General features: G+C 32.1%; 113 protein-coding genes and 1 tRNA gene (1 of these 114 cut by a window edge). 73 read left to right on the top strand and 41 right to left on the bottom strand.

The features are described from left to right. Positions 1-552: 552 nt before the first annotated feature. Entirely contained in the window at positions 553-5,007 is a 4,455-nt protein-coding gene (locus ACQ654_RS04570; RefSeq protein WP_430409140.1) for a translocation/assembly module TamB domain-containing protein, read from the bottom strand. 213 nt (positions 5,008-5,220) lie between these two features. Between ACQ654_RS04570 and tsaD the strand changes: the two genes are divergently transcribed. Both tsaD and ACQ654_RS04580 read left to right on the top strand, forming a co-directional pair. Further along, positions 5,221-6,243 (top strand): tRNA (adenosine(37)-N6)-threonylcarbamoyltransferase complex transferase subunit TsaD, encoded by a 1,023-nt coding sequence (gene tsaD / locus ACQ654_RS04575; protein WP_430409141.1) that lies wholly within the window; start codon positions 5,221-5,223, stop codon positions 6,241-6,243. 190 nt (positions 6,244-6,433) lie between these two features. Then, entirely contained in the window at positions 6,434-7,141 is a 708-nt protein-coding gene (locus tag ACQ654_RS04580) for a 16S rRNA (uracil(1498)-N(3))-methyltransferase (protein WP_430409142.1), read from the top strand. Positions 7,142-7,413: 272 nt separating this feature from the next. Here the strand turns inward: ACQ654_RS04580 and ACQ654_RS04585 are convergent, their stop codons facing one another. Next, a complete protein-coding gene (locus ACQ654_RS04585; protein ID WP_430409143.1) occupies positions 7,414-8,157 on the bottom strand; it encodes a DUF1223 domain-containing protein in 744 nt (247 codons plus the stop codon). Positions 8,158-8,197: 40 nt separating this feature from the next. On the opposite strand from ACQ654_RS04585, the gene ACQ654_RS04590 reads away from it, so the two are divergent. From ACQ654_RS04590 to ACQ654_RS04630, 9 genes are all read left to right on the top strand, one after another. Then, positions 8,198-8,839, top strand: a complete 642-nt coding sequence (locus tag ACQ654_RS04590; RefSeq protein ID WP_430409144.1) for a DUF4159 domain-containing protein — start codon at positions 8,198-8,200, stop codon at positions 8,837-8,839. A 108-nt stretch (positions 8,840-8,947) separates the two neighbouring features. After that, complete coding sequence (locus ACQ654_RS04595; RefSeq protein ID WP_430409145.1) at positions 8,948-9,463, top strand: TrmH family RNA methyltransferase; 516 nt, start codon at positions 8,948-8,950, stop codon at positions 9,461-9,463. Positions 9,464-9,499: 36 nt separating this feature from the next. Continuing rightward, a complete protein-coding gene (locus ACQ654_RS04600; protein WP_430409146.1) occupies positions 9,500-10,588 on the top strand; it encodes an AI-2E family transporter in 1,089 nt (362 codons plus the stop codon). Positions 10,589-10,591: 3 nt separating this feature from the next. Continuing rightward, positions 10,592-11,776 (top strand): THUMP-like domain-containing protein, encoded by a 1,185-nt coding sequence (locus tag ACQ654_RS04605; protein WP_430409147.1) that lies wholly within the window; start codon positions 10,592-10,594, stop codon positions 11,774-11,776. Positions 11,777-12,734: 958 nt separating this feature from the next. Further along, positions 12,735-13,061, top strand: a complete 327-nt coding sequence (locus tag ACQ654_RS04610; protein WP_430409148.1) for an ArsR/SmtB family transcription factor — start codon at positions 12,735-12,737, stop codon at positions 13,059-13,061. Between the two features lie 101 nt (positions 13,062-13,162). Next, positions 13,163-13,636 carry a DUF6428 family protein gene (locus ACQ654_RS04615; protein WP_430409149.1) on the top strand — a complete coding sequence of 158 codons (474 nt, stop codon included), beginning with the start codon at positions 13,163-13,165 and terminating at the stop codon, positions 13,634-13,636. Positions 13,637-13,735: 99 nt separating this feature from the next. Next, the gene (locus tag ACQ654_RS04620; protein WP_430409150.1) at positions 13,736-14,449 is read left to right on the top strand and encodes a glycosyltransferase family 2 protein; all 714 of its coding nucleotides are present in this window, start codon (positions 13,736-13,738) and stop codon (positions 14,447-14,449) included. Next, positions 14,446-15,066: a lipid-A-disaccharide synthase N-terminal domain-containing protein gene (locus tag ACQ654_RS04625; protein ID WP_430409151.1), complete on the top strand. Its 621-nt coding sequence runs from the start codon at positions 14,446-14,448 to the stop codon at positions 15,064-15,066. Before ACQ654_RS04620 ends, ACQ654_RS04625 begins: the two co-directional genes overlap by 4 nt. Then, on the top strand, positions 15,063-16,694 hold the full coding sequence (locus ACQ654_RS04630) for an ArnT family glycosyltransferase (protein ID WP_430409152.1): 1,632 nt from the start codon (positions 15,063-15,065) through the stop codon (positions 16,692-16,694). The genes ACQ654_RS04625 and ACQ654_RS04630 overlap by 4 nt, the downstream gene beginning before the upstream one ends. Positions 16,695-16,876: 182 nt before the next feature. On the opposite strand, the gene ACQ654_RS04635 is transcribed toward ACQ654_RS04630, so the two are convergent. The 5 genes from ACQ654_RS04635 to ACQ654_RS04655 all read right to left on the bottom strand — a co-directional run bounded on the left by ACQ654_RS04635 (position 16,877) and on the right by ACQ654_RS04655 (position 26,290). Beyond that, on the bottom strand, positions 16,877-17,812 hold the full coding sequence (locus tag ACQ654_RS04635) for an NAD-dependent epimerase/dehydratase family protein (RefSeq protein ID WP_430409153.1): 936 nt from the start codon (positions 17,810-17,812) through the stop codon (positions 16,877-16,879). 366 nt (positions 17,813-18,178) lie between these two features. After that, complete coding sequence (locus ACQ654_RS04640; RefSeq protein WP_430409154.1) at positions 18,179-20,998, bottom strand: T9SS type A sorting domain-containing protein; 2,820 nt, start codon at positions 20,996-20,998, stop codon at positions 18,179-18,181. Positions 20,999-21,016: 18 nt separating this feature from the next. Then, positions 21,017-21,988: a hypothetical protein gene (locus ACQ654_RS04645; RefSeq protein WP_430409155.1), complete on the bottom strand. Its 972-nt coding sequence runs from the start codon at positions 21,986-21,988 to the stop codon at positions 21,017-21,019. Between the two features lie 168 nt (positions 21,989-22,156). Next, entirely contained in the window at positions 22,157-24,835 is a 2,679-nt protein-coding gene (locus ACQ654_RS04650) for a CHAT domain-containing protein (protein WP_430409156.1), read from the bottom strand. A 96-nt stretch (positions 24,836-24,931) separates the two neighbouring features. Continuing rightward, entirely contained in the window at positions 24,932-26,290 is a 1,359-nt protein-coding gene (locus ACQ654_RS04655; RefSeq protein WP_430409157.1) for a S8 family peptidase, read from the bottom strand. Positions 26,291-26,370: 80 nt separating this feature from the next. Here ACQ654_RS04655 and ACQ654_RS04660 point away from each other — a divergent pair, with 80 nt between their 5' ends. From ACQ654_RS04660 to ACQ654_RS04670, 3 genes are all read left to right on the top strand, one after another. Further along, positions 26,371-26,931 (top strand): RNA polymerase sigma factor, encoded by a 561-nt coding sequence (locus ACQ654_RS04660; RefSeq protein ID WP_430409158.1) that lies wholly within the window; start codon positions 26,371-26,373, stop codon positions 26,929-26,931. Then, complete coding sequence (locus ACQ654_RS04665) at positions 26,916-27,737, top strand: tetratricopeptide repeat protein (RefSeq protein WP_430409159.1); 822 nt, start codon at positions 26,916-26,918, stop codon at positions 27,735-27,737. The genes ACQ654_RS04660 and ACQ654_RS04665 overlap by 16 nt, the downstream gene beginning before the upstream one ends. Positions 27,738-27,935: 198 nt before the next feature. Then, complete coding sequence (locus tag ACQ654_RS04670; protein WP_430409160.1) at positions 27,936-30,233, top strand: hypothetical protein; 2,298 nt, start codon at positions 27,936-27,938, stop codon at positions 30,231-30,233. A gap of 74 nt (positions 30,234-30,307) precedes the next feature. Here ACQ654_RS04670 and ACQ654_RS04675 read toward each other — a convergent pair whose 3' ends face one another. Together ACQ654_RS04675 and ACQ654_RS04680 are read right to left on the bottom strand one after the other, a co-directional pair. Beyond that, positions 30,308-31,681, bottom strand: a complete 1,374-nt coding sequence (locus tag ACQ654_RS04675; protein WP_430409161.1) for a vanadium-dependent haloperoxidase — start codon at positions 31,679-31,681, stop codon at positions 30,308-30,310. Positions 31,682-31,828: 147 nt separating this feature from the next. Continuing rightward, positions 31,829-32,671: a DUF2911 domain-containing protein gene (locus tag ACQ654_RS04680; RefSeq protein ID WP_430409162.1), complete on the bottom strand. Its 843-nt coding sequence runs from the start codon at positions 32,669-32,671 to the stop codon at positions 31,829-31,831. A gap of 117 nt (positions 32,672-32,788) precedes the next feature. On the opposite strand from ACQ654_RS04680, the gene ACQ654_RS04685 reads away from it, so the two are divergent. The 16 genes from ACQ654_RS04685 (at position 32,789) to ACQ654_RS04760 (ending at position 45,952) form a co-directional block, all read left to right on the top strand. Next, complete coding sequence (locus ACQ654_RS04685; protein ID WP_430409163.1) at positions 32,789-33,448, top strand: MIP/aquaporin family protein; 660 nt, start codon at positions 32,789-32,791, stop codon at positions 33,446-33,448. Positions 33,449-33,600: 152 nt separating this feature from the next. Continuing rightward, positions 33,601-34,260, top strand: coding sequence for a TetR family transcriptional regulator C-terminal domain-containing protein (locus ACQ654_RS04690; protein ID WP_430409164.1), 660 nt, complete (start codon positions 33,601-33,603; stop codon positions 34,258-34,260). After that, complete coding sequence (locus tag ACQ654_RS04695) at positions 34,260-35,570, top strand: ABC1 kinase family protein (RefSeq protein ID WP_430409165.1); 1,311 nt, start codon at positions 34,260-34,262, stop codon at positions 35,568-35,570. Before ACQ654_RS04690 ends, ACQ654_RS04695 begins: the two co-directional genes overlap by 1 nt. Then, the gene (locus tag ACQ654_RS04700; RefSeq protein WP_430409166.1) at positions 35,570-36,190 is read left to right on the top strand and encodes a flavin reductase family protein; all 621 of its coding nucleotides are present in this window, start codon (positions 35,570-35,572) and stop codon (positions 36,188-36,190) included. Before ACQ654_RS04695 ends, ACQ654_RS04700 begins: the two co-directional genes overlap by 1 nt. Positions 36,191-36,280: 90 nt before the next feature. Beyond that, positions 36,281-37,705: an SDR family oxidoreductase gene (locus ACQ654_RS04705; protein ID WP_430409167.1), complete on the top strand. Its 1,425-nt coding sequence runs from the start codon at positions 36,281-36,283 to the stop codon at positions 37,703-37,705. Further along, entirely contained in the window at positions 37,702-39,189 is a 1,488-nt protein-coding gene (locus ACQ654_RS04710; protein WP_430409168.1) for a deoxyribodipyrimidine photo-lyase/cryptochrome family protein, read from the top strand. Before ACQ654_RS04705 ends, ACQ654_RS04710 begins: the two co-directional genes overlap by 4 nt. Further along, entirely contained in the window at positions 39,189-39,614 is a 426-nt protein-coding gene (locus ACQ654_RS04715; RefSeq protein ID WP_430409169.1) for a hypothetical protein, read from the top strand. The genes ACQ654_RS04710 and ACQ654_RS04715 overlap by 1 nt, the downstream gene beginning before the upstream one ends. Further along, a complete protein-coding gene (locus ACQ654_RS04720; RefSeq protein ID WP_430409170.1) occupies positions 39,611-39,889 on the top strand; it encodes a TIGR03643 family protein in 279 nt (92 codons plus the stop codon). The genes ACQ654_RS04715 and ACQ654_RS04720 overlap by 4 nt, the downstream gene beginning before the upstream one ends. Positions 39,890-39,999: 110 nt before the next feature. Further along, positions 40,000-40,701 carry a GTP cyclohydrolase I FolE gene (gene folE / locus ACQ654_RS04725; RefSeq protein ID WP_430409171.1) on the top strand — a complete coding sequence of 234 codons (702 nt, stop codon included), beginning with the start codon at positions 40,000-40,002 and terminating at the stop codon, positions 40,699-40,701. Between the two features lie 3 nt (positions 40,702-40,704). Continuing rightward, positions 40,705-40,908 (top strand): hypothetical protein, encoded by a 204-nt coding sequence (locus ACQ654_RS04730; protein ID WP_430409172.1) that lies wholly within the window; start codon positions 40,705-40,707, stop codon positions 40,906-40,908. 90 nt (positions 40,909-40,998) lie between these two features. Further along, complete coding sequence (locus tag ACQ654_RS04735) at positions 40,999-41,682, top strand: SDR family NAD(P)-dependent oxidoreductase (protein WP_430409173.1); 684 nt, start codon at positions 40,999-41,001, stop codon at positions 41,680-41,682. Between the two features lie 3 nt (positions 41,683-41,685). Continuing rightward, entirely contained in the window at positions 41,686-42,147 is a 462-nt protein-coding gene (locus ACQ654_RS04740; RefSeq protein ID WP_430409174.1) for a TspO/MBR family protein, read from the top strand. 5 nt (positions 42,148-42,152) lie between these two features. Then, positions 42,153-42,641, top strand: a complete 489-nt coding sequence (locus ACQ654_RS04745; protein WP_430409175.1) for an SRPBCC family protein — start codon at positions 42,153-42,155, stop codon at positions 42,639-42,641. Next, positions 42,631-43,932 (top strand): cryptochrome/photolyase family protein, encoded by a 1,302-nt coding sequence (locus tag ACQ654_RS04750; protein WP_430409176.1) that lies wholly within the window; start codon positions 42,631-42,633, stop codon positions 43,930-43,932. Before ACQ654_RS04745 ends, ACQ654_RS04750 begins: the two co-directional genes overlap by 11 nt. A gap of 130 nt (positions 43,933-44,062) precedes the next feature. Then, positions 44,063-45,013 (top strand): fasciclin domain-containing protein, encoded by a 951-nt coding sequence (locus ACQ654_RS04755; protein WP_430409177.1) that lies wholly within the window; start codon positions 44,063-44,065, stop codon positions 45,011-45,013. A 105-nt stretch (positions 45,014-45,118) separates the two neighbouring features. Beyond that, positions 45,119-45,952, top strand: coding sequence for an OmpA family protein (locus ACQ654_RS04760; RefSeq protein WP_430409178.1), 834 nt, complete (start codon positions 45,119-45,121; stop codon positions 45,950-45,952). Between the two features lie 93 nt (positions 45,953-46,045). Here the strand turns inward: ACQ654_RS04760 and murA are convergent, their stop codons facing one another. From murA to ACQ654_RS04780, 4 genes are all read right to left on the bottom strand, one after another. After that, entirely contained in the window at positions 46,046-47,353 is a 1,308-nt protein-coding gene (gene murA / locus ACQ654_RS04765) for a UDP-N-acetylglucosamine 1-carboxyvinyltransferase (RefSeq protein WP_430409179.1), read from the bottom strand. A 21-nt stretch (positions 47,354-47,374) separates the two neighbouring features. Beyond that, entirely contained in the window at positions 47,375-48,034 is a 660-nt protein-coding gene (locus ACQ654_RS04770) for a DUF4290 domain-containing protein (RefSeq protein WP_430409180.1), read from the bottom strand. 102 nt (positions 48,035-48,136) lie between these two features. Beyond that, positions 48,137-48,427 (bottom strand): DUF493 family protein, encoded by a 291-nt coding sequence (locus ACQ654_RS04775; protein WP_430409181.1) that lies wholly within the window; start codon positions 48,425-48,427, stop codon positions 48,137-48,139. A 63-nt stretch (positions 48,428-48,490) separates the two neighbouring features. Further along, a complete protein-coding gene (locus ACQ654_RS04780; RefSeq protein WP_430409182.1) occupies positions 48,491-49,792 on the bottom strand; it encodes a T9SS type A sorting domain-containing protein in 1,302 nt (433 codons plus the stop codon). 200 nt (positions 49,793-49,992) lie between these two features. Here ACQ654_RS04780 and ACQ654_RS04785 point away from each other — a divergent pair, with 200 nt between their 5' ends. After that, positions 49,993-51,333: a DUF4230 domain-containing protein gene (locus ACQ654_RS04785; protein WP_430409183.1), complete on the top strand. Its 1,341-nt coding sequence runs from the start codon at positions 49,993-49,995 to the stop codon at positions 51,331-51,333. 156 nt (positions 51,334-51,489) lie between these two features. Here the strand turns inward: ACQ654_RS04785 and ACQ654_RS04790 are convergent, their stop codons facing one another. Next, positions 51,490-51,798, bottom strand: coding sequence for a hypothetical protein (locus ACQ654_RS04790; protein WP_430409184.1), 309 nt, complete (start codon positions 51,796-51,798; stop codon positions 51,490-51,492). A gap of 476 nt (positions 51,799-52,274) precedes the next feature. Here ACQ654_RS04790 and ACQ654_RS04795 point away from each other — a divergent pair, with 476 nt between their 5' ends. The 5 genes from ACQ654_RS04795 (at position 52,275) to ACQ654_RS04815 (ending at position 56,798) form a co-directional block, all read left to right on the top strand. Next, positions 52,275-52,817: an AAA family ATPase gene (locus tag ACQ654_RS04795; protein ID WP_430409185.1), complete on the top strand. Its 543-nt coding sequence runs from the start codon at positions 52,275-52,277 to the stop codon at positions 52,815-52,817. Further along, the gene (locus tag ACQ654_RS04800; protein WP_430409186.1) at positions 52,817-54,715 is read left to right on the top strand and encodes a RecQ family ATP-dependent DNA helicase; all 1,899 of its coding nucleotides are present in this window, start codon (positions 52,817-52,819) and stop codon (positions 54,713-54,715) included. Before ACQ654_RS04795 ends, ACQ654_RS04800 begins: the two co-directional genes overlap by 1 nt. A 3-nt stretch (positions 54,716-54,718) precedes the next feature. Continuing rightward, positions 54,719-55,666, top strand: a complete 948-nt coding sequence (fmt, locus tag ACQ654_RS04805; RefSeq protein ID WP_430409187.1) for a methionyl-tRNA formyltransferase — start codon at positions 54,719-54,721, stop codon at positions 55,664-55,666. A gap of 184 nt (positions 55,667-55,850) precedes the next feature. Then, positions 55,851-56,126 carry an HU family DNA-binding protein gene (locus ACQ654_RS04810; protein ID WP_187561029.1) on the top strand — a complete coding sequence of 92 codons (276 nt, stop codon included), beginning with the start codon at positions 55,851-55,853 and terminating at the stop codon, positions 56,124-56,126. 135 nt (positions 56,127-56,261) lie between these two features. Further along, positions 56,262-56,798 (top strand): YqgE/AlgH family protein, encoded by a 537-nt coding sequence (locus tag ACQ654_RS04815; RefSeq protein WP_430409188.1) that lies wholly within the window; start codon positions 56,262-56,264, stop codon positions 56,796-56,798. A gap of 115 nt (positions 56,799-56,913) precedes the next feature. Here the strand turns inward: ACQ654_RS04815 and ACQ654_RS04820 are convergent, their stop codons facing one another. Both ACQ654_RS04820 and ACQ654_RS04825 read right to left on the bottom strand, forming a co-directional pair. After that, the gene (locus ACQ654_RS04820; protein ID WP_430409189.1) at positions 56,914-57,750 is read right to left on the bottom strand and encodes an aminotransferase class IV; all 837 of its coding nucleotides are present in this window, start codon (positions 57,748-57,750) and stop codon (positions 56,914-56,916) included. A 52-nt stretch (positions 57,751-57,802) separates the two neighbouring features. Beyond that, positions 57,803-58,192 (bottom strand): START-like domain-containing protein, encoded by a 390-nt coding sequence (locus ACQ654_RS04825; protein ID WP_430409190.1) that lies wholly within the window; start codon positions 58,190-58,192, stop codon positions 57,803-57,805. A gap of 132 nt (positions 58,193-58,324) precedes the next feature. On the opposite strand from ACQ654_RS04825, the gene ACQ654_RS04830 reads away from it, so the two are divergent. After that, positions 58,325-58,398, top strand: a tRNA-Met gene (locus tag ACQ654_RS04830). 116 nt (positions 58,399-58,514) lie between these two features. Here the strand turns inward: ACQ654_RS04830 and ACQ654_RS04835 are convergent. The 4 genes from ACQ654_RS04835 to ACQ654_RS04850 all read right to left on the bottom strand — a co-directional run bounded on the left by ACQ654_RS04835 (position 58,515) and on the right by ACQ654_RS04850 (position 61,866). Further along, complete coding sequence (locus ACQ654_RS04835; protein WP_430409191.1) at positions 58,515-59,864, bottom strand: tyrosine-type recombinase/integrase; 1,350 nt, start codon at positions 59,862-59,864, stop codon at positions 58,515-58,517. 5 nt (positions 59,865-59,869) lie between these two features. Then, a complete protein-coding gene (locus ACQ654_RS04840; RefSeq protein WP_430409192.1) occupies positions 59,870-60,232 on the bottom strand; it encodes a hypothetical protein in 363 nt (120 codons plus the stop codon). 87 nt (positions 60,233-60,319) lie between these two features. Next, complete coding sequence (locus ACQ654_RS04845; RefSeq protein ID WP_430409194.1) at positions 60,320-61,084, bottom strand: MerR family transcriptional regulator; 765 nt, start codon at positions 61,082-61,084, stop codon at positions 60,320-60,322. 128 nt (positions 61,085-61,212) lie between these two features. Next, positions 61,213-61,866: a hypothetical protein gene (locus tag ACQ654_RS04850; protein ID WP_430409195.1), complete on the bottom strand. Its 654-nt coding sequence runs from the start codon at positions 61,864-61,866 to the stop codon at positions 61,213-61,215. A 324-nt stretch (positions 61,867-62,190) separates the two neighbouring features. Between ACQ654_RS04850 and ACQ654_RS04855 the strand changes: the two genes are divergently transcribed. The 5 genes from ACQ654_RS04855 to ACQ654_RS04875 all read left to right on the top strand — a co-directional run bounded on the left by ACQ654_RS04855 (position 62,191) and on the right by ACQ654_RS04875 (position 65,841). Beyond that, positions 62,191-62,424, top strand: coding sequence for a hypothetical protein (locus tag ACQ654_RS04855; protein WP_430409196.1), 234 nt, complete (start codon positions 62,191-62,193; stop codon positions 62,422-62,424). Positions 62,425-62,575: 151 nt separating this feature from the next. Then, positions 62,576-63,916 (top strand): hypothetical protein, encoded by a 1,341-nt coding sequence (locus tag ACQ654_RS04860; protein WP_430409197.1) that lies wholly within the window; start codon positions 62,576-62,578, stop codon positions 63,914-63,916. Between the two features lie 4 nt (positions 63,917-63,920). Continuing rightward, entirely contained in the window at positions 63,921-64,412 is a 492-nt protein-coding gene (locus tag ACQ654_RS04865) for a hypothetical protein (protein ID WP_430409198.1), read from the top strand. After that, positions 64,409-64,675: a hypothetical protein gene (locus ACQ654_RS04870; protein ID WP_430409199.1), complete on the top strand. Its 267-nt coding sequence runs from the start codon at positions 64,409-64,411 to the stop codon at positions 64,673-64,675. The genes ACQ654_RS04865 and ACQ654_RS04870 overlap by 4 nt, the downstream gene beginning before the upstream one ends. An 8-nt stretch (positions 64,676-64,683) precedes the next feature. Next, a complete protein-coding gene (locus tag ACQ654_RS04875; protein ID WP_430409200.1) occupies positions 64,684-65,841 on the top strand; it encodes a glycosyltransferase in 1,158 nt (385 codons plus the stop codon). Positions 65,842-66,617: 776 nt separating this feature from the next. Here the strand turns inward: ACQ654_RS04875 and ACQ654_RS04880 are convergent. Then, positions 66,618-66,794 (bottom strand): hypothetical protein, encoded by a 177-nt coding sequence (locus ACQ654_RS04880; RefSeq protein ID WP_430409201.1) that lies wholly within the window; start codon positions 66,792-66,794, stop codon positions 66,618-66,620. Positions 66,795-67,083: 289 nt separating this feature from the next. Here ACQ654_RS04880 and ACQ654_RS04885 point away from each other — a divergent pair, with 289 nt between their 5' ends. Beyond that, complete coding sequence (locus ACQ654_RS04885) at positions 67,084-67,521, top strand: hypothetical protein (RefSeq protein WP_430409202.1); 438 nt, start codon at positions 67,084-67,086, stop codon at positions 67,519-67,521. Here the strand turns inward: ACQ654_RS04885 and ACQ654_RS04890 are convergent. The 7 genes from ACQ654_RS04890 to ACQ654_RS04920 form a co-directional block, all read right to left on the bottom strand. After that, positions 67,505-67,720 (bottom strand): hypothetical protein, encoded by a 216-nt coding sequence (locus ACQ654_RS04890; RefSeq protein WP_430409203.1) that lies wholly within the window; start codon positions 67,718-67,720, stop codon positions 67,505-67,507. The genes ACQ654_RS04885 and ACQ654_RS04890 overlap by 17 nt on opposite strands. Further along, positions 67,707-68,456 carry a hypothetical protein gene (locus ACQ654_RS04895; RefSeq protein ID WP_430409204.1) on the bottom strand — a complete coding sequence of 250 codons (750 nt, stop codon included), beginning with the start codon at positions 68,454-68,456 and terminating at the stop codon, positions 67,707-67,709. The genes ACQ654_RS04890 and ACQ654_RS04895 overlap by 14 nt, the downstream gene beginning before the upstream one ends. Further along, positions 68,380-68,556: a hypothetical protein gene (locus tag ACQ654_RS04900; protein WP_430409205.1), complete on the bottom strand. Its 177-nt coding sequence runs from the start codon at positions 68,554-68,556 to the stop codon at positions 68,380-68,382. Before ACQ654_RS04900 ends, ACQ654_RS04895 begins: the two co-directional genes overlap by 77 nt. A gap of 563 nt (positions 68,557-69,119) precedes the next feature. Then, positions 69,120-69,731, bottom strand: a complete 612-nt coding sequence (locus tag ACQ654_RS04905) for an IS1 family transposase (RefSeq protein ID WP_430409206.1) — start codon at positions 69,729-69,731, stop codon at positions 69,120-69,122. A gap of 180 nt (positions 69,732-69,911) precedes the next feature. Further along, positions 69,912-70,688: a hypothetical protein gene (locus ACQ654_RS04910; protein WP_430409207.1), complete on the bottom strand. Its 777-nt coding sequence runs from the start codon at positions 70,686-70,688 to the stop codon at positions 69,912-69,914. A 3-nt stretch (positions 70,689-70,691) separates the two neighbouring features. Continuing rightward, positions 70,692-71,273, bottom strand: a complete 582-nt coding sequence (locus ACQ654_RS04915; RefSeq protein ID WP_430409208.1) for a hypothetical protein — start codon at positions 71,271-71,273, stop codon at positions 70,692-70,694. Positions 71,274-71,487: 214 nt separating this feature from the next. After that, positions 71,488-72,090: an IS1 family transposase gene (locus ACQ654_RS04920; protein ID WP_430412999.1), complete on the bottom strand. Its 603-nt coding sequence runs from the start codon at positions 72,088-72,090 to the stop codon at positions 71,488-71,490. Positions 72,091-72,333: 243 nt separating this feature from the next. On the opposite strand from ACQ654_RS04920, the gene ACQ654_RS04925 reads away from it, so the two are divergent. Next, positions 72,334-72,600 (top strand): integrase core domain-containing protein, encoded by a 267-nt coding sequence (locus tag ACQ654_RS04925; RefSeq protein ID WP_430409209.1) that lies wholly within the window; start codon positions 72,334-72,336, stop codon positions 72,598-72,600. Between the two features lie 185 nt (positions 72,601-72,785). On the opposite strand, the gene ACQ654_RS04930 is transcribed toward ACQ654_RS04925, so the two are convergent. The 7 genes from ACQ654_RS04930 to ACQ654_RS04960 all read right to left on the bottom strand — a co-directional run bounded on the left by ACQ654_RS04930 (position 72,786) and on the right by ACQ654_RS04960 (position 82,849). Next, positions 72,786-73,271 carry a hypothetical protein gene (locus tag ACQ654_RS04930; RefSeq protein ID WP_430409210.1) on the bottom strand — a complete coding sequence of 162 codons (486 nt, stop codon included), beginning with the start codon at positions 73,269-73,271 and terminating at the stop codon, positions 72,786-72,788. A gap of 3 nt (positions 73,272-73,274) precedes the next feature. Then, the gene (locus ACQ654_RS04935; RefSeq protein WP_430409211.1) at positions 73,275-77,606 is read right to left on the bottom strand and encodes a DUF6443 domain-containing protein; all 4,332 of its coding nucleotides are present in this window, start codon (positions 77,604-77,606) and stop codon (positions 73,275-73,277) included. 8 nt (positions 77,607-77,614) lie between these two features. Beyond that, positions 77,615-80,824, bottom strand: a complete 3,210-nt coding sequence (locus tag ACQ654_RS04940; protein ID WP_430409212.1) for an RHS repeat domain-containing protein — start codon at positions 80,822-80,824, stop codon at positions 77,615-77,617. Between the two features lie 125 nt (positions 80,825-80,949). Continuing rightward, a complete protein-coding gene (locus tag ACQ654_RS04945) occupies positions 80,950-81,324 on the bottom strand; it encodes a LytR/AlgR family response regulator transcription factor (RefSeq protein WP_430409213.1) in 375 nt (124 codons plus the stop codon). A gap of 259 nt (positions 81,325-81,583) precedes the next feature. Then, positions 81,584-81,658, bottom strand: coding sequence for a DUF4113 domain-containing protein (locus tag ACQ654_RS04950; protein WP_430413000.1), 75 nt, complete (start codon positions 81,656-81,658; stop codon positions 81,584-81,586). A 3-nt stretch (positions 81,659-81,661) separates the two neighbouring features. Further along, positions 81,662-82,144 carry a hypothetical protein gene (locus ACQ654_RS04955; protein ID WP_430409214.1) on the bottom strand — a complete coding sequence of 161 codons (483 nt, stop codon included), beginning with the start codon at positions 82,142-82,144 and terminating at the stop codon, positions 81,662-81,664. Between the two features lie 162 nt (positions 82,145-82,306). Then, positions 82,307-82,849, bottom strand: a complete 543-nt coding sequence (locus tag ACQ654_RS04960; RefSeq protein ID WP_430409215.1) for a hypothetical protein — start codon at positions 82,847-82,849, stop codon at positions 82,307-82,309. Between the two features lie 479 nt (positions 82,850-83,328). On the opposite strand from ACQ654_RS04960, the gene ACQ654_RS04965 reads away from it, so the two are divergent. The 13 genes from ACQ654_RS04965 to ACQ654_RS05025 all read left to right on the top strand — a co-directional run bounded on the left by ACQ654_RS04965 (position 83,329) and on the right by ACQ654_RS05025 (position 99,255). Beyond that, complete coding sequence (locus ACQ654_RS04965) at positions 83,329-88,134, top strand: N-6 DNA methylase (RefSeq protein WP_430409216.1); 4,806 nt, start codon at positions 83,329-83,331, stop codon at positions 88,132-88,134. Further along, positions 88,131-88,556: a hypothetical protein gene (locus tag ACQ654_RS04970; RefSeq protein ID WP_430409217.1), complete on the top strand. Its 426-nt coding sequence runs from the start codon at positions 88,131-88,133 to the stop codon at positions 88,554-88,556. The genes ACQ654_RS04965 and ACQ654_RS04970 overlap by 4 nt, the downstream gene beginning before the upstream one ends. Continuing rightward, positions 88,549-92,814 carry a strawberry notch C-terminal domain-containing protein gene (locus tag ACQ654_RS04975; RefSeq protein WP_430409218.1) on the top strand — a complete coding sequence of 1,422 codons (4,266 nt, stop codon included), beginning with the start codon at positions 88,549-88,551 and terminating at the stop codon, positions 92,812-92,814. The genes ACQ654_RS04970 and ACQ654_RS04975 overlap by 8 nt, the downstream gene beginning before the upstream one ends. Further along, a complete protein-coding gene (locus ACQ654_RS04980) occupies positions 92,811-93,758 on the top strand; it encodes an AAA family ATPase (RefSeq protein WP_430409219.1) in 948 nt (315 codons plus the stop codon). The genes ACQ654_RS04975 and ACQ654_RS04980 overlap by 4 nt, the downstream gene beginning before the upstream one ends. A 48-nt stretch (positions 93,759-93,806) precedes the next feature. Continuing rightward, positions 93,807-94,820, top strand: coding sequence for a DUF7192 family protein (locus ACQ654_RS04985; RefSeq protein WP_430409220.1), 1,014 nt, complete (start codon positions 93,807-93,809; stop codon positions 94,818-94,820). Continuing rightward, on the top strand, positions 94,807-95,139 hold the full coding sequence (locus ACQ654_RS04990) for a hypothetical protein (protein ID WP_430409221.1): 333 nt from the start codon (positions 94,807-94,809) through the stop codon (positions 95,137-95,139). The genes ACQ654_RS04985 and ACQ654_RS04990 overlap by 14 nt, the downstream gene beginning before the upstream one ends. Positions 95,140-95,142: 3 nt before the next feature. After that, complete coding sequence (locus ACQ654_RS04995) at positions 95,143-95,469, top strand: hypothetical protein (protein WP_430409223.1); 327 nt, start codon at positions 95,143-95,145, stop codon at positions 95,467-95,469. Between the two features lie 4 nt (positions 95,470-95,473). Next, a complete protein-coding gene (locus tag ACQ654_RS05000) occupies positions 95,474-96,085 on the top strand; it encodes a hypothetical protein (protein ID WP_430409224.1) in 612 nt (203 codons plus the stop codon). Then, the gene (locus tag ACQ654_RS05005) at positions 96,078-96,323 is read left to right on the top strand and encodes a hypothetical protein (protein ID WP_430409225.1); all 246 of its coding nucleotides are present in this window, start codon (positions 96,078-96,080) and stop codon (positions 96,321-96,323) included. Before ACQ654_RS05000 ends, ACQ654_RS05005 begins: the two co-directional genes overlap by 8 nt. A gap of 4 nt (positions 96,324-96,327) precedes the next feature. Further along, on the top strand, positions 96,328-96,825 hold the full coding sequence (locus ACQ654_RS05010; RefSeq protein ID WP_430409226.1) for a hypothetical protein: 498 nt from the start codon (positions 96,328-96,330) through the stop codon (positions 96,823-96,825). A gap of 147 nt (positions 96,826-96,972) precedes the next feature. Next, positions 96,973-97,425 carry a hypothetical protein gene (locus tag ACQ654_RS05015; protein ID WP_430409227.1) on the top strand — a complete coding sequence of 151 codons (453 nt, stop codon included), beginning with the start codon at positions 96,973-96,975 and terminating at the stop codon, positions 97,423-97,425. A gap of 8 nt (positions 97,426-97,433) precedes the next feature. Next, a complete protein-coding gene (locus ACQ654_RS05020; RefSeq protein WP_430409228.1) occupies positions 97,434-98,366 on the top strand; it encodes a hypothetical protein in 933 nt (310 codons plus the stop codon). A 55-nt stretch (positions 98,367-98,421) separates the two neighbouring features. Beyond that, the gene (locus tag ACQ654_RS05025; protein ID WP_430413001.1) at positions 98,422-99,255 is read left to right on the top strand and encodes a zonular occludens toxin domain-containing protein; all 834 of its coding nucleotides are present in this window, start codon (positions 98,422-98,424) and stop codon (positions 99,253-99,255) included. A 59-nt stretch (positions 99,256-99,314) separates the two neighbouring features. Here the strand turns inward: ACQ654_RS05025 and ACQ654_RS05030 are convergent, their stop codons facing one another. From ACQ654_RS05030 to ACQ654_RS05055, 6 genes are all read right to left on the bottom strand, one after another. Next, positions 99,315-100,223, bottom strand: a complete 909-nt coding sequence (locus ACQ654_RS05030; RefSeq protein WP_430409230.1) for a hypothetical protein — start codon at positions 100,221-100,223, stop codon at positions 99,315-99,317. A 68-nt stretch (positions 100,224-100,291) separates the two neighbouring features. Beyond that, positions 100,292-101,758: a hypothetical protein gene (locus ACQ654_RS05035; protein ID WP_430409231.1), complete on the bottom strand. Its 1,467-nt coding sequence runs from the start codon at positions 101,756-101,758 to the stop codon at positions 100,292-100,294. Between the two features lie 6 nt (positions 101,759-101,764). After that, positions 101,765-103,345: a hypothetical protein gene (locus ACQ654_RS05040; protein ID WP_430409232.1), complete on the bottom strand. Its 1,581-nt coding sequence runs from the start codon at positions 103,343-103,345 to the stop codon at positions 101,765-101,767. A gap of 10 nt (positions 103,346-103,355) precedes the next feature. Continuing rightward, positions 103,356-104,492 (bottom strand): 3'-5' exonuclease, encoded by a 1,137-nt coding sequence (locus tag ACQ654_RS05045; protein ID WP_430409233.1) that lies wholly within the window; start codon positions 104,490-104,492, stop codon positions 103,356-103,358. A gap of 24 nt (positions 104,493-104,516) precedes the next feature. Next, positions 104,517-105,131 (bottom strand): alpha-ketoglutarate-dependent dioxygenase AlkB family protein, encoded by a 615-nt coding sequence (locus ACQ654_RS05050; RefSeq protein ID WP_430409234.1) that lies wholly within the window; start codon positions 105,129-105,131, stop codon positions 104,517-104,519. A gap of 115 nt (positions 105,132-105,246) precedes the next feature. Then, the gene (locus ACQ654_RS05055) at positions 105,247-105,543 is read right to left on the bottom strand and encodes a hypothetical protein (RefSeq protein ID WP_430409235.1); all 297 of its coding nucleotides are present in this window, start codon (positions 105,541-105,543) and stop codon (positions 105,247-105,249) included. Positions 105,544-106,193: 650 nt separating this feature from the next. Between ACQ654_RS05055 and ACQ654_RS05060 the strand changes: the two genes are divergently transcribed. The 16 genes from ACQ654_RS05060 to ACQ654_RS05135 all read left to right on the top strand — a co-directional run. Further along, positions 106,194-106,355, top strand: coding sequence for a hypothetical protein (locus ACQ654_RS05060; RefSeq protein ID WP_430409236.1), 162 nt, complete (start codon positions 106,194-106,196; stop codon positions 106,353-106,355). Positions 106,356-106,442: 87 nt separating this feature from the next. After that, a complete protein-coding gene (locus ACQ654_RS05065) occupies positions 106,443-107,333 on the top strand; it encodes a hypothetical protein (protein WP_430409237.1) in 891 nt (296 codons plus the stop codon). 94 nt (positions 107,334-107,427) lie between these two features. Continuing rightward, the gene (locus ACQ654_RS05070) at positions 107,428-108,060 is read left to right on the top strand and encodes a hypothetical protein (protein ID WP_430409238.1); all 633 of its coding nucleotides are present in this window, start codon (positions 107,428-107,430) and stop codon (positions 108,058-108,060) included. Between the two features lie 50 nt (positions 108,061-108,110). Then, a complete protein-coding gene (locus ACQ654_RS05075) occupies positions 108,111-108,722 on the top strand; it encodes a hypothetical protein (RefSeq protein ID WP_430409239.1) in 612 nt (203 codons plus the stop codon). 2 nt (positions 108,723-108,724) lie between these two features. After that, the gene (locus tag ACQ654_RS05080) at positions 108,725-109,024 is read left to right on the top strand and encodes a hypothetical protein (protein WP_430409240.1); all 300 of its coding nucleotides are present in this window, start codon (positions 108,725-108,727) and stop codon (positions 109,022-109,024) included. A gap of 48 nt (positions 109,025-109,072) precedes the next feature. Next, positions 109,073-109,642 carry a hypothetical protein gene (locus ACQ654_RS05085; RefSeq protein WP_430409241.1) on the top strand — a complete coding sequence of 190 codons (570 nt, stop codon included), beginning with the start codon at positions 109,073-109,075 and terminating at the stop codon, positions 109,640-109,642. Further along, complete coding sequence (locus tag ACQ654_RS05090) at positions 109,643-110,131, top strand: hypothetical protein (RefSeq protein WP_430409242.1); 489 nt, start codon at positions 109,643-109,645, stop codon at positions 110,129-110,131. After that, positions 110,128-110,898: a hypothetical protein gene (locus ACQ654_RS05095; protein ID WP_430409243.1), complete on the top strand. Its 771-nt coding sequence runs from the start codon at positions 110,128-110,130 to the stop codon at positions 110,896-110,898. The genes ACQ654_RS05090 and ACQ654_RS05095 overlap by 4 nt, the downstream gene beginning before the upstream one ends. After that, positions 110,879-112,372 carry a YncE family protein gene (locus ACQ654_RS05100; RefSeq protein WP_430409244.1) on the top strand — a complete coding sequence of 498 codons (1,494 nt, stop codon included), beginning with the start codon at positions 110,879-110,881 and terminating at the stop codon, positions 112,370-112,372. The genes ACQ654_RS05095 and ACQ654_RS05100 overlap by 20 nt, the downstream gene beginning before the upstream one ends. An 18-nt stretch (positions 112,373-112,390) precedes the next feature. Continuing rightward, positions 112,391-112,822, top strand: a complete 432-nt coding sequence (locus tag ACQ654_RS05105; RefSeq protein WP_430409245.1) for a TIGR02594 family protein — start codon at positions 112,391-112,393, stop codon at positions 112,820-112,822. 18 nt (positions 112,823-112,840) lie between these two features. Next, positions 112,841-113,350, top strand: a complete 510-nt coding sequence (locus tag ACQ654_RS05110; RefSeq protein ID WP_430409246.1) for an N-acetylmuramoyl-L-alanine amidase — start codon at positions 112,841-112,843, stop codon at positions 113,348-113,350. After that, on the top strand, positions 113,347-113,532 hold the full coding sequence (locus ACQ654_RS05115; RefSeq protein ID WP_430409247.1) for a hypothetical protein: 186 nt from the start codon (positions 113,347-113,349) through the stop codon (positions 113,530-113,532). The genes ACQ654_RS05110 and ACQ654_RS05115 overlap by 4 nt, the downstream gene beginning before the upstream one ends. A gap of 2 nt (positions 113,533-113,534) precedes the next feature. Further along, positions 113,535-113,981, top strand: coding sequence for a hypothetical protein (locus ACQ654_RS05120; RefSeq protein WP_430409248.1), 447 nt, complete (start codon positions 113,535-113,537; stop codon positions 113,979-113,981). After that, a complete protein-coding gene (locus tag ACQ654_RS05125; RefSeq protein WP_430409249.1) occupies positions 113,978-114,472 on the top strand; it encodes a hypothetical protein in 495 nt (164 codons plus the stop codon). The genes ACQ654_RS05120 and ACQ654_RS05125 overlap by 4 nt, the downstream gene beginning before the upstream one ends. A gap of 10 nt (positions 114,473-114,482) precedes the next feature. Further along, positions 114,483-115,007 carry an LPXTG cell wall anchor domain-containing protein gene (locus tag ACQ654_RS05130; RefSeq protein ID WP_430409250.1) on the top strand — a complete coding sequence of 175 codons (525 nt, stop codon included), beginning with the start codon at positions 114,483-114,485 and terminating at the stop codon, positions 115,005-115,007. A gap of 13 nt (positions 115,008-115,020) precedes the next feature. Then, positions 115,021-115,343: the 5' portion of a peptidoglycan-binding domain-containing protein gene (locus ACQ654_RS05135; protein WP_430409251.1), read on the top strand. 163 nt of this gene lie beyond the right edge of the window; only the first 323 of its 486 coding nucleotides appear in the window; its start codon is at positions 115,021-115,023; the stop codon falls past the right edge of the window.

The following is a 115,343-nucleotide window of genomic DNA, read 5'->3' on the forward strand; positions in this document are numbered from 1 at the left end:
AATAAGAAAATTACTATAATCTTTTTTTGATATACCAATCCACCCAAAAAATTAGTGGTTAGTTATAATAATCATATAAAAGCTTAGAGGAAGTATAACAAAAGTAATTAAATGTTTACAATAGTACTATCGTAAAACCGTAAAATCAGTATTGTTTTTTTTAGGAAGTGTAAGAACTGTATTGAATACCAACCGCTTTTTTAGGTTTATTACAACATAAAAGTGGTTGTGTATAGCATAGTTGCGGTTGTTTGTTATTATTTAGAGGTTATATAAAACATCATTGCGGTTCTGTGTAGGATAGTTGCGGTTGAGTACACAAAATAGTTGGTTCTGAACCCAAAATAATAGGTTATTTTAGGGGCTAAACCCCATAATGAACCGAAAAAATGCGGTACGGAACCTAAATTTTTAGTTAATAAACCGCAACGAATAGGTTGTAAAGGGGCTAACAATGATTGCTGAACCTAAACGAAGGTATACTGAACCGTAATGAACCCTTATTTTGTATGAAAAACACGTGTAAATATAATGTGAGCAAATGCGCAAAGCCTACTGCCCTTTTGCAGCTTTTTTGTCATCTGTTTTTTTGGAGTCGTCCTTTTGCTCTTCTTTTTTAGTATCGGAAGTTTTTTTATCGGTTGCTTTTGTTTTGTTTTTTTCAACAAATTGTACGACGCCATTTCCTGCTTTGGCTTCTGCTTCTTCTTTTTTCCTTTTTTCTTCCGCCATTTTCTTTTTCCCCTTAAAAACTTTATCAACCAACTCCTTTAAGGTATCAAAATCTACTTGGTACGACAATCCTATTCCTTGTGTAAATCCTTGAATTTCTCCAACATATTGAATTTGATTTTGACGATTGAATATTTTAGCGGTTAATGAACGATCTTCGTTTAAAGAGATTTCTATCTCAGCATCACCTACAATTGCCGTTTGCGTAACACCACCAACCGGAACTCCTAGTTGTCCATTAAAGGTGATTTTATCACTTATCTGACTTGACACTTTAAATCCTAATTGATCCGCCGTTTCTAAGTTTAATTGATTGGAACGATCTGCCTGACTGTAGTTTAATGATACATTCAATTTGTTGTTTCCTTCGCCCGTAAGTGCATCATTGATGATTCCTGTTGCAGTTTCTATAAGGTTTCCAGTAATTGCATTTTGATTGATGTTGACGTCGTTTACAAATCGTCCTTGTGATAATAATGACAATGCTTGCAATCGTCGTTTGTCGTCATCATTCAGTAAAAAATCTGTCAATTCCGATTCTGCAACGCCACGTGTTGTTGGAAATGTAATGTTGAATAATGGTTCAGGCTTCATTAAATCTCCCGTCAAACGAATTCCTACTTCTACAGGAATTTTTTTGTTGAATGTTGGACTGTCTAATAATACATCCGGATTTGCTTCCAAGTTGTAAACAGCTTCTACATTTAACTGTGCTTTAAATGGATCGCCTTCCCACGTAATGGTTCCTTCTGGTTTTACCGTGAATTTTTTATTGATGATTCCTCGGTATTTAAAATTATATTCTCCTCTATATGTGATAAAATCTCCCCACATATTAAATTTACCGTTCGTATTAATTTCCATCAATAAACTTCCTACTCCACTCCCTTTTATAGTACTTCCAGTGGTTTTGTCAACTACAATTTCTATTTCTGCGTCTGGCGTTACGTCCAAATCAAATTGTAATTCCAATCCTTTAAAATCATCTAAAGCATTTTGGGCTTGACTTTCAGGATCGTAAAATTCTTTTTTTGATACAAATTTTATAAACGATGCGTCACCAATGGAAGCCACATCACTAATAGGAATTTTTAATGAAGTTCCTTTTTCTGTAGCACCTTCAACACGAATTAAAAGCTCGTCCGTAAGTCCTTCTATCCAAGCTTCTCCACTTATATATCCTGTTCCGTAGTACAAGGTTTCTTCATCTTCGTCAATATCCGTATTTAGTACTAGCAAACGATCTGTGGTAAGATTTAAACCAAGAATCCAATCGTCAAAAGATGTATGCGAGATAATTCCGTTGAGTTGTCCTTTGGTATAATCTTGCGTATCAAGAATGGTGACATCGTCAAATTCAAATGTTTGATCGTATAGTTTTACTATGGAACTATTTGCCATATCCAAGTCTACATTGAGATACGGAATGTACAATCCGCCAGCCAAAATGCTGAGTTCTCCATTAATTGCCGGATTGTCCAAGTTTCCAACAATTTTAGCATCACCCGAAATTAATCCGCGAATGTCCGTTATAACATCTTCTCCTAATGGACTAAACGGAGAAATATCAAATTTATCTATTTTGGCATCTACATCAATTCGGTTTGTATTGCCAGATATATTAATGTTTCCGACAGCAACTAATGATTCAATTGTTTCATTGACCAATTTGGCATTTACATCAAATTTTTCAAGACTTTCATCACCTGTTATATCAACATTCAAATCGCCAAGGAGTTTATCATTCACAACCAAACTTGCAATATTTAGTTTTGTTTTTGGAATGTAATCACCATTAATTTGCTTAATATCAAGCTTCCCATTTACGTTTCCGCCTAAGCGAATACTATCAATAGAAGGTGTAATTTTTTCCAAACCAACATTGATAAATTGTAAGTTTATGTTTTTATTATTTTCGCCAAAAAGCTGTCCTTCTAAATCAATTTCTTCATTTTCATGATTCATGACAATTTTTTCAATGAAAATAGAATCCAGCGTTTTATTAAAGATGAATCTGTTTTGACGATTGTTTTCATTGTTGATAAACCATTTATTTCCTCTAAATGAAACATCCGATTTTTTCAATCCTACAACCGATTTGTTGTCGCTGTTTATGGTGTGGTAAAAACTTAGATTGTACATATCATCCAATCCTTTTCCACCTTTAAATTCCGTTCTAAAATATAACGTATCATTAATGGTTTTATTAATTAGATTGAACTCACTTGCATCGTACCATTTTGTGGTAATTCCAGCAATTTCAAGATAGGTGTTAAATACGGGATTTTTATTATCTATTTGCAATTCTACATTGTCAACTGTGTTTCCGTAAGCTACTATTTGCGGCGTTTTGAAAGTTAGTTTGAATTTATTTTCATCACCAATAATACTTCCACGAAGCCACGTGTTTTTAGACAATTCTACTTCGGGAAGAAATACATCTACAATTTTATTATAGATTTTAAAATTGAAGTTCAAGTATTGATTGGGAAGTACTTTTATAGGTCTGTAATTGGCATAAATACTTCCGACAGAGTTTTGTACCAAGTCAATTACTTCATCAAAATGAAAACGTCCTGTGAGCGTTCCTTCAATGATATCTGGTGAATCTACTGTGATTTTTCGAATGTCTTTTTCGAACTCAGAATTTATATTAAAATTTTGAAAAGCATACGTAGCATTGTGATTTGTATAGGCAATTTTTTTGAAGAAAATATCTCCTGCCATGTTATCAATATTGTTTCCGACAACATCCAATACAAAATCACCTTTAAGAATGGAAATTTTATCTCTTTTTATAAAATTTAATTTGTATAAATCTAATAAATCAATGGAAGCTTTAAATCGGAATTCGTTTTCAACACCTGACAAATCTGCCAATCCTTGAAAGTTAAACTTCGCATTTGGATCGTTTGAAACTAAATTTCCATCAAACAACTGATCTTTTAAAACTCCCGAAACATTCAAGTTATGATATACATAGTTGTTATATTCTAGGCTAAAAATACGTCCTACAATTTCTGTATTTAGTTTTTCTTGGGTAAATCCTTTTCCGTCAACATGTGCGTCCAAAGTTACTTTTCCAATGGTCGGATCGTCAACAAAAGTACCCAAATCGAAATCTTCTAATGTAATATTTCCAACATACGAAGCATTGTCAATATCGTCTATTTGTGTTAGCTTTAAATCGGATACCGAACTACCAATTTCCGTATCAATAACCAATTTTGCATCAATGACGCTTTCTGTAATTTCAGTTGTTCCACGAATGTTGAATTGTCCAAATTTTTGAAATGATGTTGGCAATGTTCGTCCTAATATATTTGGCAATAATGTACGCAACTGGTAATAGTTTGAAGATAATTGATCAAAATCTCCGTTCAAGTAAAAAGCTCTTGATGAATTAAATAAGTTCTTGTATCGAATAGTTCCTCTTATAGCAGTACTTGGCGAATTGAATTTGAAGTTTTTCGTTGTAAAATCGTTTAAAACTCCTGTAATTTCAGTGGAAAACGTTCCTTTTTTGTCTCCAAATTCATCATAGAAATAATTCAATTCTGAAAAATCAATTGTAGAATCTTTAAAATCTGCTGTAATTTTTACTTTGTCTAAAAAGTTTGCAAAATCTTCTCGTACATAATCAAAAATAACAAATCCTTTCAATTGCGAACCATTAGTTTTTACAACCAAATCTTCAAATCGCATTTGTGTAAGCGTATATTGAAATTTGGAATCCATTTTATTGATACGCAACCCACGATGATCTAAAAAAGTTAAGCCTTTGGCATTTCCATATACGTTTGGTCCTTGTACTTTAAAAGTATATACAACTCCCGAAAGTTGTTGAAAGTCGAGAATATTTGCACTTTGATGATTCTGATCTTTGTACCTAAATTTACTATTGGTTAGGTTTAATTTTGAAGATGTCAACAAAAAATCGGATGGTGTTCCATCGGATGGTTCCGAATCTAGTTTGGCAATAAAAACGTCTAAAGTTGTATCAATAGAATCTTTTTCAGTGTTAATATTTAGCGTTAATCCATCAACATTTACACTCCCAAATTCTAACTTACTATTAATTGCATTTCTAAAACTTAAGATAGAGGCATCCAACGTTTGCACATGCATAAGCGTATCTTTCAGGTAATCTTCAATGTAAATATCTTTCAACGAAATATCGCCATTCCATTTCAATCCAATACGATCAATATTAATATTTGTTTTATATCTATCATTCAGCCAATTCGTCGCTTTTCGTCCTACTTCAGTTTGCACAGCAGGAATTGAAAAGAAAAGTACCAAAAACATAAAAAGCAGCAAAATTGCTACTACGATACGCTTGATTATTTTCCAGACTCTTTTGATGATATAAAGGATTAAATGTTATAAGTTTTTAGACACTGCAAATTCACAAAAAAATTAATACAAAACACGATGTTTAGCATATCTTTGTGAACTTAATATCAATTTTTATGCCTTTTCAAATTTATGAGCACAAAAGATGTATATATTTTAGCTATTGAATCATCGTGTGATGATACATCGGCTGCGGTATTGAAGAACGCAAAAGTTTTATCAAATGTTGTTGCAAATCAGAAAATTCATGAAGCGTACGGAGGTGTAGTTCCTGAATTGGCTTCACGTGCACATCAACAAAATATTGTTCCTGTCGTACATCAAGCATTAGCTAACGCAAATATCGATAAAAAACAGTTAACTGCCATAGCTTTTACACGTGGACCTGGATTAATGGGTTCATTGTTGGTTGGAACTTCGTTTGCAAAGTCGTTAGCACTTGGATTGAATATTCCGTTAATTGATGTAAATCATATGCAAGCGCACATTTTGGCACACTTTATTGAAGATGATGCACAAGAAATTCCTGCGTTTCCATTTTTGGCCATGACCATTTCTGGTGGACATACACAAATAGTAGTGGTTCGCAATCATTTTGACATGGAAGTTATTGGCGAAACTATTGATGATGCAGTTGGTGAAGCGTATGATAAAAGTGGAAAAATATTAGGACTTACCTATCCTGCGGGACCACAAATTGATAAATTGGCAACTCAAGGAAACCCGAAAGCATTTCCGTTTCCTAAACCGAAAGTAGCAGGATTAAATTTTAGCTTTTCCGGATTAAAAACGGCAATTTTATACTTCATACAAAAGCAAACTAAAGAAAATCCAGATTTTGTAAAAGAAAACTTAGTTGATATTTGTGCGTCTATTCAATATACAATTGTGAATATTATTTTGGATAAATTAAAAAAAGCTGTCAAACAAACTGGCATCAAAACCATTGCAATTGGCGGTGGCGTTTCCGCGAATTCTGCCATCCGAAAAGCCTTGAAAGATGGAGAACATAAATTTGGTTGGAAAACACACATTCCGAAATTTGAATATACAACTGATAATGCTGGAATGATCGGAATTGTTGGGTATTTAAAATATTTACAAGAAGATTTCACTGATGAAGCTGTAACGGCTAATTCGAGAATTAAAATTTAGTTTTGAGTATTGAGATTAATATAAGTCGATATTTACCTGTCACATTGAGTGCAGTCGAAATGTTAGGTATTGAAAACTTTTAAATTTTAAATTTCATCATTCGTTATTCATCACTCTTAAAACATCTTTTTCATTAAAAATTTAACATTCAACATTTATAATTTTACATTTGTTATTTAATATTCATTAGATGCAACTCTTTTACACACCTGAAGTAACAACTGAAACTAAAAACTATACGTTTTCGAAAGAAGAAAGCAAACATATGGTGCGTGTGTTGCGTAAGAAAGAAGACGATATTCTACATATTACGAATGGAAAAGGATATATATTTTCTGCAAAAGTAATTGTTGCCGATCAGAAGAATTGTGTAGTTGAAATTATGTCACATGAGTTTCAAAAACAAAAAAATTACCGATTACACTTGGCAGTTGCACCGACTAAAATGAATGACAGGTATGAGTGGTTTTTAGAAAAAGCTACCGAAATCGGAATTGATACGATTACACCAATTATTTGTGATCGATCGGAACGAAAAGTGATCAAAGCGGAACGTTTTGAGAAAATTATTCAATCGGCAACGAAACAATCGTTAAGTGCTTATTTCCCTAAATTAAAACCTGCAATTTCTTTTTCAAATTTCATTTCAACACACACTGACGAACAATTATTCATTGCACATTGCGAAGAAGACAACAAACAATCGTTGAAGCAAGCGTTACAACCACAAAAAGATGTCACGATTTTAATTGGTCCTGAAGGTGATTTTTCCCTGAAAGAAATCACGCTTGCACTTCAACACAATTATGTTCCTGTTACGTTAGGCGACACACGTTTACGTACGGAAACGGCGGCGATTGTGGCGTGTCATTCGGTGGCGTTTTTGAATGAAGAATAAATGATACACTAATCGTTAGTTCTAGTGATTTTCGATAGAAAATTGTATCGAGAACAGCTTTGAAACAAAATATCTTTTAAAAAACGTAATGAATTACGAGTACTTCTCGATACTAAATTCTTTCAGAATTTTACTCGAAGTGACGAATGCTTTTTAAGGTAAATTATAAAACGTCATTGCGAAAGTTTTGAAAAAACTTGTGGCGATCTGCTTCTTTGGAAACAGATTACTTCGTCGCAAACTACTCATAATAACAAATTCTGGCAATTAAACTATAAGCTAGATTTCGCCGCACTCAAAATATCTTTTTGACCGTTTTCTATAATAAGTAATACGCTAAGTTTATCATTTTTAGTTACAATTTTAGGAATCTCAATGGTGTAGTTTCCTGTTTTATGAACTTCCGCTAAATAGTTTTCTGCAACAACAATGTTATTATTTTTTAAGGTTCTACGAGCATTTTCACCACGTTTTACTTCCGTAATTCGTTCTTGAATTGCTAAAACAACTCTCGCTTTCGTATGCTCTAATTCGCCATCAATTGTATATTGAAACTGAACTGAATTCTTAGCTTGTTTTATCGCGCCAAGCGAAATATCAAAGTTATTTGTATGTTGTTGATATTCTTTAATTTTCGCATACATTTTTGAACGATTAGAACCTACAAAATGCTCTTTACCGTTGACAATTACGGCTGGTGTATATATGCTGTTATCGTTAAATTTTCGCGCATACGAACGTTGTTTTTCCGTAAATTGCTTTTGACTAAACGGATCTTTCCAACCGATATAATCCCAATAATCAACATGATACGACAACGTAAACACATTGTCCTTTCCATATTCGTTTCCAACTTTTTCTAACAATACATCCGCACTCGGACAACTAGAACAACCTTGTGATGTAAATAACTCTAATACCACAACAGATTCGTCTTTGCTTCCGTTAGTATCTATAAAAGAGGCGAAAAAGAATACAGCAAAAAGTGAAAGTGTTACTAAATATTTTCGTTTCATGATCTTAAAGTTTAACTTGCAATACATAAGACGATTTTACATGAAGAAGCTTACGTTACTTTTATTTTTATTGAGCATTTCGCTTACACATTCGCAAGAAATTGGCATTCTGAAATATGCTGGTGGCGGCGATTGGTATTCGAATCCGACAGCGATTCCAAATTTGATTACCTTTTGCAATCAAAATATACATACTACCATTAAAGCCAAACCGCAAACGGTGGAAGTTGGTAGTACCGATTTGTTTCAATATCCGTTTGTACATATGACAGGACATGGAAATGTATTTTTTTCAGAAGAAGATGCGGAAAATTTACGCAAGTATTTAACTTCTGGCGGTTTTTTGCATATTGATGATAATTATGGAATGAATCAATACATCCGAAAGGAATTGAAAAAAGTATTTCCAAATCAGGAATTGCGTGAGATTCCAGCAACGCATTCAATTTTTAAACAACCATATTCGTTCCCAAAAGGATTGCCAAAAATTCATGAACACGACGGTATGCGTCCGCAAGCTTTAGGTTTGTTTCATGAAAACAGATTGGTATTATTGTTTACGTTTGAAAGCGATTTGGGTGATGGCTGGGAAAATAAAGAAATTCACAACGACTCCGATGAAGTGCGTTTGAAAGCCTTACAAATGGGCGCAAATATTGTGAATTATGCGTTTAAACATTGATCTATTCTTTTAAAAATTTGTTATGAAACTTAGTTATTCTTGTGCTTCGACTTCTTGTGGGAAAATAAATTACATCAAACATTTGAAATCAAATTTATAGTATTTTTCATGTCACAACTCACACATTACACAACCAATTTCACAAAACGAACCTTTCCAATTACGCTAGTTTCTGATCAAGTTTCAAATGCGCCAAATATTGGTTCACTGTTTCGTATTTGTGATGCTTTTGGTGTAGAAAAAGTTATTTTTTGTGGTGAAAATATTCCTGTATTTGGTAGAAAAATGACGAAAACAGCACGTGCAACTGAAAAAGTAGTTCCGTTTGAAATTAAACAAGACATTCATTCGGTAATTTCAAAGCTTCAAAAAGATGGTTACACTATTATTTCATTGGAAATTACGGAGAAAAGTCAATCTATTCATACCATCGATTTTTCTAAGTTTGAAAAAATAGCTTTGGTAATTGGTGATGAAAATTTTGGCGTAAACCCTGAAACGCTTTACGAATCGGACATTGTAACACATGTTGACATGTTTGGGCAAAATAGTAGTATGAATGTGGTACAAGCAACAAATATTGTACTTTACGAAATTACACGACAACATATTCTTGTAAAATAATTTTATTGTCTTAAATTTAGCTACAAACCAATTTCAATGACTTCAAATACGATTGCAAACGGAATTTTAAAAGCTCTAGGAGTTATTTTAGGTATTTTTTTAATCCTATATTTTCTGTATCAAATTCAGGCAGTTATCATGTACATTGCCATTGCGGCTGTTATTTCTTTGATTGGAAGACCAATTATTCGTTTTTTGAAACGTCGTTTGAAATTCAAAAATACACTTGCCGTTATTTTTACAATGACATTGATGATTGGTTTATTTATTGGATTAATCTCTATGTTTATTCCGCTAATTGCTGAACAAGGACATAATTTATCCTTACTGAATATTGAAGAATTACAAAGAAATATTGAAGATTTGTATACACAGACTTCTATTTATTTAAGCGATAAAGGCATTGATTTAAACCAATCCTTAAAAGATTCAAAATTACTTTCGAGCATTGATTATTCTATTCTTCCGAACTTTTTGAATTCATTGGTAAGCGGTTTGGGAAGCTTTAGTATTGGACTGTTATCTGTATTGTTTATTTCGTTTTTCTTACTAAAAGACAGCAAGTTACTCGAAGATGGTGTAATGGTTTTTGTGCCAAATAACAAAGAAACAAGATTGAGTAAATCATTCGAAAAAATTAAAGATTTACTCTCTAGATATTTTGTCGGATTGTTATTTCAAATCTTAATTCTATTTGTTATTTATACAATTGCATTGCTCATTTTTGGAATAAATAACGCTATTGTCATTGCTTTTTTATGTGCTTTATTAAACTTAATTCCATACATCGGTCCATTATTTAGTGGAGTTTTGATGTTGTTATTATGTATGACAAGCAACTTAGAAGCAGATTTTAGCACCATAATTTTACCAAACACAATTGGTGTGATGATTTTCTTCCTTATCGGACAATTAATCGATAATTTTATAAGTCAGCCAATGATATTTTCAAGTTCTGTAAAATCGCATCCGCTAGAAATATTTCTAGTAATTATCATTTGGGGAATTCTATTCGGGATTTTAGGAATGGTGGTTGCAGTGCCTTCATATACAGCTATTAAGGTGATTTTGAAAGAATTTTTATCCGATAATAAAATCGTGAAATCACTTACTAAAGATATCTAAAGCTTGAACTTAGCGCTACTTAAACCCGCAATTCAACACTTCATCAATGAACATCTTCATGATGATTTGACAACACTTTTGTTGAAATACAAAGAAGTTGATGGTATTCCGTTTGCTGAAATTATTGAACAATTAGAAGCCAAAGCTAGATGTAAAAAGAAATTACCAACGTGGTTTTCCGCCAAAAATATATACTTTCCAAACAAATTAAATATTGAACAAACGTCTTCTGAACAAACTGCAAATTACAAAGCTAGTTTGCTAAAAGGCAATTCAATTATTGATGTTACAGGTGGTTTTGGTGTAGATTGTCATGCGTTTTCAAAACAATTTAAAGAAGTGACACATTGTGAAATTGCTGAGAAATTATCAAACATTGTTTCACATAATTATAAATCTTTAGGAATAAAGAATATAAAAACTGTCAACGCAGACGGAATTGAATATTTACAAAATACACAACAAACCTACGATTGCATGTATATTGATCCATCACGTAGAAATGATGTAAAAGGAAAAGTATTTTTATTAGAAGATTGTTTGCCAGATGTTGTTACACATCAAGAAACGTTATTTACGTACGCTACTAACATCTTAATCAAAACTTCTCCATTACTAGATATCACAAACGGATTGCGTTCCTTACAACATGTAAAAGAAGTACATGTGGTTGCCGTACATAATGAAGTTAAAGAATTACTATGGTTGTTAACTAAAAAAACAACTTCAGTTGATGTTTGCATACGAACTGTAAACTTAAAAAAGCAAGAAACTGAAACTTTTGATTTTTATCTTTCTAAAGAAAAAGAAGAATCAATCAATGTTTCTTTGCCAAAAAAATATTTATACGAACCAAATGCCGCTGTTTTAAAAGCTGGTGGTTTTTTAAGTATTGCAGCAATGTATAAACTTGAAAAACTACACCAACATTCTCATTTATATACATCTAACGAGTTGATTTCCTTTCCAGGAAGATGTTTTACAGTAGAAAAAGTATTGCCGTACACTAAAAAAATCATCAAAAAAGAATTAAATTTGAAGAAGGCAAACATTACAACTCGAAACTTTCCGGAGTCAGTTGCAACAATTCGTAAAAAATTAACAATTGCCGACGGCGGAACAGACTTTTTGTTCTTAACAACCGTGTTTACTGAAAAAAAAGTGGTTATTCATTGCAAAAAAGCATAAAAACTTTCTAAAAAAAATCGCTTTTACGGTTTTACCGTAGCTTTTATAATAACAGACCTTATCCCATACTTAAGACTTCTGCCTACATTTGAACCATGCAATACAGTTTTAGGGATTTAGGGGAATCCACTATACTTTGGGGAACTTTTAATTAAGTTCCCCTTACTTCTTTTATAGGGTATAGTTATTTGTAACTACATCAAGAATTTTCTTCAAGTTTTGTTCGTTATCGAGAAAAAGAAGCATTTAAACGATTTAAAGTATATTTATATAGACTAAAGACAAATATATCTACTTACTATATAGATTTGTATCATTAGTTTTAGATAACTAGTAAATAACGATAAATTAAGACCGTGCTATTCATTTAGGTACGGTTTTTTTTATGCCCTTAGTTATAATAAACTACGATTTCACAAATTAGTTCTTCAAAAAAGCAAGATTTATTATACTAAAAAACTTACAATTAATAGCGTTAATCGATTAAATATGAAGTTTGTAGATTGTAACTTCTAAATCGACTTAATTATGTGATCTTATCAATAGATTTGCTCCACTGAATTCAGAATGAGGATCTTTAATTTATTTATTGCACATAACACTCAATCATTCTAACACATACACTTCTAGTTTTTTTTAAGCCGAAAACTACAAATGTTTATTCAGAAAACAGCAAATGGAAATTCGGCAACGAATTTTCACTATTGTTGTATGCAAATACAACTCTTATAAAAGGAAGGTTTATGGTAGGGCCTTCCTTTTTTTTAGTGAAACTCAATTTTATAAAGTTGAAAACGCATATAAAATTGATAGTTGAACTAATCCCGTTGAAGAACGGGATCACAAACTTCGATAAGTCAGTAGCGTATCTAAAATTACTTTCTTCCAATTCAACAAATTTTTTAGATTTTAACAAAAAAGTTATTCTCAATTCGAAAACACATTGTAATATTGCAATATGGGAATAACAAAAACAATAGGATTTTCTGAAACTGTTATTAAAATGGCGGATATTTTAAAAGTACTTGGTCATCCTGCACGATTGTCTATTATGCAATATTTGGCAACTAGTCCGTCGTGTATTTGTAATGATTTAGTAGAAGAACTTCCGCTTGCACAACCAACAATTTCTAGGCATTTATCGGAATTGAAGCGTGTTGAACTTATTCAGGGACAAATCTCTGGAAAGAATATTTGCTATTGTATCAATCCACAAAAATGGAGTGAAGTTTTACAACATTTAAAAATGATCACTACTTCCCTATCAAGCAAAAAACAATGTTAGTTAACTTTAAGCTAGCTATCGGGAAAAAGTAAAATTTGGGCTTGAAGACTTCTCGACTGCGCTCGAAGTGACAAAATTTAATTATACAAACACACAAGGATATGAAACTATCAGAAGTAAAAGCACAGTTACAAAATTTAGAACAATTGGATTTCGTTTTACCAAATTCACAAAAAGTAGAACGTCATTTTCATGTGACAGAAGTTGGCATGATTACGAAGAACTTTATTGATTGTGGTGGAAAAATTCGCAATGAAAAAGTAGTGAGTTTTCAATTATGGTCTGCCGATGATGTTGATCACCGATTGGAACCCAAGAAATTGATGAACATTATTACACTTTCTGAAAATGCTTTAGGCATTGAAGATTTAGAAGTTGAAGTAGAATATCAGGCAGAAACTATTGGAAAATATGGTTTAGATTTTGAGAATGGTCATTTTGTATTAACTACCAAGTTTACCGATTGCTTGGCAAAAGATAACTGTGGAATTCCACTTGAAAAACCTAAGATGAAACTTTCTGAAATGCAAGCGAATATCAATGCTAGTTGTACGCCAGAATCGGGTTGTTGCTAAGAAATTACTATAAAACGTTATAAATACGGTCGTTTTTGTAAAAAAACAATAACTTTGGCGCATATTTTAAAGCTATTTTTAGAAACAAAGTATTCGTAAATGGAGAAAGAACTGACCATCGTTGTTCCTGTATATAATGAGGAAGATAATTTAGAACGAGTTGAAAAAGAGTTGGCTAGCTACTCAAAAGCCGCTAAGATTCCCGTGAAAGTTTTGTTTGTGAATGACGGCTCAAAGGATAAAAGTCAGGAAATGATTGAAAAAATCTGCGCTGATAGTGACATCTTCAATTTTATATCTTTTCAAGAAAATCGTGGTTTAAGCGCGGCTATTAAAGCTGGTTTTGATGAAACACAAACTAGTTTGGTTGGTTATATTGATTCCGATTTACAAACTGCGCCGTCAGATTTTGACTTATTGTTAGCACATATTGGCGAATACGATTTGGTCACTGGCGTTCGTGCCAACCGAAAAGATTCGTTTGTAAAAAACATGTCTTCCAAAATTGCCAACGGAATTCGTAGAACGTTTACCAAAGATGGTATGGATGATACTGGTTGTCCGTTAAAAATTATTAAAACAGATTTTGCAAAGCGCATTCCGATGTTTAAAGGCTTGCACCGTTTTCTTCCTGCTATGATTTTATTACAAGAAGGAAAAGTAAAGCAAATTCCTGTACAACACTTTCCACGAATTGCTGGAGAAGCAAAATACGGTTTGTGGAATCGCTTATTAGGTCCATTAATGGATTGCTTCGCATATGTTTGGATGAAGAAAAAGTACATCAATTATTCTATTGCTAAAAAAGGATGATGGCTTGGTATATCTTTGCTATTGGAGGACTTTCACAATTATTATTTTCTGGAAGAACCTTATTACAATGGGTAATTTCCGAAAAAAATAAAAAAGTATTAACGCCTTCTCTATTTTGGAAAATAAGTTTAGTTGCTTCTTTTTTAATGTTTTATTACGGCTATTTACGAGAAGATTTTTCCATCATGCTAGGACAAGTATTAACGTATTTCATTTATATCCGAAACATGCAATTGCAAGGCGAATGGAAAAAAATACACAAATTCATTCGCACCTTTATTTTAATATTTCCACTCATCATTATTACCATCGGATACAATAATAACAAACAAGATGTTGATAATTTATTGAACAATGAAGCCATTCCGGATTGGTTATTAGTTTTAGGCATAATTGCTCAAATTATCTTTACCTTACGCTTTGTATATCAATGGATTTACTCCGAAAAAAACAAAGAATCTAGTTTACCTTTTGGTTTTTGGATGTTGAGTTTACTCGGTTCAAGCTTAATATTTACCTATGCAATTTTTAGGGTTGATCCCATTTTAATTGCGGGACATGTTTTCGGAATTATTACTTATGTTAGAAATATAATGCTGTTAAGAAATCAGTCATGAATTTTATACAAGAAAAAAAGTACGTTTGGATATTAATCATTGTTTGTTTTGCAATATTTTTTGTAAATCTTGATGTATTGTATCCAAATATTATGGAAGCTCGAAACTTCATCACCGCACGTGAAATGGTTTCCGATGGAAATTGGTTATTGACAACCATGAATGGCGAACCGCGTTATGAAAAACCACCTTTACCAACTTGGCTAGCGGCAATTTCGGGCATGCTTTTCGGTTTTAAAAGTTTGATTGCTTTGCGAATTCCATCAGCGTTTATCACTTTACTGTTAGTATTGTGTTCGTATCGTTTTGGAATTTATTTCATCAAGAATAAAAAACAAGCTTTTATCAATAGTTTACTATTAGCAACTTCCTTTTACATCATTTTTGCAGGACGAAACGGAACGTGGGATATTTTTGCACACGGTTTTATGATTGTTGGAATTTACTATAGTTTTCAATTCTTTTCATCTGTAGAAAATATTTGGCGAAATTCTTTATTAGCCGGACTTTTTATAGGATTGTCATTTATGAGTAAAGGACCAGTTTCACATTTTGCACTGTTTTTACCATTTATTATTGCGTACAGCGTTGTATATACATATGAAGGTTTTAGAAAGAAATGGTTGCCATTAGTGGGTTTACTTGTTGTAACTGCAATTTTATCTTCTTGGTGGGCAATTTATATTTATGAAATGGACACGGCAACAGCAACGGCAATTGCTGAGAAAGAAACCACTGCGTGGCAAGACAGAAACGTGCGCCCATTTTATTATTATTGGAGTTTCTTTGTACAATCGGGAATTTGGACAGTTGTTGCGTTTGTAAGTTTGTTGTATCCGTATTTGAAATCACGTGTTGAGAATTTAAAAGCATATAAATTCAGTTTATTTTGGACACTTTTTGCGGTTATTTTATTATCCGTAATTCCAGAAAAAAAGTCGCGTTATTTATTACCTGTTTTAATTCCGTTGGCATACACAACAAGCTTTTATATCATGTATGTGTTTAAATCGTTTAAAACAAATATGAAAAAACTTGAAACGATTCCTGTATATCTAAATTTTGGGCTTGTAGGACTCATTAGCTTGGTTTTTCCTATCGTTGGCTATATTTTCTTAAAAGATCAATTAGAAGGCTTTTATGCTCGTTTTATAATTACTTCGTTGACATTAGTTCCGATTGGATTTTTTATTCTAAAATATTTATACCAAAAGGAGATTCAGAAAACGTTTTACCTCATCATTTTGTTTTTGATGACTACCATTATGATTGGATTTCCGTTAGCAGATGCTTTTTTAGATAATCCGAAATATAATTCGTTGCAAGACATATCGCGCAAAGCGGAAACAGAAAAAATCCCTGTATATATGTTTAATATTCAATCGCCAGAATTGGTATGGGATTATGGTGAAAAAGTTCCGTTATTACATAGTCATGATTTAGAAATTTCGAAAGAAAATTCGTTTAAGGTTTTGGTGATGATTGATGGAAAAAAAGGAGTAGAAAAAGCATTTCCAAATTATAAAGTTACCTATCAAGAAACCTTCGATTTAAATCCGATTGATGAAACTAAAAAAGGATATAAAGATCGATTGCGAACAGAAATGTATTTGGTTGAGAGGAAGTAGATATTTTTGTATTTGTTAGGTTTTAGGTTCATAACATCATACATCTGATCAAGATCTACTCGTTAAACTATACGTTTTTAAAGTACTTCTCGATACAATTCGCTTTGGCAAATCACTCGAAATGACGCTTTGGAACTTGAACATATCTTTTAGAAAACTGATAACCAAAAACTGTTCATTAATTACAGCTTTCGAAACCATTCCAATTGCTCCGCAACACCTTCTTCTAATGTCACTGTCGGATTGTAATTTAAGAGTTTTCGAGCTTTGTCAATGTTTGCTTTGGTACGTTGTTGATCGCCTGATCGTGGCGGCAATTCGTTGAATTTTATCGTAGTATTTAGTAATTTTTCAACCGCATCAACACCTTGTTGTGTCGTATATTCTGCTTCTGTTCCGATATTGAATATTTCGCCATTACAAACATCTTCTTTACCAATTACACTTGTGATTCCTTCAACAATATCACTTACATGTGTAAAACTTCGTAAGTGTGTTAAACTTCCTGTAAATAGCGGAAATGATTTGTTATGTAAGCCACAATCTAACAGTTTTGTAAAGAGTTTATCTGGACGTTCACGCGAGCCATATACAGAGTATAATCGTAAGGAACACGCGTTGAGTTTATTCAATCTGGAATTGCATAACGCCAATTGTTCGGCGGCTAATTTTGTAACTCCATAGTGCGAAGCTGGTTGTGGCGCCACCGTTTCTGGATAGGTAGCATTTAAACCATAAATAGACGAAGTTCCAATGTTTACAAATAGTTGCAAGTCTTTTAAGGCTAAAGCATACGTTAATAAATTTTGAGTTGCAATTACATTATTCGTTAAGTAATCTTCAAACGTAGAAGTTGCGGCAATTCCTGGTTGTGCGGCAAAATGAAAGATATACTGCACATCTTCTGGAAGTTTTTCAATGGAAGAAACTGCACGTAAATCTGCTCGTAAAATTTCAATACCTTTTGATTTGAGCACAGCTGCATTTTTATTTTTTAAATCGACAGGATAATAATCCGAAAAGTTATCAATTCCTATAATTGTATGTCCGGCGTTTTGTAAATATTCCGCAACATGCGATCCAATAAATCCAGCAATTCCTGTAATAAGTATCTTCATTGATGTACTTCGTAATGTGTTTGATGCATAAAAGTATACATAATTTATGAAATGCTTTTGCTATTTTTAAAAACTGTTACTTTCCATGCTTTTCAATTTCTAATTTAATGGAGAAAATACAACTTTTAATGTGTTTCCTAAAAGCAAAATATCTCGTTCTGTAACGGAATTAGTTCAACTTACAATGTTGAATACGTCTTGCAGACTTTTCAAAATTGAGTTTCACTAAACTCAAAAGGCTTTCCAGTTACGGAAAGCCTTTATTAATATGCATAATTAACGCAAAAGTGATACAATTTTTCAGTCGGCCTGAGTTTTGTTGTATCCATCATACATATGTCTTCAATGATAGATTATTTGGGTATTTTACTGTTTTATCAATTTCGTAGTGTACGAATTGATTCCGTTAGATACTTTTACAAAGTAAATTCCTGTTGCCAATTGCTGTAGGTTTACCATTGTTTTTTGCGTTTCTGTCTGTAATTGTATTTGTGGTATTCCTTGAATGTTATATAGTTTGATTTGATAGGTTGTTTTTGCATCAAAGTCTTTGATAGATATCGTAGTTTGATTTTTAGAAGGATTCGGGTACAGCGTTAAAGCATCTTCTTGAACAGAAGTAACCGTGTCTTCTTTTTCAGTAAAATTAAGATTATTTTGATTTGAATTGCCACGTTCGCCGCCACTTTGAACCATTTTATTGGCGTAACATTCTTCAATTGGTGCTATATACGCTATTAATTCTGCTCCGTATTGAATTTCTGTTCCTGGTTCAAATGTAATGACTTCACCAGCTTTCATTTCCACAGCTGCTTTTGGCAATACAATGAAAGGCTTTTTCTGTGTTTTTATCGTTACGTTTTCGCCTGTAGCAATGGAAGTTACTGCTTCATATTTTACAGGATAAAAATTGTACGATCCGCCAGCCCAATGTCCAACACGTAAAAACTGCAACCAAATGTCGTCGTAATGTGTTTCATCTAACATAAATTCTGTTAGCAATGGTGTTTCAGGATCATCTTCAGAACCTGCGCCATGTTTTACATTTACTTCCGCCGCATATACTGCATCAAAAGGTGTTATGCTGTATTGACCTGCTCCGTGTACAATAGAAGGATATCCATATTGTGTAGTTTGCGAACTTGGTGTTTCACGCAATAAATTGTTTGCACGCAAATCGTATTCAAATTGTCCAGAAACGTTGATATCTAAAGCACTTGATGTTGGTAAAAAACAATCTGTAGATGCTATATCAATTGCTGGACTGAATTGTAAAAACGTAGCTTTTGTTATGTTTCTGACTGTGTTGTAAAGTCCAACATGACTGCCTTGTACGCCATCAATATTCCAAGAACTCGCATTTACATGTTTTTCTTCATCAAGTAATACATTGTAAGCCCAATCGCCTGTAAATATTGGCTTTTTTCTAAAGAATCTTCTAAAAACCATATGTCCAGCACCATCCACAGGTCGCCATTCCATAAAGTTATGTCTGTCCCAGCCCAAAAAACCTACATGTTTGTCAATTTCTAACATCGTTGCATTATCTGGCAATGCGCCAATGATATGATTCGAATCTTCGGGTCTGTCAGCTCCATCAGAAATTCCTATGTTTCGTAGTATTGGATATGATCCTGGCTTGTCGTATGGCGCAGGTTGATAGTAATAGTCTGATGTATATTTACTACGTGCATCAATGAAAAACGGATGTGGATTTTGTGTTGGACTTCCTGCATCACCGGTTTGTGTGTAATGATACGCTAAGAAGTCTTTTGCCATTGGCGAACTGATTAAGAAATAATGTTCCAATAGTGATAAAACGCCTGTAGCTGGCAAATACCATTGTGGGTTTTCTAAAATGCTTATCAACGAATGTTGTGCCGCCAACGGAATGTTAGCGCCTTTGTGTTCTCCATCATACGAAATAAGTAATCGTGAATGGTGCAATTTGTCAACACTTGGAGAAGCCGCATATTCAGTTTCCATCATTTTTAACGCCATTCTTCCCACTAGAGCTCCTGAGCTGTATCCTGTAATGTGATTTTCAATATAAGATCCGTTGTTAAATTTTCGTTGATTGATCGTTTTTACAATGTCTTTTACCAATAGTGCTTGATTTTCAATACGATCTGCACCATAGCCAAATCTAATGACAATGACATCAAAATTACGACTGTGCAATTCGTCCAAATAACCATTTGTATTGTACTTCGTAATCAGCGATACAAAATTTTCTATGTTTGCAGGATTGTAACCCATCACCATTATTGCGGGCTTCATGATTACTTTTTGCTTGTTGTTACAACCATAAAATGTTTTGATTTCCGCCTTTTGTCCTTGTCCATAGATATTGGTATTGTAAAACGTTTCCGAACCTGTAACTAATATGTTTGGAATTGAAAATGTACTTGATGATGCAAGTGATGGCAATCCTTTTCCGATTAACGTGAAAGTATCTGTAAATAGAGTTCCTAGTTGCGAAGTGTATTTTACCGTAAAATTATTTGCTCCAACTTTAAGTTGAATATCTACATAACTTTCGTTCCCGAGAATTCCTAAAGAAACACCATCGTGTATAATTTCTAAGCTTTGAATTTGCTCTTGCGAAATGTTGTATTGATTTTCCAACGATACACGAACTGTTTCATATATAGAGAGTTCGTCTGCTAGAATGTTTGCCGCAAATATGGTGTTTTTTTGAATCACTTGTTGCGGATTCGCATTGAGTTTCAACTTGTAACCATCTGAAGCTACTTTTAGCTTGTTTTGGGCAAGTCCTGTTTCTACATCAACATAATTGTATGAAGTAAATAACACACCAATTGGAATTTTGATAATATCACCATCTTCTTGATGTCTGTTTTTTGCCATATCCGTATAGTAATTTGCTATTGACTTGTACGGGTTTTGCTGTGGCAGATAAGATAGATACAAATCGTTGTATGCTAACATCCAATCGCTCGCTGTTCGGTTTTGATTTTGACTTGATGATTGTCCGCCTAATTGAAATATAGGCGATTGTGCGTTACTCAGATTGAGTAAAAAATTGGTATCACAATGTGGAATAATATTTCCAAATACACGCTGATTTAATTCGTCATGCGTTGCAGGTGCATTATTTTGTGACCAACTTATCTGCGCGATCAAAAATAGCAACGCACATATATGCTTGGTATAAATTTTCATAATGTCTGTGTATTTAGATTATTTTTTCTTTTTTAATTCATTGATTTCCTTTTTTAATTCTATTACATATAAGGTAAGTTCTTCAATTTTTTCTAAAAGTTTAGCGTCCATTTCACCTAAGTTTAATCCGTCACTTTCTACTTCTTCTGCAGACGGAACATTTGGCAAGTGACCATTTTCATTGATAAAGCTTTCTACTTCTTCTAATGGTTTTAGCTTGTAATTTTTCGCAAAGACATAATCTGCCCAAACTCCTGCAGCAACGTCTACTTTTATTTTTTGTGTACGAATTCCTTTTTTTACAAATAATTCATAATCATCACAATCTGAACATGGATCAAAGTCAAACCAATCGCCAATCATTGTTTTTCCTGCGGCAATCCATAAATCGTCTTTGTTAGAACTTACAATGCTCAAAATGTTTCCATAACCACCTGTGAAATTACTGAATGCACGTATGCGCCAGTTTTCGCTTCCGTCACTGTGTTTGAAAGAAATTCCTCCATATGTATTGGCAACTTCTGGTTGAATTCTAATTTCTTGTTTGTCGCCCAAACGTATGTCGAAACGCGATTGAGGATTATCTGTTGCAATACCAACTCTTACGCCAATTCCTGCGTTGTTAGCTGTTGCTATGAAGGCAGGTTTTATAAATCCTACTAAAAAAGAATTAGACAAGTTGTTTTTCATTCGTCTCCCGAAAGTATATGAAAAAACATTGTTTGCTTCATTAAATTCTCCTAAAGCAAATGAGTTCGTTCCGATTGCTTTGTTAAATTTTCCGATTGCAAAAGAATTGAAACCACTTATTTCATTGGTAATTCCAAATGTGGCTGAAAACTCAGAACTTATTACATTATTTTGTCCCAACGCTGACGAAGTTGTTGGTCCTGTATCTAACGTATTTCCACTAAAATTTGTTTGTGCATTATTGTTTATCGTGAATAATAGTCCGAGTGCTAGGACTAAAAAAGATAGTTTGTTTTTCATAATTTTTTGGTTAAATAATTATTCCCTTAGTTATTTTTTGAGGCATTAGGTTTTACCTCAAAAGACTGTCTTATATCTATTAGGGAAATTTTGAAGATTTCATTACCCAATTAAAATTTAAAAATTATAAGCTAATTTAAATTATGAACACAAAAATTTGAATTACAATTAATTACGATCTAATTTTCGTCGTTTTTTGATGATTATACATATTCCTAAAATGACAATTGTTATCATTCCGAAAAGTATATATAGTGTGTACGAAGTTGATTGAATTTCTATTGCATTTGTGCTTCCTGTGAGTGTAAATGCCGCCCAATAGTATGGCGTATTTTGTGAAAATTGATGCTTTTGCAAATATTCAATTTTAGCAATTTGTAGTGCTTTCGATTTTGTAGTTCCGTTTTTTAGTTCGCGATAGAACGTTTGTAGAATTTTATTTCCGGCTTGTTCATTCACATTCCATAAGGAAGCCATGACACTTTGCGTTCCGTTGTAAAAGAAGCCTCTTGATAGGTTGATAACGCCTTCTCCAGAGAGATTGATGCCGTCGTTAGTTTGACATGCATCTAAGATGACTAAATCTGCCTGATTTTCTATGCCAAAGAGTTCATTGAGCGTCATTTTATCTTCATGAAAAGAGATCCACGGTTTTTGTGTAAGACTGTCCAAGCCTGCGTGTGTATTGAAATGTATGATTTCAAAATTGTTTTGTTGTTGCAAGAAATTAGCTTTTGATGCTGATTGTTTTGTTAAGATGACCGAGTTGTCGAAATCTTTAACGAATTGTAGCATTTTTTCAGTACTTGTTAAACTTGGCAATTGCTTGTTTTTAAATTCTTGCGGAGCAATTGTTAATAGTTTTTGTGTTGGCGAATTTTGTTTTTTCTGAATTTGATCAAATAGTGAAAATGATTGTAAATACGATGTTTCCGTAATGTTTACGAAGTAACTTTTAGTTAAATCACCTTCAGTTTGAATTGGTAATATTTCAAATGGCACAAATTGTAATTGTTGATCGGCGACAATTGTGAGTTTTTTGTTTTTTAAACGTTGTACAGCATTTTCAAACGGAAATAGTTGTGTAAAGATTTTGTGTCCAACTTTTGTGTAGGTTTCCAATTCTTCATCACTCAATAATGGTTCGGTCATTAATGATTTTATGATTTGAAGTTCTTCATGGAATTTTGGCGTATTTTCAATTTTGAAAAATATTGGTTTTTCACTATCGTAATAGATTCCGTAGCCATCAGCTTTATTTAAAATATATTCTACAAACGATTCTTTTTTGTTAGTAAATTTAGTAATCGTTTTCGCTAAAGATGTTATCGCAACTTCTTGTTTCGTTTTTGCGTATTCAGGATATATGCGTTGTATGGAATCCATGAATTGCTGGTATTCTTTGTGTGTTTTGGCATAGGCAGTTTTCCACATTTCATCTTCTGTGTTTTGCTGAAATTGCTCCTGTAATGCTAGCATTTGATAATATAATTGATGTTCACTCGTAATCAAATCTTTTGGAACATTGAGTTTTAATCTTGCGTGTAAGGTTTTTATATTTTCTTGTAGTAGTAGCGCTTTATTTTTTTCCATGTAGTAAAATGCATTTTCTACATCGTTCAATAAATAACAGACTTCAACAGACAACATGTAGGTATTCACGCCTTTTTCAATCCAAAATAATTTAGAAGCTTCAGTATCCATTTCATACCGAATTAACGATACTAATTGATCAATTACTAGAACTGTTTTTTTTGCTTTGTGAAGATATTCTTGTACTTTTTCTTGCTTGTATGCGTTTACATAATGATCTGCCAAATCTATTAGATAAATCAATACATCTTGCTTATAATCAGATTGTTCAATTTCTGCCAAGTTAGGTATTTGAAATTCTTGAGTTGCTTCTTTTTGTAGAATTGTATGAATTGCTTTTTCAAAATAGGGTATTTTTTCTTTGGCTACAGATGTATTCATATAATAGCCCATATTATCTAACGCTGTGGCAATTTGTTCTTCATCATCAGATTCGTTTAAAATCCTTTGATAATATTGTGTTGCTAATTCATATTTTTCTTGTTTTGAATAAATAATTCCAATGTTGTTTACAACCTTCAACGCTCTATATAGATATTCCATCTCAACAAATCCTTTTTCGGCTTTTTTATAGAAATGTAAAGCTCTATCATAATCTTTAAAACCATCATAAATAACAGCTAATCCGTTATTTAGCACAACTCTATTAAATTCAGTTAAACTATCAACTCGTATTAATTTTTGATGATCGGTTATAATTTTTAAATCATTATTGTTGTCATTAATCGTATACGTACTTTCGTATTTTTTGGCATATGTATTTATAATATCAAATCGTAAATTACTTTCAATTTTTGGATTTTCACATAGTTTTTTATTTGCTAAACCTAAGTTCAAGTAATGTAATGCAAGTGAAATATCACCGTTATTTTTTGCGTTTCTAGATAAAAATCGATGTGCATACGATGTTTTAACATCAGCTCCTTCATCATTTATTATTTCGATTAAAATATCGTGCGCCTTTTCAAAATTTCCAATCTTCTCATTGGTTCGTGATAGCGAAAACCTACTATTATTATACTTTTCAAAATTTTTAAATTGTGACCTTACTACTAATGCTTTGCTGAAAAAAGGAAGTGCTTTATCATATTCCTCTTGCTTGTAATAACAAGTGCCAAGTTCATGATAAAGCGTTCCTAAATTTTCGGTGCCTTGAAGTGTTTTTTTATGTGTTTGAAGTATGGTAAGAAATCCTTCAATTTTTTCTTCTATTATTTCCAATCTTTGTACACTATCAATTTTATAAGATAGCATGTTTTGTGCGTCCATAGCTGATATGAGACACAAATAAACCAACAATACTAGTATACGAGAAGGAGACATATTTATGCTAAATGTAACTAATATTTTTTAATCTTCAGCAAGTATATATCTATTGTGCAACGTGTTTTTAATTACTTCTTCTCCTGTATATAGATCAATTACAGTTTGAAAAATTACTGAAGCAGGAAACCCAAGAGCCGCAACTCTATTTACCATTGGCAAATCAGAAGTTTCTCCAGAATCTATTATTTTTGCCACTTCAATAACAATTTGTGGTGCGGCAAATGAAGTTCCTTCCACAGTATCTCCATAAAATGAAATTGCTTCTCCTTTTGTATAAAAGTCTACACTAAATCCGTAATTTGAAAAATCTGACACTTGTGAATATCCTTGGTTACATGAAGCGACTGCAATTATATTATCAGCTTCATATGATGAAGGATAATGCGCTGTGATATCATTGTTATGACTTGTATTTCCTGCAGAAGTAACAAATACAACATCTGGGAACATTGTGAGTATATTTTGAAAAATGGTATTTCCAAAATCTCCAAATGGGTCATCTTGCCAGCCAAAACTCATGTTTATAATATCAGCACGTTCGGCAGCATATACAGATCCACAAATCATGTCGAAGTAGCTGATGTTTCCATCTGTGTTTGAGATTTTTATAGGCAATAGCTGATGTTTTATATTTAAGTCGGATAATGCTGAATGAATTTGATGTCCAATGATACTTCCATGCATGTACGGATCATCATCAAATACATTAGAATCTCCATTGACATAATCCCAACTAGATGATTCTTCTCCTACAGCTGTTAGTGCGGCATTGTATAAAAATTGATTTTCTTCTGGAGAAGCTGTTTCAAAAACCGTCAGCGAAGCCGCTAATCCTGTGTCTAATATAGCTATTGTGATTCCGTTATTTTCAGTTTTAATATGTGTTTCATACGAAGTATCTGCATCAGTCCCAGTAATTGGACTACCTACATCGAATCCAAAAGTAAATTCATAATCTACATCAGCAATTCCAAAAGACTCGCCTCCTATTTGACCTTCAATTACTTGTTTTTTAGGCTCAATGATAATGGTTCCTGGCGGAAAAATCCATTTTTCAATATCTTGATCGTCACACCTACAGATTTCAAATATCCCGAAACCTTGCAGTGGATTTATATTATCGCCATCAATTCCATTACTTTCTCTAATGGTATATTTCATAGAATCTGGTGTTCCAGCTTTGTATTGAATAATTAATTCATTTTGTGAGTACACGGGAATGTTTCCTGGTATGAAAACTTGTTGTTGATTTCCATTTCCTCCGTTTTTTGCGTTTGCGTTTACATTTTCATCTTTTGTTGTATCAAAAAAAGTGTCATCTTTCGTACATGACATGAAATTGAGTAACAAAAAGATTGCAATAAGTTTTTGTATATTTCTCATTTTTAATAAAATTTTGCGTTCACATAATAGGGATCAAACGCTTAAAACATTACCCAATATTTTTAATCATATTAAGATTCATGAAAGATAGTGAAAGATTTATAAATGCGCTTACCTCTGGAAATGAGCGTGTTATAAAAGAAATTTACACTAAATTATTTCCTAAAATTAAAGCATATGTTCTTAAAAACAGAGGAGATACTCAAGATGCTTCAGATGTTTTTCATGATGGATTGATGTATATAATTGTGACACAAAAGGAAAAAAAGATGGAAATAAAATCTTTTGAAGCCTATCTATTTGTGGTTTGTAAAAATATTTGGAAAAGAACTTTAAAAAATAAGGTAATAAAAACCGATCCTTTGACCCTTGTAGATAAAGAAACTGCATTGGGAGCACATATTTTAGAACAAGAACTCTTTGATTTTTACATTGAAAAATTTGATTTACTTTCTGATAATTGTAAAGAAATATTGAGTAGTTATTTTAATGGATTGAGTTATGAAGATATTGTAACTGAACACTCCTATGCTTCTGTAAACACGGTACGACAACGAGTTTTTAAATGTCGTAGCAAACTAGTAGCCCTAATAAAAAAAGACAGTAAATACCAAAAAATAAGAAGATGGCGTCAAAATTAACCGAAGCACTTTTGGCAGAAATGCATCAATACCTCAACGGTACTATGAATGAGTTGGAACGTACGCGTTTTGAACAAAAGTTAGCAAATGATGAGGAACTCAAAAGAGAGTTGGTTCTTGAAAAAGAATTGAGAACAGTTTTAAATGAAGATAGTGAATATAATCCTTTAGCTATTGAACAAAAAAGCGAAGAACTGACCAAATTAAAAGCAAAACTGAGAAGTGACGAATATCAACAGCTTTCTAATACAATAAAATCAGTTGGAGCTTCCTATTTAAAAGAGGAAACAGCTAAAAAACCACGTAAAAGTTATCATAAATATTTCATGGTTGCCGCAGTAGTTGTGCTATTTTTCGGAATTTACTTTTCACTACTTACTACTTCATTAGATTCATATTATGAAGCCAATGTAAATTGGAGCGAGTTGCAATCATTTGTTGAAAAAGGACAACAAAAAGATTTGTTTTCACAAGGAGAAACTGCTTTTAGAGCTTCAAATTATGAAGAAGCTATTGCAAAGTTTACACAAATTGAATCGACAAACAAATATTATGTGTATAGTTTGCAATATTTAGGAGCTTCTTATGATAAATTAAATGAAAATGAAAAAGCGATTGCGACGTTTCGAAAACTTTTAAAATCTGGAAATTCTCTTGAAAATTCAAAAGGACTTTGGTATGAAACGTTAATTCATCTTAAGATGAAAAATAAAGAAAAAGCAATCGAATCTTTAAAAAATCTAATAAAAAATTCCACAAATTATAAATACAAAGAAGCTGTTGAATTACTTGATGATTTAGAATAACTCACATTAATTTTTCAAACACAAAATCAATTGATTTACAGCAAAATACATTTATTTTCCTAAAAAATAACATATTCTATTGAGTTGAATTAAAAGTAATTTTTACAATATAATTTTTGCTAAAAAAACAGTTACTATAAAAATTACCAACGCAACCTTTTTCATATCCTAGTATCTATTTAATAAACTATGAAGAATATGAAAAAAACTATCCTACTAACCCTTGTCCTTTTTCTTGCACTACTTTTACAAAACTGTAAAAATGATGATTTTACTTCCGAAATTACCACTGAACCTTTATCAGAAGCCGAAATAAGAGATGATCTTTTTCAATCAGAAAACTTTGGAAACGCCACCACTGGAAATTTTATAGGTAGTGTATCGGATACATCAGGAAATAAATTAGCCAATGTATTTATTACTGTGGGTGCAATTACAACAATGACAGATCGTAATGGAATATTTATCATAAACAATGCAGATGTTTTTGAAAACTTCGCATACATAAAAGCAAAAAAAGACGGTTATATTGACGGATCTAGAGTTGTAATTCCAAAAACAAGTGGTGTAAATAATATAAAAATTGTTTTATTCGAAAAAGAAATTACAGCAACCATAAGTGCTGGACAAGCTTCACAAGTAACCATGCAAAATGGCGGAAAAGTTGATTTTAGTGGTGATTTCACAAATGCTGATGGAAGCGCTTACACAGGTCAAGTAGAAGTGGTTTTAAACTATATAGCACCAAACTCAATAACTACATATACAGAAATGCCTGGTAGTTTGTTGGCACAAAACGAAGCAAATGAAGCGCGAAATTTAGAAACGTACGGAATGTTCGCTGTAAATCTGTTTTCTCCTTCTGGCGAAGAATTAAATATTGATGCAAATAGTCCTGCAACACTAACATTTCCTGTAGATGATACACAAACTAGTATCGCTCCTGAAACCATAAACTTATGGTATTTTGATGAAGCTGTTGGTTATTGGAAAGAAGATGGACAAGCTGTAAAAAATGGCAACGCTTACACTGCTGAAGTTACACACTTTACATGGTGGAATGTTGATGTTCCTTTTAATCCTATTGAATTTTGTTTTTCATTAACTGAAACAAACAATACTGCTCAAACTCCTTACTATGCGTTAATTAGAAGAAACACAAATGATCAACTATTATTTTCTAGAATTGTTACAGCAAATGATGGCATAGAATGTGGATCAATTCCTCAAAATGAAGATGTAACTGTGTCCATTTACGGACTTGCAGGAACATGTTATGGGCAATTAATGCACGAGCAAGTTTTTGGTGGATATGCTACAAATACATCCGTAGACATTTCGTTTACTACTACAAATCAAATTTCAACAACAAACATTACTGGAATAGCTAATGATTGTAATGGAAATCCAATTACAGATGGTTATATATTTATTGATGAAGCAAACATGTTTAGCATTACTGACGGAACTATAGATATTGGAGTGCAACACTGCCAAAACGATGTTATACGAGTACAAATATTTGATGCTACTTCAAGTCAATGGTTAATTGCTGAAAACATTCCATTAGATGGAAACACTTTCAACTTAGGAACTATTAGTACTTGTGAAAATACAGGTGGAATATACATCGGTAATCTAAATTTAGAAAGTCAAGAAGATGTAGATAACTTTGCGCAGTTTGGCTTCTCAGCTATCGATGGTAATGTTGTAATAGGTGTTAATTTTCCTGACACTACCGACATTACAGATTTGACATCTTTACAAACCTTAGAAAATATTTACGGAGATGTTGAAATCTTTTATAATGAAAATTTACAAAGTTTAGATGGCTTACATAATATAACATTCATAGAGGGTTTTTTAACTATTATACATAATGATGCATTAACTTCTTTAGATGGTTTGGCTGGCTTAACAAGTGTTCGTAATTTATCATTTGGAAACAATGAAGTATTAGCATCTATAGTAGGTTTAAGCAATTTAACAACAATTGAAAATGGCTTATCTGTTGGTTCTAATAATTTTTTAACATCATTAGCAGGTCTTGAAGGTATTACCAGTTTACATAAATTACAAATTCATTATAATAATGCATTAAGCTCAATTACTGCAATGCAAAATCTAATATCCTTAGATCAATTACTTATAGAAGGTAATAATTCCTTGACAACCTTAGCTGGACTAGAACAAATTACAGCTTTAGATATTATCAGAATAGAAGACAATAGTGCGTTACTAAATCTTAATGGGTTAGAGAATCTTGTATATATTGAGCCAAATACGGCTTCTTCTCAAGTCTATATTGGGCTAAAATTTAATGGTGCTAATAATCCTCCTGCTCCTGCTCCAAATCCAAACTTAACAGATTTATGCGCATTACAAAACTTGTTTGTAAATGGTAATGGAACTAATCCGAATATAGAAATCCTAATTGAAAATAACGGCTACAACCCAACGCAACAAGACATTATTGACGGAAATTGCAGTCAATAAGGATTACTATGAATTCGAAAAAGAGAAAGCCTTTCCCGTTATGGAGAAAGGCTTTTTTAATATTTTTTTTTGGTTTAAAGTGACAAATCAAAAGCATTTACTGCATCCGAAATTTCATATCCCAAACGCAAACCTTCGGTACAATCCATTCGTAAATGTACGCCTAATGGTAAGCGCGAAAATCCATTTTCAGTTGCCATTTGTGTAAATGTTGTATATGCTCTTGGTGCTCCATTAAATTCTGTTCGTCCTTCATGCGAACGATCAATAAAATCTGTAGTGTTCCCAAAATGATGAATAAAAATTCCTGCCGCCGCAGAAGCAAATGTTGAATGACCTGACGGATAACTTGGAAACGAAGGATTTGGCCATGAAATGTATGGATATAAATTTGTTTGAAATGCCGGATCAATAAATTCTTGGATGTACACACTTGGGCGCATCACCATATATTCGTACTTATCTGCCCAAGTAGAAACAGCGGCATCATTTAACGAAAAACCTAATTTTAACAATAAAACCAACGCACTTTCATGATCTACGTTGTATTGTTGTATCAACTGATTTGCAATAGAAATTTGTCTTCCTGGCGGACTCATCATTAAACCTTCTACATCATTTGACCAAAATTCTGCAATCCATAAACCTTCTGTATCTGTGGTTCTTGCGGCTTCACTTACCGTATATACTTCTTGCATTGCTGTATAAAACGCACTTGTAGTATCTTCACTATACGTTAATGATGGCGGAACCGAAGATGTTTCATTTGACGCTATTACAAATGTTCGTACTGACGACCAATACGGGAATAATGCGCGTTCGGCATCATCACTATATGTCCAAAAACCAATGCCAACTGGCGGTTCGTATGAAGTTGGTTGTGGACTTCCTATTTGGCTTTCTGCCGCAGTATCCGTTAAACTATACGCTATAATTTGATCGGCTACATAATTTCCCCAATCAATTGAATTTAAAACAACATCTTCACTTACATTTTCAGAAAGTATGGTTTGCTTTTCTTGATTTAATAAAGAAATTTTACTGTCAATGGTTGTTGGAATGTTATACATAAAATGATCAATTGCTCTTGCATAACAAGCATTTAGTGCCAAACTTACGTTGACATTTGCTTCTCTTTGTGTAAAATCAATTTCTAATTCAGTATATCTATTTTTGTTTGAAGTATAACCTAGCATATCTTCAACACAAACTTCAAAAGCCGCCAAGTGAATGTACGCTAAAGCACGTGTAGAAGCATTTGGGCGCATTCCTGTTGCATATCTGTCCAATTCACACCACAATTGATTCCAGTCTAAAATAACTTGTGTTGTAGCATCTACTGCTATTGGCGTAGTTGGTTCTATATTTACATCTAGTTGTTCATTGCTACAGGAACTCCATAAAAATAGCGTTGCAATAACTAATATTGTGCGAAAAGATAGGTTCATTTTTAGTCAGTCTTAAAATATGGCTCAAATTAATTTATTTTTTGAAATCTCCCTCAAAAAACCAATAAAAATCTGCTAAAAACTTACGCTATAAAAAAAGCCTTTCCAATATGGAAAGGCTTTCTTATATAATTTAATAGTGAAGAATTACTTCGACCACTCTTTTATTGAATCTTTATTCATCTTAACGTAATCACCATTTCCAGCATCTTGAGCTAACGCCATAGATTGTTTTGCAATCTTAACAGCTGCTGCTTTCTTACCCATTTTTGCATAAATTAATGATTGTTGTCTTAAGTACCAAAATCTTGGTTGCTCGCTTGTCATTTCAACAGCTTTGTCAATCCACATTTTAGCTTTGTCCATATCTTTTCCTTCTTCTAAGAAATATCTAGCAGAAGAAAAATAATCACCAGCAGCTGGTCCAGCCATTACTTTATCAATACTAGCAGTTGTTTTTCTATCTGTAGGAACTCTAAACGGAACTACTACATATGTTTTATCCCAACTAAATGATAAATCAGCTCCACTATTAGAAAGATTTTCAATTCCAATTGTAAATGATTCTGCTGAGTATGGCATTGTATTTACAGGCGCCGTAGTTTTTGCCACAACTTTTGCATCATCCCATTTTTGTGGAGTTCCCCAGTTTGAAACATCATTATAAATAATAACTTCCCACGTTTGTGCAGTTGGTTTTGTAAAAATTGCATATGTTCCTGCTTTTACAGAAGTATCACCAATTGTTACATCATCACTAAATGTAATTTTTGTATTTGCGTTGGCTCCAGTTCTCCACATTTGTCCGTACGGTACTAAGTCACCAAATATTTTTCTTCCTTTTACTGCTGGTCTTGAGTACTCAACGGTAACTTCTGTTAAACCTACAGTTTGTGTTAACTTTGAACTTGGGCTAGGTTGTGGTGTTTCTATCTGGGCTTGAACACTGATTCCCGCAGTTAAGAAACACGCTAAAAGTAATTTTTTCATCTTATTGTTATTTTATTTTTTTGATTTGACGAAGTTACGCAGAAACCTTACGTGCAAATGTTAACAAATACTTAAAATAAGAAGTAGTACTTTTGATACCTAAGATACTTTTTTAGAATGAAAAATTACATCGCTGAGTTTTTAGGTACGTTTGCCATGGTCTTTTGTGGAACCGCTGCAATGGTTGTGAATGATATTACAGGAGTTATTACACATCCTGGTGTTGCCATTACTTGGGGATTGATTGTTATGGGAATGATTTACGCTTTCGCTGAAATTTCAGGAGCACACTTCAATCCGGCAGTTACGATTGCATTTTCATATGCGAAAAAATTTCCTTGGAAAGAAGTTCCAAAATATATTTTAGCGCAATGTTTAGGTGCCATTTGCGCAAGTTTGCTTGTTTTTATGTTTTGGCCCGAAAGTGAAACGCTAGGTGCTACAATTCCAACTATTGTAGCTTGGAAAGCGTTTATTTTAGAATTTTTACTCACTTTTTTCTTAATGCTAGTCATTATAAATGTATCAACAGGAAGTAAAGAAACAGGCACTATGGCAGGAATTGCTATTGGTGGAATTGTGCTTTTGGAAGCCATGTTTGCAGGTCCAATGACGAAAGCATCTATGAATCCGGCACGTTCACTTGGTCCAGCATTAGTTTCTGGAAACTTCTCAGAGTTGTGGTTGTACATTTTGGCACCTATTTTAGGAGCACTAGTTGCCGTTGTTAGTTGCAAGTTAGTAAAAGACGAAAACTGCTGTGATACAGATTGTTAACTAGCAAAAATCTTCTGTTTATTTTCAATATATAAGCTTCTTACTTCTCTGTTTAAGAAAACTTTAACAATGCTTTCATTTTTTTTGTTTAACTAAACATAAATTAAGTTAAACAAAATTTCGTAATTTTATACTGTTTTAAAATATACATCATGGCAAAGAAAAAAAATATAACCTCAGATGCTATCGTTTCTTATTATATGGATTACGTTTTAGCACATGGAGAACAACCGAAAAACGTGTATTCGTTTGCAAAAGATAATAACTTTGAAGAATCAAAATTTTACGAATTTTTCAGTTCATTTGATTTGTTAGAAGAAGAAATATTTACAATTTTTGGTACAAATACCATTGAATTACTTTCTAAAAGTGAAGAATTTGAAACATTTGATGCTCGAAATAAATTATTGAGTTTCTACTTTACTTTTTTCGAACAATTAACTGCCAACAGAAGTTATGTAGTACATAGCTTAACTGCCGATAAGAAACCATTACAATCCATGAAACGACTTAAAGGGCTCAGACATGTGTTTGCCGCTTTTGTTGAAAGTTTGGATGTAAAAACGCTCGATCTGAATCAAGAACGCTTGGAACGTATTCAAAACAAAGCCATCAAAGAAACGGCTTGGATACAATTGTTATTAACCATGAAATTTTGGTTAGATGATACGTCTAAGAGTTTTGACAAAACAGATCAGTATATCGAAAAATCTGTGAATGCAAGTTTCGATTTAATTGACAATACGCCCCTCAAAAGCATTGTAGATTTTGGGAAATTTATTTTTAAAGAAAAACTAGATATCAGATCTTAATGAAAACAATTGATAAAATTCCTATTAGTAAAATCCAGCGTGCTGGAAAATTAGTAACTACGGGCGCAAAAGTCGGAGTTAACTATTTAAAATATTATGGAGATAAGCTTATCAATTCGGAAGAAAAAGCAAAAGAACGCTTAAACGAATCGAATGCAGAAGATATTTATGATGGACTGAAAAGCTTAAAAGGAAGTGCGCTAAAAGTTGCACAAATGTTGAGCATGGAAAAAAACATTTTACCACGTGCTTATGTGGAAAAGTTTTCGCTATCTCAATTTTCAGTTCCGCCATTATCGCCACCATTAGTTATAAAGTCATTTAAAAAATATTTTGGCAAAACGCCAAACGAAATTTTTGATACATTTAATTCTACTTCTTTAAATGCCGCAAGCATTGGACAAGTACACGTTGCCGAAAAGGATGGGAAAAAACTTGCTGTGAAAATTCAATATCCAGGAGTTGCACAAAGCATCTCCTCAGACTTGGCGCTTGTAAAACCAATTGCGATTCGCATGTTTAACATTACCGGAAAAGGTTCTGATAAATATTTTAAAGAAGTAGAAGATAAATTGATTGAAGAAACCAATTATCTACTCGAAATTGAGCAAAGTAAAGCCGTTTCTAAAGCATGTAAACATTTGCCAAACTTAAAGTTTCCAAAATATTACGACGAACTTTCTTCGGAACGAATTATTACAATGGATTGGATGAATGGCGAACATTTATCTGAATTTACAGATAAGAACACCGATCAGGAAAAGGCAAATTTGTTGGGACAAACACTTTGGGATTTTTACATGTTTCAAATTCATGAGTTTCGTAAAGTACATGCCGATCCGCATCCTGGAAATTTTTTGGTTTCAGAAGATACCAATCTTATTGCGCTAGATTTTGGTTGTATGAAGGCAATTCCAGGTGATTTTTACACACCCTATTTTGAATTGGCAGATAAGAAAACGATTGACAATCCAGAGTTATTTACAAAGAAATTATACGAATTGGAAATTCTTCGTGAAGACGATTCAAAAGAAGAATTAGCGTTTTTCTCTGAAATGTTCCATGAGTTGTTAGGATTGTTTACAACACCTTTTAATTCAGAAATATTTGATTTCTCTGACAAAGAGTTTTTTGGAAGAATAGCAGCCATCGGAGAACGTTATTCAAAAAATACGCAATTGCGTAGCATGAACGGAAATAGAGGTTCAAAGCATTTTATTTACATGAACCGAACATTTTTTGGATTGTATAATTTATTGCATGATTTAAAAGCAAAAGACGTAAAAATTAATAATTATAAAAATTTATAATGGTAGCACTTACACGAACAGATATTGACAACATGGATACTTTATATCGTATCAACTTGATCAATAGCTGTTCTGGTTACAAATCGGCAAATCTCATTGGTACGCAATCCAATGATGGTTTTACAAATGTTGCGGTTTTTAGTTCCGTTATTCATTTAGGTTCAAATCCTCCAGTATTAGGTTTTATCACGCGTCCGGATACTGTTCCGCGTGATACGTATGAAAATATAAAGAAAACTGGTTTTTATACCATCAATCATATTTATCAAGAAATTACAGAAGATGCACATCATACGTCTGCAAAATATCCAAAAGAAGTTTCTGAGTTTGATAAAACAAATCTAGAAACAAGCTTTAAAGATAATTTTTTTGCACCTTTTGTAAAAAATTGTCATGTGCAAATTGGATTGCGTTATGTTGAAGAGTACAATATTCAGGTAAATGGAACCATTTTAGTGATTGGAGAAATTGAAAAATTATACATAAACGACAGCATTTTAGAAACTGATGGTTTTATAAATCTTGCGAAAGCAAAAACTGCTACCATTAATGGTTTGGATGGATACACCATACCACAACAAAGTATTCGCTATCCATATCAACGTCCAAAATCAACATAATAGATGAAATGAGCCATGGGCATTACGTATAAACGACTATAGTTTTTGGCAAATTCCATCTAACTATACTAAAATAATAGAAACATACAGATGAAAATTCTACTTACAGGTGCAACTGGTTATATTGGTAAAAGACTCATTCCTATTTTATTAGAATTGGGACATACGCTAGTTTGTAGTGTAAGAGATAAACAACGTATTCCTGACGAAATTGCAAATCATGAACGCATTGATATTATAGAAGTTGATTTTCTGAATTTGAGTACTTTAGATAACATTCCTAAAGATATTGATATTGCCTATTATTTAATTCACTCCATGTCTTCTTCTTCAAAATTTGAAAAGATGGAATATGATTGTGCCGTTCATTTCAAAACGTATTTATCACAACAAACAAAGGTAAAACAAGTCATTTATTTAAGTGGAATTGTCAATGATTTACAATTGTCTAAGCATTTGCTTTCGCGAAAAAACGTAGAAGAAACATTGCATTCCGATTCGTATGCATTGACAACATTTAGAGCTGGAATTATTGTTGGAAGCGGAAGTGCATCTTTTGAAATTATCAGAGATTTAACTGAAAAGTTGCCAATTATGATAGCGCCAAAGTGGATAAAAACCAAGTCGCAACCAATTGCTATTAGAGATGTTTTATCGTATTTATCAAAAGCAATCGGAAACGAAAAAATTTACAACAAATCGTATGACATTTTTGGTCCGAATACGTTAAGTTATAAAGAAATGATGTTGCAATTTGCCGAAGTTCGAAAGTTTAAACGAACCATTATTTCTGTTCCTGTGATGACGCCAAAATTATCTTCGTATTGGTTGTACTTCATCACAACAACGTCGTACAAACTCGCAATAAACTTAGTAGATAGTATGAAAGTTGAAGTCATTGGAAAACCGAGTGACATTAATGATATACTTGATATTGAACCAATTTCATACAAGCATGCCGTAAAACTTGCGTTTAAAAAAATTGAACAAAATGGTGTTGTTTCTAGTTGGAAAGATTCACTCATTAGTGGACGTTTTCGCGAAAAAATTTCACAATACATTAAAGTTCCTGAATATGGATGTTTTAAAGATGTGAAAATAAGAACTGTTGTTGACGAAACGCAAACACTTGATAAAATTTGGGCAATTGGCGGAACAACTGGTTGGTATTATGCAACCTTTTTATGGAAACTTCGTGGCTATCTTGACAAAGTAGTTGGCGGTATTGGATTACGTCGTGGACGTACGCATCAAACAAAACTAAATGCTGGCGATCCGTTAGATTTTTGGAGAGTTTTATACGCAAGTAAAGAAGAAAAAAGACTGTTGCTTTTTGCAGAAATGCGCTTGCCTGGAGAAGCTTGGCTCGAATTCAAAATTATAAAAAACGAATTACATCAACGTGCAACTTTTAGACCTAAAGGAATTTTAGGACGTATGTATTGGTACGCAGTATTGCCTTTTCATGGAATTATTTTTAATGGAATGATTAACAAATTGGTGTCGAAAAAATGAGTTTGGAGCATAAAATAGAAATCAATGTTGTGTTGCTCAAACGTGACTTACGACTTCAAGATAATGAAGCCATCTATAATGCGCTACAATCTGGAAGAAAAACACTTCTATTATATGTTTTTGAAGATATTCTAATGAATGATGCACATTACAGTGAGCGTCATTGGAATTTTATCAAAGAATCATTAATCGATATAAATAATTCACTAAAATCGTATCAAAGTAAAGTACTTATTATACAAGGAAATATTAATAGAGCCTTGCAAATAATACAAGAAACATACAAAGTATCACATGTGTATTCGCATCAAGAAACTGGTATAAAAGTTACCTATGATCGTGATAAAATGTTAAAACGTTTTTTAGCAAATAATAGGATTCAATGGATTGAAAACGTGAATAATGGTGTATTTAGAGGTTTACAAGATCGTACCGATTGGATTGAGAAGTGGGAAGATTTTATGTCGCAACCATTAAAAACGTTCAACCCAAAAGAAGAACAATTATTTACAATTGAAGAAGTTAATAAACTAACAACATACTTTCATATTCCAAATTTGGAAACTGATGTAGCTACACTTTTTCAAAAAGGTGGAACTACAATGGCAATGAAATATATGACCACATTTTTTCAAGATCGTGTAAAAAACTACTCTTCACATATTTCAAAACCATTATTAGCGCGCAAAAGTTGCAGTCGATTATCTCCATATTTAGCTTGGGGAAATCTTTCTGTGCGTCAAGTTATACAAGAAACGACACGTTGTATTGAAAAAAATATCTATCGAAAACAAATGGAAGCATTTGGTTCACGTTTGCGTTGGCAAGCACATTTTATCCAAAAATTTGAAATGGAAGATGAAATGGAGTTTGTAAGTATAAATAAAGGATATCGCAAGCTAAAAAAACACGTTTCTGATCAGTATATTGAAGCTTGGCAAAACGGATTGACAGGTTTTCCGTTGGTTGATGCGTGCATGCGTTGCTTAAAGGAAACTGGTTATTTAAACTTTAGAATGCGCGCTTTAGTTGTGTCATTCTTTACACATAATTTATGGCAACCTTGGCAGAAAGCTACAGCAATTTTGTCACAATACTTTTTAGATTTTGAACCTGGAATTCACTTTCCGCAAATTCAAATGCAAGCTGGCGAAACTGGAATTAATATGTTACGCATGTACAATCCGACAAAAAATAGTTTGGCACATGATGCGGAAGGTATTTTTATTAAAAAGTGGGTTCCTGAATTGGAAAATTTAGATACACATTTTGTACATGAACCTTCAAAAATGACCCATATGGAACAGCAAATGGCAGGTTTTATTGTTGGAAAAGATTATCCTTCACCAATTATAAACCTACAAGAAACCCGCAAACGTGCAAGTGATATTTTGTGGCATATGAAAGATGAAAATACTGTTATTGAAGAAAATTTAAGAATTCTAAAAAAACATACTTTAAAAAATCGTAAAAGAAGTTCGTAATGATTGTCAAAACAACGCATAAAGATAAAGAAGTTGAAAAGTTGATTGATGCAGAATTAGGTTCATCATTCACTTTATTACAACGTATCAAATTAAACGGAATTGGCTCTAAACGCATGATTATTCATGATGTAAGTCCAAATTTAAAACAATATTTAAATACCGTTGACGATTTAAATTATGGAAACATTGAATTGCGTCCAAAAGGAATTTTAATTCACATTCACAAAAAGCTTGAAAACTATTCGTGGATCATTCCATATTACAAATTAAACATCTACACATCATCATTTTTTAGCATTCATGCTGCAGGAAAATTTATTCAATTTAAAAAGAATAAACTCTTCATTGAAAACAAATTATTTATTGAAAAAATGGAGTCTCAAAAAAATATAGTCTTAAATATAACAGAATATTACGGATGATGCATAACTTTACGCCGATAGAAATAGATCGTATTATAGAAATGGCATGGGAAGATCGTACAACTTTTGATGCCATAAACTTCCAATTTGGCATTAAAGAACAAGAGGTTATTGAGATAATGCGCACGAACTTAAAACGTTCGAGTTTCAAATTGTGGAGAAAGCGTGTTTCTGGAAGAAATACAAAACATGAAAAAAAACGTAATTTTTTGAAAGGACGCTTCAAGTGTTCACGACAAAGAAGTATAAGTAATAACAAAATAGCGAAACGGTAACCCTACCATAGTTTTTCTTTATAGAAGTATCAATATTTTTGGTAAAGAACCTTTCATATCTTTTTTATTTTGTTTAACTTTATATTCAAATTATTAAACATTTTAAAAATATGAAAACTGCTGACGTTTTAAATCACCTAAATGGTAGTTCACTCACTCTAAATGGGTTCACTCATGAAGAAATTGGAGACGAACATATCCTTACAGGTATGGAAACTCCAATGCGTTCAGATGCTTTCCAAATTACTGATGAGGAGAAAAAGCAAAAGATTGCCTATCATTTCTCACAAATCATGGAAACCCTAGGGTTAGATTTAACAGACGACTCATTACAAGGAACTCCAAAGCGAGTTGCTAAAATGTATATAGAAGAAATTTTCTCCGGTTTAGATCCAAAAAATAAACCAAAAGTAGCTTTGTTTGATAACAAATATCAATACAATCAAATGCTTATCGAGAAAAATATCCAATTTTACTCTAACTGTGAGCATCATTTTGTTCCAATTATGGGGAAAGCTCACCTAGCATACGTATCTTCGGGCAAAGTAATTGGACTATCGAAGCTTAACAGAATTGTTCAATATTACGCAAAGCGACCACAGGTACAGGAACGACTTACCAATCAAATCGCAATGGAATTACGTGATATTTTACAAACTGAAGACGTAGCTGTAATTATTGATGCTAAACACTTATGTGTTTCGTCAAGAGGAGTTAAAGATGACTCGTCTACAACAATTACATCTTATTATGGAGGTGTTTTTAATACACCAGAGAAAATCCAAGAATTACAAAACTTTTTAAACAATTAACTTATGGCACCTATTTTTTCAGAAGTAATGGCCTTTGAGAACTCAAAGTTCATATCAAGAAGTGACAAGATCGCAGCTTCAAGAGAGGCTAAAAGATTGATCTTAGGATTAAACGAAATATATAAAGAAAAGAAAGATCCTTCTATTATGGAAGTGATGAAACGATTAACAAGTTTGAAACGTAAATACGAAAAACGTTTAAAATAAAGTATCCCACAAAGTAATGAATTTATAATGCTAACAGTACATCTGCTGTTAGCATTATGATATTTATATATTGAAAAAAATAAAAACTACATGAAAAACATACTTGTAATTGGAGGTAGTAAAGGCATTGGTGCAGCAATTGTAACGTCGCAATTAAAACATCATAACGTGATTAATATTAGTCGTTCTAATCCAGAAATCAATGCTTCAAACTTTACACATTACAGTTGTGATATTTTAACTGATGAACTTCCCGATGTAGAAGCAATTGATTCTATAATTTATTGTCCAGGAAGCATCAACCTAAAGCCAATTTCACGTTTAAAGATTGATGATTTTAAGAATGATTACGAAATAAATGTGATTGGTGCTGTAAAAGCAATTCAAAAATATTTACCTGTATTAAAAAATGGTAAAAATCCAAATATCGTACTTTTTAGTACTGTAGCTACAAAACTTGGAATGCCTTTTCATGCTAGTATTTCTGCGGCAAAATCAGCCGTTGAAGGTTTGGTTAAGTCGTTAGCGGCAGAACTTGCACCAACTATTCGTGTAAACGCCATTGCACCAACTATTACCAATACAGATTTGGCAAGTAAGTTATTGCGAAATGATAAAATGATCGAAAATATAACAGATCGCCATCCATTAAAGAAATTTTTAGAACCACAAGAAGTTGCTGATATGGCTGACTTTTTAATTTCTGATAAATCACGTTCAGTATCTGGACAAATTTTTACGATTGACTGTGGAATTGTAAGTCTAAAACTATAACTCATGAAATTTTATATTCGACTTGCGTTATTTCTAATCATTAATTTTAGTGCTTTAGGAATTGGGACAATTTTAATGAATGACGGACCAACTTCCGCTTGGTATTTGGGATTAGAAAAAGCACCTTGGACGCCACCAGGTTGGGTATTTGGATTTGCTTGGACAACTATCATGATTTGTTTTTCCATTTATATGGCAAAACTTACAGAAGTAAAAAGCAAAAAAACAATTTTGGCTCTTTTTGCTATACAATTTCTATTAAATGTAAGCTGGAATTACGTTTTCTTCAATCAACATATGATCGCGTTAGGAATGATAAATCTAACACTACTATTGGTGATTGTTTCTTATATCGCATTCAACTATAAATCTGAATTAAAAAAATATACCATATTCATACTACCTTACGTAATATGGCTGCTTGTAGCCAGCTCTTTAAATGGCTATATTTTGTTCAATAACTAAACAACATGCAAAAATTTAGTACGAAAGGAATTGTATATCGATTACACAGTAAACAAAATTTTCCCATATCTCTAGAAAAGGCATGGGATTTTTTATCTGATCCTAAAAATCTAAAAACTATAACGCCTGATTACATGAGTTTTGATATTCTAACGGAAGATATTGGACCTATGTATCCTGGGCAAATTATACAATATATTGTGACGCCAATTCTCAATATAAAAACACATTGGGTTACTGAAATTACACATGTAAAACATCAGCATTATTTTGTAGATGAGCAACGTTTTGGACCGTATACAATGTGGCATCACAAGCATTTTATTAGAGAAATTCCTGGCGGTGTTGAAATGGAAGATATCATAGACTATAAAATACCTTTTGGCTTTCTTGGAAGATTGGTACATCCGATACTTGTAAAACCAAAATTGAAAGAAATATTTGAATATCGTACTAAAAAATTAACCGAATTATTTGGAGCATATGAAGGATAACTACGCACTTTTTTGGCATCGTAGAGATTTACGAATAGAAGATAATATTGGACTATACAACGCATTGACATCTGGAAAAAAAGTAATTCCGATGTTTATTTTTGATAAAGATATCTTAGATAAATTACCAAAAAATGATGCACGTGTAAATTTTATTCATGATGAATTGCGCAACATACACAATACGCTTACAAAGCTAGGTTCTTCAATATTGATAAAACACGGAAAGCCTATTGAAATACTTAAAGAATTAATCAAAAGTCATAACATTTCTGCAGTATATACAAATCATGATTATGAACCGTATGCAATTGCAAGAGACAACGAAGTAAATGAATTTTTATCTTCTCAAAATATTGAATTTAAAACATATAAAGATCAAGTCATATTTGAACGTGATGAAATTGTAAAAGCTGACGGAAAACCATATACAATATACACTCCATTCTCAAAAAAATGGTTGGCAAATTTAAATACAGACGATTACGCTAGTATTGATTGTGTTTCACATTATGAAAATTTTGCAAAACTTACTTTTGAATTCCCATCATTAAAATCTATTGGATTTACAGCTTCTAACATAAAAGTTCTTCCGCATACAATGACAAAAACTATTATTGACGAATATGAAGAAACACGTAATTTTCCAGCTATTGAAGGAACTTCAAAGCTAAGTCCACATTTACGTTTTGGAACAATCAGCGTTCGTGCTTGTGTGCAAGAAGGATTAAAATCTGAAAATAGCACATTCTTAAAAGAACTGATTTGGCGAGAGTTTTTCATGCAGATTCTTTGGCATTTTCCAAAATCGGTTACACATAATTTTAAATCTAAATATGACGGAATCAAATGGAGGAACAATGAAAATGAATTCAAAGCTTGGTGCGAAGGAAAAACAGGCTATCCTATTGTAGATGCTGGCATGCGCGAATTGAATACATCTGGTTATATGCACAACAGAGTTCGTATGGTAACGGCAAGTTTTTTATGTAAACATTTATTAATTGATTGGAAATGGGGAGAAGCTTATTTTGCTGAAAAATTACTTGATTTTGATTTAGCTCAAAACGTTGGAAATTGGCAATGGGTTGCGGGAACTGGTTGTGATTCTGCTCCGTATTTTAGAATATTCAATCCGACATCACAAGTACAAAAATTTGACAAAGCACATGAATATATCAAAAAATGGGTTCCTGATTATCAAGAACTCACCTATCCTACTCCTATTGTAGATCACAAACATGCAAGAGAACGTTGTCTAACAACCTATAAACTAGGCATTAACAATTAATAGTACTCTTTTTTTTGTTTAACCTTTACATCGCTTTAACAAACAATTAACTAATTTTGTTTAACCTTATTCAAAAATGTTTAAACAAAATTAGCTATCTTTGTATCGATCGTTAAATAAAAAAATTGTTATGAAAAAGAAAACAACATCAATTCTAATCGCTATCGTTATTTCACTATTCACATTCACTTCGTGTAGTGATGATGATAACAATGTGGTCGTTACAAGTAACACCATTGCAGATTTCGTAAGTGCGAATTCTGATTACAGTTCTTTACTAGCAGCTTTACAGCGTGCTAACTTAACTTCAGTACTAGCCGGAACAACTGAATATACAGTCTTTGCTCCAAATAATACTGCTTTTGACGCTTTTTTAAGTGCAAATGGCTTTGCTAGTCTTGATGATGTACCTACAGATGTTTTAACGCAAGTATTGTTAAACCATGTTGTTGCTGGTACTAACAACTCATCATCACTAAGTACAGGTTATATAAAAACACTTGCCGAAGAAAGTACAACAGGTAACAACCTCAACATGTATGTAAATACTACTGGAGGAGTTATGCTAAATGGACAATCTTCTGTAACTGCTGCAGACATCTCGGTTGATAATGGAGTAAATACAGTTATCGCCTTACCAACAGTAGTTACGTTTGCAACAGCAGATTCTACTTTTGGAATTTTAGTGCAAGCATTAACACGAGAAAACACGTTTACATATGTAGGAACACTTTCTACTACAGGAACACCAGCACCTTTTACAGTATTTGCTCCAACAGATCAAGCATTTGTTGACTTAATAGCTGAATTAGATGGCGTTGACGCTTTAGGAGATATTCCAACAGCTACATTAGAAGCTACCTTAAATACACATGTAGTAGCAGGAGCTAATGTATTATCCTCAACATTAATGGATGGCATGACGGTAAATACATTAGGAGATAATTTTACAATTAATACAACTGGTGGAGCTACTTTCACCGACTCAAACAATAGAACTGGTAACATTATTGTTACCGATGTTCAAGCAGCGAATGGTGTAATTCATGTTGTGGACAAGGTTATTTTACCGGGCTCGTAATCATTAGTCCAAACTTATTTTAAAACACTAAGGATAACTAAACATTTAGTTATCCTTATTTTTTTGGTTTAATTTTGTACCTTTTCAATCCCAAATGCAGTTCTAATGAAATCACTTCTATTTATTATATCATTCTTTATGCTCTCGTTTTGTCATGCGCAAAATATTGAGTTTGATATTTATTTTGATTTGGGCAAGTATACATTATCAAAAGCACATCAAAAAACAATCAATGAACGACTAGCTAATTTAGATAGTACACAAACTTATAACTTTGTCATTAAAGGTTATACAGATTTTGTAGATACTGAAAATTTCAATTTAGAATTATCAAAAAATAGAGCCGTTGCTGTATCTGATTATTTAGAAACTGCATACGAATCATTCATAAATAGTATAGAAAAGGAAGCTAAAGGAGAATTACCAACCGACAGTGAAAAAAATGAACGCGTTGGTATTAAGAAACATCGGAAGGTTTCCGTTATCATTTCAAAAAATGATCACAAACCTAAAGTTACAGAACGAAAAGAAAATATTTATGCCGTTCCTATAAACAAACTTAAAATAGGAAAATCATATGAATTGGGGAAAATTAACTTCAAAACAGGAAGAGTTACACTTGTAAAATCTTCCAAAAAACAACTTGAAAAACTTGTGCAATTTTTAAGACGAAACTCAAATGTTCATATAGAAGTACAAGGTCATATCTGTTGTGGAGGTGATGATGATTCAGATGCATTAAATAGTGATACTGGAACAGAAACACTTTCTGTTGATAGAGCTCGATTTATTTATAAATATCTTATTAGTAGAGGTATTTCAAAAAACCGCTTAACATACAAAGGATATGCGTTTAAAGAACCATTATACTTTCCAGAAAAAGGTCGCCGCGATAGAAGCTACAATAGACGTGTTGAAATTATGATTACGAAAAATTAATTTGTACCTGATTTCTCTTAAAAATCAGCATAAAAAAAATGAATTACCAGCTAACTAATAATTCATTTTGACTATTTTTTGTGAAAGATTATATTACAATCGTACAATTTTTGCACCTATAGCGCGTAGACGTTCATCAATATTTTCATAACCTCTATCTATCTGTTCTATATTATGAATGGTAGATGTTCCTTTTGCAGATAACGCGGCAATTAATAATGAAATTCCAGCTCTAATATCTGGTGAAACCATTGTTGTTGCTTTCAATTGCGATTTGAAATCATGTCCAATAACACTGGCTCTGTGCGGATCACAAAGAATAATTTTTGCGCCCATGTCAATCAATTTATCAACAAAGAATAAACGACTTTCAAACATTTTTTGATGTACCAAAACACTTCCACGTGCTTGTGTAGCAACTACTAAAATAATACTTAGTAAATCTGGCGTAAATCCTGGCCATGGTGCATCAGATATTGTTAAAATTGATCCGTCAATATAGTTTTGAATTTCATAACCATCTTTATGTTCTGGCACATGAATATCATCACCTTTTCGTTCAATAGTGATTCCTAACTTTCTAAATACATCTGGAATCTGACCTAAATCGTCCCAACTTACATTTTTAATTGTTAATTCGCTTCGCGTCATTGCGGCCAAACCAATCCAACTTCCAATTTCGATCATATCTGGAAGCATTCTGTGTTCAGTTCCGTCTAACTTTTCTACACCTTCAATCTCTAACAAATTAGAACCAACACCTTTTATTTTTGCGCCCATTCTATTCAACATTTTACACAACTGTTGTAAATATGGTTCACAAGCGGCGTTGTAAATTGTTGTTGTACCTTCTGCTAAAACAGCGGCCATGACAATATTTGCAGTTCCTGTAACCGAAGCTTCATCTAAAAGCATGTATGTTCCTTTCAGTTTTTTTGCTTCTACACCGTAAAAATAGTCTTCTCTGTTATATCTAAACGTTGCGCCAAGTTTGATGAAACCTTCAAAATGTGTATCTAAACGTCTACGTCCAATTTTGTCTCCACCTGGTTTTGGAATGTATCCTTTACCAAAACGTGCCAATAATGGACCTACAATCATAATAGAACCACGCAATCCGCGTCCTTCTTCTTTAAATTGTTCGGATTCTAGATATTTTAAATTGATATCGTCTGACTGAAATGTATAAGAACCTGGTCCGTTTTTTTGAATTTTCACACCTAAGTTTCCTAACAGCATGATTAATTTATTCACATCAACAATATCAGGAATGTTACTAATTGTAACTTTTTCAGAAGTTAGCAAAACTGCACATAATATTTGTAAAGCTTCGTTTTTTGCTCCTTGCGGTTGAATACTCCCTTTTAACTGATGACCACCTTCAATCTTAAAAGTCCCCATAAAATATAATACTAAATTTTGTTAGTAACGTTTTCTGTTGTTACGATTATTATTTTTGTTACGTTGCTGGTTTTTGCTGTTATTGTTGTTGCTGTTTGAAAACTTTTTCTTTTGCTTCAACAAGTTTGAAGAATCTGATAAGCTTTCATCTCTTTTAGCTAAATCAATTTTCCCATTACTCAATTCGAGTAAATGTTTGAAAATTACGTAATCCTCAACAGTATCTTTATTCCAATTGAGGTAACATTTTTTCATATGATTTGCAATAGCAAACTCTAAAGCTTCCTTCATTTCGCCTTCGTCCCAACTATTTGCGACATCAATCATACGTTTTATGTTATTTCCATAGAAACGATATTTTGGGAAATTTTGAGGATATCCTAACGGATCAGGACGTTCTTGTAATATTTCGCGTGAAGGTTTTGGATAGGGCGAATCAACTTCCAGACGAAAATCTGACATGATAAATAATTGATCCCATAATTTATGCTGAAAATCAGGCACATCACGCAAATGCGGTTGCAAATTTCCCATTACGCCAATAATTGCTTTTGCAATTTTGTTGCGTTCTACTACATCTTCTGTTGCTATTGCGTGGTTGATCATTTTTTGAATATGGCGTCCATACTCAGGAATAATCAATCGTTTACGCTCTGTGTTATACTCTAACTGGTCAATCAAAATGAAATTTGTTTGTAAGGTAAATATTGAAGTAAAATAAAGTTCTCGTGAAGATTATTTTGTGATTGCAAAATAGTAAAAAAATCTATAAAACACGGTTGATTATAAAGAAATTATACCTTCAACGGCACTTGCTTCCTTATATTTTTCAATTATGGCGTCGGCACTTTTCATATTTACGGTAATACTTACGCTTGTATATGTTCCTTTTGAAGACTGTTTTGTTTCAATTACAGCGCCGATATTATCAAATATTTGGTGAACTTGTTTTATTTTATCTTCACTTGAAGGAACAATAAATTTATACAAGTATAATGCAGGAAATTGGGTAGTATCTTCTAGTTGTGCTTTTAGTTTTGTGTAAAACGCTTCTGTATCGTTTTTTGAACTCATTTTGTCTTTTTTTCGATATGAATGGCAAAGATACAGCTTCTAAGAAAACTTCTTGCAGTTTAACTATTTGATAACTTTTTTAAGGATGATTGTATTATTTATACGAACTTTTAAAAAGTACGTTCCTGAACTTAATTTTGACATTTGTAAAGTTGTTTCTTGCATGTTTGAAACCTCTTTTTTCAATACAATTCTGCCAAAACCATCTAACAATTCAATGGTTTGTATTGGCTTTTCAGCAGAAACGACTAAGTTGCTTTTTACAGGATTTGGATAGATTTTCACTGTTGTTTTCTCCAGTTCGTCTACGCTTAAAATGCAATTAATTTGCGTTCCTGCAGAAGCGACAAATGTTCCGTTATTAACAGACCAATGTTCCCAAACTCCACCAGAGCCTGTTTGCCAATCAGACAAATCAAACGTGTTAGTTCCTTCTAGAGTTCCTTTTATTTTATACACTTTCAATGCCACTCCACCTTTGTCCCAATGCAAAGCTGTATTTGCCATACAGGTTTCTGGCAACATATCTGTGAGTTCACAATTTGGCCGTATAAAGTAAGCATTATCATCATATGTTGGATAACCACCAAAAACACGCGCCAATCCAACATCGTCAATACAAACTGCAGTATATTCGTCACAAGCTATTCCTTTTGGAACAATATCCGAACCACTATTATCTGTAATGATTCGTGCTAGAAATGCAGCATGTCTTCCTCGCCTATCTGGATCGTCATAATGTGTATCTGTAATCACATCTGTTAAAAACCAATTTTCTAAAAAAGGTTCACTTGAAACAGTGGCATCAGTTCTGTACGGATTTGTCAAGGCTTCTGCAGAAGTAATCGTTCCGTTTTCCGCAGAAAAATAATGTCCGCCTAAAATTGCCATTCCCGCACTTGTGCCACCAATCACAACATTTCTATTCATCACGGCGTCATTTATTAAATTTTGAATGCTTGTATTTCGCCAATAAGAGACATAATTCCACTGATCGCCACCTGCAAACCAAATCGCTTCTGCTTCTTCAATACGTTGATGAATATACGTTTCTGAACTTGCTGAACTATTATTAAACACAATCGTTTCTACAGAATTGATAGTCACGCCCAAATCTGAATACATATAATTATTATAACCATCCGAACCACTTGCACGAAGTACCAACACATCTCCACCATTGGCGCGTTGTAAAAACCATTGCATAGCTTCATCTGACTCAGATGCGCCACCCATTAAACACGAACCACCTTGCGGAGTTGTATTTATACTAAACGAACTTCCTGTACGATAAGAAGTGTACGATTGCGCAAAACAATTGAACGCAAATAAGAGGCAAAAGGTAAAAGTAATATTGGTTTTCATAGGTAAAGTAATGAATTTCAAAATCTAACGAAAGTTAGGTAACTCGCAAAGAAATATAGTACGGGAAACCATTACTTTTGGTATTTTTTAGGTTTGTATATTAAGAACTGATTTTTTAGCATAATTACGGGAAACCGCATTTTTTATTGTAATTTATATTTTATTTTTATATGAAATAATTTTTCTAAAACTTAAAAATCATGAATAAAAAATTCCTGCCATTAAAAAAGTTGTTGATTCTTTTGAGTATAATTTTTATATTTTTTATCTCTTTATACTTAGTATATTTTCTGACTGATAGAAATGCTTATGATAAAGGCTATAAAATCGGAAATGAAGAAGGTTATCAAACAGGGAACGAAGATGGACTCGAAGTTGGTTATCGAGATGGTTTTCAAGGAACAAAGTCAATTATAGAAACAGCATTAATTGGTGTTCCAATAATGCTTGCTGATTATGAACTTGAAAAATCAGTCAATTATCAACAAACTGTAAATAAACTTTCTCTTGCAAAAAGCAATCCCTCTATTAGAGTAGTAATTTCAGAATTTTCAGATGAATTTAACTCTCATATTTTAAATCGGTTGGTAAATAATAGCGAGTTTACAGAACAAGAAAAAGATACAATCTTTTCAAAATACGAACGTTCAAAACAATTAATTTCTGATGAAATATACAATGATTATATATCACGTATTGATTCAATCGACATTAAGAAATTGAATGTAAAAACGAAAGCTGAAAATTTTGGTGAAAGTCTTGCCAAACCAATTTGTATTTTATTGGATTTACTCACTTCTATTGAAAAACATAAAGTGGCTAAAGCACTCATTAATGCTGGTATAAATAGAAAAGAAAGAGAATTTGGAAGCTCGCTTGACTATGAAGTTACAGATGTAGCTGTAAGTCTAGTGAGTGAACAACTGTGTAATTTATTACTTTCTAAATCTATTGAGTTTATATATGGTGCTATATCAGATTATGCTAATATGATTAACTTTACAGAAGCAGAACTAATTGGAAGTCATAAACTTGAAAAAGTGATGAATCTAGTCACAGCGAAAAGTTCATTAAATTTTATGTTTAAAAAAAGTTTCCAAAGGAATTATGCTCCTGACCCTAATTATTCAGTTCAAGTAAATTCAGATGTTCTAGCTGGTATTGATTTAGCAAAAGGTTATGTTGTAGAGTTTTTTCCAAAAGAAATTACTGAGTCTGGGTTAACAGAAATAGTAATCACCTTTCCAAAACCTGAAATATTATCAAACCATACTTCAATTGTTCCTAAAAGTTTAAATGGTTTTTGGGCAAAAAGTCTTAAAGAACATGAAATAAAAGAATTAACAGATATCGCTTCCTCTAAATCACATAGTATAGCCTTTAATAAAGGAATATTACAAGATGCCAGACAAGGTACTGAAGATGCTCTAAATACTTTATATGCGCCTCTTTTTTTAAACTCATTACGAGATTACAAACTTAAAATAAACTTTGTTGACGAGATTACAAATCAAAATAATAATATCATTTTAAAACAATGACCGATTCTCAAAGAAATACAATACAGGAAAAGATTACTTTTACAAATGCTTACATTATTAAGAAAATATGACCAATACTAACGACAGATTGCGAAATACCGAAGTATTACCAGCAATCTGTCGTTAAACTAAATTTCCCCTATTGAATTTTCACTCTTACTGTTGCTCAATCTGAAACCAACCATTCCATACACCATTAATTTGATAGCATATAAAATACGCTCCAGATTTTGTAAGCGCAACTACTTCAATTTGACCATTAAGATTTGTTGTTGCTGATACTCTCACAGCATTTTCCAAAGGTCCGTTTGAACCTTCAGCTGTTCCGTAGAGTACATTTGCCTCTGACCAAATCAATTTATTTCCTGGTTCTATTTGCCAAGTATGTGCTACCATATTTGCTTCATCAATATAAAAAGCTTCTACACGTCCATCTGAATTTGTAGCAATTTCAAAATTATTCATCTTGTTTAGTTTTAAAATATCCTACTCTGTTTAAAATTGGCTTTTCGGATTTCGCCTGCAAAAATCAAAAGAACTCACAAACTCATTATTTGATTTTTAGCACATTACAAATATGTTATTGTTTTATATTTTTTCGTAGGTGGAAATTGCCTGTTTTTATAAAACAGATAGAATTCCCGAAATGTAAGAAAGTAGGATAAAAAGAATAACCCAAGAAACAAATTATTACGTCATGTTGACTTGCAAAGATATTTTTGAAGTATGTAAAAATTGGGTCAGATAAAAAATGAATCTAGTATTGGGTTTGTAAAATTCTAAGTGCAATTTGAAATTTCAAATAATAAATCCACAAAAAATAAAAAAATAAAACAAAGCTACCATACCAGCAACTAGCAACTAGCAACTAGCAACTAGCAACTAGCAAAGCTTTCATATTCCTATCATTTTCCGTAATTTTACCACATAAATTATTCAGATTGAACACAAAAAGAATACTCATCATCGGTGGACCAGGAACTGGAAAATCTACCTTAATTACAGCATTAGAAGAAAAAGGACATACTTGTTTTCATGAAATTTCAAGACAAGTTACAGCCGCCGCTCAAAAGAAAGGTATTGAACAACTATTTCTAACACAACCATTATTATTTAGTGAATTGTTGTTAGAAGGCAGAATTCAACAATTTAATGATGCTGAAAATCTTGATATTGACTATGCTTTTTACGACAGAGGAATTCCGGATGTAGCCGCCTATATGGATTATACAGGTGACAATTATCCTGATATGTTCCGCGAAGCCTGCAAAAATCATACGTACGATGTTGCTTTTATGTTAGCACCTTGGAAAGAAATTTATGAACAAGACAATGAACGTTACGAAAGCTTTGAACAAGCTCAGAAGATTCAAAAGTATTTAATATCAGCATACGAAAGTTATAACTATGAATTAATTAATGTGCCATTCGGGACAATTTCTGAACGTGTTTCATTCATCCTAAATACACTCAAAACAATATAATGACCAAACCGCTTGCGCTTTTACAAAAATATTGGGGACATACTTCTTTTCGTCCTATGCAAGAAGAAATCATACAAGCGGTCATTGACAAAAAAGATACGCTAGCATTGTTGCCAACTGGTGGCGGAAAATCAGTTTGTTTTCAAATTCCAGCGTTGACACTAGACGGAATTTGTATTGTAATTTCTCCTTTAGTTGCCTTAATTCAAGATCAAGTAGCAGGTTTAAAAGCCAATGGAATCAAAGCTATTGCGCTTACTGGCGGATTAAAAAATGAAGATGTAAATGCCTTGCTCGATAATTGCATTTATGGCGATTATAAGTTTTTGTACATTTCTCCTGAACGTATTCAGCAAGAAATAGTTCAAGAACGTATCAAACAAATGCCCGTCAATGTAATTGCCATTGATGAAGCGCATTGTATTTCACAATGGGGAAATGATTTTCGTCCAGCCTATAGAAATATCAATACACTTCGCGAATTGCTTCCAAATGTACATTGCATTGCGTTAACAGCTACTGCAACACCAAAGGTTGTGGTTGATATTGAAGAAAATTTACACTTAAAAGATGTACAACGTTTTCAACAATCGTTTGTCCGTGAAAATTTGGCATATACCGTTTTGGAAACTGAAAATAAAGTACTGACTATTGAAAAAACATTGCGCAAATATCCACAATCATGTATTGTATATGTTCGAAATAGAAAAAGTACTGTCATGATTCATGAAGCCTTGAAACGCAAAGGATTTACAAGTTTGTATTTTCATGGCGGACTTTCGTCAGAAGAAAAAAAAGTTGCCTTGCAAAAGTGGTTGAACGGAAAAGTACAAACCATTGTAGCTACAAATGCGTTCGGAATGGGAATTGACAAACCTGATGTCAAAAATGTAATTCACATTCACTTGCCAGATAGTTTAGAAAATTACTATCAAGAAGCTGGTCGCGCTGGTCGAAATGGTGAATATGCAAACGCTATTATTTTAACAGATAAAAATGACATCAAGCAATTGCAACAACAATTTATACACAATGTACCAGAAGTTGATTTCTTAAAATTGGTGTTCAGAAAACTGTGTAGCTTCTTTCAGGTTGCGTATGGAGAAGGTTACAATACGAAACATGCACTTCCCTTTTACGAATTTTGCAAAGCATATCAATTTCCAACACAAAAAACATTTACAGCTTTACAGTTATTAGATCGACATAGCGTGTTGCAATTATCGCAACATTTTAATCGAAAAACAATCATCAAATTTACGCTTGATCAATATAATTTGATGAATTATTTAGACAATCATCCACATTTAAGTTTGATAACACAAGCTATTTTACGAACCTATGGTGGAATTTTTGAACAAAAAATAAAAATTAATACAACCTATTTAGCTCAAAAATTAGGATTGCCACAGGAAAAAATCAACGAGACCATTCAGCAATTGGCAAAAGATGAAGTTTTACTTTTGGAAGAAATGCAAACCGACGCAGAAATTACGTTTTTAGTTGCACGTGAAGATGACAAAACCATTCATCCAATCGCAAAAGATGTCATTCATCAAAATGAACTCAAAAAGAAACGTGTTGAAGCCGTAATTAAATATGTTAGAAACACGGAAGTTTGCAAAAACAGCCAGCTTCTCTCCTATTTTGGAGAAATTGCAAAAGAAGCATGCGGAATTTGCTCTGTATGTAAAACTAAAAAAGCAACAACACCTGATCGTGAATTACAAATGCTTATTCATGATGATATTTTAAAAGTATTGAGAACGAATCCGATGACTTCTACTGAAATTTGTGAAGCATTGCCGTATCGTGAAAATTTAATACTAGCAATTATTCAATTACTTTTGGAGGTAGAAAAAATTAAATTAACAGAACAAAACACTTATACCATATAATATATGAGAGATCTTAGAATCGTTTTTATGGGTACGCCCGATTTTGCAGTTGCAACCTTAAAAGCATTATTAGATGCTAACTATACTGTTGTTGGTGTTATTACTGCGCCAGACAGACCAGCAGGACGTGGACGCAAGTTAAATCAATCGGCAGTTAAGAAATTTGCATTAGAGCATAATTTGAATGTTTTGCAACCTACCAATTTGAAAAGAGAATCTTTTGTAGCCGAATTACGAGCGTTAAACGCGAATTTACAAATTGTGGTTGCCTTTCGTATGTTGCCGAAAGTTGTTTGGCAAATGCCCGAATATGGAACGTTTAATTTACACGCTTCGTTACTTCCAAACTACAGAGGCGCAGCGCCAATAAACTGGGCTATTATTAATGGTGAAACAAAAACTGGTGTTACAACGTTCTTTATTGATGAGAAAATTGATACTGGCGCAATGATTTTTCAAGAAGAATTACACATTGATCCAAACGAAAATGCGGGTTCATTACATGACAAGTTAATGGACATTGGAAGTGGTTTGGTTGTAAAAACGGTTCAACATATAGAAAAGGACGAAGTTACAACGACAATTCAACCACAAAATGACGAAATCAAAACGGCATACAAAATTCACAAAGAAACGTGCGAAATTGATTGGACAGCTTCTATAGACCATATATATAATAGGATTCGTGGTTTGAGTCCGTATCCAGCATCTTGGACAACATTACACAATGCAGAAGACACGTATGCTATTAAAATATATGAAGTAGAAAAAGTATTGGAATCACACTTGCACACCATAGGAAGTGTTATTTCTTCCAAAAAAGAAATCAAAGTTGCTGTTAAAGAGGGCTACATATCTTTAAAGGTAATTCAACTTCCTGGAAAACGTAAAATGGAAATTTTGGCATTGTTAAATGGTTTCAAATTTGAAAAAGAAGCAAAAGTCGTGTAATCCCTTATGCCTAGTGATATTAGAGAAAACCTATAAAAAAACACCACCTTTATTAACAATCGCCTTAAGTTATTAACAAAATAACGCTTTTCCCGCGCTATTACTTGCATGAGAAGGAAATCCGTATAAATTTGTACTGCTTTTAAAAAATAATGTTTAACCAACAATTAATAATTCAACAATTATGAACAAAACAGAATTAATTGACGCAATGGCTGCTGATGCAGGAATCTCTAAAGCGGCAGCAAAGAAGTCATTAGAATCATTTTTAGGAAATGTAGAAGGAGCTTTGAAAAAAGGTGGAAGAGTTTCATTAGTAGGATTTGGATCTTGGTCAGTTTCAGAAAGAGCTGCTAGAGACGGAAGAAATCCTCAAACTGGAGCTACTATTAAAATTGCTGCTAAGAAAGTAGTAAAGTTTAAAGCTGGATCTGATTTAGGAAATGCTGTAAACAACTAGTATTCTATTATACTAAATACATTATAAAAGCACTCAATTTGGGTGCTTTTTTTATGCTCTAAATTCAAGCAAACACTAGCAAATTTGATTATTCCATTTTTTTTTAATAGATTTAAGTAACCTAAAATTTCATAAATGATAGCCTTAAAACCCAATAAAGGACATCTTTTGGTTGCAGAGCCATCTATTATTGGAGACGTATCTTTCAATAGATCAGTGGTTTTACTTGCTGATCATACAGAAGAAGGATCGATTGGTTTTATTTTAAATAAACCACTCAACGTAAGCCTATCTGACCTGATTCCGCAGTTTTCCAACCTAAAAACTACATTTAAAGTCTATAATGGTGGTCCTGTAGAACAAGATAATTTATATTTCATTCATAAAATTCCACATTTGGTTCCGAATAGTATTGAAATATCACTTGGTATTTATTGGGGCGGTGATTTTTCGTCCATTGCAAAGCTTTTGGAAGAAGACCAATTGAATGAAGATGATATTAAATTCTTTTTAGGATATTCTGGCTGGCATGCCAATCAATTGAGTGATGAATTAAACTCAAATTCATGGATTATTGTGAAGAATGAACTCAAAAAAGAGATCATTTCTAAATCGTGTAAATCAATTTGGCGTAAAAAGATGATGGAATTTGGCGGTGAATATTTGATTTAGTCAAATGCTCCCGAAGATCCGAGTCATAATTGATAGTTTTATAAGTTTATGAGTCAAATAAAAAATTGCGCTTAAAATTTTGATTGTATCTAAGCTACTTTTTCTGCATACTTCATTATCCCAATCGAATTCGCATGTTTAGTTTTGCGAGTAAATCTCTAGCAACTTCCGTTGTAAATTGTTTTTTTCTGTATTTTGTAATTGGCACTATTCCTTGAATCACATTTGTAATGAAGAATTCATCTGCTTTTTGAATTTCAAAAGGTGAAATACTTTCCTCTTTCAATTCATAATTAGGTAATTTTTCAAGAATTTCAATGAGTTGCATTCTTAAAATTCCTTTCAGGCAACCATCGGTTATTGGAGGTGTTTTAATTGTATTTCCTTTTACCAAAAATACATTCCCATTTAAAGCCTCTACAACGCTTTTATCTTCATTGACTAGCAAGCAGTTGTCTAGGTCGTTTTCTTTCGCGTAAACGCTTCCTAAAACGTTTATAATTTTGTTATTTGTTTTAAGCGTAGAAAGCAAACCTTTGTTGATGTAAAAATCTTTGTATAAATCAACTTCATAGGTAGCTTCTGAAAGTAAGTAAAACGGAGAATTTAGTTCATTTGCAGAAATGATATATTCTACTTCATTTGAGGTTGGCAAGTACAATCCGCCATTTCCTCTAAAAATAGTACAGCGGACTCTGGCGTTCGTTAGTTCGTTGGCTTTGATTGTTTTAAGAATTTCTTCTTCTAAAAATTCCATGGTAAAATTCATAGGAATTTCCATTCGCAGGATTCGCATAGATTCCATGAGTCTGAAATAATGATCTTCCCAAAAAAGAATTTTATTTGCTACAATTCTTAGGGTTTCAAAAAGTGAATCTCCATACTTTAAGCCTCTATTTTCAACAGTTATTAGTGTTGTATTTTCGCTTAAATTTCCATTAAAATTTACCATAAAAAAAGCCTTGATTTTCTCAAGGCAAATATAGTTTTAAAAAATGATTTTTTTAGCGTGAACCTAAAACTTGTTTCAGGCTTCCAATTTGGTTTTCCCACAACATTTTACCTTCTTCTACTTCATCATCGTCATCTGCATGATCAATTACAATTAGAGATACATCTTTTGTAATTTCATCCACTACTATCTTCATTTCAAAATAATACGATGTGTCTTCATCTTCTTCCCACTGAAAGCGGATACGCTCATTATTTTTCTTTCCTAATAGCTTTGCCACTTCTTCTTCACCATCCCATATAAATATAAAAACTTCTCCTCTAGAGTTTACATTATCTGCATACCACTCGGACAATCCTGACGGTGTAGACAAATATTGGAATAAAAGCTGTGGAGATGATTGTATAGGGAACTCAATTTCGTATTTAACTTTATCTGACATGCTTTATTTATAATTATGTTGCTGACAATATATACATTAATTGTTTAGTTTAAAAGAAAACGATAAAAAAAATAAAAATTGAGTATTATTTGCTCAAAAAAAAATTGTTTATATATTTGCACCCGCAAACAAGGCGAGGTAGCTCAGTTGGTTAGAGCGTCGGATTCATAACCCGGAGGTCTCGGGTTCAATTCCCGATCTCGCTACAAACATAAACCCCTCTATTAGAGGGGTTTATTTGTTTTTGGAATGATACCTTAGAGAGTTTTTTTATTGATTTTAGGTTAGAGTACTGTTTTAGAGTACTGTTTTTTTCGTTTTTTTACTCAAAAATCTCCATTTCTTTGACCGCTTTACTCACTATTTTCTTGTTTATATAGTGCCTTTGAAGTACTTCATCGCTCGAATGTGATGATAAAGACTTAGCTTCTCCACCAAGTGTAGATGCCAGATGTGTTAAATATGTTTTTCTTAAGTTCTTAAATTGTAAATTTCTATCAGTGTTTAGTTGCTTATAATAGTGTGAAAATCCTTTTGACAAATTATTCATAATTGCATTAGTAGATGTTTTTGATCTATCTGGAGATAAAATGTATTCATGACTTCCCATATTCTCATTATAGCCTAATCTTAATAAAAGTTTTTTTAAACTTTGCGTTATAGGAATTATTTTGGGTGCAACATTATCATTAAATCCCTCTCCCTTTTGTCTTAGCACTTTTAAATTAGGAACTACTATATAGGATGGTTCATCATCAACCACTTTAATCATGTTCCATTTTAATTCTACTATTTCTTCACGACGCCCCCCTGTATGCAATGCAAGTTCAATACCATCTTTAAGATATGGTTTGTATCTATTTTTTCGTGATTTACCGACTTGGACGAAACCACTTTCAGGGGATATTATTTCCAACAACTCTTTAAATTCATTTTTAGTAATAGTATCTTTATTTACAATTGTGGATCGCTTTTTCACATCGTCAAATGGATTTGTTACATTCAATTTATACTCTTTAATTGCCCATTTAAAAAACCCTTTAACAGCGGTCATTTTATTGTTATAAGTCTTATTCTTATATCCCTTAAAATCGAGTAAATATTTATGAAAGTAACCAACATGAATATCAGTAACTTTTTCAATTAAGAAAAATTTAGGTTTTATTTTCTTTGACCTTAATGATTCATTAAACAATTTTAAACAAAACAAAATTTCGTCTATATATTTTTGAGACCTTTCTACTTTTTTATGTTCTGCAACATCTATATTCTCTAAATAATAAATGTACTGTTTTTGACTTTGTAATAAATAATATCTCGTTATATTGAATTCAAATTCATCAGAAGATTCGACATTACCTTTAAACTCATTTTCAAAGTCAACAGCTTTTACAACTGCTTCTTTATAGTTTTCTGCATCTAAAACTTTACTTATAGTACCACTCTTTGTTCCTGGCACATGAAGTCTTGATTTATACTTGTGAAATTGAAAATTTTTACAATTCGAAAATTTTCTGTTTGTTAGTTTACATAATGGTTCAATTTGAACATTTTTCCCATCTTTTTCGATCGTTTTGTTAGTCCACGAAAAGTTTTTTTTACAACCATCTACGGAACAGTATATATATAAACCTTTATGCTTCTTGTTAGGTAACTTCTTCTTTTTCGCCATGATTTTTATAAGTTTTCAAGTTTATCTGCTAGATTAGACCTTTTTTCTCTACGACTAACACTACTGTAACCTACATTGATTTTATCTTCAGCTAAATGTTGTAAATATCCTAACTTATCATTTTCTTGATAACATTGATAAAGAGTATCCCATTTGTGAGGATATTTTCTTTTAAGTTCATTTATTAATTGCTTGTCTAATTCAATTTCAACAAGAAATCTATGTACTACATTTTTATTTCCAATAGTGTGTATTTTAATATTTACTTCTTCACACCATTTTTTTGCTCCAGCTATTCCTTTAATAAGTAATATTGAACACAATTCTTTTAAATCAATTAATTTTTCATCTGCTTTTGATACTTTCATTTTAATTAAATTAATACACTTCCATTTCTGCGGTCGGCATATTAGTTTGGATTCATTTGGGAGTTGCTCTCCTTTTTAATTATAGTATTATGGACGCTCTTTAATTGTTCTTTTAATTTGTACAATTTTTCCACGTGCTTGTTTTATTTCAATGTTTTGATAATCGTGACCTTTTAAGATATTCAAAATCCTTTCGCCATTAGAAACAATTTCTGTACTTTCTATGGTGTCAATCTCCCCACCTTTTTTTGTAATTTTTACAGACTCAAAGTTTTCAGATCGTAAAATAAGTAGTACATGAAGCTCATCTTTACTCAATCCTTTAAATTGATCTAATGATGGTTCTCTGTAAAGTGATTCGATATTAAGTTTTATAAGTTGATTAAGATTTAGAATAACATGATTTGTTAATTCATTTTTTTGCATTTTATCAATAATTGCATATGCATTTAAAACTTCTGTCTTTGCATCTTCATCAATAACAATATAAATCGGATTAGTATTTAAAAATATTTCAATAACTGCTAGATTCAGCATTTCTATTTCTTGTGCTTGTTCATCATTAAATTCAACAATTTCTTCGATTACTAAAAGTTGTTTTTTAACACATAAAATTTTCTCAAAAGTGAACCCAAATTTTTTAAGTTCTTCAATAATTCCAATCCATAAAATATCAACTAAACTATATGTATTCCATCCCTTTTCATCAGAGACATGAAGTGGAATTAATGTTTCTTTTTTCCAAATATTTAATACTTGTCTCGAAACACCAGTAATGTATTTAATTGAATATACCTTTTCATTTAATTTTTTATTTAAGCTTACTAAATTTATTTTTTCTTTTTTTTTCACGATAAATTGATTGTTTTTCAAATATAAACAAAAAAGTCAAAACACATTGACGTTTTATAAAAAATGTCAATGTAGTTTGACTTTTAATATGTTAATTTATTGTATTACAAAGAGTTAAAAGTATTTTTTTAATTCATTTTTTTAATCAGTTTTTTTAACGTTAAATTTTCATTTTCTTTTGAAATAATTAATTCATTTTTAACATTGTTAAGACTTTCTTCTAAAAGATTAATTTTTTCATTTAATTGAAAAATTCTAGTTTCATAATCAACTTTAATACCACCTAAAATGTTGTAAAAAAATTGTGAAGCATCATTTGAAAGTAATTTTGAAAAAGTGTAAATCATTGTATCAAGCTTAAAAGCTTTGGCTACTTCTTGATATTCAAAACTAATAAAGTCTTCAATTTTATCTTTGTCAAATTTTAAATCTTCAAGTTTGAATTTTTTATTTCTAAACACAGATTCTTTCTTTTGTCTATGAGCTGGTAAAAACTTATTCAAGTCATATTTGAATTCAACATTCTCGTGATAGAAATAATTCATATCCACATTGTATTCTTTAGCAAAATTTATAAGGGCAATGTGTGTAATATGATTTAGCCCTTTGATAACTCTTGAAATAAGTCCCAAACTTTGCGGATAGATTAACTTATTTATTGCATGATAACTATCAGGTTTAATTCCTACGCTTTTGGAATCTTTGATTACTTGATTTATCGCTTTTATAAAAAGCTCATCAATTTCATTAATTTCATTTTTTTTTTGTTCTGTATTTTCCATGATTAATAGGTTTATTTTCAATTGTTTACTGAAAATATTAGGGTTTAGGTAAATTCACTACAATAGTAATTCAGATATTTTTTAGGTAAATTTTATCTGTTTTTATGTATATTTGAGTGTATTTAAGACCAAATATATTAAATTTTAATTAATAATTACTTAAATTCTTAATTAAAATTTGGTCTTTTTTATATCAAATTTTGTTAAAATTTACATCAAAGTTTATTGAATATTTTACAAAATTTTGTTAAAAAATTTAAAGAAAACAATTAAAGTATTGCATGTATGTATGAATCAGATGACTATAAGTCGTTAAAAAAACGGATGTCAGAACTATTCGACAATCCAACAACAGAAGTTGCTAACCACTCAGGACGTTCGCAACCTACTGTAAGTAAATTTTTCAAAGAAGTAGTTATAAGACAAAAATCTTGGTTGTCTTGTTACGAATCTTGTTTGGTACTTGTAGAAAAACAAGAAGCCAAGCTGAAGAAACTCTACGAAAAATCAAATAAGTTGATTAATAAAAATGAGTCAACTATTACTAAAGAACAATAGCCTATGAAAAAGTCAATTGTTCAAAAAGATATTGAAGTTGCAAAGACTCATATCGAAAGCATTAAACATGATATCGAGATGTTAAAAAAACACTCTAGTCCAAACCTACGTCGCAGACAGCAAAAATTGATGCGTCGAAATTGTTCCATAGATGAACATCATTCATTTTTCAACGGTTTTTAAGGTACTAGATCAATTTGTAAAAACTCATAATTCAAATAGCGATACACTTTCCAATCATTTGCGACAACCCATTGTAGCAACTGCAAAAGAAATTATCAAAATTTATTCCCTATCACTTCAAAAGGCTCATAAAATCCAACCTTTAGCCTTAGATGATATTCCACCTATGGAAACTAATAGCGCACAGCTAGCAAAAATGGCTAATGTGAGTGAAAGAACCATCAGGAGACACATACAGCGTCTACTAGATACAAATGTGCTTACTGAAAAAGTTTACAAAGGAAGAAAAGCTAATTATCAGCTTCGATTTAACTCAAATATTCTGTTAATAAATGGTTTAAAAGCTGTTAAGAAGCAAGAATATGATGAACATAAGCAAAAAAAGGAAATTACTGACAATCAGTTTTTTAAAACTTCTTTACGGACAACTTGTCCGCAATCAGAATCTAGTAACAATAGTTACATAAATAATGTAATAATAGCAGTTGATAACAAGTTAAAAAGGAGTTCGCTCCCGCTCACGTCACATTATTTTTCTGGAAACAAAACTGGTAACAAATTTTCAAGATACGTAGAGAAGGAAGGCGCAAAACAAATTAATGAGCCACTCTCGCAGGGCACACCAGGCGCGAAAAAAAATGAACCAAAAGATGTTGAGTTTAGTAAAAAACACCCCTCAAACTCGTACGTTTTACAAAATAATTTTGTAGAGAAGGAAGGACAAAGCAAAGAAGTCAGAAAACAAGCAAAAGACACAGCTTCAATGCTTGAGACTTCTTGCTTTTCCTCCCTTAATCTCTATGTTGATTCATTATGGAATCTTTCAAAAGAAACAATTTACAAAAACACTTTTCTTACTGAATATCAAGAGTTAAGAGCAAAAGAGTTGTTACGGGATTGGTACAAACCCGTTGCTGAACCGAATTTGGCAAAAGTTCACAACATTTATGTTCAGCGTATAGAATTGGTGCGTAAATATTTGGTAAAAGATACCGAAAATAGATACGTTCAACTGCCTGACAGATACTTTGATGTGACTAATAAACATGGATTTACAGGCACTAAAGCTTGGTATGAAACTCATATTAGGGCAAAGCAAAAAACAAGATTGAAACTAATTTTACACGCTCAAATTCGTCGTTTTATAAACAACGAAAACAAGGATACTTCCAAGCAAATACCACGATTACAATTATTTAGAGATTGTGAAAAGCGTGTTGGAAACCTTAACACACCTGAATTGACAAATCAATTCTATGCTTCTATTTTAAATAAAACATCGTTCAATTATTCACAATATAATACTTGATAAAATGAAAAAAAAATCAAATAATTCATTGGCTACATTTAGTCAAAAAGTAAAAGACGCAGTTACTGACTTATCCGTAGATGTTTTTGGCTATCAAAAAATAGTAACCAAAAATATCATTACAAATATTGAATTTATTTCAAATAAGACTAAGATTCCTAAAGCGCGTCTTTTTTTAAAAATCTATCAAAAAGATCATTCAATTAAAGCCTTTTTATTCGATCAATCTAAAGCTATCCAAGCAATTCCTACAAAAGAACTTGCCAATTTTTTTATTGATAGAGAAACAGCAGAACTATCAAGGATTCAAAACAAGATTGCCTTCAGTATTAAAAAATATCTTAATGATTTTTCCGTAAAAAATAATTTGGATATTGAAAAACTTGCGATATGGATTTATGTTAAAAATGAAGAAGTAATAATTCACGCTTTTCATAACGATCAATTTATAAGTAAGATTTCTATGGGATCATTAATTAAATTTTTTAGGTTATGAGCGCAACAAAAGGTTGGAAACTGAAAGAAGATTCAGAAACCAAAATGATTGTTTGGTTTGCTGATGGAAATATAAGAACCATGTATTCTATTGATTGGAATTATAAATTTTCAAAGACTAAAAAACGTGAGATCGGACTCGCTCGCTTCTTCAAAAAAGTCGAAGATTATGGAGAAAAAGCTGCAACAATTGAAATTTATGATAATCGTACGGGAATAAGAATTGCAAAATATTGTAGTGGTATTGAAATGGAAATTAATTAAAAGAAAACATGAAAAAAGTAATTCATTTAAAAGAAAAATTGGCATCAAATTCAAGGTTCAATACCAAATATGATTTGAGCGAAGATGACAAGATACATTTACTATATGTATCTCCGAAATTAAATGCTATGGGATATTATCGAATGATCGCCCAAGCGCTTGAATTAGACAAAACAAAAACACATAAGAGTATTATAACAAATATAGATAGTAATGATTTTAATAATTCATTAAATGACCTGACAACGGTATTGGACGAACGTTTGCTAGTCTGGGCAGATTACATCATATTTCCACCTATTTTTAGTGATATCACGTATCTTTTAAAAGCAATCGAATCTTTTAATCCAATGATTCAAATTACATTCAATGTAGATCAAAATTATTTTGCACTTAATGAAATGAGTTATGGAAAAAGAAAAATTTCAAAAACCGAATTGTTAAATCTGGAGAACAACTTAGCGTGTGCGGATCTGTTATTGGTTGCTAATTTGAAATTTAAAAACTTCTTGCACCGATATATAAATATGCGCCATCCAAATGCTGATGTGGTCACACAATTTATTCCGAATTTGATTTCTAAAATTGGATATGAAAATATGCCGAAAATCATCAAAAATGATACAGAACTATTTCGTATTGGAATTATAAAACCAACATTAAAAGATTTGAATTTCATAAAAGAGTTATTCAAAAAAATAAGTCAAAAATTAAAAGAAAAAATTCAATTAGTCTGCTTAGGTAGTTCTACTACGTATGAGATCATAGAGAAGCTTGACTTACATAATGATATAGAATTTCATAAAACCGTTAATTTTAAAACCTTCTTTTTTAAGCTAAATCAACTCAAGCTTGATTCAGCTTTACTACTTGCAAAAGATTCTACATACAACAAACACCATAGCAGTTATTTATACTTGGAACTTTCAGCTTTTGGTATTCCGACAATTACATCAATTTATCATTCTGCTAGTAAAAATATAACAGATGGTGTGGATGGACTCTTAGCGTCAATAGAACCCGAATGGATAAAAGCACTTGATTTACTTATAAATGTAGATGGAATTAAAGAGGAAATAAGTAATAAAGCTATTAAGAATGTTTGGAAGAACTATAGTTTTTCAAAAAAACAAATTCAAAATATTACTGAAGAAATATTCTTTTAAGAAAAAAGAAAAGCCTTGTTAGGGCAAGGCTTCTCAATTCAGCGAAATTTAGTTTTACGATAATCTAGTGGTAATTGATAAAAAAAGAACTAAAAACTGAACATCTTAACAGTAGAAACCCTAATTGGAGCATTAAGGATTCCATCTGTTAAAAAGGGATTTAAAAAAGCTAGGGAATTTTGTTTATTAAGGTAATAGTATGCAATAATAAGCATTAGTAAAACTAGGACTAATGATAGTATAAATCCTGTAAAAAATCCTGCTATAAAACTTTTCCTTTTATCGGTCATAATGTTTGTTTTAAAAGGATTGGCGAAAATCGCTTTTCGATATGTCTATCATTTTGTCAAAAAAACAGGTTTATGAAATCTATTTATATTTATGACTTTTCGCCAACCCAGTAAAATCTACTATCAATAGATAAATGAAAAGCGGTAGAATTATTTTATTGTCTATAACCAAAACCATATACTAAAAAGGATATGAATTTTTCTTTCTCCGCTTTTCTTTAATCAACCTTATAAAAACTTCAAATAGGTATATTTTTATTAAATTAGCTGTCAGTTTAAATGACAAAGTGGCTGTTTTTGATTCCCGAATTAAACTTTCGTTTAAAAATCAAAAACGTCATACATATGATTTGCCACTTTGCCAAACTTAATTAAAACAGTCAAATCTGGTTGAGTTTAAGCCACTCAGATTGACCAAATCAAAGCTTTAGTTCCCGTGGATTATTCGCTAGAATGCGGGAGTTTTAAAGCTTTTATCATGAAAAATTATTCTTCACTAATATCTTTGAGTAATCCCTTTACTAATTGTGTAGTAATTACTGTATGAATACCTTCAATTTGTTTTTTTGCTATACCAAACGTATTTTCTTCACCAATTACTTCTTCTTTAATTTTTTCTAGTTCAATACTATTAAAACTGATTATATTGTGAATCTTATTCATTATGATATGCACTTTGCAAATCAAAATCGATAATACAATCGTCGCTATTATTAAAATCGAGATAAATATTAAAACAATCATTTCATTCATTTTTTTTAAATTAAAATTTATTAATAATATTGACTATCTTAACTTTGTAAATCTATTTGGGGTAACAGATTATCATTATCAAATTTCTATGTAAAAGTTTTGGTTTTTATTTTAATATATTTGATACATAATGACAATGCAATATACTTAAAAGTATTATAAAATACAATCAAAGTTTTATAATTTATAAATAAAATAAATGCTCGAACGTATTCTTAAAGTATTAGAGGAGAAAAAAATCACTGGTTATCAAATCAGAGAAAAATCAAATGGACTGATTTCTCAAGCTTCTGCTGATAAAATTAAAACTAGAAAAACTTTGAAACCTAGAAAAAGTACATTAGAAGTTTTGGTTAAAATTCTCTGTACACATTACAACGTTTCTAAAGATTGGCTTCTTCAAGGAGAGGGAGAACCATATCTTGAAAACGATGATAACTTTTACCTTGAAAAGCATGGTGTAAGGTTTGAAGCTATTGAAATTATAGATTATTTTGTAGAAAATAAAGACGAGTTTTTTAAGAGGTCAGAATATCTTAAATTATTTGTGAAAGACCTAGTTGAAAAAGGAGTTACTGAAAGACTAAATGAATTAAAAGAATACTTGCAAATTTTTAATTCTAATCAGAAAAATTAATTAAAAGAAGTAAATCATCTACCGTGAAATTTTCAGTTACGAAATTAAGGTTGCTCTCTTTTTGATTTTCAACTAATTTTTCAAGCTTTTCTCTCCTTTTTACAATTTCCTCTAACTTTTTAAGTAAATCATCGTCTTTAAGAAATCCATCATCGTGAAGACGTTTGAGTTTTTTTAATTCTTCTTCAATCTCTTTCATGCTTAATCTCTTTTAGAACATCCCACATTTCTGGTTCTTTTTCTTTTTTAGTATTGCTTAATACAAAGCCTACTAAATCACGAATATTTAGCATGTACGCTTTAATCTGTTTATACCTTTTATCAATTATAATATATACGCTAATGGCAATTGCTAATGATGTGGCAAGGGAGAATAATAAATACGTTGTTTTTTCAAAGTCCTGATGATTATATAATGCCCAGTATATAAAATACAGTGCAATAGTAAGTAAAGTAAGATGTAAAAATAGTTTACCTTTTCTCGCTCTATTGGGTTCTATATATGAATTAATAAAGTTAAAAAGTGCATACAGAAATAAACCTAATGCCCAACCAATTTCTCCAATAAACTGCTGAAAATCTTCAAAACCTAGAAACCTTATTTCTTTACTTACTTTTTCTAATTTTTTTGAAGCTATATCAGTAATAATTTTTTGTTCATAATAAGCTTTATATTCAGGTGAATCTTTAAACTTGTTTTTTAATGCATTTAATAAATCAGTTCTTTTTGCTTTTTCAGAGATATGTTGATTAACTGCTTCTAAATAAGGTTTTGGTACATCAGCTATAGATTCGTGAATGAAGAAAGCGGTAGTACAGACTACCGCTAATAGTACATAAATATATTTTACAAAAAAATTACTCTTCTTCGTTACTGCTTTGAGGATTTGTTCCTCCGTTGGAGTTGACACTGTCTTTTTTGTCAGTTGCTTCAAATTGAATTTCAGTTTCTTCATCTGCTAGGCTAGTTGGTTCACAGTTTGTACATAAAACCATTCCTATTATTGTTAACATAATTAATATTCCTTTTTTCATACTATTTATAGATTAAAGATTATACATTAATCTCAAATGTATATGAAAAATAAATTAGTAAGAAATATACCTATTACTTAATAAGAAATGTTTTTGCTAAAGTAAAAAAAGTAAGATTTAATCAAAAAATATTTACTCATATTTTTCTATAAGTATGCTAAAACCACACCTAAAGTAAGGTATAAAAGTAATTAAATTTAAAAAGTTTTATATTTTTGTAAAACTTTTGTAGTAAATTTGTTTTTTTACTCTTAAACTAAAAAAAGGTAAGTTTTCAAAAAGGGGAAGCTTACTAATGATTTTCAATTCTCAAAAAAAGCTAGTGATAGACCTAATTTACTACATGTCGATTTAACTAACCTATATTTTAAGCTCTCTAGGAGATTTTACTTTTTATCAATATATAAATGAACGTTGTAAGCCAACAATTAAATTTCACTTTAACTATTGGTTCTCAATATTTTAAAATCATGTTTTAATCCACGACCTATTTTACTACATTAACGATAGCATGGTAAAACCGTGATTGCTTTTACTTCTTTTTTTTCTTACTCGTAACGCCACTAGAAAATTCTAGCGGTAGCCATTCTAGCGACATCTGGGGTTCTCAATGTCAAATTCATGCGTTCAATTTTGTTGGCATAATATTGAAAGTATTTATGAATTTCTTTTGGAATCAAACTCGGATAAATATTTAAACGATCTGTATAAATGCGTTTAGGCTGTAATAGTAATATTTTGTTGATTAATGGACGAATATTGTCTTTCGTTTTTCTACCGACAAAAAAATCAATCACAGACTTTGTTTGTTGTTCAATCGCATACGTAATCCAAGTGAAATCTTCTTTTCGTTTTATAAATGTCCACATTTCATCAACTTCAAATTTACATCCAAGTTTATTGAAATAAGGAATTTTAATTTCATTAGCTATTTTTAGCATTCGCGAAAGAACAGTCTTTTTTGAAATTTTCAATACTCTTGAAATACTTCTTATTCCGCAACCTTCTTTCAGTAAAGAAATTATAAAACTATTTGCGTGTTTATTATAAGATTCATAAGTGTATTTTAAATGAAATTTCTTATTACAAAACGTACATTTATAACGTTGCTTACCACTTTGAAAACCATTTTTAACTGATCGACTTCTACATTTTGGACATTGTGTTTTTTTCATACCTTAATGTAACCCACGTAGGATTAACAATCCCTTATTTTATAGGATTTAAGAAACGTTCGTGTTTTCTAACATATCAAAGAACGAAGAAAAACAGTAATCAACATTTAAGTTAACTACTGTTTTTCAGTTATTTATAATTTAAATTAAAGTCATGTCCTAATTTACACCATTACCACTTCATTCATTTACATAAACTTCCTCATTTACAAATAAATAACGTTTTATAAAATTTTTCTCCCCATCCATCAAGGTGTCTCTTTGTTCAACGAGGATTCCTCTAATATGATTTATTCCTTTATCTGCAAAACCAGTTCTAAATGCAATTGTACGTTTTGACCAGTATTCATCATAAGTTTCATTTCCTTTAATTTCATCATCTTTTAAGCTCTTTATAGTGTCGTATTCAACTTCATTGTAATTTGAGAAGTCTGATTTTAAAACAGAATAATGCTCTTTAGGTGTTAAGAAAAATAAGCTTGAGAAATCTTCTTCATATGATTTTCTTAACATTATCTGTACTTGAAAATTTTTATTCTGTTTTATTGAATCATAGAATTTTATTCTGTAATGATTTCCATATGTATACAAGGTGTCTTTCCCTTCAATAGCCCAATATTGATTTAAAAAGTTTTTATGATCAATCTTAAGATATTGATAAACACTTTTAATTTTATCATCAGGAAATTCAAAAGCGATTCTATTTCCTAGGATAAATCCGTTTTTAGTAATGTAAGATGAATCTTTAAGTTTTCCATCTACATAGAATGCTCTCAATCTAAAACTATCTTTTCTTTTTGAGGGATAATATATTGATTTTGTTGGTAATCCTAGTTTATTTTCTCCCAGAAAAATACTATCACTTTGTTTAATCGAGTCATTCTTGTCAATCGCTTTTTTATCATGCTTACATGATAAAAAAACAATCAAAGCACAGATTATTAAATATTTTTTCATGAATTAGTTTGCTTTATTTTTTACTTTAATATCTCTTAATCTAGTAGAGTCAATTTTATAATCTTTAGTCATAGGAGTCCAGTTTCCCCTTAATCCTCCAAAACTAGGTGATACTGTATCTATTAAAATAGATTGATCTCCTAATTGATTAGAAGTATAGGTTGTAACTATTGTTCTTGTAGCAGAATCATTTGCAATTCTATTTATAGCATCTATAGTTTTCATGATTTTTTTACCTCGCTTCATTTCTTTTTTAAATTCTTTGGCACCTTTTTTTAAATCTGTTGCAAGGTTCTTTTTAGCTTTATTATATTCTCTTCTAATATTATTACTTCGTTTTTTTGCTTTTTTTACTTTCGCATAACCTGCAGCTTGATTTATGAATTCAGCATTAACTTCTTCAACATCATCTTTACTTACTGTGGCTAAGTGAGTTTCTCCAGAAGCTTCACCTGAATCATCGACAAATTTATACCCGCCATCATCTGTTACTTCTTTCTCAGGATCAGGTACATCTCCAACCCCAGGAATCCAGCTGGTAACATATTCAAATCCTTCTTTAAACATTTTTCCCAAATCATCCATGTCATTATTAAATTTCGTCCATTGATCATGGCGATTTTACTTTTTATCAATATATAAATGAACGTTGAAAACCAACAATTAAATTTCACTTTAACTATTGGTTCTCAATATTTTAAAATCATGTTTTAATCCACGACCTATTTTACTACATTAACGATAGCATGGTAAAACCGTGATTGCTTTTTCTTCTTTTTTTTTCTTACTCGTAACGCCACTAGAAAATTCTAGCGGTAGCCATTCTAGCGACATCTGGGGTTCTCAATGTCAAATTCATGCGTTCAATTTTGTTGGCACAATATTGAAAGCATTTATGAATTTCTTTTGGAATCAAACTCGGATAAATATTTAAACGATCTGTATAAATGCGTTTAGGCTGTAATAGTAATATTTTGTTGATTAATGGACGAATATTGTCTTTCGTTTTTCTACCGACAAAAAAATCAATCACAGACTTTGTTTGTTGTTCAATCGCATACGTAATCCAAGTGAAATCTTCTTTTCGTTTTATAAATGTCCACATTTCATCAACTTCAAATTTACATCCAAGTTTATTGAAATAAGGAATTTTAATTTCATTAGCTATTTTTAGCATTCGCGAAAGAACAGTCTTTTTTGAAATTTTCAATACTCTTGAAATACTTCTTATTCCACAACCTTCTTTCAGTAAAGAAATTATAAAACTATTTGCGTGTTTATTATAAGATTCATAAGTGTATTTTAAATGAAATTTCTTATTACAAAACGTACATTTATAACGTTGCTTACCACTTTGAAAACCATTTTTAACTGATCGACTTCTACATTTTGGACATTGTATTTTTTCCATACCCTAATGTAACCCACGTAGGATTAACAATCCCTTATTTTATAGGATTTAAGAAACGTTCGTGTTTTCTAACATATCAAAGAACGAAGAAAAACAGTAATCAACATTTAAGTTAACTACTGTTTTTCAGTTATTTATAATTTAAATTAAAGTCATGTCCTAATTTACACCATTACCGATGTTTCCATTGAACATATTATTATTGCTCAAAAGGATGTCATATTTTCCAATTCCATGATTGAAGCGGTAAATAAGGCTATCAAGCATCAGTTTCTTTATCAGCATGAAATTGCTAATTCAAATCAGCTTCATGAAATCCTCGATCAATCTGTTTCAATATATAACGATATACGACCACAAATGAGCCTTGGCGGAAATACTCCCGAAGAAACATTTCATGGAATTACTATTGATTTTTCAAAGTATTCTCAAGATTTCAATGAACATAAAGCCTACAGAAGACAGCAAAACAAGAAAAATACTTGTAAAATGTGTCTGTAAAATCGAAACCTCTAATAAAAGTAAAAAGTAACATTGAAAAAACAACATTACTTTTTACTTCAATCTTTAATTTCTAGCTAGAACTTGTAACTATTTCATTTTCAACACCTGTTCTTTATAAGGGACAGATTATTTTAAAATAGTCGTGGAGATTGCATAGCACCAATTTACTACACTACCTACCATTAATTACCAATACTATCACTTACTTTCTCTATAAGATCTCTACCTTCTTTACCAACCAGATCTTCTATTTTCATATCATCATAGAGAAATCCATAAATTATTTCTGCAAAAGCATCATTCTTGTATTTATTACTTCCTTGAAATAAAATTATAATTCCATTACGGACACTATAAAAATTTTCAAAAATAAACTCTTCCTCTTTATCATTTATAAGTGTGGCTCTTATATAACCATGATTTGAACCAATAAATTCTTCTTTTGGGATATATGATTTTTCTAATATTTTTATTACTGTATTAATTTTTTCTTTATCAGTAATAACTACTTCTTTTTTTAATTTCTGCCCTTGATCGTATCCTCTGTTAACAACCGTTATACTTTTTATTTTTCCATTGAAATCAAAGTTACTTTTTGTTGTATCCTTTTTACATGAAATTATAGCAAAAAGTAAAAGGCACAGAATAAAATTAATTCTTTTTTCCATTTCTTATTTTATAGGTTTTTTTATTGTTGATTTTAATATTGATTCAGAAACATAAGCGGCGGCTCCAGTTCTTACACCAGTAGGAAGTGAGGTAGTAATTGTTGACGTTACCCCAACATAATTTGGAGTAAAATCAAAAAGACCGTCGGTTCCCCAAAAAACATTACCTCCAATAGAACCTATTCCTCCTGAAATTCCTTTTGTAAATCCTTCAAGTGAACCTCGGTTAAATTTAGATTTTCTTCCTATATTATGAATTCCACCTATTTCGATGCCAATACTTATAGAGGCACCTACATTTACGGATGGATTTTTTGATCCATATAGAAAAACACCTCCCGCATCTTCACCACTAAGAAATGCTACAACATCTAATTGACCTGAAAGTCCACCTCCTAAAGCTCCCCCAATACCTAAACTTACTTGTATCGCATCAATTTGACCTATTGTAGATTCTAATTTATTAAGATAATCATCCAAACCTTTATGAATTAAAGGTTTTTTGGGTTCATACTTATTAGTTATTGGCTCTACAGTTCCACTATCAGGATTAATAACATCTAAGTCAACTGTTACATCCACTTTATCTGTTTCTATAATTAATGCTTCTTGATATTCTCCCTTTAAATTTTTAGTTCTTATAGTGATATCTTGTGGTCCCATACCAGTTGGATCAACAAACTTTAGGGGACTATTATAGACGTAATTATAAGGAGACCAAGATAGATAGTCTTCTGCAAGAGGATCAATATTCATCCAGCGTCCAATAGAAGCATCATAATTTCTAGCAGAAAAATCTAACCATTTCAGTCCAAGTTCATCATTTTCTTCTTTTCCACCAAAACCATAGTTATGATTTCTTCCAGTTATTACATTGTTATACCCTCTTTGTTTTAATCCAAATGGGTAATAATTACTTTCTTCTTTAATTTCAGAAGTAATGTCAATTACTCCATTACCATTCATATCTTCATAAGAGATTCTAATGTTACCTAAATGGTCTTTGAACTGAAATGTATAACTCATCTCGACTCCGCTCGATGTAACAGTTGGTTCTACATATCCTTCTGCGTGATTGAAAAATTGTAAATTCTCGACACCATTATTGTCAATCTTGTAGACAAAATTCCCAGCATATTGCGTAGTAACTAAACTATTATTTTCTGAAACTATTTTAGCCATTTTTATTCCTGTAGCATCGTAAATGTAAGAAATGTTCCCGCTATTGCCAAAATTAATTGTTGTTGGCAGATTTAAGTGATTGTAAGTAATACCGTTAGGAATAATTTCTTTGTTTACATCAGCTGTCATGTTTCCATTTACATCATACATGTAATCATTTTCAGGTGTATGTACATCTTTAAAACCAGCCGTATCTGCAACATCGGTAACTTTTAGTAATGTGTTACTATTGCTGGCATAGTTGTAAGTTAGTTGGTCAATAATATCCACTGTAGGGTTTGCAACTTCTGTTATTCCCATTCGTTCTAATGAGAGAATGTTTCCGTTTTTATCATAGGATACGTTATTTAAACTGTAATTCTCGATATCATTATTAGTAAGACTCGTTAATACTTGTCCACTTTGGTAGGTAGCATTTGTAATTCTATTAAGTGCATCATATTGATATCCATAACTTCTTAAATTGAGATCATTGGCGGTTTTCCAATGGGTTTCACTAATATTTCCATTGAATAGTGTTGTAGTTCCCAGTAAATTAGATGTATCATAATTTATTTTAAAAGAAAATAGTTTGTTTTGATCATTTGCATCTACATCATTGATTCCTTTAAGCCAACCACGAACAGTATAGCTATAATCAATTTCTTGAAGTGGATTTACTTCTGTATTTCCAACTTTTTTGCCTTCTAAACTTCCTAGTTCATCATAGGTATTCGCAAAAATTAGTTCTTCTTGTTGATTATTGATTTGTTGTTTTTGAGTAAGTAAACGCCCCACATGGTCATAGGTAAAACTATCAATGGTTACAATAGGTGTATTTCCATTTTTGGTATGTACTGATTTTGTTTCTAATACTTTTCCAGCAAAATCAGGTTTTGTTTCTATTATATCTAACGTATTTAAATACTCATTTTTTGAAGCTACATAAATAGAGTTTCCTTTTTTATCATAATGTGTTATGGTAGTAATCCAATCATTTGTACCTAATACTCGCACCTTCGTTCCTGTTGGTAATGTTTTTGTATTCCCTGCTATTTGAATATCATACACTTGTGAGTTTGGCGACAAAGTCAACGACGGCTCATTAAAATCATAGTTATCATAATAATTTAAAGTGTGTATTTCTACAATGCCAGGCGAAGCTAACCCATCGTAATAATGATTATCATTACCAATTGGTGTTGTAACGCGAAAAGCATTTAAATTTTGACTATTATTAACGATTTCTTGCATTTGTATACGTGTCAACGAATACGTGGGTTTCCAATATAGTCCTGTCATCACGGGTCTTGAAAAAGCATCATAATGTGTAACAAACCATTTATCTTCCAAGCGAAGCTTTGCATCTTGTAAAAGTGCTGGACGATTGAGTTTATCATATACAATATATTCCCATCCTTTACTTGGTATTTTCTTTTCTACAACTCTGTTTTTATAATCATAATGATAGATGTAGCATAATCCTTGTACTACTTCAGTAGCAATTTCATAGTTAGTTGTTGAACTTGGTTGCGTCCCTGTAAATATTGGAAAAGCTGATGTAATTGTTCCACTACCACTAATATGTAATGCATTTTCTTTAATTGAGAACTCATAGCTGAATTCTTCACCTGAGAATGTACCAAGTGTTACATCTGAAATTCTTCTTTTGAGTCCCAAATCAACCACTAAACCTTCTCTAAAAGCAAGTGGTTTTGTGGTATTGATATTCATTTGTACTGATACCACATCGTTTTGATCTACTGAAATATGCATGCCACCTTGTCCACCATATTCATTTTGAATAGTTACATTTAAAATATCTGAGTTAGGATATTCTTTTAATTGAGATAGATAATTATCCGTAAACTTTTCGTCTACTTTTAAAAGTGACACCCATGGAAAATTTTTACTATAATTTAGTTTTGTGTTACTACTAAACGATTGATTGAGTCCAAGAAGTTTTCCTTCTCCTTCAATAAATAATGCATTATTTTTTATCAAAAATGTATACTCATAATTTTCTGCCTTAATAACACCTAATTCCGTATCTTTAAATTCCCCTAAGTCTTTTAAAGAAACAACTTCTCCTGTTTTAAGAGGTAATGGCTCATTGGTAGAAAAGTTGATATTTAAAATCAGTTCATTGGTACTTGTATTTCTATTGATTGAAAAACCACCTTGTGCGCCATATTTATTTTCTAAATCCGCCGTTAAGATATCATCATTTTTATATGCGCTTAATTTCTTTTGATATTCTCCTGCCAACTCTTTATCCACCAAAACCAAGTCTAACCATGAATAATTTCGTCCAGTTAATCCCCCTGTTTGGGTAGTAGTCGTAACAACAATATCATCCGAAGCTTTTGGCGGAATAACATAGGTTAAATTTTCATATTTGTCATATACATAATAAGTATCGTGTTTTTTATTTTTGTTAAACGTTCGTTTTAAAATCACTCTTCCAAGTTTGTCGGTGTATTCCTCTGTTGTATGATCTTTTGAAAACTGTTGATTGGGTGTCCAATTTTCGTCCTTGACAATGCTTTTTTGTAACGTTCCATTTGCATAATAACCTTCATACTCAAGCTGAGTCTGTTCAGTATCATTATTAGGATGCGATACCCCAAATTGCATTATATTATCTTTTTCAGGATTTCCTTCTTCAAAGGTGTTTACCTGATATGCAAACTTGATAGAATGATCGTTGTCTGAATTTGGACTTACTGCCCAAGAGTTACCCGGTGCGCCTTGCTTTAAGGGTCTGCCAAGTGGCGAATCATCAAGTATTGTTTCTGAATATGGATTTAACGTATTTTCATACTTATCAGTATTGTAAAATGTAGCCTGATTATTAAATGTATTAGTATGAATATTTCCGTTGAGCGTACTTGTTGCATACGGAAGATATTCTTTGGTCATACGCCCATACTGGTCATATACAACAGGAACAATGATATCCTGTTGTTGTCCACCAGCTTTTACTGAGATTTTCTGAAACGTTCTACCGAGTCCATCAAAATAAGTAACGGTTTCTAGTTTTTGATTTTCAGGAATATTTCCGTCTTGTGTTTCATTTTGATATGCTGTAGTTTTCGTATAATTTTCTGTGGTCGTTTGTCCAATGACTAACATTGGAACCACTATAACGAGTATATATAATAGCTTTTTCATCTTAGTCATTAGTTTTTATAATTGTATTCATTGGTACTTAAAAGGTTTTTATCGGCGTCTTTCACAGTTTTTAATCTGTTAAATTCATCATATTCATAATACATAGTATAGCCTCTTGCATCCGTTACGCTTGTAATTCCAACAAGTGGATCATAGGTGTATGATGTCATATTTCCAGTTGGAAACGTATCACGAAGATTCTGTAGGGTCTGTCTAAGAAATTCTTCGGACATATCATCAGCATCATTGTCAGAAGTGTGCTGTACTGCTAAAATGATATCATTTTGCGTATTGGTAAAGTTAGCGTAGGAAGTATTTTCAATTTTAGCTACAGGTTTTGTAGTATTATACCCCCAAACTAAACAGATGTGTATTCCATTTTCATTATGATATTCCAATACATTTCCGTTGGAATCTCTTTTATCAATCGTTGACAAAGTGGTAAAGTTATTTGTCCCTTTCGCAGACTGATTGCTTTTATGATTTATGATACCTTCAAACAGATCAAAACTATATTTAGTTCTTGATAGTAATTGACTCTGATTGTTAAGTACACGTATACTTTTATGAGAAACTGGCGTAGCAATTCTATTCTGAGTTACTAAACTATTTACATAAGGTTCATTAGATACTTCCGAATCAAAAGGATAAGTAAACACTGATTTTTCTGTACCTTGTTCGGTGAGTACTTTTTGTTCTTTTACAAAAGGATAGTTTGTATCATACTTTATTTCTTGAGTACTAGTGAAACTTCCATTATCTAAATAATTAGTAGTAGTAACTTTTGTGTTTAGATTCCGTTCTATATTGATTTCTGATGTATGAAGAAAAGCTCCACCTATACCACCTTGAACGAATGGGCTACCTGAAATAGTTGTTTCATAATTTAATAGTATCGTATCAAATATCTCGTAATCAAAGTCAAAGTCTATTTGATTCTTAATAAATCCATTCTCAGAATAATGTCTTTCTCGTATTAATTTTCCTCTTTTGATATCGTAATCAATAGCATTTAAACTAGGGTATGAGCTGTTTCTTGTGAGAAAGATATCGCTTACCGAAGTGTTATAAGCATGAACCGTAGTTTCTGATTCATTTGGATGTGTATTTGCAGAAGTATAGTTGTATTCAGTATAACCATTTCCAATCTCTTTTTTAATCACTCTAGCATACCCCACAAAACTTCCATCTGTAAGTTCCAAACTGGTTTTAGTTTTATCGAAATATGTAAAATAACGTTTCCAATCATTTTCAGGTGCGGTCATTGAAAAATTATGAAACCAATAATTACTTGGTAAATCACTTGATTTATTTATATAAGCAAATGTTGGCATTTTATTAATATAACCAGAAGAAGTTCCATTTGAATTTGTATACTCATAGAAAATTTTTCTTGTTCCACCTCTGCCATCATGAAGCGTTTGTTGTTTTATTCTAGCACCTCCAGCGATATATTCTGCTCCTTGTAAATTAAAGGTGTGGTTTTCATACTTAAAGTGTGAACTTCCTCCTGTTGGATATATGATTGTTTTAAGTGTGGCTGTTAGTGAATACGCATTGGGTTCTAACAAATATTGTCCGTGGATTATTCGATAGTTAGAACCATTTGTTCTTTTAAATGGTAATACCGAGTTTTTTCCTTGGTTTTTATAAAAATGTAGTATCGCATTTGGGGGGACTTCTGTATCATCTGTTGAAGACCACTCAAAACCATTGTTGTTGAAGTAGCCTAGATAGTCTCTCTGAAACGAATCTCTTCGTGGTAATGGATTGTCGTAATTGTAGTCAAAAGAATGCTCTTTGGCATTTACCGTAGTATTACTTATTGGTAACTCTTTTACCTTTTCTAATCGTAATCGCTTACATTCTTTTTCATTACAATTCTCCAAAGAATTGAAATAAGAATATTCAAATTCAAAGTGTTTTACAAGCTGATCTAAATTGTTCTTTATTAGTATTTCAGTAAGTGCTTTTTCTCCAACATCGTCTATTCTATTGAGTCCATATATAAATTCTACTGTTCCTTCATCCCATTTGATTTTTTTTAATCTATGCGCTTTAGTGGTACGAGTTGATATAGAATTTTGAAAATGCATATCCCATGTTCCATTACCCAACGCTACATTAGATATGGGCGTGTAATAATAATCATGTATATCATCTGTATCTAATGGGTCTTGATAGGTAGCTGTAATATTTTTAATTCGTTCAGGTGTTGCTTTGAAATACGCTTCATATTCAAAAATTACTTCTCTATTGTGTACAGGGTCAATAATTTTTGATAGATTCCAATTGGTTGAACCAAGTCCTTCATTAGCAGAGTTCCAAAATCCACGGTATGTTGCTTCACTATAATCTTTGGTATCAAAGATATATTTAAGACCGTTCGTATTTACTACCTCAAAAGAAGGAAAATCTAAATACTCATAATTATAAAATGGAATTCCATTGACATAAAAACTAGCAGGATCATTTCCATGTGATACATCGATAAGTCTTGGAATTATAGATGTAGTTCTTTGAAGTTGATTCTGTACTTTTACCCCCGAATGATCTAAAAAGATAGCATTAAACACTCGATTGGCAAATGGTGTAGTGTTGTCCGTTGGATTTTGATCTTCTAAATAAAATTTAGAGCTAAGTCCAGGTGCATTTGCATAGAAGAAGTCAGGAGAGGAATCAATTTTACTCCATTCAGCAGCAGCTTCGGAATCAGAATGTACCCATCCAGTTGGAACTTTATAATAACTAAATGGTTCAGGTGATTTTCCTCTATGATTGCCTATTTGTGTAACAATGGTTTCATAACTCCCTGCATTATCTCCTGTATCATCAGGCACAGCGTAACCAGTACCATAAAAATCATCGTCACTTAAGTCCTTAACTACTTTTAATATGCTTCCGTTGGCATTTAAACTCCAACCTAAACCTACATTAGATGCAATATCACTCACTTTTATTCCAGAAGTATTGTAACTTAAAGAAATAGGCACATTGATATCTCCAATAGAAATATCATATATTGGAATGCCAACATTGATTTTTCCTGTATACAAATTCTCAGGAATTAGATTGCTTTCATGGAAAGCTTTGACTGATGGTGTTGCAAAAACATCATCGCCTGGCGCACCTCTAAAATAATTAGGCTTGCCATCTTGTGCATTTATGAACTGTAGAAATACAATACATAAAAGATACATTAAATAAATTTTCTTCACTTTTTTAAAATTTTTTAAGTTAAACATAAATGTGTTGGAGTAGTGACTCCGCTTTCAGCAGACTATTTTTTATACTATTGTTGTATGACGTAATTGTTTAGGGATTTTATTTTTGAAATACTTGTTTAAGCACTTTGTAAATACTTTGAGAATTTATTATTCTTACGATGACTTACTGGCAAGGTTATTTCTCCTTTTAAATGAACAAGACGGTATTTACGTTCATATAGCGTTAGTTGTGAAAGATTTATAAGGTAGGAACGGTGTATGCGTATAAATCCGTCAGATGTTAATTTTTCTTGATAATATCCAATCGATTTGGAACTTAGTAGTTTTGTATTATCATTTAAGTAAAGCCACGAATAATTTTCGTAGGCTTTTACAAACAGAATCGTGTGTTTAGATATATATTGTCCTTTGTGTTTACTACCTAAACAGATATAATCTTTATTATGTAGTATTTCTTGTGTATTTACTATGTTATTTTCTACTTGTACCATGCAATAAATAGTTGTTTTATTAGTATTGGATATATAAGGGTATCTGTAGGTATTTATCTACAAAGAAAACTGCTTTTTACATACAATGCTGAAATTTTGTATAAGCGTTAAATTTTGTCTTTAAAATTTAATATAATTACATTTTGTAAAGGTTTTAATTTAAATTGTAAAGCTTTTAGGTTATAACATTACTATTTATATGGCAAAAACATAATTTTGTTAAACAAGAGTTAATTGCTAAAATTGTAATGAAGAAAAACTAAAGATTACACTCAACAATGATTATATTTTTAAGATCAGTTGTGTAGTTTGGAGATAGATTATTTTGATGCATCACTTATGAAGAGCCAAATTTTTGACTAGTGCTATTAAGAGTGTTTTTCCACATTTTTGAGTTCAAGTTATCAATGATTGCTATCAACTGTTTGTGATCTGAATTACAAACTTCAAACATATTGAGTTGTTGAACTTCTTCAGGAACTAATCCCATAACGACAATTCCCGCTTTTTTAAATTCAAATCCTTTTTTAAATATTGATTGCATTGCTTGTTTTGCATACTTGGCAATTACAAGGCTCGAATTTGTTGGATAAGGAAGTTTCACTACCAATGAATTATTGTATTGTGGTAAATCTTTTCTAAACCTGTTAGAGCGAATAAAAATCATTATCAGATTACAGCAACTTTTTTGCAAGCGTAATTTTTCGGATGCTACACAGGCATAGCTGGCGATAATTTCTTTTAAGTCTTGTAGATTATTTTTAGTTTTAGCGAAGCTTCTTGTAACAGCGATAGATTTTTTATTTTCAATTTCTTCCAATGATAGTGTTGGAATGCCCTGTAAATCTCTTTTGAGTCTAAGTCCTACAACAGAAAATTCTTTACGAACCCAATTATCAGGTGCATCAGCAAATTGAATTGCTTTTGAAATCCCGTAATGGTTTAGTTTACTTGCATTACGTCTACCAATTCCCCATACATCTTAAACACTAAGCCAATTAAGTGCTTTTTTTCTTTTCAGTTCTGAGTCCATCAGATATACACCACCTGTTTTTTTATCAAACTTTTTAGCAATTCTGTTAGCTACTTTAGCCAGTGCTTTTGTCGGTGCAATTCCAATACTCACGGGTAATCCTGTACATCGTAATGCAGTTTCTCTAATTTCCCGATCAAGTTTATCAATATCAAAACGATCGTAACCTTTAAATTGGAGAAATGATTCATCTATACTATAAATTTCTATATCTGGTGTAAAACTTGCAAGAATATGCATAAGGCGATCACTCAAATCACCATAAAGTGCATAATTGGACGAATACACGTGTACATTACTTTCTTTGAATGTTTTTTCAAATAAATGAGCGACTGCACCCATTGAAATACCAAGTGCTTTGGCTTCATTACTTCGAGAAATCACACAACCATCATTATTAGATAAAACAACTATTGGTTTGCCATTTAGTTTTGGATTAAAAATACGTTCGCATGAACAATACATATTGTTTACATCAATTAGAGCATACATACGCAAATACATTTTGAATTTAAGGGAAAACGAATGTATTAATGTCAATTTTGTGACAATTTCATTTTCTTACAAAACTAAAGTTAGCTACAGTACTTGGAGAATAAATATTACAGAATTAGTACAGATTACTTAATTCAATTGAAGGAATACAAGTTATTTAATGTGCCAACTACAATGAATTAGAGTAATTCTGAGATTAAATATTTAAAAGCAATTGTTCCAACCTATCTAGCCAATAGTAGTGAAAAAAACAAAATAACCTTTTCTTACAAATTTTCTAAATATTGCAAAAAAACATGAAGATCGAGTGCATTAAACATAAGTTTTATATATAATATTAGCAGAAAAAGACACACAAACCCTGTTTTCCTACAATCTTGGACTACAATCCGTGTGTACTACACAAAATTTTACAAATGATATGGCATTTGCCTTCTCTACATTTATAACAGTTTGTAAAAAGCAAATCACGATAGATGAGATTAGATATAAAGGAAAATACAACAAGCAATAATTACGAGTTAATTTTTAGTGAATTACCACCTAGTGATTTGAGAAAGGTTCTTAGGGAACTTGACTTTGACAAAGCTAATTTTGGGGGATATATCTATACCGTTAACAAAATTCCCGCTTATCAATTATTTATAGAATCACTTCAAAAAAATATCAATTCAGGTAAATCTTGGGAGGAAGTTTCAAATTATCCAATATTTGAGCCTACACGTGATAGCATCAATAAAAAATTATTTTCAATAGTAACAATTCTCTACAAGGAAAACGATGTTGTTAAAGAACAAGAGTATATCATTTTTGAACTCTATAAAAAAACAATCTCAACACTAATTAATGATTTTGGCAGACATAAACACGGCACTAAGTTTCACGATGCACAGGTATCTAAAAAAAAATTAAAACTAAAAGCGCGCCACCTATTAAGTTCAAATTTGATTATTGATCGTGCAGAAGTAGATATTTCAAATACTAATAGTTCGGATAAAACCAAAGTAACGGAATCAGACGAAGCAGAAGCAGAACCGATTAAAAGTATAGAAGTTACACAAGTAAATGAAGTAGAAACTGAATCCATAAAGAAAACAGAAGTTACACCAACAAATGAAGTAGAAACTGAACCGAAAATTAGTAGCCAAGTAGCACAATCAAACAATGATGAGAATGAAAGTTCTTTTATAAAAAATCAACTTGCTATTATCATTTCAGTAATGATAAAAGATGAACTTGGAGTGTATGACATTTTATCAACGATCATTGATGAAATGGTTAAAGACTTAAAAGAAGCTAAACAATTAAGTAGTGATAAACTTACAAAAGAATCTTTAATAAAGTCAATCAATAAATATAAGGCTTCGTTTAAAGATTTACAACCATTTGAGCGCGGATATGTACGTGGAATTATGGGAGATTTATTATTGCTTTTGGATGATACAAACGAAGAACTTGAAATTGAAAAAGGCGCGTTATCCCTCAAACGTAGTATTTGGGTTAATGACAGCCATATCGAAAATGTATTAGTACCAATTCACGCAAGAGAACCTTTTGTGTCGGGCGATGTAAAGGAAGATCACACGGACGAAATTAAAATGTTTTTTAATGATCTTTATGAGATTACAGAAGATACTTTACATGAAGCTTCTACACTTGAATTATTCTATCTGGCACAGCTTGAAATTCCATTTAAGCATGGTATTCTTGTAACAGATAATGCAATAAATGATGAGTGGGCAAAGCGTGGTGCAGATGGTTTTGCAGAACTTGGCTTTCCATTCGATTTAGAATATCCATACGTTAATATTCATGCGGGATATTTTAATATTGCTCCTTTACGTGCTTTTATAAAAAATCCAAACTCTTACCAATGGTCACACGCATTACTTCGCGCTCGACCACTTGTTGATTTATATAAGGCGATGAAACATATTGATCTGACGATTGAAAAGATGGAATCAGCCTTAAAAGAATATGCTGATATAACTTTAAAAAAAGCAGATCAAGACAGCGAGATCAGTAGCGCAGTTCATAGACTAAATTATGATGTAGAAAGTCTAAAATCATCAAGACATACTATTTATAAGTATCTGTATAACAAAAATAAAGCATCATCTGTTCCTAAGGACGTTGAAAAGAATTCAAAATCAGATAGTACAGCTAATACTGAATTAAAATATAATATCCTAAATACTGAAGCCGTAGCAAATTTAGAAACGTTACGATTAGCCATAGCAGATCAAAAAATGAGATCACAGAAATCTTTTCTTGAAAATGAAATTGAAGATACCATCAAAGAGTTAGAAAATGATGAACGTAGATTTGATTCTCCTTATGGTTCGATCATAAATTCAATCATTGAAGAATTAAAAAAGATCAGGCTATTCTCAACAGATGAAGCACGTAAAATAGGCATCAAAAAAATCTCAAATAATTACAAATCATGGCTACGTGATTCACAACCAAACGAACGTGATTATTTGTTAGGCTTTTTGAATTATTTCTTATTACTATTAAATGATACTACCATTGCGTTAGAAAAAGAAAAAGGAACACTATCCATAAAGCGTATCATTTGGACTCATAATTTGGTTATTCAAAATGTATTAGTACCTATCCATGCTACCGAACCTTTTGCTTCGGGAGCGATTAATAGTGATACTGTTGAATTTCAAATTAAGGTTTTTCTCAAACATCTTTATAAGATCGAACAAAACAATCTACATGAAGCTTCGTCCCTAGATTTGTTTTATTTGGCTCAACTAGAAGATCCGCAAACTTTTGACATATCTATCGAATCAGAAGCGATTGAAAAAGAGTGGGAAAAACGTGGCGCAAAAGGATTTGAACAGCTTGGCTTTCCCACGGACTTGAAATATCCATATATGAGTCTTGAACTAGGCTACATAGACATTCAGCCATTAGAACATTTTTTGCTTAATTCTAAAGCAAAAAATAACTCTCATAGTTGGTGGTATGCAATACGTCATGCCAGACCAATCGCAGATATTGAACAAATGTTAGTAAACATAGATGCTTTTCTGAACTACACATCAAATAGAAAAGAAGAATGTTTAGAGGATGACAAAGAAGCATCTGAAAAGAACAATACAGATATGGACTGTTACAGACTTCTGTTAACCATAAAAAATATTGAGGAATCAAAGCAAGTAATTTTAGATTATTTGGATAGCATAGAAGATCACAATACAAAAGAAGTTGAACTTGAAGCTTCTGAGACTACCATAAAAAGGGAATTACACCACGAATTACAGGAAGTTATCAGCGAGTTCATTTCTATTGAAGATGATCTTATTGGAGAACAGGAAACCATTATAGCAACCACAATACACGATTTAGAAGCCGTTTCAGAAATTTCAGATGAAACAAAGTTTATAAATGAACTTCATAAAAGTATAGAGTCTTTCAAAGATTGGGTTTCTGATTTAGAACCTGAACTGCGCGATCAATCAGCCATCTTAATCAATCGTTTGATTACTCATGTTGGAGGAAGATACATTGTGTTACTAAGTGAAAATAGTTCATTGGTTATTGCAAAAGATATTAAGCAACACGATGGTATTGTAGAAAATGTTTTAGTTCCAATTCATGCAAAAGAACCATTTCAGTCAGGTAAAGTTTCAGCAGATCATATCGAAGATTTAAAGAAAAATTTTCCAAATCTATATGCTATAAAAACCAATGAATTACATGATGTATCCGCATTGGAACTATTTCAATTATCACAACTTCCACATCCAACACATTATGGAATGCAAGTATTTCGTAATGATTTACTCAAAGAATGGGAAAATCGTGGTGTTTATGGTTTTGAAGAAATTGGTTTTCCAACTGATATGAGGTATCCGTATGTAAATATTCATGCGGGATATCGTTCAGTAACTACCCTAGCGAGCGCATTAGAAAATTCGTTTGAACCTGAAAGAAGTAGGTATAAATGGTGGGCAGTTGTAGAACATGCAAGACCTATTGCAGACCTATCAAAAGGTATTTCAATTATTGACAAATTATTGACAGAAAAAATTACAGAACGTCAAGCGTACATCAATCCAAAAACAAATCGTCCAAAAACAAAAAAAGAACATAAAGAAGCTTACCATAGTCTTTCATTTGATATCAACCAATTAGAACGTTCCAAAAAAACGATTGTTAATTATATGGAAAGTCTAATTGAAACTAAGCAAGAAAACTCAAATGATAGCAATACTAAAGACACAACTACCAAAGAAGACTATATAGATCGTGTCATAGCAACGATGCACTTAGCTTACAGGGATGCAATACGACTATCCAAAAAAAAGATAGAAAACTTACTTGAGCAAACAGGCGCACCAAGCTTGGGAGAACTATGGGAAGCGGTGGAACTAAGTTGGCTATTATGGTACAAAATGATCTACAACGAGCCACTTTCCTTTGAAGCTAGACTATCAAAGATGGTCGATTTTTGGAATAAAGTTCAGCCAACGTATGCCTATTCTGATAGTAGTAAAGAACTCTATAAGCAATATTCAACACCATGTCCTATCGGCGCGATCATCGCACAATATACAAGGATGGATCATGCCGATTCGATATTTGAGCCAAGCGCGGGTAATGGCTTGTTACTTGTAGGAGCAAATCCAAAAATAACACGCGTTAATGAGATTGATAAAAGTCGAAAAAAGTCATTAGAATTTCAACAATTTCAAAAAATCACAATGAACAATGGCGCACAAGCATTTCCAAATGAAATGGAAAAAGCCTTTGATGTGGTGGTTACCAATCCACCATTTGCCAAATGGGAAGAAGATAAAATAGACAAAGAAAATATTATTAGAAAATATTTCAATAATACGCGTGGACTTGCACAACATTTACGCCTGGAACACATCATGTCAGGATTAGCACTTCGCACGATGAAAGACAATGGCAAATGCGCCATTATCATTATGGGACACCTCTATTTTGACGAACAGGGTTTCATTGCTAAATATCGTCCATTTTTCAATTGGCTATATCATTTTTATAAAGTTGATGTGGTACTGAACATGAACAGCTTCAAATTATACAACAAGCAAGGTGCAGTTGCTAAAACGATGCTCATCTTAATTGGCGGTCGAAAAGCAGATGGCAATGGTGTTGCACCCACAGAATATACAGCGCCACATTTAGATACAGTTATAGACACATTTGAGGATTTATGGTCAGAAGTCAAGCAGTACATCAAACCTGATATTCACACAATTATTAAACAACTTCAAATCGCAAAAAGAGAATGATTTATTACAACTCAGAATTAATGCCCGATAGCAATAGTGCTACCTTATTTATGGTTACAAATAGCAAACCATTTACACGCTTTGAAGATCACGAAGCGGGTATTTATATACAGCTTCATACCCTAGTAGAACTATCCATAGCATCGGGAGAAAACCCGATTGGACTCATTGAAGATTATTTAGGAATTACCTACACCGATGGTCGTAGCGCAGAGGAAATCGCACATTTTTTAGCCTATACAGATAGGGTACAAAATGCCCTATGGTCATTAGAGATTCGTTGGAAGAAAAAAACAGATATCAAAACAGAGAATTCTTATTTGCAAGGCGGGATTTCCAAAGAAAAAGCCATCGAATTATATACACAAACTACGCTTCGAGTGTACCTAGAAGCATTATCAAATTACACGAATGATGAATGAAGCCATAGAATTAAAACAAGACGAAAACGCATATTCGCAATCAAGTGAAGAAATTTTAAAGTTAGCAGAAGATAAAACCGCGCTAGTTAAATATGAACCTAAATCAAAGGCATCGTATGTGATGGATACACTAATTCCAAGAAATATGGCTTATGAAGTGCAATCGTCCTTAGATCATATTGTACAGACACATGGGAATATTGATAATTTGGTACGTGATGGATTGAAATACAAAACATCTCAGCAACTTTGGGAAGTTCTATCAGCAGAACAAATAGATTCGCTTGGATTGTATTTACATCAATTTAAAAAAGAACAAGGTATTATCATTGCCGATCAAACAGGAATTGGAAAAGGTCGGCAAGGCGCGGGTGTGATAAGACACGCAGTGATGCAAGGATATTTACCCATTTTCTTTACCAAGTCTTCTAACCTATTTACCGATATGTATAGAGACTTAAAAGCCATAAATTTTGAGAATATCAATCCTCTTATCATCAACAATAGCAGTGATGCACAAATTAAAGATGCTAAAGGAACGGTAATTTTCAGTCCTTTAGGCAAAGAAGAACAAAAGTCACTTTTGTCTGAAGAAACGGAATATCCAACAGACAGTCCTGAAGCGATTGCATGGTATAAGACAATAGGTAAGAGTGTACCCGATCCCGAGAAAGTACCAACGACGATGGTTTATGAAACATTAGATCGTATGCCACTTGGGTATGATATGGTTTTTTGCACCTATTCGCAAATACAATCCGCACACCCATACAAGCGTCTTTGGCTTGAAAAAATGATATCTAATGGTGTGGAAGGCAGTAAGAAATTCAAAAAAGTAGTTTTCATTTTAGATGAGTCTCACATGGCGGGCGGTTATGATGCGATCATAGGAAAGTGGATGCGTGAAATATTACCCAAAACCAAAGCGTGTTGTTATCTAAGTGCCACCTTTGCTAAGTACCCAGAAGTGATGCCATTCTACGGAAAAAAGACTGCTATCATGGAAACAGGACTCAGAGATTCTGAATTTGTAATGGCGATGAAAAGTGGCGGTTTAGCATTGCAAGAAATAGTAGCTTCTAATTTGGCGGAAAGTGGTCAACTCATCAGACGACAACGCTCAAGTAAAGGTATTAAGATACAATACAAAGTATTGGACGAAGAACCAAGAAGAAGTAAAAATCGTGCAAGTGTAAATCGTATTATTTCGCTAATGAATGAGGTAGTTCAGTTTGAAGCAGATTATATTGCGCCAATACTTGCTGAAATTCATACGCAAGCTAGAGCCGAAGCGGGTTCTTCTAAATCAGCACCACGCGGTTTAGGCGTTAAACAAGCACCCTATTTTTCAAGAGTGTTTAATGTAGTGGATCAAATGCTATTCGCCCTTAAAGTTGCCGACGTAGCAAAAGAAACCATTTCACTTCTAAAACAAGATAAAAAAGTAGTGATCGCCTTTAAATCCACTATGGGAACATTTTTAAAAGATTTAAAAATGCTTACTAGCGATATCATACCCTTACAAGCAATGGATTTTACAAGAACACTTGTCAAAGGACTAGATTCAGTTTTTTATTATAACTACACTACATTTTTAAATGAGAAAACAAGAGAGCGCATACAATTAGAAGATTTACCCTATAACGGCATTCAAAAATATAAAGATATCCGTAAAAGAATGCGCTTAGAACGCACAGGACTTTCCATTTCTCCTATTGACAAACTCATTAGCTTGATTGAAAAAGAGAAAAAACCAAAACATTTAGGCGGTCATGATGGCTCACATTTTACAGTTGCAGAAGTTACAGGAAGATCACAGCGTATTGATATGTCTAATGATGAATATGGTGTGATTGTAGGGCATCGAAAAAATACTGAAAAAGCCTTTCGAGAATTTAATAGTGGTAAAATAGATGTTTTACTTATCAATCAAAGTGGTAGTACGGGCGCATCGGCGCATTCAAGTAAAGATTTTCCTGACCAGCGCCCACGTGAAATGTTGATTCATCAATTAGAACTGGATATCAATGTTGAAGTACAAAAACGCGGGCGTATTCACAGAACAGGAGAAGTCAATCTACCAGGCTATCAGTACATCGTGAGTGATATTCCACTAGAAAAGCGATTAATGTCAATGCTTAAAGGTAAAATGAAGTCACTAGATGCCAATACAACAGGCTCACAAAACACAAACGATGATACGCTAGAGAGTCCTGATTTCTTTAATAAATACGGCGATAAAGTTGCTTGGCAATGGATTAATGAGCATCCTGAAAAAATGGATATTTTAGGCTATCCTACCTATCGCTATGTGCGAGTTAAAGGAGAAAAGGTACGTGAACGAAAAGACAGTAAAGAGGGCGCAATGCTACAACTTACAGGGCGTGCTGGACTCTTACAAGTAGAAGATCAAGAAGCATTATACAATGATTTATTTGAGCGTTATGAAAATCAAATAAAACTTGAAAAGCAAAATGGAACGTACGACTTAGAAACGGAATTTTTACGATTGGATGCAGAAGTAAAAAAGCGATTTTTATATGCCAAAGGTAACGGTGGAAACACTCCTTTTGGGAAAGATGCTGTTCGTGATGAAACCATTATCAATAATTTAAGACGACCATATACACGCCAAGAACTTGACAAACGTATTAATGAACAATTACAAGGAGATAAGCCTGTTCAGGTGCGTAAAGAATTTGAAAACAAATTACTTGAAAAGTATCCGAAAATGGTTGCTAGTAGAAAAGAAAAGCGATTAGAGACCATTAAAAAGTTAAAAGATGATCGTGATGCGCTTCCAAAATTAGGAAGTGGCGCTGATAGCCAAGCAAATGAAAAAATTAAAAGTGATCTTGAAAAAATAGAACAACTCATTGCGTCTAAAACATCGGATATGGCAATTTATATTGCGGGACTTGAAGCCACACAAGCAAAGATACTTGACTATGTTTCCATGTGGGATATTGGCGATGTGGTACGAGTTCCGTTTGTAGGTAGTACAAATGAATCTTCATGGGGAATTTATCTTGGCATTTCCATAGGTGGTAAAATGTCAAACCCATATACCCTTAGCAATATTAGTTTACAATTTTTAGTAACTGACTCAAGAAAACAAGTAACCTATAATCTTCAACCCGCAGAACAAGCATACATCAGTCAAATTTTTACAGAGAGCAATAAAATTACGGATGCTGATCGGGAAATGGTCAAATTAGAATGGAACGCGCTCATAAAAAAAGCATCCAAAAAACGAGAGCGCAGACAAATTTTAACGGAGAACATCGTAAAGGTTTCTTATAAAATTGGTTCAAAAAACAAACTCATCAAGTACAACACCAAAGATAACCGTATCAAAAGTGGGATTTTGATGAATCGTGAATTTGGCAATGAAGGAGAAAAAAATGGTGCTTTGTATCCGATATCTCATGCCTATATAACTATTAGTAGTTTAGAAAACGAAGCTTTTTTTGAAGATCACAGAGTACTGATACGTTTTAAGCGAATTAGTGATGCCCTTTTTGAAGTCTACATCTCAAAAAAAGGATTGTGGAAAGCATCGGTTGATGAAAAATTGCGTGTGTTACTTTATAGAGAAGCACATGAAAATAATGACTCACTTCCTGAATTTATTCAAAATGCGGGAGAAATGACCGCGAGACTTCACAAAGATAATTTAGAAGCATTTTTAAAACGATTGGACTTCTACAAACTTCGATTTTTGGGAGAAGCAAAACAATTAGAAGATTGGGAGATCGAAAACAAAGAAGATTGGAAGTCGAGAAGTCAACAAGACAAAGGACAGTTTAAATATGAGTTAGGTCGTCCCTATGGTCAGGGAACAAATCCTACGGTTGGATTTACAAATTATATAGAGCCAACAACTGCATTTCCTTTTGGAATCGTTGTGTACAATCGAGCATTACTTGATAAAGAGCGTTACAATTATTCACTAAAGCCAATTTTTGAAAGCTTACACGAGCCATATATGATATGGAAAAACATAATTACCCAAAGCGCTCCCAAAAAACTTTTCAATGATATTGTTAGAAAAGCAAGAACATTAAAATTACATGAAGCCATCAACATATTAGGGAATTTCATTGTTGAGAATTTACACGAAGAAGGAAATGCAGAATTTGTTTTAGGCGATTACACCATCGCAACGCTAGGGCGCATTTTCTATGAAGATACGATTGCGGAAATTTCTGAAATAGAAGAATTAATTAGTCAATTACAAATAGCATTAGCACAATGAGAATTATAAAATATGACATTCCAGAGGTAGATCAAATTCCACAATTTGCTAAAATTTTGGATGATTTAAGCGTAGGAAACAATCCGTACTTAGTTGGAAGTGCGGGAACAGGAAAGACTACCATAGGCGAAAAAGTTGCCTACGCCATCAACGGACGAAACGAAAACGATGGTGGGGACTTACCCTTTACCATTGTCAACTGTAATCAATGGACATCGCCCATAGATATCAAAGGCGGTCAAACCATCACAGGCTATAAAGAGGGCGCACTGATCGAAGCTTGGCGGGATGGCAAGATTTTGATTTTAGATGAAATGCCAAAATTGGATGCCAATACCGCAGGATTATTAAACGATGCCCTTGCAAAAAGTGCCAAAGAAAATGCCATTATTTTCAACGGTAATAATGAACCAATTGTAAAGCATACAAATTTTGGATGCATTGCCACAGGAAACGTTATTGGAAAAGGTGCAAGTGGAAATTACGTCGGGAACAACAAACAGGATGCTTCGCTGTTAGATCGTTTTAGTGGTTGTATCTATCGAATTGGTTTTAACGAGACGTTAGAACGTGAACTTATATATCCTGAACTTGTTGATATCTGTTTAAAAATACGAAAGGAAATATTAAGATACGAAGGAAAAAGTGCCAATGATGATGATACCGAAGACATAATGACACTTCGTACCATGCTCAACTTTCAGCGTGCATACATATTAGAAATGAAACGCGAATTGGGATTACCTGATTTACACGGAAAGCCGTACAAAAAACTAAACAATGGTAAAACACTCAAAGATGCAATTGAGAGTTACTTTATGGCAATGGGTATCGCAAAAGCCAACAAAATTAAAGAGGAAATCAATTTAGAATCTTTTTTCAACTCATATAAAGGGAGTACAAAAAAACTAATTTTTAGAGAAGAATATAAGCGTAGAATATAGGATTTAAAAGTTAACACAAGCTTACAAACTATTTACACAATTCAATACATGAAAATTCCAAAAAAACACACGCTATTTTATAATGAACAGAAGTACAATTATGTGCAATTTGATGACGTATTGGCTTTTAATGAGTTTATAGATTATCAAGCAACAATGTTGAACGATCACAATCAACAAACATGGGATTTTCACAAGGATAATGCATCAGTCACAATTGAAAGACAGAAAGATTGGTTTGGGACACCAATTCCAAATAACATAGAAGAATTGGAGTCACATAATTCTTTCTTGGGAATGGATTTACTAAAAGAAATACAGCCACAAATCAAAGATAAATTATCGGTGTATTTAGAGTATTTAGCACAGTCAGAATTACCCAAACCTAAAATTGCATACAATGATCGTGGATTAGGTGTTTTTTCTTTTGATAGGGCATCAATGGGAATGTTTAAAATTCATACGGTCAATAGATCAACACCCATACAAGAAAACATCAGTAAACTCAATATTGAACTTGGAAAAAAGCAACTACAAACCTCCGTAAAGAGCGTGTACGCGTATTTTAAAGACAAACAAAGTTCATACCCATCATTGCAACTCTACATCATGGCGGGAGCAAATGCAAATGTAAAAGGGAACAATATTTTATTTGTCGGCTTGGCGTGCGCGGAACTTGTTGCTTTTATGGAACAAAGAGGAATATCTGTTGAAGTAAATGTAATGTTAGGTAGTCACTTTAGAGGACAAACTGCGCTGAGTAAGATTAGAGTAAAACGCTTTCAAGATAAACTTGACACCAATCAATTATTACTAATGACAAGCGATCCAAGATATTTTAGGTACAGAGGATTTAAAGCACTTATAGTCATGGCAAACTACTTTGGGTATAAAATACCACAAGGTTTAGGCAGTCTGACTAAGAGTTTAGGAAATAATTTTGTGGAAGCAATCAATAAAGATGGTTTTGTATTCGAGCAGAGTTATGCAATGGATAAAGCTGTTAGAGAAGTTTCTACCATTATTACAAATTATAAAAATAAATTAGATGGAAATACATAGTGAAAACATAGATCAAGCGGTTATACACAAGATGATGAACCGTGCTATTGAAATTAATAATTCGTGCAAGGAGAAATGTAGAGATTTTAAAATTATGACTTCTACCATGCGAAAAGAGTCGCTCATTTTGAGGTGGAGAACCATTGATATATCCAATGAAGATAATCCTATTCAATACTATCGCTATGAATGTTTTAAAATGGATGGTACACCAGAACTCTGTTCCATTCATTACACCGATCAAGAAGAAGCAAATGACTTTATCACAAGTTTACAGACGCTTTATAATCAAAAATTTGCAATTGACCATACACTATAAATTATGTACAAAACAGAAAATTTAACGCTCGATGATTTAAAGGCGGTTAAAATTAAAAATCAACGTGAGATACTTCGTCTTTTAGGAAGTAAACTCAGTTTAGTTACCGCTTGGGAAGAAGTAAAACGCCTATCCAATAATTTCAAAAATAAAGTTACTGAAGCTTTAAAAGCAGATGCACTTTTATATGAACTGATAAAACCCAAAAAAGATGCAAAAGTCAAAGAAACCCAAGCGCAAGCTAGAATTAGAATCAGAGAAAGAGAACGAATGCGTAAAATCAAAATTTTAGCATTGGAACTAGAAATGGCAAATATTAATCAAAAATAAAATTATGACAATTCAAGATATACAAGCAATAGACTTAGAAAAAGTAACCTATCCAACCATCAAAGCAACGGCTAAAGAATTACTAGAGGACTATGCTGATGAAGCGGAAGAAAATAGAGCTGACTTTTTAAAAGATGCACAAGAAGCTATTGATGCAGTTTATAAAATGATTAAGGTTAATTCTCCGGAAGCTTTACCAACAAATAAGGATGAAAAAAATGTGTCCGAAGATACGAATGACAGTTCAAAAGATGCACCTAAAAAGAAAAAGCTAACCAAAAAGGAAATGGACGCATTTGAAGAAGAAATCAAACAATGTCGTACAGCAATTAAACAATACAACGCCAAAAAACGCGAGGGGAAACCCAAAAAACCTACAAAAAAGAGGCATGAAAAAATAGAAGGTCACTTATTGTCAATCGGGAATTTAGTACCTGATAATCTAAAAGACAATCTTGACATTTTAGAAAAGGCAGAAGAAATCCTTTCCAAAACAGGGCGCGAAATTATGAAACTCTACCGCATGGATGAACTCGAAATCAAAGAGGTTCAACAGGAAATCAAAGAAAAATACGAACAAAAAGAAGAAAAAATAAAAAAAGACAACGATGAATAAAAAAGTATTGATTATCACAGGCGCGGGATTACTCATTGGTTTTGCCGAAGCCATCATTTATTACAATTTAGGTAAGAATGAAAATAAGGAAGAATTTAAAATTCAGTTTCCACAAGGAATTGAACTCTTGAAAACTTCAGGAATTATTATCGCCACATCACTCGCAACTGCGGCACTCTCTAATATCATTGAAAATGCAGTTGGAAAAAATGTAGAATTAACACCAGCAATCGCTTAATATTATGGAAAAGATAGCACAAATAGAACACAGAGCGTTTTTAAAGAAAAACAAGATCGATACAAAGTTATTACTTTCAGCGATTCAAGATGAAATTAAGATTTTTGATAAAATGCATGATTTATTAGGAAAGATTACACCATGCGGAAAAGGTGGTTTGGTGAAACAGCTTGAAAAGCTAGATACTGGAATTATGGAAGATATCTACAATGTCTATGGCGATAAAATTTCAAATAATGAACTTACAGAAGAATTCAAAGAGAAAAATGAAACTTCTAAAAAGGACACAAAGAAAACAAAAGTCAATTCCGATGAATTCATTATCGATCAATTGGTAGAACTCGGACAGACAGAAGATATAGGACGTTCCACACTTTTGGATTTAGGACTTAAACAAGACTTAGGATGGAGTACCAACATAGGTAAATATATAATCAAAAGAATAGGTGTCTTTAGATATCGCTATAATATTTTGATAAACGATGAAGTTGTTTCTAGCTAATTTTAACCAAACTTTTACTAAAAACACACCAAATTATAAGCAAATTTTAACTAAAAAAGCACCAAAATTTAACTGAAAAAGAACAAAAAGTACCCAAAAGGTTCTTTTTGTAGTTTGGAGGTAACAAAAATTAGGTGCTTTTTTAAGATGAAAACAGAGGAGTTTAATTATCGGGATTTACAAGATCATATCGAAGTGATGATCGGTAAATTTGGTTTGCAAAATTCAGTTAAATTTTTGGGGAGTTTAATTGATAATGTAGATATAGAGTCAAGTGAAGATCAGCGTGTAAAAAAAATGATTGAACTCACTATTTCAAAAAGCATTGAAGTTTTCAATCTCAAGAAAGCAAAATTTTACAATAGTAATTTAAACGAATACAGAGACGCACGAATGTCTTGCTACTACCTTATTCATAAGTACACCCAAATTAGTTTAGGTAAAATCGCAGAAATTTTCAAAGTTAAAAGGCGGTCAGTAGAATACTTTGACCAAAAATGCAAAGAAACACTTTCAATTCCTAACTTCTATCCTACCTACATACAAAGACACACAGCTTTAGAAGATCATATAATCAAATACATTTCAACACTTAATTAATTACCACAATGGCAGAGGAAAAAAATATTGCAAATGAAGTAAAACAAGCCTTGACAACAAGTCAAGATCAAATTGTACTTGAAACTATTCAAGGAGAAAATGGGAGTCCACTCAATACGCCTGTTGTCGAAAAAGATATCGGCGGAGAACGTCCAAAAGATGAAGAACAAACAGATGAAAATTGGAACGTTTGGAAACCTAAAGACGAAGGAGAAGTATCAGAATTTCAAGGCGATGTGGATTACAGGAAAACAGTAGCACATCAAATCGAAAATGAAAAAGATAAAGAGCCGTTGGATGCGCCTGAACAGGAAATAAATGAAGACCATCTATATTCAGATCAGGAACATGAGGTAAGTGATGCAGATTTTGAAATGCCATTATCTCAAGCAAATCAAACCGCAGATGCCCTACTTGGTATTACTAACAATGTACTGACTGCTGGCGGAAGTTTCTTCGTGAAAGTTAAAAAACATGAGGAGTTCTATGAGTTTGATGAAATTGTAAAGTTAATTGATACGCAAAACGAAAATAACGTTCAGCGAATTTTGCTTGACAAAGATGATAAGGCACTACTACGCCCATTGCTTTCTCAGGTAATTCGTAAAAAAGCAAAACGCCTTACACCTGAACAACAACTCATGGGCGCGGTGGCTTCAATTATGATTAAAAAAGGGCAAACGGTTATGGAAATACGTGCAGAAAATAAAATTTTAGAAAACCGTTTGGTAACTATCATTAAGGAGCAGAAAGAGCAAATTAACCAGGAGACAAATTCAAATGATTACAAGCAAGATTTTGAAGAACCACAAGAACCTAAAGACGATCAGGAATTTTCAAATGACGAATCAGACGAGCAAGACAAAGATGTAATGGTTGACCAAAATGATGTGATTGAAAATAGTGTTACCCAATACGCAGAGGAGTCTGAAACAAAATAATTGATAGTTGGATATGAAAGCAAAAAACAAAAAAACAGAACGTCAACCTATGATTATGCTCGTTTGTGGCGAAACAGGCGTTGGAAAAACGTATCGTAATAAACAAGAGATCAAACATTACATGATGGATAATCTCATGGTAGGTAAGAAAGGGCGTAAAGTTCTTGCCTTTGACACCAATGATGACGATTATCCATCGTTTCGTACCGTAAGTCCAAATCACTTAGGAAAACTTTCCAAAGTATCAGCACGTCGTATTCGTCCGTTTAATGCGGACAGTTCGCCAATGGATAATAATGATAAAAAAGAAGTCATTACCAAAATAATGAAGTTTTTTAAAAACGGATTGGTGGTACTAGATGATATCGACCACTATATGTCAGGTGCAAAAGGGCAATCCATGATCGGCGCTTTGTGTACAGTTCGCCACAAGGGAATTGATATTTTACTAACGCATCAGTCGGTGGCAAAAATTACGACTTCGGAATGGCAAAACTGTACATGGCTCAGATTGCACCATCAGGTTGACGATGTTACCAGGTATCGTGATCGTATTCCAAAATATGAAATTGTCCGTATTGCACAGCTTATTGTTGATGAACAATACGAACTATCCTCATCAGCATTCGCTAAAGGAGTCATTACAGAACAACAATATAAAGTACAGAAAAGTTTTTTTGTATATGTTAATATGCGCGAGCAACGCATTAAAGGTTGTAGCAGAACCGCATTTATTCGAGCCTGTAAAAAGTTTATTGACCAAGAAGAAGCTAAAAAGGTTCGGATGCTATTAAACGAAGAAGATTTTGATGGGAATAAGGTTTATAAAACTAAAAACGAAGCGATTATCAAGATGATAACGGATAAGCTTCGTTATCATGGCAATTAATTTATTACATTAGACACTATCCTAAAAAGTGTATAAGTTTTAAAAACCCAAGATTAAATTCAATCCTCTTTCCATTTTTTGGGAATTAAGTCTTTCAAAGGTTTTGGCTCATTTTTTGGGTGTTCATAATCAGTTTGCGATTTGATAATTTTGGATTTTTCTTTAATCCTTAAATTTATTGTACCATCATTATTTTTCCAAACACTACAAAAATATTCAATATCCTTTTTTAAGACGATATCATTTTCAAATATGACTCTTTTCATAAAATCAGGTTGGGTATCTTTACGCTTGTTGACGTGTTTTGAGATGAAAAAACTAAGTTCAGTTTCATAGAAAATATTTTCTTTAGGTTCTATTTTTAAAGCTTCTCTTAACTCTGGTAAAAAAAATATTTCAGTTATTCGCTCATTAACATAATTTCTGCCACATATATCTATTAATCCTAATCTATCAAGTTTTTCAACAATAGTCCAGGCAAAGTCATAGTTTTGGTTTAAGTATTTTTTTCTAAATTCAAAATAATCATCATACTCAATAATTTTTTTTAATACCTCAAGTTCTTCTTTTTTCAAGCGAGTCCAAAATTCAAATTCTAAAGCATATTTGAGTCTATAAGGCTTCTTTTCTCTACCATAAATACCTTTTGTTTGAGCATTAAATTTTGACTTACAGTCAGAGCATTCATACTTGAGTACTTCTATTAACTGAGTTGCTCTTGTTTGACTTGTAATTTCAAAAACAATTTTTTCCTCACAAACGAGACAAATTTCTGTAAACAATTTACTTTTTGAATTTGTTTTAACAAGCTTAGATAATTGATGGGTATTAATTTGAAGCTGTTTTGCTAATTGGCTAGGTTTAATTTCAAAACTGTCGTCTTTTAATTCCCAATATTTAAGAATTACTTCTTTATCCTCAGCACTACAACCATCTTTAAATTTTGTTTTTATACTAGGGTATTTCATTTTAATATATATCAATTACTAATTTAAAGATAAGCAGTAAAAAAGTATAGGCATCTTTGAAAGATACACTATATTTCTACTTTAAAAACTCTTATTATTCTTGTCCAATTAGTTCCTCGCCATTGCCCTTTATTTTCTTCAATTCTAACATATTCACAGAATCCATTATTTTTACTAAAATAATTCACAAAGGAATTAATACGAGTTCTCTTTTTTACATCTAAATAAGGGCTTGTTATTACAAAATAGTTTAAGCCTTTAAAATTATCAGATAGTATTTTTAATAATTGAGTCATTGAGAACAATTCAATATCTAAAATGTTAGAAAAAAAATGCAAATAATACTTTGATGAATTTAATTTTTTGAAATCGTCATTATTTAATAGATCAAAAACCTTATTTATTGTAGTCACATTGTTTTGACTTTTTTTAACGTGAAAAGAAGCTCTTTGTAATGCAATCTTTGAAGGCTCTATTAGAAATACTCTACTTATTGATTTTTTTCGATTATTTGCCTTTAAAAAATCAAAAAATGATATTGATGCAATTCCTTGACCACAACCCCAATCAATTATGTTGATGTCATTATTATAAAAGTCATTTGGCAAAGTCTCAAAGGCGCTTAAAAGCTTTTGATTGTGCATATTACCTAAAGAATACATGTAAGCAAATAATTGGCTTTCGCTTTCTAAAATTTTCACTCCTCTCTGCAATGAATGATAAATAGAATCAGATTTTATTTTACTGTAATTTTTTTTATTGATAGACAATAGATTATTGAAACTAAACTCTGTTTTCGATAATTCATTGACATAATCTGTATCTTTTTCAATAATAAAATCCGATATATCAAAATCTGCAATGGTTCTATCACGACCAAGGAAATCATCAAGAATTTTTTGTAAAGTGACATGGGGACTCACAGAATAATCTAAATTTAATTCATAAAGTTCTTTTACAATTTCATTCTTTAAAAAGTGGCAATTTTCATCCTTGAAACTACTCCAAATTTTATCTCTTAATAATAAAACTTTTTCATTGGCAAATTCAATAAATTCTTTTACAAAAAGTCCGTAATAATTGAATAAAGTTGCTATAACCGTATCTTCGCTATCTTCTTCATTAAGATATGCAAGTTCTAGTTTTGTAATGATTGTTTCATAAATATTGATTAAATCTTCAGATGTATTTACATTTATCAAATAAAGAGACGAAGCTTCAGTAATTTGACTAACCTTTAACCCTTTTTTAATCATCAAATTATAAAGAGATTCAAAAAACATACTATCCCCAAGGCGTACAGAAGCATCTAACAAGATTTGTAAAAAAGCTTTATTATTATCCTTTTTTAAATTTAATTGATCGAAAGTATTTAATTTGAGAAGTAAAGATTTGAATGCCTTTTTATTTTTTACTAATTCAGTATGATTTAGTAAACTAAAATATTCATAAAGGGTATTAAAATTATCTTCAATAAATTTTTCTAAATCTTCTGGCGATTCACAAGAGTTGTTTAATTCAAAAATAACATCCATAGCGTATTAAGAGAAAAGTGTAGCGTTGGTATTTTGCGAATATATTAAATCAGATAGCACTTTTTTTGTATGACTCTTTTTATATTCAATACCCTTTTCTTTAGCAATATTCTGAAGTTCTTCTTTTTTTAATTTCATCAACTGATCGACTGTTAATTCTGTATTATTATTTTCTTTCAAAGGAATATCTTCCTTTTTCTCATCGTTTGATAACTTAATGCTATTATCTAATCTTTCTTGATTAAAATTAATTTTTCTTTTCTGTTGAAGCTCCTTAATTAATAAATTGAAATCTGGTTTTAATAAACTTTGAATATGATTTTCTAAATTTTCAGGATTTGAGGATATTAAATTTTCAGGAAACCAATTTGAAATTTCTAAAGCCAAAGTCTTTGAAAATTTTTCTAAATATTTTGAATAATCCTTTTTTTTGGTAATGATTGAAGTGCCAAAAATTTTATAGTAACTATACTCTAAAAGAATTTTTTCAACTTTATTTTCTTCGTAAATAATATTTTCCAAATAAGGAAAGTCTTCGCTTATTTGATGATTAAAAGCATATTGGTAAAGACTTTCGACAGTGTAATAATCAAGCTTACTATTTAATTCAAATTTGACTATTTTAGTTTTATCTTGACTAGAGTAACTATTACGCAACGAAGAATAACCAGTATTCAATCCAAAAATCAATGAAATTTCTTCCACCTTTTTCACATCAATTTTCCTTGCAATAAAATCTGAAACAAGATTATCAATTGATTTTTCCCCATTTGTACCATAAGACGCTAAAATAGAAAGATTGTATAATGGGGAGTTAACAGGAATATTGTTTGTGTTAATTCTTCCAAATTTCTTATCTAATTTAATATTATTATCATTCGCAATTGATTCTAAAATATCAAGGCTTATATTTTTCCCTAAAAATCTTTTGTAATAAGAAATTTGACTTTTTTCATCATTAAAAAGAGTAAAATACTTTTTTGAAATGGATTCGTTTTGACTCAGTAACTCTTTTTTTATCAAATTATTGAAATATGACAAAGTGGAAATATAATTTTCAGGATAATTCAAAATAATATCGTTTGGATTATCTGTTCCTATCCTCATAAAAGCAAAACCTCCCATCAACAAATCAAAAGCTTTAATTTTTTTGCTTAGATCGTAGTTTGGTAAATCTTTTAGATTTTCAATTGATTGAGAAAATGATTCTTGTTTATTTTCTATTTTAATAAGATTACTTGGAACAAAACCAGCTCCATTATTGATATTCCATATTGTAGTTTCTGCTTGCTCTTTTATATTAAAATAAATATTTTGGATTCGTGAAATTGGAAATACTCCGTTGTAAAAGAAATAGTCTGTATTTAATTTAACAAATTGATTTATTTCCAGTTTGGTCGCAATTATCTTTATAGAACAGTCATTACTTTTATTCCATTTCTTATGAGAAATTAATAACCCCTCATTTGCTCTGTCTTGAAAATCATAAATTTTATTTTCAATATATTTGGATGGTATGATGCAACCTCTTACAAAATAATGTGATAAGCTTGTAGATGAAACTTGTATGTAGTAACTATTTTTCATTTTTTTTTAATTAAAATGGTAAATCATCAGGTTCTTCAATTGTAGCTTTTTTTACATAATCATAATCAACTGATAGTATATTATTTGTGATTTGAGATTGTAAAAATAGTAAACTGCAACGATTATTCATATTTGTTTTACTATTATCAATAAGAATCAAATTTCTTTTAGCTCTTGTTAAGGTAACGTAATAGTCATTATCATTTACAACGTTTAATCTTTTAATATCTTCTTCAAAATATTGAAAATCTGGAATTATCACGGTGTCAAACTCTAATCCTTTTGCAGACTTAAATGTTGTGATGTGAATGTTTTCCATTTTCAAAAGTTCTCCATTGTCATTTTCATAAAATGAACATTTAAAACCATTTTCATTCAAAATGTTATAATAATCTCTAACTACCTTTTGTCTGTGTAATGCTGGATTAACTAACGGAACTAAGATAGCTATATTATGACTGTCGCTATGAAATCGATTAATAATATCAAAAATTACTTTGATTTGAACACTTTGGTCATTATCAGTACATACCAATATTGGTTTTTCACCATCTGTTTGTCCATTCGGAAAAATTCTATTTGGAAAAAGTGAACGGACAAAATGAGTTATCTGATACGTATTCCTAAAATTTTCATTTAGAGGTGGAATTATAATATTGTCAGTAAATAAAGCTGGTAATCCATCAACTAATTCTTGTAATTTTTGAGAACTTAAATACATACTTTGATTTCGATCAATACCATAAGAAACCATTTTTGTATATTTTTTTATCAACTCATAATTTTCTATATCTAAATCTTGAGCTTCATCAATGATAATTTCGTCAAACTCACTACTTAATCCATGTGATATCCATAAATAAGTTGTGTTTGTGGCTTCGGATGTTTTTTCTTTGGTAATAGCTTTTACATTCAAACTTGGTGATTTCAGAGCAAGTGAAAAATATGCTTTTAATGATTTGTTATAGGTAAGTAATAAACTTTTTCTTCTTTCTAAATCATAATTTTGAAGATGTCGCCATAGAGAAACAATACTTTTTCCCGTTCCTGGTCCTCCTGAAATTGAGACGGCTCTTACCTCATTTAAAACAACTTGTTGCGGAATTGTTAATTCTGTGATAAGAGGAAGTTCAAAATGATATGCCATTATAGTCGTTCAAGGTTTTAATATCTATTTTATTTGTCGAAAAGTGAGATTAATTCTCTTATTCACTTTTAGTTTAGTTTTTGGAACTTGGTGTTGCCAAAAATGCTGTAATTCTCCTCGCATAATTAATAAACTACCGTGCTTTAGATTAATTTCGATTTTCTCTTTAGTGTTTTTATGTCTTAATTGAAATTTTCTTGTAGCCCCAAAGTTTACTGAAGCTATTATTGGATTTTGTCCCAACTCCTTTTCAGCGTCTGTATGCCAAGAAATAGAATCATTCCCATCTCTATATAAATTTAATAGAACACTATTAAATTTAATATTACATTTTGGTTCAATTTGAGTCTTTATATCAATCAGTTCTTTAATCCAATTATTCGGATTTAGAGTTATTCCTGAAAAAGAATATGGTTTATCATTATCTCCATACCAAGATGTAAGTCTTGGAAATTTTACATTTCTTCCATACATATTCATTTCTTCTTGCTTCCAATCAATTACATCTAAAAGCTTTTTTAAATAAAAATCACTTTCATTTTTATTGAAAAAATTAGGGAAATATAGATATTCCCCATTATCAATCTTAATTAATTCTTGATGTGTATTTTTTTCTTGAAATAAATCTAATTGTTCCATATTTTAAATGTAGTGATTTTAGACGAAGAAAAGAAACAGCACTTTTGTTTTTCAATGTTGACTTTTAGGACGAAAAAAATAAATGCGCTGTTTACATACAAATTCATAAGTTAATCTATGACAATCTAATTAATTTCAATACAGTTTTTGTCCCATCAAGTTCAAGACTTTCGTAGACAATCTCATTAGTAGAAATTGATTTTATTATTCCAATAGCCTCAAACAAGAAAGGGATGCTTAATTGTAAATTACCAGCTTTTTGTTCTGAGAGTAAAAGTTTTTGTTTTTTAGGATGCGAAATTCCATTCTTATCAGTGAATATAAAATCTTCGTCTGTTACAAATTCTAAAATTCTACCATCTTCATATTTCCATTTTCCAATTATGACTGATTTAAAATATTTTATATTCATTTTATTTTGTTTTTAAGATTTGAATAAATTATTTACAAAAATATCTATAATTGGATTACTGTAATTCTAATAATATCAGTAAATAACAAAACTAATTTACAATAATATTTCATTATTTCTTGTAAATGTAAAACAAAGATTACGTTTAAACAATGTAATTTTTTCCGTAAAATAAAAAACAAAGAAATAATAAACATTTTAAAAAATTGTGTGTGGGTGTGTGTGTCTTAATTACAATAATACTATCGCTTATAGAATTTTGTAAATGAATAGAAAAAACAGATTCTTTAAAAATCCTATTGAAGAAATTGACAAGCTAGGAAATAAAATTTTCAAACATTATAAAGTTAGATAATCTACAATGAAATTTATTAGATAAAACTTTCTCGATTTTTTATAAAAAAATAAACTACAACCATTAAATCTATATTTCTTGGTTTGAGAAAATATCTCATCATACAAATTTTATCCTCGTTTTTTTAGGATAAAAACCCTTTGTCTCCTACTATTTACAGTCGTTTCAAGCGTTTTGTGTAGTACACAAAATTTCACAAATGTTTTTCGGTTTTTAAGCGCAATCTTCGTAGAGAACAAAGTAAAAAGGTTTTAGAGAACCTTTGCCAATAATCAAATTTTAAAACGAAAAGAACATGGCAAATAATTCAGATATCGCATGGAAGCCAATTATGTATATGGTGGGTACAGGCGTTGCGGGAATTCTAATTGGAACGCTCATCGTAGCACCAATGATGCAAAAGAGAAAAGCAAAAAAGCTTGCAGAAAACAAAAAGAAAGAGACCGCTAAAAAATAGTATTTAGAGATACTACCCTTAGCAAAAAACAAAAAAATTAACGCACTGTTTTTATAAGACAGTCATTTTAAAAACACAAAAAACATTATGAGTTACGAAGACGAATTAATGCGTTACGAAGAAGCGGCTGAAGATCAGTACGACGATTACGATAACGATGAAATCTATGACGAAGATGACTTCGATACAGGATTTGAAGGAATGGACGATGACTATGATGGTTATGATGATGAGTATGAAGAAGAATATGACCTTTATGATGATGAGGAAGATTATGACGATTATACGCGTTCAAGTTTAGGAAAAATTGATCCCAATGACAGAACCTTAACGGTTGTTGTTAAAAACACATCAGGAGCATCACAAGAAGCTGTAATATTTGGTGGAAATGCCGAACGTGCGCAACCCGCTGGAGTTACCGTAGAAATTGAGGAATCCTCACACAAAGAAGTTAGAGAAGAAAGCAAAAGTAACCCGTTCAAAATTGCGGGTATGAAATACTCGGTTAGCAACGCTTTACAATTCGATAATGTACTACGTATTGATCGTAGAACGGCATCGGGTTCAAAGACTACCCGCGTGTATCAACCAAGAAATGCAACTTCTCCGCAGAACTTCACACAAACTTTAATCGACGATGACAACTTTGAAATGGACGTTACAGGACAGGATTCATTGAATGTTGTTGTTGAAGATGGTGTAACAGCAGTCTTTACATTCACAATCAAAGCAAGAGCAAACTTAGGAAATCTGTTAAAAGGTAGCAACGTGGCAGAGTTGTCACGCGCACCAAGAACCACAGGTTTACCCCAATTGGATTTGATACGTAGAAGAAGACCAACCGCGTATGGTATGCGTCCAAGACGTAGACGTGTTAGACGCTATCGTCCGCGCGTTGCGCCACCTAGAGTTCGCACAGTTCGTCCTAAACCAGCTAAACGTGTTACCACAAAGCTAGTGAGACGAAAAAAGCGATAAACAAAACAAGAAATCCTTGTTAGTTAGTCTTTAAAGATAGCCAGAGTCAAGGTAGCAATTCGCCTTTCTCTGGCTATCATTTTAAATAATAAATATGAACACACAAACACTTTCAAAATTAGCGCAGAATCGTATCGACTACATTGTCTATCACAATATTGATAAGGTTTCAGAATTACTTGATGGGTATGGTTTTGTTGTTCCTGAAAATCCTAAAGATTTAGCAGAAGCTATACGTGAACTCGTGCGTAAACGAGGTCGAAAAGTTATCAAAGAACTCATCAGTTTACACCCTGATAAAGAGACAATTCTAAAACTAAACAGCGTATCAGATAAAAGTGTATGCGAATCGTGTCAAAATGATTCTTACAACGATTCTAAAAATTCATGTGACTCATGTGGATATTCCAAATACAACGGTTCGGGAGACGAATATAATTTTTTGAATCAATTTGAGAATTACACCTTACCTGAATTACAAAGCTATTATGATCGCATTTTAAAAGAATCCAATAAAAATCCAAATGAAAAAAAATTAGCACAAGAAGTGCAACTTGTTTGGAATGAGATACGAACACGAAAAGCCATTGCTAATAAGCAAGCAGAACAATCGCCCACATCAGGAAGATTCAGATTTGCGCCTACCAAAGAAGATTTAATAATTGTAGGCATTGTATTCTTCACAGGGATCATTATTGGAAACGGTTTAAATTTTACATCAAAATAATGGATAAAGAACAAATTTTATATAACAGGGCGATAGATAATCTAACCTACATGGTACTGAATTATTCTAAACCCGTTCAGGAGTTGTTGGCGTATCACAACGTTTTTTTTAAAGGGAATCCTTCCAAAAAACAACTTATCAATGAAGTAATAGAGCAAATTAAGCTAGAAAATAAGCGATTCATTAGTTCCCTTGAAAAACTAATGATTCGATTTTCCTCGCAAGAAAACGATCAGTTTTGGGGAGCAATAGCAAAAGGAGCTTTAGGAATCGTAGGTGGATTATTAGGCAAGAAAAAACGACGTAGATCATCAGGCGCGGGCGCGGGTGCAGTTGCGGGAGCGAATGCTCAGGCACTTGCCGCTAAACGTGATATGGAACGTCGATTAAGAGAAATGCAAGCGCAAAGAGAACGTGAACGTAGAGAAGCAGAAAGACGCGCACGTGAAGCAGAAGCGCGAAGAATCAGAGAAGCAAAAGAAGCAAAAGAAAAAGCTGACGCTGATAAAAAGAAAACCAATATGATAATTGGAATTGGTGCGGGTGTAGTAGTTATTGGAGTTGTTCTAGCTATCGCTTTAAAGCCAAAATCCCAAGCACCATCTTACAGACCATACCCACCAATGCCACAAATGGGTGCAATGCAAGTACAACAACAATAATTATGGCACTCATATTACAACATACAGATTTTAGTCAATATGATAATTTCAGTAATGGATTGTTTTCCCTTAGAAAAAGAAGATTACGAAGAAAGCAAAGATTGGAGAGAGAACAACTAGAACGTGAGAAAAGAAGTAGAATTCCCAATGCAAATGACCTTTCTAATCAATATGAAAAAGAAGTGCCAACTACTAAAGTTGATATGGATTTCAAATTGGCTATTGGTGGAATTGCGATCATTGGAACAGTCGCAATTGGTTTGGTAATCTATGCAAATTACAAAGCAGATTCAGTTCATTAAAGAATCACAAAAAGTGATTCTAAACAAATCAAATATTAGTTACACACTATGATAGATTCATTAGCAAATTCACATATAGAAGATTATGACGATTACAACAGAAAAACGTTTCGTCGTAACAAGAAAAGAAGATTTCGTAGAAGAAGACCTCCTATACGATTTAACAATAATGGTTTTCCTGTAAAAGTTAAAATACCAACCAAAAAACAACCAAAAATTGTAAAAGGTCGCCCTACCAAGTTACCGCCACTTACAAACTTTAGAAAAAATAGAAATACTGGTGTTGTAAAGCCTGGTATGTTGGTCAAAAATGTAGCAACTACAAAATCCAAAACACCAATTCCAACAAAAAAAATTGGTATTGATACCCTTATTAAAAAAACAGCTACAAAAAGTCAAGCACCACCACAACCGCAAATTATCAAAAAACAAAGCGTTGTTGCAAATCAACAAGAAGAAAAACAAGCGGTAAACAAAGCAATGGAATCTGACAATAGAGTTGGTAAAATGATAAAAGTTGTTACAGGTATTGCCATAGCTGGCGCAATAAGTTTTGGTATTTATAAATATATCCAACACCGAAAAAAGCATAACATCAAACTAAAAAAATCAGCCTAAATGATATCAGGAGAAACACAAGCGCTTATTGAAGATCATCTTTTAGCTGATGATTATGATGATTTTTTTGGAAGCAAAAAGAAGCGTGCAGAACGAAAAGCCAAGCGAAAGGCTAGAAGATTAGCAAGGCGTTTAAAACGAAATTCCTCAGCAAAAATTCAAGAGCGAAAACAAAAGCGACGTAAATTTTTCAAAGACGTAGGACAAGTATATCAAGACATCGGTGGTGCAACTGCTATAGGTGGTGTTATAGACGCAATCGTACTACCAAAAAATAAGCAAGCTACTAACATTCCTAGTGACTTGCCATCTGATTATCAGTTTTCAGTTGGTAGTCAAGACAACCAAATTGTAGAAGAAAAAGAGGAACAAAAAAAAGGGATTCCAACTTTTGCCTATGTAATTGGTGGTGTTGTGGTAGTCGGCATTATAGGACTTTTAATTGTACAAAGTAAAAAAGCAAAACAAGTTCAAACATTTAGCCAATGATAACTACGATTCCATCAAATCGTGAACGTTTTAGAATACGACTCAAAATTGTATCGAAAAAACCATTTCATTTAGGAATCAGGTTATACAACCCATTATACCCTAACTCTTATTATTTCAGACGTAAAGCATTCTTTAAAGAATCAGGTACAAAACGTGAATTTGTTATTTCAATGCCTGTATCTCCAAAAAGTTTAGAAATGGAAATTTACGATAAGAATAGTTCAAATGATGAAAGTTTTGAAATTCAAGATGTTCGCGTAGAAAAAATGCCAAGTATCAAAATGTGGGCGACCGATGAGCAATATCATTTTTTTGAGTTTGCTGTAAGCTTTTCAGAAAAAGCTGGGTATTGTTCTCCAGGGTTTTATGATAGTAAGGATAGGGAGTTTTTATTTCAATACGTACCCAAAATTACTGATGCGTTTGGTAACGAACTCATCACACCCGCAAGAACACATAGAAAAATGCCACGTGTTCAAATATCGAGGAAACTATTTCTTGGATATACGATCCCGATTCGGGTTGCCATACTCGCCCACGAGGGATGCCATTGGTTTTTGAACACACGCAGTCAAACAACAGCAGATTTATGTGGTATTAAACAGTATTTGGATTATGGCTTTCCAACTATTGAAGCTGTTTATGCTGTTACAAAAGTATTTGGAAATAATCCTGAAATGGTTGGAAAATCACAAATAAGTAGAACAAAAGAGGTCATTAATTTCATTAATACATATAAAGAAAATGAACAAGCAACTATATAATTGGTATGACCAGCATGAACGTTTACAATTATTCTACAAAGAATTGTTAGAAGAAAACGAGGTTGCTCAAATAACAGTAACTAATTGTACAGATGTGTCACGTGAGGTTACCTTGTGGGGAACAAATAAATGCGCTCCGATTGCAAATCCTCTAAACGGTTTTGAAGAAGATAAAAGGGAAGCTGATCTTGGTCAAGTTTCCTATGAGGTTGTATATAATTCTGTAAACGACCTCTTTTATGTCATAAATAATAGAACCGACACTATTACAGTTGTGAACGATCAAGCAGTCGTAGTTCAAACAGTTCAATTGCGTCCAGATCCACTAACTTTTGTAAACCCAAACAATATTGTTGTTAACACAAATCCAAATAGTTTGGAATACGGATTTGTTGGAGTTACAGGAACAGCAGAAAAAGAGTTTTTGACAGTTGATTTGAATTTTACTATTACCCGTAGAATTCCAATATCTAATGAACCTATTGATCTAGTCTATAATCCTTTCGATGATGCTTACTTCATAACTGAGAGTGTTAGAAATTCTGTAACAAAAATTACAACTTTAAATAATAATGCTGTAAATCATTTAACCATAGCTGGAGCAAAAACGTTGGGTGTTAACCCAGAAAACGGAGATTTATTTGTACACAATACTGCTAACAATAATGTTGAAGTTTATAATACTAATGGAGCAAGAAGGGGATGGATAGAAAGACCAACTGCAACAGAAAATACAGTTTCATTTTACTATCATAAAATCAATCAAAGAATGTATATCGCTTACGATAGCTTGAATTCAATGGTTGTAATGAATCCATTAACAATTGGTACTGAAGAAATATTAGATGTTGGATTAGAACCTATTGATATTGAGTTTAATCCACTTGATAATATGATCTATGTAGCTTCTCAAGATGAGCAGTTATTTACTCGTGTTGATGAGAATTTGGAGATTGTAGATAGAATTTCGTTGGTAGCCTTTGATCGAAGCTTTGCCATTAGTTCTAAAAATGGCACAATAGCACTTAATAATTCATCACTAAAAAAATTATTTATATACAGAAGAAATCCAAAATTATTTGTAAAAGTTAATGATGACTACGAGCAAATTCGAGAGGACTTCAAATACAACCCTATGCTTATCAAGCACATGAAAGTTGTAGCATCAACTGATGAGCGAATCAACACTTTACAAGTTATTGAATCTTCTATCTCAGGTAAGGAAACGTGTGAGTCTATCTCACTTCGTAGCTATCAAAGTCCACAAGGATATGGAAACGTTTCCGAAGTTTTTGAAATGGAAGGCTATATCATAGACGGTCGTGTTTGTTGGCGCTTTACCATAAATCCAAATCAACAAGTAACATTTTTGATCTATTATCAGCAATTGGATATGTACAATTTTTTACCTGAGAAATCGAGAATTTCAACAGGTGTTCAAATGAGTAAAGGAATACCTGAAGCTTGGAAATAAATAATTAAAAAAAGGAATATGAAAACTTTATTAGAAATAGCACACAGCCAATACGGTGTCACTGAAGAAAAAGGAAAACTACACAATCCTACTATTGTCAACTATTTTAAAGAAATAGGACATCAATGGGTTTCAAACGATGAAACTGCGTGGTGTTCAGCCTTTATGAATTGGATAGCACTTAAAGCGGGGAAAAAGAAAAGCGGGAAATTAAATGCAAGATCATGGCTTACTGTTGGAAGAAAAGTAACCAAGCCTATACAGGGCGATGTTGTGGTGCTTTGGCGCGATCAAAAACGTAGTTGGAAAGGTCATGTAGGACTATTTATCAACTATTCAGAAGATAAAAAACACATATACGTACTAGGTGGTAATCAAAATAATCAAGTTAATATCAAAAGATATCCCGCCTATCGCCTACTTGGTTTTAGAAGACTTACAAACACATAATAATTTAAAAGAACGAATATGAAAGACGTAGATTATTTAATCATACATAGCACCAACACTTCGGAAGCTTTAAGTTTTGGTAAAGACGTAATTATAAAAAAGCACACGGAAAGTACTCGAAATAATGGACTTGGTTTTAATCGTCCTGGTTTTGATTATCTGATTCCTTTCGATGGAAGTTTACAAGTAATTATCAATGAGGACAATCCAACACAAACCGATTTATGGGGAATATCAAATGGACTTGAAGACCTTACAGGTATCTCAAAAAATATTGCATACGTAGGCGGAAGAACCCTCAAAGAAGCTTGGGATAAAGACACCCGCACCGATGCCCAAAAACAAACACTTGAAACCATTGTGAGATTCTATGTGTTGCGTTTTCCAAACATTGTCATTTTAGGTTTTAACGAAGTTCCAACGAAAGTGGCAGAAGATAGTCCAGCATTTAGTGTTGGCGATTGGCTTCGTTCGATTGCCATTCCTGAAAAAAACATCTATCAAAAACCAAAAGATAAAAATGGATGAGAACGCTTCTAACACTTGCGGTAGGTTTTTGGATAGCAAGAGAAATTTCGACGCAATATCATAAACGATTGTGTATTGAAATCCAATTCAGGCAAAAAAGAAAATTAGAAACGTATTTCAAAAATCAAGGCTTCTCAGAGAGACAAATAAAAGAATATACCAAATCAATTTTAAACATCTAATAATGGCAATTCAAATACAAGTTGAAAATCAACTATTTCTTGTTCCTGAAGCTGAAGACACTTGTGACTTTTGGACAAGTTATTACAGTCAACTAAAAAAGAAGCTTGGAAAACAAAATGCTAAAATGATTTGGCTTGTTACTTGGAAGTCTAACGGTTCTACTTTTTGTACCACAAGTCCAACTTTCAATAAATGGTTAAAAGCAAATGATTTAGATGTTTCAAATATGGCTACGCGAACCATTGCAGACCTTTCTGAAATTGGGGGAAACATTTTAGGATTTGGAAAGAATATGACCAAAATACTATCCATAGGGATTCCCATTCTTCTTATAGTGGTACTGATTGGGATTGTAATGGTACTTAGAAATTCTACTAAGAATGCTACGATTAAAGACTTAGCAATGTTAACGCCCGTAGGACGTGGAGCAAAATTATTAGGAAAATGAAAAAGAACATTTTAATCATATCAGGTGCAAGCGTTGGTGTACTTCTAATTGGAAGTGTAATCATAGGGAATCGTACTAAAAATAGAGAACGATTAACAAGTAAGCTACTAACAGCGCTCAATTCAAAAATTGAGCCTGTTAGAAACGGAATTGGTAAACAGAATGCCTTTGATATTCATTATTTGGATAAGGTTACACAAAAAGTAAATGGCAGTATTCTAGCCTTGCAAGAAAGTACAGCTTTATACTATGCAAATCAGATTAGAAGTGCCTTTGGTGCTTGGTATCAAGGTGGAGACGATGAGGAAAAAGTATATGGCGTTTTTAGAAAACTCAAAGATAAAGTTCAAGTTTCCCAAGTAGCTAAGGCTTTTCAAGGTGGCGACGATTCAGCCAATTTGATTGACGTTTTAAAATATCGTTTCGGAAAGGACGAAATCAAAATCATATTAGACATAGTGAACAACAAACCTAATTACAGAACTGCATAAAATTATGGAAATGACAAATAAAACATGGTGGATGATCGGTAGTGGCACACTTCTTTTAGGCGGTGTTGTTGCATTTTTTTATTTCAAAAAGAAAGAAAAAAATAATGCACTAGGCTACTCGACACAATCAGCACAATCAAACATTGGCAACGGTATAAAAGTAAATACTTCTAACACAGCGTTGGTAAAGCATGAACCAAATTGGAACAAACCTTTTAACATGAATTATCTATCAGATGTTAAGAAGTGGATAGCTCCTAAAAAGATAAATGTTTTGAGTAATTCAACTGCATCAAGTCTTGTAAAAACACTTCGCAATGCAAAAGGAACTTTCAACGATGATGAATATGCCGTTAGAGACGTTTTCAAAAAACTACAAAGTAAAACTGATGTAGCAAGCCTATCCAAAGCCTATTATGAAAACTATAACAACAAAGATTTATGGCAACATCTCAATAGCTTTTTAAGTCATTCAGAAATGAAAGAGTACGTATGGAAATACATAAACCGATTACCTAATTATAAATTATCATAAAAAAGACAAACAAATGAAAAAACAAACTCAAATAGCACCATCATTTTTTGCAAAGCACAAAACACCTTTACTCATAGGTGGCGTTGTCGTTGTACTTACGGGTATTGGAATTACCTATTATGTGATGAGTCAAAAGAAGAAAAAAGAAAATGAAAAAAACCCGCGCATTTCTGAAACAACAGTAAGTATTCCAGTACCACCTTCAAGATACACACCACCATTTAATTCTTCAGGAACAAGAACTTCTACGCCTGTAAGATCAGGATCATCAAGAATAGTTGTGAAATATGGAAGTCGCGGTAGTTTGGTAAGAGTTCTACAACGCTATCTAAAAAC

This window comes from Kordia sp., from assembly GCF_965283645.1.
In the GTDB taxonomy this organism is placed as follows: domain Bacteria; phylum Bacteroidota; class Bacteroidia; order Flavobacteriales; family Flavobacteriaceae; genus Kordia.

Excerpts from the sequence above, each read along its gene's own strand:
- tsaD (WP_430409141.1), top strand. The coding sequence starts at position 5,221 with ATGAGCACAAAAGATGTATATATTTTAGCTATTGAATCATCGTGTGAT.
- ACQ654_RS04580 (WP_430409142.1), top strand. The coding sequence starts at position 6,434 with ATGCAACTCTTTTACACACCTGAAGTAACAACTGAAACTAAAAACTAT.
- ACQ654_RS04585 (WP_430409143.1), bottom strand. The coding sequence starts at position 8,157 with ATGAAACGAAAATATTTAGTAACACTTTCACTTTTTGCTGTATTCTTT.
- ACQ654_RS04590 (WP_430409144.1), top strand. The coding sequence starts at position 8,198 with ATGAAGAAGCTTACGTTACTTTTATTTTTATTGAGCATTTCGCTTACA.
- ACQ654_RS04595 (WP_430409145.1), top strand. The coding sequence starts at position 8,948 with ATGTCACAACTCACACATTACACAACCAATTTCACAAAACGAACCTTT.
- ACQ654_RS04600 (WP_430409146.1), top strand. The coding sequence starts at position 9,500 with ATGACTTCAAATACGATTGCAAACGGAATTTTAAAAGCTCTAGGAGTT.
- ACQ654_RS04610 (WP_430409148.1), top strand. The coding sequence starts at position 12,735 with ATGGGAATAACAAAAACAATAGGATTTTCTGAAACTGTTATTAAAATG.
- ACQ654_RS04615 (WP_430409149.1), top strand. The coding sequence starts at position 13,163 with ATGAAACTATCAGAAGTAAAAGCACAGTTACAAAATTTAGAACAATTG.
- ACQ654_RS04620 (WP_430409150.1), top strand. The coding sequence starts at position 13,736 with ATGGAGAAAGAACTGACCATCGTTGTTCCTGTATATAATGAGGAAGAT.
- ACQ654_RS04625 (WP_430409151.1), top strand. The coding sequence starts at position 14,446 with ATGATGGCTTGGTATATCTTTGCTATTGGAGGACTTTCACAATTATTA.
- ACQ654_RS04630 (WP_430409152.1), top strand. The coding sequence starts at position 15,063 with ATGAATTTTATACAAGAAAAAAAGTACGTTTGGATATTAATCATTGTT.
- ACQ654_RS04635 (WP_430409153.1), bottom strand. The coding sequence starts at position 17,812 with ATGAAGATACTTATTACAGGAATTGCTGGATTTATTGGATCGCATGTT.
- ACQ654_RS04640 (WP_430409154.1), bottom strand. The coding sequence starts at position 20,998 with ATGAAAATTTATACCAAGCATATATGTGCGTTGCTATTTTTGATCGCG.
- ACQ654_RS04645 (WP_430409155.1), bottom strand. The coding sequence starts at position 21,988 with ATGAAAAACAAACTATCTTTTTTAGTCCTAGCACTCGGACTATTATTC.
- ACQ654_RS04650 (WP_430409156.1), bottom strand. The coding sequence starts at position 24,835 with ATGCTATCTTATAAAATTGATAGTGTACAAAGATTGGAAATAATAGAA.
- ACQ654_RS04655 (WP_430409157.1), bottom strand. The coding sequence starts at position 26,290 with ATGAGAAATATACAAAAACTTATTGCAATCTTTTTGTTACTCAATTTC.
- ACQ654_RS04660 (WP_430409158.1), top strand. The coding sequence starts at position 26,371 with ATGAAAGATAGTGAAAGATTTATAAATGCGCTTACCTCTGGAAATGAG.
- ACQ654_RS04665 (WP_430409159.1), top strand. The coding sequence starts at position 26,916 with ATGGCGTCAAAATTAACCGAAGCACTTTTGGCAGAAATGCATCAATAC.
- ACQ654_RS04670 (WP_430409160.1), top strand. The coding sequence starts at position 27,936 with ATGAAAAAAACTATCCTACTAACCCTTGTCCTTTTTCTTGCACTACTT.
- ACQ654_RS04675 (WP_430409161.1), bottom strand. The coding sequence starts at position 31,681 with ATGAACCTATCTTTTCGCACAATATTAGTTATTGCAACGCTATTTTTA.
- ACQ654_RS04680 (WP_430409162.1), bottom strand. The coding sequence starts at position 32,671 with ATGAAAAAATTACTTTTAGCGTGTTTCTTAACTGCGGGAATCAGTGTT.
- ACQ654_RS04685 (WP_430409163.1), top strand. The coding sequence starts at position 32,789 with ATGAAAAATTACATCGCTGAGTTTTTAGGTACGTTTGCCATGGTCTTT.
- ACQ654_RS04690 (WP_430409164.1), top strand. The coding sequence starts at position 33,601 with ATGGCAAAGAAAAAAAATATAACCTCAGATGCTATCGTTTCTTATTAT.
- ACQ654_RS04695 (WP_430409165.1), top strand. The coding sequence starts at position 34,260 with ATGAAAACAATTGATAAAATTCCTATTAGTAAAATCCAGCGTGCTGGA.
- ACQ654_RS04700 (WP_430409166.1), top strand. The coding sequence starts at position 35,570 with ATGGTAGCACTTACACGAACAGATATTGACAACATGGATACTTTATAT.
- ACQ654_RS04705 (WP_430409167.1), top strand. The coding sequence starts at position 36,281 with ATGAAAATTCTACTTACAGGTGCAACTGGTTATATTGGTAAAAGACTC.
- ACQ654_RS04710 (WP_430409168.1), top strand. The coding sequence starts at position 37,702 with ATGAGTTTGGAGCATAAAATAGAAATCAATGTTGTGTTGCTCAAACGT.
- ACQ654_RS04715 (WP_430409169.1), top strand. The coding sequence starts at position 39,189 with ATGATTGTCAAAACAACGCATAAAGATAAAGAAGTTGAAAAGTTGATT.
- ACQ654_RS04720 (WP_430409170.1), top strand. The coding sequence starts at position 39,611 with ATGATGCATAACTTTACGCCGATAGAAATAGATCGTATTATAGAAATG.
- folE (WP_430409171.1), top strand. The coding sequence starts at position 40,000 with ATGAAAACTGCTGACGTTTTAAATCACCTAAATGGTAGTTCACTCACT.
- ACQ654_RS04730 (WP_430409172.1), top strand. The coding sequence starts at position 40,705 with ATGGCACCTATTTTTTCAGAAGTAATGGCCTTTGAGAACTCAAAGTTC.
- ACQ654_RS04735 (WP_430409173.1), top strand. The coding sequence starts at position 40,999 with ATGAAAAACATACTTGTAATTGGAGGTAGTAAAGGCATTGGTGCAGCA.
- ACQ654_RS04740 (WP_430409174.1), top strand. The coding sequence starts at position 41,686 with ATGAAATTTTATATTCGACTTGCGTTATTTCTAATCATTAATTTTAGT.
- ACQ654_RS04745 (WP_430409175.1), top strand. The coding sequence starts at position 42,153 with ATGCAAAAATTTAGTACGAAAGGAATTGTATATCGATTACACAGTAAA.
- ACQ654_RS04750 (WP_430409176.1), top strand. The coding sequence starts at position 42,631 with ATGAAGGATAACTACGCACTTTTTTGGCATCGTAGAGATTTACGAATA.
- ACQ654_RS04755 (WP_430409177.1), top strand. The coding sequence starts at position 44,063 with ATGAAAAAGAAAACAACATCAATTCTAATCGCTATCGTTATTTCACTA.
- ACQ654_RS04760 (WP_430409178.1), top strand. The coding sequence starts at position 45,119 with ATGAAATCACTTCTATTTATTATATCATTCTTTATGCTCTCGTTTTGT.
- murA (WP_430409179.1), bottom strand. The coding sequence starts at position 47,353 with ATGGGGACTTTTAAGATTGAAGGTGGTCATCAGTTAAAAGGGAGTATT.
- ACQ654_RS04775 (WP_430409181.1), bottom strand. The coding sequence starts at position 48,427 with ATGAGTTCAAAAAACGATACAGAAGCGTTTTACACAAAACTAAAAGCA.
- ACQ654_RS04780 (WP_430409182.1), bottom strand. The coding sequence starts at position 49,792 with ATGAAAACCAATATTACTTTTACCTTTTGCCTCTTATTTGCGTTCAAT.
- ACQ654_RS04785 (WP_430409183.1), top strand. The coding sequence starts at position 49,993 with ATGAATAAAAAATTCCTGCCATTAAAAAAGTTGTTGATTCTTTTGAGT.
- ACQ654_RS04790 (WP_430409184.1), bottom strand. The coding sequence starts at position 51,798 with ATGAATAATTTTGAAATTGCTACAAATTCAGATGGACGTGTAGAAGCT.
- ACQ654_RS04800 (WP_430409186.1), top strand. The coding sequence starts at position 52,817 with ATGACCAAACCGCTTGCGCTTTTACAAAAATATTGGGGACATACTTCT.
- fmt (WP_430409187.1), top strand. The coding sequence starts at position 54,719 with ATGAGAGATCTTAGAATCGTTTTTATGGGTACGCCCGATTTTGCAGTT.
- ACQ654_RS04810 (WP_187561029.1), top strand. The coding sequence starts at position 55,851 with ATGAACAAAACAGAATTAATTGACGCAATGGCTGCTGATGCAGGAATC.
- ACQ654_RS04815 (WP_430409188.1), top strand. The coding sequence starts at position 56,262 with ATGATAGCCTTAAAACCCAATAAAGGACATCTTTTGGTTGCAGAGCCA.
- ACQ654_RS04820 (WP_430409189.1), bottom strand. The coding sequence starts at position 57,750 with ATGGTAAATTTTAATGGAAATTTAAGCGAAAATACAACACTAATAACT.
- ACQ654_RS04825 (WP_430409190.1), bottom strand. The coding sequence starts at position 58,192 with ATGTCAGATAAAGTTAAATACGAAATTGAGTTCCCTATACAATCATCT.
- ACQ654_RS04835 (WP_430409191.1), bottom strand. The coding sequence starts at position 59,864 with ATGGCGAAAAAGAAGAAGTTACCTAACAAGAAGCATAAAGGTTTATAT.
- ACQ654_RS04840 (WP_430409192.1), bottom strand. The coding sequence starts at position 60,232 with ATGAAAGTATCAAAAGCAGATGAAAAATTAATTGATTTAAAAGAATTG.
- ACQ654_RS04850 (WP_430409195.1), bottom strand. The coding sequence starts at position 61,866 with ATGGAAAATACAGAACAAAAAAAAAATGAAATTAATGAAATTGATGAG.
- ACQ654_RS04855 (WP_430409196.1), top strand. The coding sequence starts at position 62,191 with ATGTCAGAACTATTCGACAATCCAACAACAGAAGTTGCTAACCACTCA.
- ACQ654_RS04860 (WP_430409197.1), top strand. The coding sequence starts at position 62,576 with ATGAACATCATTCATTTTTCAACGGTTTTTAAGGTACTAGATCAATTT.
- ACQ654_RS04865 (WP_430409198.1), top strand. The coding sequence starts at position 63,921 with ATGAAAAAAAAATCAAATAATTCATTGGCTACATTTAGTCAAAAAGTA.
- ACQ654_RS04870 (WP_430409199.1), top strand. The coding sequence starts at position 64,409 with ATGAGCGCAACAAAAGGTTGGAAACTGAAAGAAGATTCAGAAACCAAA.
- ACQ654_RS04875 (WP_430409200.1), top strand. The coding sequence starts at position 64,684 with ATGAAAAAAGTAATTCATTTAAAAGAAAAATTGGCATCAAATTCAAGG.
- ACQ654_RS04880 (WP_430409201.1), bottom strand. The coding sequence starts at position 66,794 with ATGAATAAGATTCACAATATAATCAGTTTTAATAGTATTGAACTAGAA.
- ACQ654_RS04885 (WP_430409202.1), top strand. The coding sequence starts at position 67,084 with ATGCTCGAACGTATTCTTAAAGTATTAGAGGAGAAAAAAATCACTGGT.
- ACQ654_RS04890 (WP_430409203.1), bottom strand. The coding sequence starts at position 67,720 with ATGAAAGAGATTGAAGAAGAATTAAAAAAACTCAAACGTCTTCACGAT.
- ACQ654_RS04900 (WP_430409205.1), bottom strand. The coding sequence starts at position 68,556 with ATGAAAAAAGGAATATTAATTATGTTAACAATAATAGGAATGGTTTTA.
- ACQ654_RS04905 (WP_430409206.1), bottom strand. The coding sequence starts at position 69,731 with ATGAAAAAAACACAATGTCCAAAATGTAGAAGTCGATCAGTTAAAAAT.
- ACQ654_RS04910 (WP_430409207.1), bottom strand. The coding sequence starts at position 70,688 with ATGAAAAAATATTTAATAATCTGTGCTTTGATTGTTTTTTTATCATGT.
- ACQ654_RS04915 (WP_430409208.1), bottom strand. The coding sequence starts at position 71,273 with ATGGATGATTTGGGAAAAATGTTTAAAGAAGGATTTGAATATGTTACC.
- ACQ654_RS04925 (WP_430409209.1), top strand. The coding sequence starts at position 72,334 with ATGATTGAAGCGGTAAATAAGGCTATCAAGCATCAGTTTCTTTATCAG.
- ACQ654_RS04930 (WP_430409210.1), bottom strand. The coding sequence starts at position 73,271 with ATGGAAAAAAGAATTAATTTTATTCTGTGCCTTTTACTTTTTGCTATA.
- ACQ654_RS04935 (WP_430409211.1), bottom strand. The coding sequence starts at position 77,606 with ATGAAAAAGCTATTATATATACTCGTTATAGTGGTTCCAATGTTAGTC.
- ACQ654_RS04945 (WP_430409213.1), bottom strand. The coding sequence starts at position 81,324 with ATGGTACAAGTAGAAAATAACATAGTAAATACACAAGAAATACTACAT.
- ACQ654_RS04960 (WP_430409215.1), bottom strand. The coding sequence starts at position 82,849 with ATGTATGCTCTAATTGATGTAAACAATATGTATTGTTCATGCGAACGT.
- ACQ654_RS04965 (WP_430409216.1), top strand. The coding sequence starts at position 83,329 with ATGAGATTAGATATAAAGGAAAATACAACAAGCAATAATTACGAGTTA.
- ACQ654_RS04970 (WP_430409217.1), top strand. The coding sequence starts at position 88,131 with ATGATTTATTACAACTCAGAATTAATGCCCGATAGCAATAGTGCTACC.
- ACQ654_RS04975 (WP_430409218.1), top strand. The coding sequence starts at position 88,549 with ATGAATGAAGCCATAGAATTAAAACAAGACGAAAACGCATATTCGCAA.
- ACQ654_RS04980 (WP_430409219.1), top strand. The coding sequence starts at position 92,811 with ATGAGAATTATAAAATATGACATTCCAGAGGTAGATCAAATTCCACAA.
- ACQ654_RS04985 (WP_430409220.1), top strand. The coding sequence starts at position 93,807 with ATGAAAATTCCAAAAAAACACACGCTATTTTATAATGAACAGAAGTAC.
- ACQ654_RS04990 (WP_430409221.1), top strand. The coding sequence starts at position 94,807 with ATGGAAATACATAGTGAAAACATAGATCAAGCGGTTATACACAAGATG.
- ACQ654_RS04995 (WP_430409223.1), top strand. The coding sequence starts at position 95,143 with ATGTACAAAACAGAAAATTTAACGCTCGATGATTTAAAGGCGGTTAAA.
- ACQ654_RS05000 (WP_430409224.1), top strand. The coding sequence starts at position 95,474 with ATGACAATTCAAGATATACAAGCAATAGACTTAGAAAAAGTAACCTAT.
- ACQ654_RS05005 (WP_430409225.1), top strand. The coding sequence starts at position 96,078 with ATGAATAAAAAAGTATTGATTATCACAGGCGCGGGATTACTCATTGGT.
- ACQ654_RS05010 (WP_430409226.1), top strand. The coding sequence starts at position 96,328 with ATGGAAAAGATAGCACAAATAGAACACAGAGCGTTTTTAAAGAAAAAC.
- ACQ654_RS05015 (WP_430409227.1), top strand. The coding sequence starts at position 96,973 with ATGAAAACAGAGGAGTTTAATTATCGGGATTTACAAGATCATATCGAA.
- ACQ654_RS05020 (WP_430409228.1), top strand. The coding sequence starts at position 97,434 with ATGGCAGAGGAAAAAAATATTGCAAATGAAGTAAAACAAGCCTTGACA.
- ACQ654_RS05025 (WP_430413001.1), top strand. The coding sequence starts at position 98,422 with ATGCTCGTTTGTGGCGAAACAGGCGTTGGAAAAACGTATCGTAATAAA.
- ACQ654_RS05030 (WP_430409230.1), bottom strand. The coding sequence starts at position 100,223 with ATGAAATACCCTAGTATAAAAACAAAATTTAAAGATGGTTGTAGTGCT.
- ACQ654_RS05035 (WP_430409231.1), bottom strand. The coding sequence starts at position 101,758 with ATGGATGTTATTTTTGAATTAAACAACTCTTGTGAATCGCCAGAAGAT.
- ACQ654_RS05040 (WP_430409232.1), bottom strand. The coding sequence starts at position 103,345 with ATGAAAAATAGTTACTACATACAAGTTTCATCTACAAGCTTATCACAT.
- ACQ654_RS05045 (WP_430409233.1), bottom strand. The coding sequence starts at position 104,492 with ATGGCATATCATTTTGAACTTCCTCTTATCACAGAATTAACAATTCCG.
- ACQ654_RS05050 (WP_430409234.1), bottom strand. The coding sequence starts at position 105,131 with ATGGAACAATTAGATTTATTTCAAGAAAAAAATACACATCAAGAATTA.
- ACQ654_RS05055 (WP_430409235.1), bottom strand. The coding sequence starts at position 105,543 with ATGAATATAAAATATTTTAAATCAGTCATAATTGGAAAATGGAAATAT.
- ACQ654_RS05060 (WP_430409236.1), top strand. The coding sequence starts at position 106,194 with ATGGCAAATAATTCAGATATCGCATGGAAGCCAATTATGTATATGGTG.
- ACQ654_RS05065 (WP_430409237.1), top strand. The coding sequence starts at position 106,443 with ATGAGTTACGAAGACGAATTAATGCGTTACGAAGAAGCGGCTGAAGAT.
- ACQ654_RS05070 (WP_430409238.1), top strand. The coding sequence starts at position 107,428 with ATGAACACACAAACACTTTCAAAATTAGCGCAGAATCGTATCGACTAC.
- ACQ654_RS05075 (WP_430409239.1), top strand. The coding sequence starts at position 108,111 with ATGGTACTGAATTATTCTAAACCCGTTCAGGAGTTGTTGGCGTATCAC.
- ACQ654_RS05080 (WP_430409240.1), top strand. The coding sequence starts at position 108,725 with ATGGCACTCATATTACAACATACAGATTTTAGTCAATATGATAATTTC.
- ACQ654_RS05085 (WP_430409241.1), top strand. The coding sequence starts at position 109,073 with ATGATAGATTCATTAGCAAATTCACATATAGAAGATTATGACGATTAC.
- ACQ654_RS05090 (WP_430409242.1), top strand. The coding sequence starts at position 109,643 with ATGATATCAGGAGAAACACAAGCGCTTATTGAAGATCATCTTTTAGCT.
- ACQ654_RS05095 (WP_430409243.1), top strand. The coding sequence starts at position 110,128 with ATGATAACTACGATTCCATCAAATCGTGAACGTTTTAGAATACGACTC.
- ACQ654_RS05100 (WP_430409244.1), top strand. The coding sequence starts at position 110,879 with ATGAACAAGCAACTATATAATTGGTATGACCAGCATGAACGTTTACAA.
- ACQ654_RS05105 (WP_430409245.1), top strand. The coding sequence starts at position 112,391 with ATGAAAACTTTATTAGAAATAGCACACAGCCAATACGGTGTCACTGAA.
- ACQ654_RS05110 (WP_430409246.1), top strand. The coding sequence starts at position 112,841 with ATGAAAGACGTAGATTATTTAATCATACATAGCACCAACACTTCGGAA.
- ACQ654_RS05115 (WP_430409247.1), top strand. The coding sequence starts at position 113,347 with ATGAGAACGCTTCTAACACTTGCGGTAGGTTTTTGGATAGCAAGAGAA.
- ACQ654_RS05120 (WP_430409248.1), top strand. The coding sequence starts at position 113,535 with ATGGCAATTCAAATACAAGTTGAAAATCAACTATTTCTTGTTCCTGAA.
- ACQ654_RS05125 (WP_430409249.1), top strand. The coding sequence starts at position 113,978 with ATGAAAAAGAACATTTTAATCATATCAGGTGCAAGCGTTGGTGTACTT.
- ACQ654_RS05130 (WP_430409250.1), top strand. The coding sequence starts at position 114,483 with ATGACAAATAAAACATGGTGGATGATCGGTAGTGGCACACTTCTTTTA.